The organism is Acidovorax sp. FHTAMBA (assembly GCF_038958875.1).
Taxonomy (GTDB): Bacteria; Pseudomonadota; Gammaproteobacteria; order Burkholderiales; family Burkholderiaceae_C; genus Acidovorax.
Genome location: NZ_CP152407.1, coordinates 3,395,490 through 3,507,787 on the forward strand (window position 1 = coordinate 3,395,490; position 112,298 = coordinate 3,507,787).

The following is a 112,298-nucleotide window of genomic DNA, read 5'->3' on the forward strand; positions in this document are numbered from 1 at the left end:
GCATGGCTGCATCAATCATCTGGCCGAACTGCCGATCCCGCTTGTCTCCTTTGCCAACGTTGCCGGGATTGATGCGGTACTTTGAAAGCGCCTGCGCGCAATCCGGAAAATCAGTCAGCAGCCGGTGTCCGTTGTAGTGGAAATCCCCCACCAAGGGCACACTCTCCCCCATGCGGTCCAACTGTTCGCGTATGTACGGAACAGCCGCTGCTGCCTCGGGGGTATTCACAGTAATCCGGACAAACTCCGATCCGGCCTGCGCCAGTTCCTTGACCTGTATGGCGGTACCGATTGCATCCACCGTATCGGTATTGGTCATTGACTGCACGCGTACGGGCGCATTCCCCCCTACGGTAACGACGCGCGAGCCCCAGACAACCTTGGCTTGGCGCGACCGCCGGGGCAAGGGGGAGGCAACTGCAACGGGCTGCATTTCGCAAGGAAGCTGATCCACTATTTCACCTCGAAGCGCGCTACGTTGTCACGCGACACTGTTGTCAGATCCAAAGGTTTTCCACGCACCAGGACCTCTGTCGCATCCGCACGACCCACGACAACACTCAAGGGCAGCTGTCCTGTGACCGACACGGACTCCCCAGCCGTCAGATTGCGCTGCAGCACGGAAGCGCCGGCAGAATCCCGCACCTGTATCCACGACTCACTGCGGGCACGCAATACCAAAACACCGCCCTGCGGAGACACCACCCCGCTAACACCCCCTGGCGTTGAGGCTGGTGGCTCACTCTGGCCGGCTATTACGGAAGATCCCGTGCTTGCGGGAACTGCGGAAGACTGAGCAGCACTTGACGCGGGCGCTGACACCAGGGGGGCCTCTTGCGATGTTCCAGGGATGACCGCCGATGGCGTAGCCGGTGCGTCGTTTGGCTCTATTACAGGCCCCCGACCATCGGAGGAGCTCGCTGCAGAGCCAGTAACGCTGTGCGGCTGCCTGGGAAAAAATACCAATACCAACGCGCCTACCAATAACGCCAGGACGATCACTGTGACAGACTTGGAAGTCGAACTCGACGAAAAGGACGCTGTGGTGGAAGTCCTGCCTCCCCCCCCCTTCACCGGCGCGTTCAATCCCGCGCTGTCAGTAGCAAGCCGTGGGCTCTGACTTTGCGGCAAAAGCGCCAAAATGGGGGCGGGGTCCAGCTTCAAGGTTCTGCACATGCTCGAGGCCAGCGCCCGCACAAAAACCGTATCTGGCAAGGCACCATAGTTATCAGCTTCCAGGGCTTCAAGCTTGCTCACCGGCACTTTCAACGCCACGGCCAACGCAGCTATGTGCATGCCTGAAGCTTGTCGCGCCTCTCGCAACAAGCCACCCGCCGTTACGCCAGTCGCCTCTACTACCTCACTCATTGAACGCCCCACGCTCATAGAGACCCAGTTCCAGCGACTCCGGGAAACGCTTGCGCAGCTGGTCCGCTAACTGCCTCATGGCCACTGTTTCGCCCAAAGCACGCTCCACTTTGATTCCCAGCCATAAAGATTCAGAATTGGCGAACTGACTGTTATTAAGGCGGCGAATATAGAACTGGGCTTTCGTCAACTCGTTTCTCCGCAACAGAAGAGCGGCCAGATGGTAGCCGACCACTGGGTTGGACGCATCCAGCTCATAGGATTTCAGCAGCGAGTCTTCCGCTTCCGCAAACCTTCCCGCACCTGACTGGCAGAGCCCCCTGGCCATCAGCGTTTTGCTGCGTGCGGTGTACGCCGGGCTGGCGAGCGCGCGACCAAACTGCTGGTCGGCTTCTGCGTATTTCTGCTGCTGACACAACAACCATCCATAGTTGTGCAGCAAATTGGGGTCTCCGCCTCTCAGAGCCAATGCCCGGCGAAAACTGTCATCCGCCTGCGCAAGATCATTCATCCTCATGTAGATGAGGCCACGAAGGTTAAAAGCATCCGCATACGTGGGATCCGCAGCCAGGGCCTGCTTAACTTCGTCGAGCGCAACAGCCGTCTGTCCATTCTCAAAATAGTTGGACGCCAGCTCCAGGCGGATGCGAGCGCGTCGGCGCGTTTCTGGCTCGTCAGACGGAGTGATCAAACCTGCGTTGGCATCGGCAGTCAGCGCACCGTTTTGTGTGGCGCACCCCTGAAGGACCGCCATCGAGGCAGCCACACCACACCCCATGAGTGCCCAGCGAACCCAGTACCGCCAGCGTCCAGCCAATCCCACCATGTAGAGCCTCCTTGAATAATGTCGACCGCTTGCAGAATCAAGTCACCGGTTTGAGCAAAATTGTCCGCTGCTTCGCCATGCGCTCAGCCGCTCTCGTGCGATCCTTGACATCACCCGCGAGTTGACCGCAAGCAGCATCGATGTCATCCCCCCGCGTCTTGCGCACGGTGGTGACAATACCCGCTTCGCTCAAAACCTTAGCGAAAGCCAGTACCTGATTTTGCGGCGAACGCAACAGCCCAGAGGCCGGAAACGGATTGAAAGGAATCAGGTTGAATTTGCAGCGCACTCCCGCGCCGCGCGCCGGCTTGACGAGTTCTATCAGCTGACGAGCATGCTCAACCCGGTCATTCACACCATCCAGCATGCAATATTCAAACGTAATGAAGTCACGCGGGGCATGAGCCAGATACCGGTTGCATGCGGCCATCAACTCCTCGATGGGATACTTGCGGTTCAGAGGTACCAGGTTGTCGCGCAATGGATCGTTCGGCGCATGAAGTGACACAGCGAGCGCCACAGGACAATCGAGGGCCAAGCGGTCCATCATAGGAACCACACCCGACGTTGAAACTGTAACCCGCCTGCGTGACAAACCATACCCATGGTCGTCCAGCATGACGCGCAAGGCCGGCACGAGGGCCGAGTAGTTCTGCAGCGGCTCCCCCATCCCCATCATCACCACGTTCGAAATGACGCGGTCACCGGATTGAAGGCGCTGGCGAAGGGAATGCTCAGCAAACCAAAGCTGCGCAACGATTTCGCCCGTCGTAAGGTTTCTGCTAAAGCCCTGATGACCTGTTGAGCAGAAGCGGCACCCCACGGCACACCCAGCCTGCGAGGAAACACACAGTGTTCCCCGGTCATCTTCGGGGATAAAAACCGCCTCGACTGCATTGCCATCACCCACGTCGAACAGCCATTTGACGGTGCCGTCCGTGGACACATGTTCGGAGATGACGGGTAAGGCTTCAACACGCGCGCAGCCCTTGAGCTTGTCGCGCAAGGCCTTTGCCAGATCACTCATGGCGTCAAAGTCACTGGCGCCGCGTTGATGGATCCAGCGAAACAACTGCGTAGCGCGAAACCGCTTTTCACCCAACTGCTGGCAGAAAGCCGCCAGACCGTCGAGATCAAATTCCAAAAGATTGGTGGTCACTGCGCCCTCCCCGGGGTGGGCCGAACCCAGTCGTCCCCATGGCGCAGGTATCCCACGTGTGCGGGAACAGGCATGGGGACACCCATATCAGCGCGAGTAAATGTTCAGGCCAGGGAAGAAGAAAGCGACTTCGGCCTGGGCGGTTTCCGCGGCGTCGGAACCATGCACTGCATTGGCGTCGATGCTGTCCGCGAAGTCGGCGCGGATGGTGCCGGCTTCTGCCTTCTTGGGGTCAGTGGCGCCCATGAGTTCGCGGTTTTTCAGAATCGCGTTTTCACCTTCCAGGGCCTGGATCATCACGGGGCCGGAGATCATGAAGTCCACCAGATCCTTGAAGAAAGGACGCTCTTTGTGCACAGCGTAAAACTGCTCGGCTTCCAGGCGCGACAGATGGGCCATACGTGCAGCCACGACCTTGAGACCAGCCGCTTCGAAGCGCGCATAGATCTGACCGATGACGTTCTTTGCCACTGCGTCGGGCTTGATGATGGAGAGAGTGCGTTCGATTGCCATATTGATTTCCTGAATTGATGTTGCTGTGAATCGTTTGTCCACCGGACAAAGCCCTCGATTCTAACCGTGAGACTGCATACGGATCCGCTGCATCAGCGCCCACCCCCGCCACGTCGAGGCCCCCCCCCACCGGGACGTCGTTTGTCCTGACGATGCCGCGAGAGACTGTCCATGCCGATATAGCCCACAGAAGTCTTCATGGGATCGGGCTGCGCTGCGCCACGGGGGCGGTCTCCACTGCCTGTGTTGTTGCCACGGTCGAAACCTTGCCCCCCATCACGGCGGGACTTCTGCCCGCGGGTGCCACCTGGCCCACCCTGCGACATGTCGCGACGCGGACCCTCGCCCGCACGCGGGCCATTGCGTCCCCGGTTGCGCTTGTTTCCGCTCCGCCCGCCATCGGCCCCCAGCCCTTCCTCCGAACGACCATCGGCAGCTTCTGGCCGCCCGGCACCCGCAGCCCGCACCAAGGCACGGATGTCGCTCTCATCGAGTTCGAGCCATGCGCCGCGCTTGAGCCCCCGCGGTAGCACCATGGCGCCGTACCGAATGCGGATCAGGCGGCTGACCGCATGACCCACGGATTCGAGCATGCGGCGCACCTCGCGATTGCGCCCTTCGGAAATGGTGACCCGGTACCAGCAATTGGAACCTTCGCCTCCACCGTCTTCAATGGAACCAAACGACGCCATGCCATCGTCCAGGCGCACGCCATCGAGCAGCTTTTGCTTTTCCTCATTGCTCAGGGCGCCAAGCACACGCACCGCGTATTCGCGCTCAAGACCGAAACGCGGGTGCATCAGCTTGTTGGCAAGCTCTCCCGAGCTGGTGAACAGCAGCAGGCCTTCGGTATTCAGATCCAGGCGCCCAACCGACTGCCACTTGCCCTGCATGAGCCGGGGCAGCTTGCGAAAGACGGTGGGCCGGTTCTGGGGATCGTCATGGGTCACCACCTCCCCCACTGGCTTGTGGTACGCAATCACACGTGCTGGCGGCGGGTCGATGCGGTAGCGGATGGGTTTGCCGTTGACCTTGACCTGATCGCCGAACTGGATGCGCTGGCCGATGTGGGCTGGCTCGTTGTTGACGGAGATGCGCCCTTCCAGAATGAGTTGCTCCATCTCGAGGCGCGAGCCCAGACCCGCCTGCGCCAGCACCTTGTGGAGCTTGGGTGTTTCGACCTGGGGCAACAACACACGCTTGGCAGGCGCAGCTTCTGCCGAAGCGTCATCCGCGTCAAAACGCCCTGATACCACATCTTCAAACTCATAGCCCTGTACTGCAGGTGCACCCGCCTTGCGCTTCTCGCGGGCAGCGCCATCCTGACGCGACGGCCTGGCCCCAGCGTCTCCACGGCTCCCGGGCGCGCCAGAGTGGCCTGCGCGGGAAGCTTCAGAGCTTGCAGCAGGCTCACGTTCAACCGAAGTACTTTCAACCACGTCCGGCTGACTCAGCTCTGGTGCCATTTCCCCAGCGCTAGCAGCCGCTCCCGCAGCCCCCTGTCCATTTACGTTATCCACATCAGGCGTCACCACGGCCACAGTTGGCTCGCCTTTTTTCTTGCGCGGAGCGCGCTTGGCAGCGGCCTTTTTGGGCAAAGAGGCGTCCGCTGAAAGGTCAGGGGCCGGCAGATCGGTCGGAACGTCGGGGGTCGAATCATTCATCAAATATTTCCCTGGATACCACCCTGGGTATCGGCATCGTCATCTCGGAGATCCGTCTCCGCAGTTTGAAAAAAATCATCCACATAAGGCACCGGCCCATCTGCAACAACAGCTTCCACAGACTGTGGCTGCTGAATATCTGCTTGCACAGCCGCCTTTTGGGCCTCTGCCTGTGGTTCAGTCTCAGGTTCTATGACACCCTGCGCAGCAGCGGCCATCGCTTCCAGCATATTTGCATTGCCTGACGGGTCGTCAAGCACCGGCAACTGGTCCAGAGACTGCAACCCCATGTCGTCCAGGAACTGTCGCGTGGTCGCAAACAATGCGGGGCGACCCACGGTTTCCCGGTGGCCAATGACCTCCACCCAGCCCCGGTCTTCCAACTGTTTGACGATCAGGCTATTGACGGTCACCCCCCGGATATCCTCGATATCACCGCGGGTCACTGGCTGGCGGTACGCAATGATTGCGAGTGTCTCCATCGTGGCTCTCGAATAGCGTGGAGGCTTTTCGGGGTGCAACCTGTCAAGGTATTCGCGCATCTCGGGACGGCTCTGAAACCGCCACCCCGTGGCCACCTGCACCAGCTCTACACCCCGCTGCGTCCACTCCAGCTGCAAATCCAGCAGAAGCAACTTGAGCGTGTCCGACCCCAGGGCGTCGTTAAAAAGTACCCGCAGTTCGCGCAGGGGGACGGGCTGCTGCGCGCAGATCAACGCAGTTTCGAGGACCCTTTTGGCATCCACCGTGTTCATGTTTCAGCGTTTCCTGGAAAAGTGCCACGCGTTGCAACGGGTGGCACATCAACAGCAGGGGGCAATCAATGGCGCGCTGTGCAAAGGCGCTGGCGCGACGCAAGAGCCCGGCGGGATTCCGTCTTCGGGCTGAGGCCAGTCTGGCCGTCAGGGCGCATTGTAGCCCAGCCCCCACAAGGCAAGGGCCTGCCGCATGTCTTCTGGCACGGGGGCATGAAATTCCATCGCCTGGCCCGTGACGGGATGGTCGAAGGCCAGGCGGTAGGCATGGAGCGCCTGCCGCTGCATCGCCCCGATCGGAGCGCCCCCATAGAGGCTGTCACCCACCAGAGGGTGTTTCAGGGAGGCCATGTGCACCCGGATCTGATGAGTGCGCCCCGTGTGCAGGGTGCATTGCACCCAGCACCCATTGTCCGTACCCGCCAGGTAGCGAATGTCGGTGCGCGCCTGCTTGCCTGCATGGAGGGCCAAATCCACCACCGCCATCCGCAGGCGGTTGCGCGGATCGCGCCCGATGGGAGCATCCACCGTTCGGGTCTGAGAGCCTGACCATGCGCCGTGGGCCATGGCCAGGTACTGGCGCTGCACCTTGCGCTCTGCGATCAATGCCACCAGCGCGTCCATGGTGGCACGATCGCGGGCCACGACCATCAGACCACTCGTGTCCTTGTCCAGCCGGTGCACGATGCCTGCACGCGGCACGGTCAGTGCCTTGTCATCGCGAGCAAGCAACCCGTTGAGCAAGGTACCGCTCCAGTTCCCCGGTGCCGGATGGACCACCAGACCCGCGGGCTTGTTCACCACCAGCAAATGCCCGTCTTCATGCACCACCTCAATGGGCATGGGCTCGGGCCGGAACGCCTGGCTCTGCAGCGTGGGGCGCATTTCCAGCACCACCTCATCGCCGGCTTTCACTCGCGTCGCCGCCTTGGTGGCCAACGTGCCGTTCAGCCGGACCAACCCCTGCGACAGCAATTGCTGCAGGTAGCTGCGAGAAAACTCCGGCACCAGGCCGGCAAGGGCCCGGTCAAGCCGCGCAGCATGGCGGTCGGCACCCACACGGGCAGAGCGGATCTCGCTGCCAGAATCGTCCGGCAGCCCCTCGGACTCGTCGTTCAGCAGGTCGGCAGAAGGTACCGCACTCTCTGGCGGTTGAGCCTCAGGGGATATCAACGGGCAGGCAAATAGCGAGAGGGGTCGACAGGCTTGCCGTGCCGCCGGATCTCGAAGTGCAGCTTGACGCGGTCGGCATCCGTACTGCCCATTTCGGCAATTTTCTGCCCCTTGCGCACAGCTTGGTCCTCTTTGACCAGCAAGGTCTGGTTGTGGGCGTATGCCGTCAAAAACGTATTGTTGTGCTTGAGGATCACGAGGTTGCCATACCCTCGCAGGCCGGCTCCGGCGTACACGACACGCCCATCCGCAGCCGCAAGAACAGGGTCTCCTGCCTTGCCCGCAATGTCGTACCCCTTGTTGCGCGCCTCATCAAATCCTGCAATCAGCGCACCGGGGGCAGGCCAGATGAAGGCCATGTCATCTTCGGCCGCCGCAGGCGGCGTTGCCGGGGTGGTGGGGGCGACGGCCACCACCGCGCCAGAGGCCGCCGACGCCGCAGGCTTTGTGGCACTTGCGGGCGTGACAGGGGTGCTTGCAGGAGCCGCTGGAGTCACTGTGGACGATGTCACAGGGCGCGTCACGACCCCGGTGTCCGAGGCCACGGCCTGCGAGGCCGGTGCGGGCGGCGCAACCCGCAGCACCTGCCCGACCTCGATGAGGTTGGCGTTGTCCAGATTGTTCCAGCGCGCAATGTCTTTCCAGCTCTGACCGGTTTCCAAGCCGATGCGAATCAGGGTATCTCCCGGCTTGACCGTGTAGTACCCCGCTTTGCCTGCATTTTCAGCGCCCGGAAGGGGCTTGACAGGGGCACCGACCACCACGCCCGGCTGTGCAGCGGGGTTGGCTGGAGAGGACGAGGATGTGCCCCGATCTTCCACTGGAGCCTTGTTCAGCCGGGTACCACAGCCGGTGAGCACCAGCCCCGCCAGTGCCACGGCAAACCCAACCACAAGACCACGCGATACGAACATAAGCAATTTCCTTTACGCAATCCCCGATTTTAGGGGTACAAAATGGACCGGTTCGAGCACGTTTTGTTTCAATCCGTGCGGTGTTCTGTCGATGACCAGCAACATCTGCTGCCCGCCCGCAAGGGCCATCGGTGCTACCAGACGCCCGCCCACGGCCAGCTGGTCGCACCAGGCCGGGGGCACGGCGTCTCCACCCGCCGCGGCGATGATCGCAGCATAGGGTGCGCCCTGGGCGTATCCCAACATGCCATCCCCCAAAAGCAGATGGACATTGGCCAGCCGAAACGGGCGCAGGTTCTGTCTCGCCTTGTCGTGCAGCCCGCGCAGGCGCTCCACGGTATAGACCTCGCGCGCCAGAAAGCTGAGCACCGCCGCCTGGTAACCGCAGCCGGTACCGATCTCCAGCACCCGGCCCAAACCCCCGGCACGCGCAATCTCTGCTCCCAACAGCAGCTCGCACATGCGGGCAACAACATTGGGTTTGGAAATGGTCTGGCCCAGGCCAATGGGCAAACTGGTGTCTTCATAAGCCTGGTTGACCAGGGCACTGTCTACAAAACGGTGTCGCTCCACCCTGCCCATGGCTTGCAGCACGGCTGGCGACGTGATGCCTCCGGCGGCGAGTTTTTGCACCATGCGGGCGCGCACCGCAGCTGAATCCAGCCCCACCCCCACCGGGGTTGGCGCAGCAGGGCTGCGCACTGCGGGTGCTGGCGGTGCAGTGCGGGCGGGCACAGCACCTGATCCCGGCAAGCGGGCCGGAAACCCGGGGCGGCGCTGCATCAGACTGTGGGGGCGCCAGCCGCCCCAGCCACAAGCCGGGACGCCGTTTGCGCCCAATAGCCCAGGTTGTCATGGTCGGTGAGGTCCACCTTCAGGGGCGTGATGGACACATGGCCCTGCGCCGTGGCATGGAAATCCGTGCCTTCCGCATCGTCTTTGGCCGCCCCGGCGCCACCAATCCAGTACATCGCCTCACCCCGGGGGCTTTCCTGCACGATCACACGCTCGGCCGCGTGGCGACGCCCCAGGCGGCACAGCTTGATCGGCTGCAACGCCGCAAGCGGCATGTTGGGAATGTTCACGTTCAGCAGCCAGGGTGTATCGGTCACCAGGTTTTGGGCGCGCATCTGCGCCACGATCTCCCGTGCCTTGGCCGCTGCAGCCTCGATCTCGCCCCAGCCTTTGTCCACCTGCGAGAAGGCAATGGCCGGAATGCCAAACAGAAAGCCCTCCATGGCCGCGCCCACCGTGCCCGAATAGATGGTGTCGTCGCCCATGTTCGCGCCATTGTTGATGCCCGACACCACCAGATCGGGCCGGTAGCCCAGCAGCCCCGTCAGGGCGATGTGCACACAGTCGGCCGGCGTTCCGTTCACATAACGGAAGCCGTTGTGCGCCTTGTGCACATACAGTGGCGAGTGCAGGGTCAGCGCATTGGACTTGGCGCTGTTGTTGTGCTCGGGTGCGACCACTTCCACCTCCACCCCGTCAAGGGATTTCAGGGCATCGTGCAGCGCCACGATGCCAGGGGCCTGGTAGCCGTCGTCGTTGGATATCAGAATTTTCATGGGTTGCGGTAGAGCTTGCAACGGATTGTAGGTGGGGCCTCCACGTGCCGTGTGCAGCCCATATCCGTCGCTCTTGGGACACGGCGCTGCCTGCAGCCCCGCCTATCATGCAACCCACACTGACAGGAGACTTTTCCCATGCACGCTTGGCTTTGCACCAACCCCACCGGCGTTGACGCCCTGGCCTGGACCGAACTGCCCACGCCCACGCCCAAGGCGGGCGAGGTGCTGATCGAGATCAAGGCGGCCAGCCTGAACTTCCCCGATCTGCTGATCGTGCAGAACAAGTACCAGATGAAACCGCCTCTGCCTTTCGTCCCCGGCTCGGAGTACGCAGGCGTGGTGGCAGCCGTGGGCGAAGGCGTCACCCACCTCAAGGTCGGCCAGAACGTGGCCTGCCTGTCGGGCACCGGTGGTTTTGGCACCCACACCATCGCCCCGGCAGCCCTGTGCATGCCGCTGCCGGATGGCTTTTCGTACGTGGACGCGGCTGCATTCATCATGATCTACGCCACCTCGCACCATGCCCTCGTAGACCGCGCACAGCTCAAGGCGGGCGAGACCGTGCTGGTGCTGGGCGCCGCCGGGGGCGTGGGTACGGCCGCCATCCAGATCGCCAAGGCCATGGGCGCGCGCGTGATCGCCGCTGCGTCCAGCGAGGAAAAATGCGCGCTGTGCACATCCATCGGGGCCGATGCCACCATCAACTACAGCAAGGACAACCTGCGCGAGGCCATCAAGACCCTGACCGACGGCAAGGGCCCCGACGTGATCTATGACCCTGTGGGCGGCGACTTTGCCGAGCCCGCCTTCCGCTCCATTGCATGGCGCGGGCGCTACCTGGTGGTGGGGTTCGCTTCCGGCCCCATCCCGGCCCTGCCCTTCAACCTGGCGCTGCTCAAGGGTGCGTCCATCGTGGGCGTGTTCTGGGGCGACTTTGCCAAGCGCGAGCCCAAGGCCAATGCTGCCATGATGGGCGAGCTGGCGCAGTGGTATGCGCAGGGCAAGATCAAGCCCGTGATCGACTGCACCATGCCCATGGCCGAGCTGCCCGCCGCCTACGCGCACATGGGTTCGCGGGGGGTGATGGGCAAGCTCGTCATGGTGAACTGACCCCCGTCCTGCCAGTCTGTGGATTTGGCAGGACCTCCCCTCGGCAAACCGGCCGCTGTGTCACACTCGCAACTCCTGCCTCCCCCTGACACTGGTGTCCGCACATGGCCGACCGACCACCTTCCGACATCGCGCGCGAGACGCTCAAACAGCTGGCGGCCCGCCGTCTGCCCCCCACGCCCGACAACTATCTGGCGCTGTACGATGAAATCGCCGGAAGCCGCAGCGTGCAGCCGTTTCCGGAAGGCCCGCTCAGCCAGATCCTGCGCGTGCTGCCGGGCCAGACCCCCGCGCAGAAGCGCCTTCTCGGCCAGTTTGAACGTGCCGTCAGCCAGAAAGACTGGACTTCGCTCCAAAGCGTGCTGGTGGGCTATGCCAACCTGGGGCTGAGCCCTGCTGCCGCCGCGGCGGCCCCCGTAGAAACCCCGCCCGACCCCCGCACCAGCCCTGGCGTGCTGCCGGACGAGTTTGCGCAGATGCTGGCCCGCCTGATCGACAACACCCTGCCCGCGCTGGGCGAAGACGACGCCCGCGTGATCGAGATGGCGCAAAAGCTCATCGCGTTTCTGAAGGAGCCTGCGCCGCCCATCTCTACCGTCCAGCTCATGCTGGGCAACTTCACCTACCGGCTGTCATTTGCCACCGAGGAGCAGGCATCCATACGCGCCGGCCTGCTGGAGCTGCTGCACATGGTGTTCGAGAACATCGCCGTGCTCAGCACCGAAGACCGCTGGCTGCAAGGCCAGGCCGAGGCGCTGATGGCCGCCTCCACCCCGCCCCTCACGCTGCGCCGCCTGGACGACGTGCAGCGGCGCCTGAAAGACGTGATCTTCAAGCAGACCGAGGCCAAGGCGCGCACCGTGGAAGCGCAGGAGCAGATGAAGGACATGCTGGCCACCTTCATCGACCGACTGGCCGCCATCACGGCGTCCAGCTCCAGCTACCAGGGCACGATGGCGCGGTGTGCCGACCTGATCGGCAAGGCCAACACGCTGGAAGAAATCGCGCCCGTGCTGCAAGAGGTCATGTCGGCCACCCGCGCGATGGCGCTGGACAGCCGTGTAGCCCACGACGAACTGCAGGACCTGCGCGAGCGCACAGAAGCCAAACGCGCCGAAGTCGCCCGGCTGCAGGAAGAACTCGACCGCGCCAGCGCCCAGGCGCGGCATGACCCGCTGACCGGTTCGCTCAACCGCAAGGGCCTCGATGAAGCCATGGAGCGCGAAATCGCGCGTGCACGCCGCCTGGGCTCGCCCCTGTGCCTGGCCCTGCTCGACGTGGACAACTTCAAGACCATCAACGACCGACTGGGCCACTCGGGCGGAGACGCCGCCCTGGTGCACCTGGCGCAGGTCACGCGCGAAGTGATGCGGCCGCAGGATTTGCTGGCACGGTACGGCGGCGAAGAATTCGTGCTGGTGCTGCCCGACACCCTGGCCGCCAGCGGCGTGACCGCCATGACACGCCTTCAGCGCGAACTCACCACACGGTTCTTCCTGCAAGGCACTGAAAAAGTGCTCATCACCTTCAGCGCCGGCGTGGCCCAGTTGCACGACAACGAAAGCAGCGCCGACGCCATCATCCGCGCCGACAAGGCCATGTACCTTGCCAAGCGCTCGGGCAAGAACCGTGTGATGGCAGCCTGAAGCCGGGGCGCACCGAGGCGCAGGGTGCACGCTTCGGGCCAATTGCTACTAAATTTATAGCTGCTCGCGCTTACCAGTTAAGCGCTGGAGGCCAAAATCATTAAAATTTTCTGCCCTGTAGCCTGATGTAACGCCCTTCTGCGCTACCCCCAAGGCACCGTACGATGCCCACTACTTCTCGCACCCAAGGAAACGCCATGCCCCAAGCCTTCTCGCCCAGCCCGCTCACCTCGCCCCGCCTGGGCCGCAAACTGCTCGCCACTGCCGCCCTGGCCGCCGTGGCAGCGCTCGCGGGCTGCGCCAGCGCCCCCTCGCAGTTCGCCTACACCGTGCCCGCCCAACCCGAGGGTTCATCGGGCTACACCGAAAAACCCGGCTGGGCCACCGAGAAGTTCGCCGTGGCCGCCGCCAACCCGCTGGCCACCGACGCGGGCTACCAGGTCCTCAAGGCCGGTGGCTCAGCCATCGACGCTGCCATCGCCGTGCAGATGGTGCTGACGCTGGTAGAGCCCCAGTCCAGCGGCATCGGCGGCGGCGCCTTCCTGCTGCACAGCACCGGCAAGACCGTAGAGGCCTATGACGGCCGCGAGACCGCCCCCGCCGCTGCCGACGAAAAACTGTTCCTGGGCGCCGATGGGAAACCCGTGCCGTTCTACGACGGTGTGGTGGGCGGCCGATCGGTGGGCGTGCCCGGCACCGTGCGCATGCTGGAGATGGCGCACAAGCAGCACGGCAAGCTACCCTGGGCCAGCCTGTTCCAGCCCGCCATCACCCTGGCCGAAGGCGGCTTCAAGGTCAGCGCACGGCTGAATACTTTGGTGAAGGCCGACGCCCACCTCAAGAAAGACCCCGTCGCCGCCGCCTACTTCTACAAGCCCGATGGCGACGCACGCGACGTGGGCTTCAACCTGCGCAACCCCGAGCTGGCCGCCGTGCTGCGCCGTATCGCCGCCGAAGGCAGCAAGGCCCTGCACGAAGGCGAGATCGCCCAGGCCATCGTCGACAAGGTGCAAAAACACCCCACCAATCCCGGCAAGCTCAGCATGGCCGACCTGGCGGGCTACCAGCCCAAAAAGCGCGAAGCCCTGTGCCACGACTACCAGGTGCAGGCCAAAGACTTCCGCGTGTGCGGCTTCCCGCCGCCCAGCTCAGGCGCCATTGCCATCGGGCAGATCCTGGGCATCCTGAAAAACACCGACGCCGCCGCCAAGCCGCTGCAAGACGGCATCCCGTCGGCCGACTGGCTGCACCTGTACACCGAGGCCGCCCGCCTGGCCTTTGCCGACCGCGCCCTCTACGTGGCCGACCCCGACTTTGTGCAGCCCCCCGGCGGCAGCTGGAGCAGCCTGATCGCCCCCGCCTACCTGGCCGAACGCGCCAAGCTCATCGGCACGCAAAGCATGAAGGTTGCCCAGCCCGGCAACCCGGCCGCCGTGAAGACCGGCTACGCCCCCATGCCCGACCAGCCCGAATACGGCACCAGCCATATCAGCATCGTCGATGCCCACGGCAACGCCGTGGCCATGACCACCACCATCGAAGACGCCTTTGGTGCCCGCCAGATGGTCAAGGGCTTTTTGCTGAACAACGAACTCACCGACTTCAGCTTTGCCCCCAACGACGCGCAAGGCCAGCCCATTGCCAACCGCGTGCAGCCCGGCAAGCGCCCCCGCTCCTCGATGGCGCCCACGCTGGTGTTCGACAAGGCCACGGGCGAATTCCTGATGAGTGGCGGCAGCCCCGGCGGGGCAGCCATCATCCACTACACCGCCAAGACGTTGTACGGCGTCTTCAACTGGGGCCTGATGCCCCAGCAGGCCATCAACCTGCCCAACTTCGGCTCCATGAACGGCCCCACCCTGCTGGAAGAAAAACGATTCCCGCCCGCGACGGTGGAGGCCCTGCGCGCGCGCGGTGCCGAGGTGCGCGAGATGAACATGACGAGCGGCCTGCAGGCCATCACCCTGGGCAACGCGCATGGCAAGAAACTGTGGATGGGTGGGGCCGACCCGCGGCGTGAAGGGGTGGTGATGGGGGATTGATGGAGTGGGCCGGGCAATGGTTCGGCCTCCTTCATCCCCTTCAGACCGTTCACGCTGAGCCCACTTCGGGAAACCCAACCCAAATCAGACCTCCGACCGCTCCCACGCCTACGAACCAAGCGCCCGCCGAGACGGTATCGGTTCCTGCGGGCGCAAGCCAGTGAAATGCTACCGCTACCGCTATCCCCACGCCACGCCACATACCACGCCGACAAGGACTGCGGGCTCGGCCAGAAGCGCGAAGAGGTTTTCGATGGGCTGAGTCTTAACGCCCAAGTTCAGGGGCGCCCGCTTTGCGTTGCCGAAGCGCACACTGGAGGAGGCATCCCCTGCGACGCCCAGTGAGGCGCTGATTGATAACGCTGCGGTGATTGAGGGTCATGACGCTGATTGCTTGTCCACATGGCGGCTATAGGCGAAGAACACTTCATCGCGAACCCAGCCCATGGACTCATAAAGTTGTTGCGCCTGACGGTTGGTTCTTGCTGTTGTGAGATCCATTCGCGCCTTGCCGTCCGACATGGCGCGGTTCTCTGCGGCTTGCAGCAGCATTTTTCCAACTCCACTCCTGCGCGCGATGGGTAAGACGAAGAGGTCGTAGAGCGTGTATATGGGTTGCGCCTCAACCGAACAGAATGTTGGGTAAAGCTGGCAGAAGCCAACCGGCCCAGCCTCTTGGGAGGTGGCGAGCAGAATGACCGACTCGTTCCCATTGATTCGATCGGCGATGAACGCGGTAGCGCGAGGGAGGTCGGCGGGTTGTTCGTAGAACTGACGATAAAGGTCAAACAACTCCGCAACGGAGCTGGTGTCTCGAACTGCGGCTTCCCTGATGGTGATGTTCAACGACCTGTTAGACCGCGTTGCCACGTTATCTCGTCGCCTCATCGACTCTGGCTGCGAGAAGGCTTAGAAACTGGATGTACTGCATGGCTCGCTCGTCCGGCCCTGTGGGGAATCCGTGACCACCGGGATTCCTCAGCGCCATCACCGCTCCCTCGTAAAGGTGCATCATTCCTTCTTGCTCGTCCAAATCCGAAGCCGTAGCAAGCTCGTTGAACTTCAGGATTGGACTGTTCTTCGAGAACACAGTGCGCATTAACGCCACACCGTCTAGGTCAGTCCGCCCAGAACGCTGCTTCACATGCAGCACCAAAGCCTTCCCTGCAGCGAAGAGCGCTTCCCAGGCGTGCCCGCTAGCCACCAGATCCTTCGTCGCCGTGGCAATTACGGGATGAAGCTCTTCGGACGCAGACGGTAGAGAGCCCGCTTCAATACGCCTGCGAAGTTCGATGATCTTCTGCTGCAGGCGCTGAATAAGCTCAGAGAGTACGTGGACCATGTAGTCACGCCCGCGAAGTCTTGCGAGCGCCACTTCGCCGGCGGACATCCCTACGCGTAGCGGCCCTTGGAGCATCTGAACATTACCAAACTCTTCGAACTCAGGAGAGTCGGCACCGAACACCTCCCGGATGGTGTTCCGAAAGGCTGACTCCTGCACGCTCACGCTCACCGCATTTGCCTGGATGTCACTCTTTAGGCTGGGCGCTCCAAGCGCGTCCATCCGATACATGAGCTTCCGGATGCCCTCCGACAAGTCCTCCTCATTCTTCCACTGCGTCGGCACGTGTTCTCCTCCAACAATACTTGCGCGGTCTAACGTAATGTATCCCGCAGAACCTGCGGGATAAAACGAACCATGCGGGTTATTCCTCACCCACCCTCTCTGTAGACCCACGTTCGGGCGTGCAGCGGCGGCATCACCTGTTTGAGGAGCGGCTGCAGCGGGCCGTCAAGAAGGCCGTGGCACAAGCAGGCATATGCAAACCCGTTTCGGTGCACACACTGCGCCACAGCTTTGCCACGCACCTTCTGCAGTCGGGCACCGACATCCGCACCGTGCAAGAGTTGCTCGGCCACAGCGATGTGTCCACCACCATGATCTACACCCATGTCCTGAAGGTGGCGGCTGGTGGCACGGCCAGTCCGCTGGATTCGATGCAGCCCACGAATTGACACGCTGCGTTGGGCACAAACGGAAAAATATTGACCAAATCAGCCTCTAGCGCTTATCCATCAAGCGCTAGCAGCTATCAATAGGTGAGCATTCTCTCGATCACCCCCACCTTGCCAACAGCTTCGGCAAACTCGCCACCAGCATCGCCGCGCCTGACAGCGTGAGCAGCCCCAGCACCACCTGCTTGAACCGCGCCTCGCTGATGCCCAGGTACAGCCGGGTGCCGAGCAGTGACGGCACCAGCATGGCCGGAATCACCAGTGCCAGCAGGGGCAGCGTGGCGCGGGTGATGAGGCCGGTGGAGGCGTAGGTGGCGAAGGTCACCAGCAGCATGGCCAGGTTGAAGTTCTGGATGATGGCGCGCTGCACGTCCTTGTCGAGCCCGCGCAGGGTGCACCACAGCGTGGGCAGCACGCCGGTGAAGCCGCCCAGGCCGCCCATCACACCGCCCGAGAGGCCCACGGCCGCATCCGCCACGCGGCCGCCAGCGGTGATGTGGGGAAGCTGGCGGGCCAGCAGCATGGCCGGGCACCACAGCACCAGCAGCGTGCCCAGCACGAGCTTGAAGGCGTCCATGTCCAGCCGGGGCAGCAAGGCCACACCCAGGGGGATGCCCGCCAAGCCGCCCAGCACAAAAGGGAGCAGGCGGGCTGTGTCAAAGCCGCGCCGCACCGTTGCGGCCGCAACGATCTGCCCGGTGAGTGCGCCGCACACGGCCAGCACGGCGGCAAGGCGGGGCTCCAAAGTCCAGGCCCAGAAGGACATGGCCACCATGCTGAAGCCAAAGCCCGACAGGCCTTGCACAAAGCCCGCGGCCGCCGCGCCCAGCACCACCACCCACCATACGCCGTCCATGCGTCCGCCTGTTCTTTTCGTTGGACCAGTTCGGCTCAGAGGCTGAGAGGGAGTCGGGCGTGCCCGAAAGGGTGCGCCAAAGCGCCGCCAGCAAGGCGCAAAGCACAGCCGTAACTCGGGCTATGGCGCGCATTTGCAACGCCGCGGGCGGTGGTTTGGGGCGTCAAGGCGGGCATGACCGATTTCCTCTCAGCCTCTCAGTACAGCGAGGCCTGCTGGCGTGCTGGCAGTTCGCGGTCGTAGGTTTCGCCGTCAAAACTGCCGTGCGTGATGGACGCGAGCAGCGCGCCGGGCGTGGGCACGGGCCGGGGCGTGCCAGGCGGAACGGAGTCCCACAAGCCGGACCGCTGGATGGCGCGCGCGCACTGGAAGTACACCGATTCGGCTTTGATGACCAGCACGCATTGGGGCGGCTTACCGTTGACCACAAAGCGCGCCCGCAGATCGGGCGCCACACTGATGTGCGCGCGGCCGTTCACCCGCAGGGTTTCGCCCACGCCGGGTATGAGGAAGAGCAGCGCCACACGCGGGTCGGTGAGGATGTTGCGCAGGCTGTCGGCGCGGTGGTTACCGCGGCGTTCGGGCAGCAGCAGGGTTTGGTCGTCGTCCAGCACCTGCACAAAGCCAGCCGGGTCGCCGCGCGGTGATGCGTCCAGCCCGCCGGGGCCCTGGGTGGCCAGCACGGCAAAGGGGGATGCCTCGATCATGGCGCGGTAGCCGGGGTGCACGCGGGGCAGCTCCTTGGCGACTGCGGCTTCGCTGGGCGTGCCCAGCAGGGATTCGAGCTGCCTAAGGGTGTGGATGGTGTGTTCGCTGTCCGCAGACAGAGCGGTGGGGTTCAGGGGCGCGGGTGCAGTCATGCCCTGCATCGTGCCGTGCCATGGGCGGGCTGGCAAGCTGCGCAGCGGGTACTGTTAAAAATCAACACTACTGTCCGGTAAATCTCCCGGCAAATTAGCTCAGACATAGGCCGGGCGCGGGTTCCCAGAGGATTCTCGATTCCGGCGATTTGAAACGCGATCCACGCCCGTGGCGTACCGTGGCCTCATTTTTGGGGTCTACACCATGAACACTGGGCGCACGGTTTTCGCACAACTGCTGGGGGTCGTGCCGTTTAGCCACTTTGAACACCTTGTTGACAAATACCAAGCCAACCGATGGACGCGCGACTTCACCGCATGGAGTCACTTCATCTGCATGGCCTACGCGCAGCTCACCCGCAGAGAGGGTTTGCGTGACCTGATCGCGTGCTTGAATTCTCAGAGCAGCAAGCTCTATCACCTGGGCCTGCGCCAGCGGGTGTCACGCTCCACCTTGGCCGATGCCAACGAGCGGCGCGACTCGGCATTGTTTGAAGCACTGGGGCATCGTCTGACAGAGATGGCGCTGGCTTTGTACCAAGACCATGACATTGGGTTGGGCCTTAAGGAGCCGTTGTATGCCATGGACTCCACCACCATTGATTTGTGCCTGAGCCTGTTTCCTTGGGCTGACTTTCGATCTACTAAAGCAGGCATCAAAGCCCACACCGTAATCGACTTGCGTGGCGCGATTCCGGTCATGCTTACCATCACCACGGGCAAGGTCAGTGATGTGAGCCTGCTGGACAATTTGGCTCTGCCAAAGGGCTCCATCGTAGTGCTGGATCGGGGCTATGTGGACTTTGCCCGGCTGTACCTGCTGGTGCAGCAGGAATGCAGTTTTGTGGTGCGCGCCAAAGGCAACTTGAGTTTTCATTGCACTGAAGCGCACCCCACCGACGCCAAGGCAGGAGTCTGGTCAGACCAGACGATTGTGCTGACCGGGGAGCGCTCCAAGAAGGGCTACCCACAGCCTTTGCGTCGGGTACGCTTTTATGACGCCGTGAGCTGCCTGGAGTTGGTGTTTCTGAGCAATCGCCTGGACTTATCGGCCCTGACCATCGCCACGATCTACAAGCAGCGTTGGCAGGTTGAGTTGTTCTTCAAGTGGCTCAAGCAGAACTTGAACGTCAAACACTTCTTCGGCAACTCACTGAACGCGGTGCGCTCGCAAATCTGGATTGCGGTATGTACCTATCTCATGGCCTTGATCGCCCACAAGCCGTTTCATGCGCGGATTTCATTGCGCAACTTCCTGCATCTGGCGGAGGTCAACATGTTCGAGAAGGTCACCCTGGCACAGATGGTGACCAACGCACTCACCGGAGATGAGATTGAGCAAGGACAGCATCAGACGGAGCTATTCTGATGCATCAAGGAAATTTACCGGACAGTAGTGAAAAATCAAGCCAAAATGGCCGCTAGCGCTTATCCAGCAAGCGCTGGCAGCTATCATTTTTGCAAGTTCATCACAGGTCGATAGCCGCCGCCGAGCCCGCCTGCTTGCGCAGCTCGAACTTCTGGATCTTGCCGGTGCTGGTCTTGGGCAGCTCGCCAAACACCACGGCGCGTGGCACCTTGAAGCCCGCGAGGTGCTTCTTGCAGTGGGCCACGATGTCTTCGGGTGTGGTCTGCGCACCGGCCTTCAGCTCCACAAACGCGCAGGGTGTCTCGCCCCACTTGGCATCGGGCTTGGCCACCACGGCGGCGGCCAGCACGTCGGGGTGGCGGTAGAGCACGTCTTCCACCTCGATGGACGAGATGTTTTCGCCGCCCGAGATGATGATGTCCTTGCTGCGGTCCTTGATCTTGATGTAGCCGTCGGGGTACTGCACGGCCAGGTCGCCGCTGTGGAACCAGCCGCCCGCAAAGGCCTCGTCGGTGGCCTTGGGGTTCTTGAGGTAGCCCTTCATGGCGATGTTGCCCTTGAACATAATCTCGCCCATGGTTTCGCCGTCCTGCGGCACCGGCAGCATGGTCTCGGGGTCGAGCACGCGCACGTCGCGCTCCAGGTGGTAGCGCACGCCCTGGCGGGCGTTGAGGCGGGCGCGCTCGCCGATGTCCAGGCCGTCCCAGGCCTCGTGCTTGGCGCACACCGTGGCCGGGCCGTACACCTCGGTCAGGCCGTACACGTGGGTCAGGTCAAACCCCATCTTTTCCATGCCCTCGATCATCGAGGCCGGCGGCGCGGCGCCCGCCACCATGGCCTTGACGCCTGCGGGGATGCCCGCCTTCATCGCATCGGGCGCGTTGACCAGCAGGCCGTGCACGATGGGCGCGCCGCAGTAGTGCGTGACGCCGTGGTTGCGGATGGCGTCGAAGATAGCTTGTGCGTCCACGCGGCGCAGGCACACGTTGACGCCAGCACGCGCTGCGATGGTCCAGGGAAAGCACCAGCCGTTGCAATGGAACATGGGCAGCGTCCACAAGTACACCGCGTGTTTGGGCATGTCCCACTCCAGCACGTTGCTGATGGCGTTGGTGGCGGCGCCCCGGTGGTGGTAGACCACGCCCTTGGGGTTGCCGGTGGTGCCGCTGGTGTAGTTGAGCGCTATCGCATCCCACTCGTCGGCGGGCAGGCTCCAGGCAAAGGCGGCGTCGCCGCTGGCCACAAAGGCGTCGTAGTCGGTGCCGCCCAGGCTTTGCACGGCGGGGCCGTAGAGCGCGTCCTGCACCTCGATCACGCGCAGGGGCGTGGGGGCGGTGCGCAGGGCCAGCGCCTTGGCCAGGGTGCCGGTGAACTCCGGGTCCACGATCACGGCCTTGGCCTCGCCGTGATCCAGCATGAAGGCGATGGCCTCGGGGTCGAGCCGGGTGTTGAGGGTGTTGAGCACGGCGCCCGCCATGGGCACGCCAAAGTGCGCCTCCACCATGGGGGGTGTGTTGGGCAGCATCACGGCCACGGTGTCGTTCTTGCCGATGCCTGCCTTGGTCAGCGCGCTGGCCAGCTGGCGGCAGCGGGCGTAGGTCTGGGCCCAGGTCTGGCGCAGCTCGCCGTGCACGATGGCCAGACGGTCGGGGTAGACCTCGGCCGTGCGTTCGATGAACGACAGGGGCGACAGGGCGGCAAAGTTGGCTTCGTTGCGGGGCAGGTGCTGGTCAAAGATGGAGGTCATGGGTCAGTGCAAGAAGATCAGGCAATAAGGTGAACAAGCGACAGCCTAGCGCCACTGGCTGACATGGAGGCAACACCGGCCAACCTGTGTGAAACCGCAGCGCCAATGGGGGCAGCTCATGCCTTGTCCTGCCGGCGGCTTTGCTTGATGCGGTACATGGCCGCGTCTGCGCTGGTCATCAGTGTGCGCGCATCCTGCGCGTCGCGCGGGAACAGGCTCAGGCCGATGCTGGCGCGCACGGGCAGGGGCCGGCCCTCAATGTCCAGCGGCAGCATGAACGCGTGCTGCAGCTTGGTCACGATCTGCAGCGCTGCTTGTTCGGAGTCCACGTTTTCGCAGAGCACCGTGAACTCGTCCCCGGCCAGCCGGGCCACGGTGTCCACCTGCCGCACGGCACCCGTGATGGTGCGGGCCACGGCCTGCAGCACCAGGTCGCCCACGGCATGACCGCGCGTGTCGTTGATGGCCTTGAAGTCGTCCAGATCCACAAACAGCAGGGCACAGCTGCGGCCGCTGCGGCGCGACAGCTCCAGCACCTGGGCCAGGCGCTGCTCGAACATGCGGCGGTTGGGCAGGCCGGTGAGCGCGTCGTGGTGCGCCAGGTGGGCCATGGCGTCGCGGCTGGGTTCCTCGTCGTTTCGTGTGGAATTTGACAGCGAGAATCCATCGTAGTGGAGCCCGGTGGGGCTTGTGGGCAACTCGGCAATCCGAGTTGTCCACAAATCCACCGGGCGGTGCTTTTTGCTGAGGAGGATTGCAAGATGGGTGTTGGCATTGAGGCGCTGTTCACCAGCGCACTGGGTTTGCAGGAGCCGTGGAGCGTTGAGAAAGTGGAACTGGACACCGCACGTCGGCGCATCGACTTCGAGCTCACCTGCAAGGCCAATCGCCTGACGTGCCCCCATTGCCAGGCTGCAGGGCAAGGCGTGCATGACCGGCTCAAGCGCCAATGGCGGCACCTGGACTTCTTTCAGTACGAGGCCTGGCTGCACGCCCAGGTACCGCGCATTGCCTGCACGGCCTGCGGCAAGACGACGCAGATGGAGGTGCCCTGGGCACGCGAAGGCAGCGGCTTTACTGCCTTGTTTGAAGCTCTGGCCTTGTCTCTGTGCCAGACGCTGCCGGTGCGCCAGGCGGCTGCACTGCTGCGCTGTGCGGACAAGGCGCTGTGGCGGCGTATCGAGTACTACGTCAATCAGGCCCGCGCCCTGGACGACATGAGCACGGTGCGCACGGTGGGGATCGACGAGACCAGCCTGCGCAAGGGACAGAACTACATCACCGTGGTGCACGACCTCGATGCCAAGCGACTGTTGTTTGCTTGCGAGGGGCGTGATCACCAAAGCGTGGTGGACTTCGCTGCCGACCTCAAGGCACACGCAGGCGATCCAGCCCAGATCGAACATGTCTGCCAGGACATGAGTGCGGCCTACGCCAAGGGCGTAGCACTGGCCTTGCCCAATGCCCAGATCAGTTACGACCGCTTCCATGTGATTGCCATGGCCAACGAGGCGATGGATGGGGTGCGGCGCCAAGAGATGAGCACCCAGCCCCAGGCGATCAAGGAGGCCTTGGGCGACAACGACCGCAAGCTGCTCAAGAGTTTGGCCTGGGGTATGCGCCGCAATCCCGGGGACTGGAGCGCCAGGCAAACCAGCGCGATGCACTGGCTTCAGCGCTGCACGCTCAAGAGTGCGCGGGCGTGGCGCCTGAAGATGGCACTGCGCGCGGTCTACGCCAGTGCAGCGGCGGGCAACGACAGGGAGCATGCCAGCAAGGAATTGAAGGGCTGGCTGAGCTGGGCGCGGCGCAGCCGCCTGGAGCCGTTCCGCAAACTGGCCAAGACCTTGAGCGAACGATTCGACGCGGTCGTGCGCGGGATGCTGGACAGTCGCAGCAACGCCTATGTGGAGGCCATGAACGGCTTGCTGCAGCAGGCCAAGCGAGCTGCCAGGGGCTTCAGAACCGCCAGCCACTTCATTGCCATCGCGTATTTGCGCATGTCCAGGCTCGAGCATTTGCCGCTCAATCCGCTGCAACCAGCATTGCCGCAGGCTGATGGATGGGTGCATCGGTGTCTTTGAGGTTGTCAAGTTCCACACAAAACGGCATAGAGCCCGCGGCTGGCGTTCAGCTCGGTCATCTGGCGGTGGATCTGCTGCTCCATGTCCTGAAAGCTGCGCGCCAGCTCGCCCACCTCGTCGTCCCGGTGCACGGGCAGCGTGGCGTGCGCGCGCCCCAGCGTGACCGCCTGCGTGGCCTGCACGATGGCCTTGAGGGGCTGCGTGACTGCGCGCGACACCAGCGCTGCCAGCACCACGCCCACCGCACTGAGCACCAGCAGGATCTTGAGGATGCTGTTGCCCAGGCTCACCACCTCGCCCTGCACCGCAGCCAGCGGCTGCGAGAGGCCCACCACCATGAACCGCCCTTCACCTTCACGCCCATACGGCATGCGCACAAAGGAGTAGACGCGGGCTTCCTCGTCATCAGTGCCCGGCTGGCTGAGCACCACTTCCTGCTGGCGGCCATCGATCAGCGCAGCCACGGGCGCAAAGCTTTCCTGGATCAGGATGCGCTGCCCCCGATCAAAGCCAAAGGACTGGTCCGCATCGGGATGCACCAGAAAATCACCCCACCGGTTGCTGAGATAGAAACCGTAGGGCACCGGCAGTGCGGTGTTGAAATCGCGCAAAAACGGCTGCGCCGCCACCCGCAGCACCACCACGCCCCGCACCTGCCCGCCCCGCACCACCGGCGAGGCCATGCTGAACACGGGGATGGGCTCTGCGTCGGCTGCGCCTTCGTGGTTGATGCCGAACTCCGAGACATAGACCTCGCCCGGCGCGAGCGCCAGGGTTTCAAACACAAAGGGGAAATGCGCTTTCTCCTGCAGTTCGTCCTCGCTGGCGCGGATCCACGCGTCGCCCTTGCGGTCAATGCGCACCTGCTCCAGCCCAAAGTCCTGCACGCCAATGAAGCGGATCTGCAGATAGCTGGGATGGGTGACCAGGCTGGCCTTGAACACGTCTGCCAGCGCCGACTTGTCCTGCTCGCTGGCCGCCACGCTGGCCAGAAACGCGGTATCCCGCGCCACGGTGCCAAAGCCGGCCTGCATGTGGCGCGCCAGCACGTGTGTGGTGGCCAGCAGCGCCTGCTCGGCCCGCCCCTGCAGCCGCTCGCGGCTGGAGTCGAAGGTGTAGTAGCCCGCAAGAATGGCCGCAAACACGCTGAACGATGCCAGCAACAGCCCCAGCCGCAGCGCAATGCCCCATTTCACGCGGGTTTTCATGGCTCAGAACCGGTTCGGCCGGTCGCCCGACAGAATGCGCTGCCACAGCTGGGCACGCCGCGCTTCGTCTTCCACGGGCTCCAGCCACACGATGGCGCCGGCCGGGGCATCGGCCGACAGCGCTGGTGGCTCTTCGAGCGTGTTGGCCAGGCCCTGGCGGCGGGTCAGCGCACCACTGACGGCGGGCTCCAGCATGTAGTTGATCCACTCGGCGGCCAGCTCAACCTGGGTGGACTGGCGGGTGATGGCCCAGCAGTCCAGCCAGGCCAGTGCGCCCTCGCGCGGCACCACATAGCCCACATCCAGCCCGGCATCGCGCAGCTGCTTGAGCTGCTGCTGGCCGTAGTTGGCATGCATGACCGCAATGCGGTGCTTGCGAAACAGTTCCAGCGATTCTTCGGGCAGGCTGTAGAACGCACGCACATTGCGGCGCAAGGCCACCAGGTCTTTGGCCAGCGGGCCCAACTGCCCCACCGGGATCTGGAAGGGCGGCACGCCCCGGTACATGGCCGCGAGCGAAAAGCCGTGGCTGCTGCCGATGAACGCCAGCACACGCCCCTGCCAGCGCGGATCCCACAGCACGGCAATGGAGCCCGGAGGCCGGGCAAACTGCCCGCGGTCGTAGATGAGCCCCATCTCGGAATAGGTGTAGGGCATGGCGTAGACATCCGTGCCTTGGGCAATGCCCGCAATGGCGTGCAGTTGCCGAAAGCGCGGCAGCTGGTGCTGGGTGTTGGAGATGTTGTGCAGTGGCAACGGTGTGAGCAGGCGTCGCGCCACCAGCCGTGCGATTTCGGCCGTGTTGGCCGCCACCAGGTCAAAACCGGTGCCCTGCGGATTGGCCAGCTTGGCACGCAGCACGTCGTCAGAGGCCACGGTGGTGATCTCCACCCGCGCCCGGTGGCGCCTCTCGAAGTCGGCCACGATATCCGGGTCGGCATAGCCCGGCCAGGACAGCACACGCAGCACCGGCGCCGCGTGCACCGCTGCGGGCCACAGGGCTGCAGCGGCCAGCGGCAGCAGCACGGCCACGTCCCGGCGCCGCAGCGACCGCCGCACCGAAGTGACCGCCCCATCCACCGCGCACCGTGCCCTGTGTGCCATGCCCATCGCCCCGCTTCTGCAAGATCTGGTTACAAACAGTTTACGCGGACAATAGCGCCGTGACGATCCCTCAGTCTTTCATTCAGGAGCTGCTTGCCCGCGTCGATGTGGTCGACATCGTGGGCCGCTATGTACAGCTCAAGAAAGGCGGCGCCAATCTGATGGGCCTGTGCCCCTTTCACGGCGAAAAATCCCCCTCTTTCAGTGTGAGCCCGGCCAAGCAGTTCTATCACTGCTTTGGCTGTGGAAAAAACGGCAATGCCATCAGCTTCCTGATGGACCATGCGGGCATGGGGTTTGTCGAGGCCGTGCAGGACCTGGCCCAGAGCGTGGGGCTGCAGGTGCCGGACGATGACGTGTCCCCCCTGGAAAAAGAACGCGCCGCCGCTGCCCGCCAGAAGCAGGCCACGCTGACCGACGTGCTGGAAAAAGCCGCTGACGCCTACCGCCGGCACCTGCGTGAGTCGCAGCGGGCCATCGGCTACTTCAAGGGCCGGGGCGTGTCGGGCACTCTCGCCAAGCGCTATGGCCTGGGCTATGCGCCCGAGGGCTGGCGCAGCCTGGCCAGTGTGTTCGCGAGCTACGACGACCCGCTGCTGGAAGAAAGCGGCCTGGTCATCGTGAACGACGAGGATGGCGGCAAGCGCTATGACCGCTTTCGCGACCGGGTGATGTTCCCCATCCGTAACGTGAAGGGCGAATGCATCGGTTTTGGCGGACGTGTGCTGGGCGACGACAAACCCAAGTACCTCAACTCGCCCGAGACTCCCGTGTTCCACAAGGGCCGCGAGCTTTATGGGCTGTTCGAGGCCCGCACCGCCATCCGCGAGGCAGGTTACGCCCTGGTCACCGAAGGCTACATGGACGTGGTGGCACTGGCGCAGCTGGGCTTTCCCAACGCCGTGGCAACGCTGGGCACAGCCTGCACGCCCGAGCACGTGCAAAAGCTGCTGCGCTTCACCGAATCGGTGGTGTTCAGCTTTGATGGTGACGCTGCCGGGCGGCGCGCAGCGCGCAAGGCCCTGGACGGCGCCCTGCACCACGCCACGGACACGCGCAGCATCAAATTTCTCTTTCTACCCGCCGAGCACGATCCAGACAGTTTCATCCGCGCGCACGGCACCGAAGCCTTTGCGCGCCTGGTGGGCGATGCCATGCCGTTGAGCCGCTTCCTGGTCGAGGCGGCCAGCGAGCACTGCGACCTTGGCACGGCAGAAGGCCGCGCCCACATGGCCAGCAACGCCCGGCCTTTGTGGACGGCACTGCCTGACGGCGTGCTCAAGCGCCAGGTGCTCGGCGAGCTGGCGGAACTGACCCAGCTCAAAGCCCAGGACCTGGCCGACCTGTGGGGCCCGGGCCAGGGCCGCGACCAGCCAAGGCCCCCCGGGCCTGGCGGCCGCGGTGCGCAAACGGCGGGCTACCACGCACCATCGCCCTCCGAGGACGTGCCGCCCTGGGCGGGCGCCCCCGGCCCCGACGCATGGAGCACATACGCAGAGGCCCCCTCTTCCGGCTACGCCACGGGCTACAGCAAGCCGCCGTTCCGCAAAGGCACAGGGGACTGGAAAACGGGGACCTGGAAGAAAAAGGACAGAGACGCCCCCTGGCCACCCCAGCCGCGCCTGCCACGCGCGCCCACGGCCAGCCGCGCCGACCACGCCGCGCGCCTGCTGCTGTCGCACATGGCGTTTCTGGAAGAGCTGACGCACGACGATCACGCCACCCTGAGCGCCCAGCCCGCCCCCCACGGCCCGCTGTTTGTCTGGCTGGAGGCGCAGTTTCACGAGTACGGCCCGCTGGCCTGGGCGGTACTGCGCGAGAGCCTGCGCGACCACGAATGCGAGGCGCTGGCCGTGAAGGTGATGACGGGTTCGCACGCGCAGACCGAAGGCGCGCTGCAGGAACTGCGGCTGGAGCTGCGCGACCTGCTCAACCGCATGCAGATCGAGGACATCAAGGAGCAGCAAAAGCTGCTGGTGCTGCAGGTGGCGCAGGATCCAACGGCGCTGGAGCGCTACCGCGCCCTGGAGCAAAAGCGCAACGCCTTGCAGAACGCAGCGGCAAAAGCGGCTTGAAATCTGCGCCAAAGGTATAATGTAGGGTTAGTTATTGGCAAGAGCGACAGCAGCACCTCCGAGCCGGGCCACCGTGACAAACGCGCACAACCGTCCACCCATCGCAAGGACTGCACACCAAATGATCGCCCAGACATCTTGCCGCTGAGGGCCTCCCCTCAAGCGCAAAGCCCTTGTAGCTTTGCGTTGCCACCCGCGCCGGGACCTGAGGCGCTTGCGTTTTCTTTGTGTCCGTTTTTGATCCTGAGGTTGTTCCATGCCCGCTCAAAAGTCCGCGAAGCCATCCAAGTCTGCTCCAGTGCCCGCCGCCAAGGCTGTCTCCAAAACCGCTGCCAAAGCCCCGGCCAAGGCTGCCCCCAAAAAGGCCGCCGCCGCGCCCGCCCCGGTTGCCAAGAAAGTGAAAACTGTGCCCGTGAAAAGTTCTGCCGAGCTGACCAAAGCTGCCGATGAATTGCTGAAGAAAAAGCCTGCCCGCGCCAAGGCCGCCGCAGTATCCGAAGACGACGACACCCCGAAAAAGCGCCCCGGCCGCCCCGCCAAGGCGGCAGGCGCCGCCGAAGCCAAGGCCCCTGCCAAGCGCGGACGCAAGCCCAAGGCTGCAGCCGCCAGCGACGAAGGTGGCGACGACACCGACCTGTCGGACATCGAAGCCGACCTGGAAGGTGAAGTCGAAGAGACCACCGAAACCGCAGCCACGGTCGAGAAGGTCAAGCCCCTGCGCATGAAGATCAGCAAGGCGAAGGAACGCGCCTTGATGAAGGAGTTCGGCTTGGACGAAACCGTCCTGTCCGAAGAAGACATGGCCAAGCGCCGTGCGCGCCTGAAGGCCCTGATCAAGCTGGGCAAGACACGCGGCTACCTCACGCACGTTGAAATCAACGACCACCTGCCCGACAAGCTGGTCGATGCCGAAACCCTCGAAGCCGTCATCACCACGCTGAACGACCTGGGCGTGGCGGTGTACGAGCAGACGCCCGATGCCGAAGCGCTGATCATCACGGACAACGCCCCCGCTGGCGCTACCGAGGAAGAAGCCGAAGAAGCCGCCGAAGCCGCGCTCTCGACCGTGGACTCGGAATTCGGCCGCACCACCGACCCGGTCCGCATGTACATGCGCGAGATGGGCACCGTGGAGCTCTTGACCCGCGAAGGCGAAATCGAAATCGCCAAGCGCATCGAAGGCGGCCTGATGGCCATGATGGAGGCGATCAGCGCATCGCCCGCCACCATCGCCGAGATCCTCAACATGGGCGAAGAGATCCGCGAAGGCAAGGTCGTCATCTCGACCATCGTGGACGGCTTCTCCAACCCCAATGAGGCCGACGACTATGTGGCCGAAGAAGACTTCGATGAATTCGACGAGGCCGACGATGACGACGGCAAGGGCGGCAGCAAGGCGCTGACCAAGAAGCTCGAAGAGCTCAAGAAGCAGGCGCTGGAGCGCTTTGACAAGCTGCGCGAGCTGTTTGAAAAAGTGCACAAGGTGTACGACAAGGAAGGCTACGGCACGCCCAACTACCAGAAGGCGCAGAAGGCCCTGTCGGAAGAGCTGATGACCATCCGCTTCACCGCCAAGACCATCGAGAAGCTGTGCGACATGGTGCGCGGCCAGGTGGACGACGTGCGCAAGAAGGAGCGCGAGCTGCGCCGCATCATCGTGGACAAGTGCGGCATGCCCCAGGAGACGTTCATCAAGGACTTCCCGCCCAATCTGCTGAACCTGCAGTGGGTAGAGAAGCAGGCCGCTGCCGGCAAGCCCTGGTCGTCCATCATTGCGCGCAACGTACCGCCCATCCAGGACCTGCAGCAAAAGCTGATGGACCTGCAGTCGCGCGTGGTGGTGCCGCTGGCGGAGCTCAAGGGCATCAACAAGCGCATGAACGAAGGTGAAGCCACCTCGCGCGATGCCAAGAAGGAAATGATCGAGGCCAACCTGCGCCTCGTGATCTCGATTGCCAAGAAGTACACCAACCGCGGCCTGCAGTTCCTCGATCTGATCCAGGAAGGCAACATCGGCCTGATGAAGGCGGTGGACAAGTTCGAATACCGCCGTGGCTACAAGTTCTCGACGTATGCGACCTGGTGGATCCGCCAGGCCATCACAAGGAGCATTGCCGACCAGGCGCGCACCATCCGCATCCCGGTGCACATGATCGAGACCATCAACAAGATGAACCGCATCAGCCGCCAGCACTTGCAGGAGTTTGGTTTTGAGCCCGATGCGTCCATCCTGGCGGCCAAGATGGAGATCCCCGAGGACAAGATCCGCAAGATCATGAAGATCGCCAAGGAGCCGATCTCGATGGAAACCCCCATCGGCGACGACGACGACAGCCACCTGGGCGACTTCATCGAGGACGGTGCCAACACCGCGCCTATCGAAGCCGCCATGCAGGCCGGCCTGCGCGATGTGGTCAAGGACATCCTCGATGGCCTGACCCCCCGCGAAGCCAAGGTGCTGCGCATGCGCTTCGGTATCGAAATGACCAGCGACCACACCCTGGAAGAAGTGGGCAAGCAGTTTGACGTGACGCGCGAGCGCATTCGCCAGATCGAAGCCAAGGCGCTGCGCAAGCTCAAGCACCCTTCGCGCTCGGACAAGCTGCGCAGCTTTATCGACTCGCTGTAAACCGCATTGCGGTCACATGGGCAGGCCCTTGGCAACGGGGCTGCATCGGTCGCCCCAGATACCACCATGGTGCTGGGGCGTTGTGCTTTTTGGCGTGCCTGCCGCAGCGGGCACGCCGTCGCTCAAAATTTGATTGAAATATGGCTCCAGCGCTTTATGGATAAGCGCTAACAGCTATAAAAACATGAGCATTCAATCCAGTTTCAGCCCGGACTGCCTGACCAGCTTGGCCATGCGATCCACCTCGCTGCGGAAGAACGCAGCCGTGGCATCGGGCGCGGGGCTTTGCAGCTGGTAGCCCTGCGCCAGCAGGGCCTCGCGCACTTCCGGTGCTGCCACGGCGCTGCGCACGGCGTTGTAGGCCCGGTCCACTTCTGCCCGAGGCAGACCGGCCGGCCCCACCACGGCCACCCAGCCGTCCAGGGCGTAGTTGGGCAGGCCTTGTTCGGCAATCGTTGGCAGGTCGGGCAGCAGCGGGGAGCGTGTGGTGGACGACAGGCCTATGGCCCGCAGCGCACCCGACTTCACATGGGGCGCCGCCACGGCCACGGCGATGAACGCCATCTGGATCTGCCCGCCCAGCACATCGGCCGTCAGCGGCCCCATGCCCCGGTAGGGAATGTGCTTGATATCCACCTGCGCCTCGTGCACGAACATCTCCGCCGCCAGGTGCAGGATGGTGCCGTTGCCCGACGAACCGTAGTTCAGCACACCCGGCTGGGCCTTGGCCAGGGCCACCAGTTCGCGCACGTTTTTGGCCGCCACCGAAGGGTGCGCCACCAGCACAAAGGGTGTGGCGCCAATCAGGGTGATCGGCGTGATGTCGTCCACCGCGTGATACGGAATGTTCTTGAACACGCTGGGGTTGACGGCATGGTTGTTGGACACCATGCCCAGCATGGAGCCGTCTTTGGGCGCCTTCACGATCATCGTCGTGCCCGTGATGCCGCCGGCGCCGGGGTAGTTTTCCACCACCACCGGCCGCGCCAGCGCCTTGCCCAGGCTGGGGCCCAGCACGCGCGCAACGCCATCCACCCCCGAGCCCGCACTGACAGGCAGCACCAGGCGCACCGGCCTGTCTGCCCCCTGGGCAAAGGTCCACGCGGGCACCACGGCACTGGTCATGGCGGCTGCGAGCAGCGTGCGCCTTGTGAGGCGCTGTGCGTTCTGTGAGGGGGATACGGTGCTGCGTGCCGTGTTGTCTGTCATGGTTTGTCTCCGGTGTTGTGATGGGAATGCGTGGGTTCAGGCCACGGCGCCCTGCGCCTGCAGGGCCTGCAGCTGCTCGGGGCTGTAGCCCAGCTGCGCCATGAGTTCGGCGGTGTGCTGGCCCAGCACCGGTGGCTGCAGGCGCACGCCCAGCCGCTGCCCATCCATGCGCAGGGGAAACAGGGTGGTGCGTGCCGTCTGTCCGGCGCGCTCGCCATCGGGCAGCGTGATGTCCGCCAGGCCGCCGGTGGCATTGAGGTGCGGGTCGTCAAACAGCTGCTCGGGCCGCAGGATGGGCGCAAAGGGCAGACCGTGCTTCTCGAAGATGGCAGCCAGTTCGGCCGCGCTGTGTGCGGCCAGGCGCCTGCGCAGCTCGGGCAGCAGCGTGCCACGCGCGCGCACGCGGTCGTTGTTGTTAGACAGGCCCGGATCGGCCTTGAGGTCGGCGAAGCCCAGGGCATCGCAAAAGGTGATCCACTGCGCGTCGCTCACGGCGGCCAGAAAGATCTGCTCGCCGTCCTTCACACTGAACACGTCATACAGCGACCACGCCGAGATGCGGTCGGGCATGGGGGCTGCCGGCTGGCCGGTGACGGCGTACTGCATCATGTGCTGGCCCACGAGGAACACGTTGTTCTCGAACAGGGCCGAGTCCACCTCCTGCCCGCGCCCGGTGATACCGCGCTGCATCAGCGCCGCCATGGCGCCAATGGCGCCAAACATGCCACCCATGATGTCGTTCACGCTGGTGCCCGCGCGCAGCGGGTCTCCGGGGCGCCCGGTCATGTAGGCCAGGCCGCCCATCATCTGCACCACCTCGTCCAGCGCCGTGCGGTGCTCGTAGGGGCCGGGCAAAAAGCCCGTGTGGTTCACGTAGATGAGGCGCGGGTTGATCGGGCTCAGCGCGGCATAGTCCAGGCCGTATTTCGTCATCACGCCGGGCTTGAAGTTCTGCGCCACCACATCGGCCGAGGCCGCGAGCTTGCGCGCCACCTCCAGGCCCTCGGGGCTGCGCAGGTCGAGCGCAATGCTTTTCTTGTTGCGGTTGAACATGGGGAAAAAGCCCGCGCCTGCGCCCAGCAGGTGGCGCGTGCGGTCACCGTCCACGGGCTCGACCTTGATGACCTCGGCCCCCAGGTCGGCCAGCACCATGCCGCAGGTGGGGCCCATGACCATGTGGGTGAACTCCACCACGCGCAGGCCTTCCAGGGGCAGGCGTGGGGATGGTGTAGAGGGCTGTGTGTCGTTCATGGTGCAGCGTTAAAAAATGGTGGTTAGGCCGCTTGCAGTGCAGCGGGTGCGGCATTGCGGGGCAGGCCCGCCTGCCAGAGCGTGCCGTGCAGGGTCTCCACCGCCAGCCAGCCCGCCACGCGCTGGCGCAGCGCCAGCAGCGCGCGCACGTCAATGCCCGTGGTCACGCCCATGCGTTCGAGCATGAACACCAGGTCTTCGGTAGTGACATTGCCGCTGGCACCGGGCGCGTGTGGGCAGCCGCCGATACCGGCCAGGCAGGCATCAAAGCGGGTGATACCCGTCTGCCACGCGGCATAGACGTTTGCCAGGCCCATGCCACGCGTGTCGTGGAAATGCGCACAGGCCAGGCGGTCGCCCACCCGGGCGCGCGCTTTCTCAAACAGCCGGGCGACCGAGGCGGGGTCGGCATACCCCACGGTGTCCGCCAGGCTCACGCGGTCGGCGCCTGCATCCAGCAGCGCCTGCATCAGGCGCAGCACTTCGCTCTCGGCCACTTCGCCCTGCAGGGTGCAGCCAAAGGCCGTGCCCACGCCGCCTTCGATCAGCGTGCGGCTGCCACTGGCGTCACGCAATGCGCGGATGCGCGCCACTTCGGCCACCACTTCATCGGGGGTCTTGCGCAGGTTGGCCAGGCTGTGGGCATGGCTGGCCGAGAGCGGCACGATCATGAGGTCGGCGCACTGCTCCAGCGCGCGCTCGGCACCCTTGAAATTGGGCACCAGCACCGAGGCGACCAGCCCCGGCAAGCTCTTGGCATGGGCCAGCACCTGCGCAGTGTCGGCCAGCTGCGGCAGCAGGCGGGCGGGCACGAAGGAGCCCACCTCGATCTCGCGCTGGCCGGCGGCGTAGGCAGCGTTGATCCACTCGATCTTGTGCGCGGTGGAGACCACGGTGGCAATGCTCTGCAGCCCGTCGCGCAGGCCCACCTCGCGGACAATGGCGCGCAGGGGCGTGGGATGGGCGGTGGTCGTTTGCACGGGCTGTCTCCTGGGTTGGGTGCTTGGTGTTTATCCATTCTAGAAATTCCAAAAAGAAACAGAAAATCAATTTCGGAAGCTCTAAGATTCCCACCTGGAATATCAAACCAGCAAGGGCCCCATGCGCGACCTCGACCTGCAAACATTGCGGCTGTTTGCCGCCGTGTGCGAGCAGCGCAGCATTGCGCGCGTGGCCGAGCAGGAATCCATCGTGGGATCGGCCATCAGCAAACGCCTGGCGCAGCTGGAAGACACGGTGGGCACGCCGCTGCTGCTGCGCAGGCGCCGCGGCGTGGTGCCCACGCCGGCCGGCGAAACCCTGCTGGAGCACGCGCGCACCATGCTGGCCAGCGTGGGGCAGATCGAGCGCGACATGGCGGCCTACGCCACCGGCACCCGGGGCCATGTGCGCATGCTGGTCACGGCATCGGTCATGGCCGAATCGCTGGCCGACGATGTGGCGGCCTTTCTTCAGGACCCCGCCCACCGCGACATCCAGGTCAGCATGGAAGAACGCGTGAGCCCCGACGTGGTGCAGGGCATCCGCGACGGCAGCGCCTCGATCGGCATCTGCTGGGACGCTGCGGACCTTTCAGGCCTGGAAACCCGCGCCTACCGCACCGACCATCTCGCCGTGGTGGCCCACACCTCGCACCCGGTGGCAACGCAGAGCAGCGTGCGCTTTGCCGATGTGCTGGGCTACGAGTTCGTCAGCATGCCTGCGCTGAGTGCCGTGCAGGTGCTGCTGACACGTGCAGCAGCCGTGGAAGGCAAAGCCCTCGTCCACCGGGTGCTGGTGTCCAACTTTGATGCCGCCCTGCGGGTGGTGCGGGCCAACCTGGCCATCAGCGTGGTGCCCCGCGAAGTGGCCCTGCCCTTTGCCCAGACCGCCCCGCTGCGGGTGGTTCCGCTGAGCGATCCCTGGGCGCGGCGGCGCTTTGCCATCTGCTTTCGCAGCGCGCAGACCCTCACGCCCGCCGCCCAGCTCCTGGTGAGCCACCTGGCAGGCCTGGCCCGCCCGGACTGACCGCAGCAACGTGGCCTGATCGCAACAGTTTAAGTTGTAACATGAGTTTTTCTGGGCCTAGCGCATGTGTGGTGTGCGTTCTGAGCTACTAAACTTGTAGCAAAATGGGTTCCGCGCTATAGTCTCAGCGCATCAGGGGGCCCGGGGAACACCCGCCCGAATGAAATTTGATCCAACACTTGCGCGAGGAGAAGCGTCCATGAGCTCCAAAGAAAATGTCGCCATCAACCAGTTGTTCGAGCGGCTCGAATGCCGGTACGCGCTGCGCGTGCTGTGGGCCCTGAAGGACGGTCACCCCCAGACGTTCCGCCTGCTGCAGGACAGCGTCGGGGGCATCACCCCCAACACGCTGAACACCCGCATCAAGGAACTTCGCGAGGCAGGGTTTGTGGATCACGGCAGCGATGGCTACACCGTCACGCCTTCGGGCGCCGACCTGCTCAAGCGCCTTTCCGACGTGCAGGCCTTCGCAACCCGCTGGGTTGCAGGCCGCGCCAAGAAGGCCTGAAGGGGACCGCATCCCGTCGTCATGTGAGGCCTTGGGTACGGCACCACACCACACTGCGGCGCTGTCGTAAAATTTAAGGCCAAATTAGCTTCTAACGCTTGATAGTCAAGCGCTAGAAGCTATATTTTTAATAGCATTCAAGGAAATCCCCATGGCACTGACCACCACCGCATCCGGCCTGCAATACGAAGACACCACCGTGGGCGAAGGCGCCGAGGCGACCAAGGGCCAGAACGTGTCGGTGCACTACACCGGCTGGCTCTACAACAACGGCGAACAAGGCGCCAAGTTCGACTCCAGCCGCGACCGCAACGACCCGTTCGAGTTCTCGCTGGGCGCCGGCATGGTCATCAAGGGCTGGGACGAAGGCGTGCAGGGCATGAAGGTGGGCGGCCAGCGCACCCTGATCATCCCCGCAGCCCTGGGCTACGGCGCACGCGGCGCAGGCGGCGTGATTCCGCCCAACGCCACGCTGAAGTTTGATGTGGAACTGCTCAAGGTGGGCCGCTGACACCTGAAATTTCCGGCGGGCGACGCCCGTCTCCACCCTGCAAAAGCGGCCTTGTGGCCGCTTTTTTGTTGCCTGGCTACATCTCTGTGCGTACACGCGGCTGAGGCGGTGCGGGTCGCGTCAGCCAGCTCACCACCACCGCCACGACGAGCCCTGTGGGCACACCGAACACGCCCGCCGAGATGGGCTGGATGCCGAACCACAGCCCGTCGGCCAGCATCCACGCGGGCAGCACGCTCATGGCAGGCACGTGTGACAGCATGTAGTACACCGCCACACCCAGCCCCGCCAGCATCCCTGCCACGGCACCCTGCCGCGTCGTGCCGCGCCAGAATATGCCCAGCACCATCACCGGCACAAAAGCCGACGCGGCCAGCGAAAACGACGCCGACACCATGGGCAGGATCTCGGACGGCTTGAGCGCCGCCACAAACGCCGCCGACAGGGCCACCGCCAGGAGCGCGAACTTGGTCAAAATCACACGCTGCTCGGGAGAGGCTTCACGCTGCGTGTCCTGGAAGTAGAGATCGCGCACCAGGGCGTTGCTGATGGTCAGCAACAATCCGTCTGCGGTAGAGAGCGCCGCCGCCAGCCCTCCGGCCGCCACCAGGCCGGATACGACATAGGGCAGTCCGCCCAGTTCTGGCGTGGCCAGCATGATGAGGTCGGCCCCCAGCCGGATCTCGCCAAACTGCACGATACCGTCGGCGTTCACGTCCTCCACCGACAGGAGCGAACTGTCCACCCGCGCCCACTGCGCCATCCAGTTGGGCAGAGCTTCAAAGCTGCTGCCCACCAGGTTCTGCATGACCTCGAACTTCACCAGCACAGCCAGCGCCGGGGCGCTGAGATACAGCAGGGCAATGAAGAACAGGGACCACGCCACGGACGCGCGCGCCCCCGACACCGTGGGCGAGGTGTAGTAGCGCGTGAGCAGGTGCGGCAGGCCCGCGGTGCCGACCATGAGGCAGAACATGAGCGCCAGGAAGTTGCGGCGCGTGAGCTCGTAGTCGCGCTGCTCTTCGGGCGTTCCGTTCGGGTCGCCCACGTACGCCTGGCTGTGCAACGGCAGGCCGCCCAGGGGGCGCGCACGTTCATAGTTCTCGCGCATCTCGCGCGTCCAGCGCTCACGGGCAGCAGCAGCGTCCCGGGGCAACGCGGCCAGTTCGCGGCTGGCGGTGACGATCAGGCCCACCTCGGCATTCTGGGCGCGCAGCGCGCGGATGCGCTCGCGGCCTCTCTCGCGCTCGCGCTCCAGGGCGCCCTCCACGTCGCGCAGCCGTTCTTCAAAATCCTGCGCGCGCCGCAGGTAGGTCTGTACCACCTGGTGTTCGGCCGGGGAGTCCAGGAGCTGTGCCTCCAGATCGGCGATCTTGCTGATCTGCGTGCCATAGACCAGCGGCGCCAAAGGGTTGCCCAGCTGCTTGTACGCCAGCCACGACACGGGTATGAGGAACGCCAGCAGCAGCACCACATACTGTGCCACCTGCGTCCAGGTGATGGCGCGCATGCCGCCCAGGAACGAGCACAGCAGTACCCCGCCCAGCCCGAGCATGATGCCGATCTCGAACTGCACCCCTGTCAGGCGCGAAGCGATCAGCCCCACCCCATAGATCTGCGCCACGACATAGGTGAACGAACACAACACGGCCGCCAGCGCCGCAATCAACCGCGGCCAGCGCCCGCCAAAGCGCACATGGAAGAAGTCCGGCACCGTGTACAAGCCCATGGCGCGCAGGTGCGGCGCAATCAGCATGGCCACCAGACAGAAGCCTCCCGTCCACCCCAGCAGATAGGCCAGGCCCCCTGCCTGCCCCGGTGTGCCCGAAAAGCCCTGCAGGTACAGCGCCCCGGACAGGCTGATGAACGACGCGGCGCTCATCCAGTCTGCCGCTGCCGCCATGCCGTTGTACATGGGCGGAATGCGCCGCCCGGCCACGTAGTACTCCTCCGGGTCCGTGGTGCGGCCGTAAACGCCGATGCCTGCGTAAACCATCACCGTGAGGAACAGGAAGATGGGGCCAATCCAGTGCCGCGAGAGCCCCTGCCGCTCTGCCCAGGTCATCAGCGCCAGAAAGGCCAGCACCCCGAAGATGTACAGGGCCAGAATGCGGTGCAGCCGCCACAGATAGGCGCGGTCGGCGCCAGACGCGGTTTGGTCAGCCATGGGGGCGGTCCGCAGCATCGGGCGACGCCTGCGCCGCATTGCGTTCGGCATCCTGGCGCTCGAAACGGTTCATGGCCCAGCCATAGGCCACCACGATACCGATGAACACCAGCACGGCCCCCTGGGCAGCAATCCAGTAACCCAGCGGCCAGGTTCCGAACACGCGCTGCTGCAGGTCTCTGGCGAAATAGGTGGCCACGAACGTCACCGCCACCCACAGCAACAGCAACCCGGCCTTGAGCTTCAGATGCCGCACATCGTGCAGATCGGGCGGGAACGGGCCCGCCATTTCAGCGTCGGGAGATCGGGAGGGCGGCGGGGGCGGCTGCATCACGGGCACGGCATCACGGACGCTGTGTCAGGTGGTGCAGATTGCGCATGGCCGCCCCGCGCGTCAGCTTGCGAGCTGCTGCCAGGTGGCAATCACGCTGTCAGGGTTCAGCGAAATCGACGAAATGCCCTCCTTGGCCAGCCACTGCGCGAAATCAGGGTGGTCGCTTGGGCCCTGGCCACAGATGCCGATGTACTTACCCTGCGCCAGGCAGGCCTTGATGGCCTGGTGGATCAGCGCCTCGACAGCAGGGTCGCGCTCGTCAAAGTCTTGCGCCAGCAGCTCCAGGCCCGAGTCGCGGTCCAGCCCCAGCGTGAGCTGGGTCAGGTCGTTGGAGCCGATGGAGAAACCGTCGAAGAACTCCAGGAAGCGGTCAGCAAGGATCGCATTGCTGGGTACCTCGCACATCATGATGACCTTGAGATCATCCTTGCCACGCTGCAGGCCATGGGTGGCCAGCAGCTTGGTCACGCGCTCGGCCTGGCCCAGTGTGCGCACAAACGGCACCATCACCTGCACGTTGGTCAGGCCCATGTCGTTGCGCACGCGCTTCAAGGCTTCACATTCCATCGCGAAGGCTTCGCCGAAATCTTCGCTGATGTAGCGGGCTGCGCCGCGGAAGCCCAGCATCGGGTTTTCTTCCTCGGGCTCGTAGCGGCTGCCGCCGATCAGCTTGCGGTATTCGTTGGACTTGAAGTCCGACAGGCGCACGATGACGGGCTTGGGCCAGAAGGCGGCGGCAATGGTGGCCACGCCTTCAGCGACCTTGTCCACGTAGAACGCGCGGGGGCTGGCATGGCCACGGGCCACGGACTCCACGGCCTTCTTCAGGTCGGCGTCGATCTGGGGGTAGTCCAGGATCGCCTTGGGGTGCACGCCAATGTTGTTGTTGATGATGAACTCCAGCCGCGCCAGGCCCACGCCTTCGTTGGGCAGCTGGGCAAAGTCAAACGCCAGCTGGGGGTTGCCCACGTTCATCATGATCTTGGTCTTGATGGGTGGCATCGCGCCGCGCTGCACTTCAGTGACTTCGGTTTCGAGCAGGCCGTCATAGATCTTGCCGGTGTCGCCCTCGGAGCAGCTCACGGTGACCAGCGTGCCATCGGTCAGGCGCTCGGTGGCATCGCCGCAGCCCACCACGGCCGGAATGCCCAGCTCGCGCGCAATGATGGCCGCGTGGCAGGTGCGGCCACCCCGGTTGGTGACGATGGCGCTGGCACGCTTCATCACGGGCTCCCAGTTCGGGTCGGTCATGTCGGTGACGAGCACATCCCCGGGCTGGACCTTGTCCATCTCGGAAATGTTGTGCACCAGGCGCACCGGGCCGGTGCCGATCTTCTGGCCAATGGCGCGGCCCTCGGCCAGCACGGTGCCGTGGCCCTTGAGCTTGTAGCGCAGCTCGGCCTGGCCCTTGGCCTGGCTTTTCACGGTCTCGGGGCGGGCCTGCAGGATGTAGAGCTGGCCGTCGGTGCCGTCCTTGCCCCACTCGATGTCCATGGGGCGGCCGTAGTGCTGCTCGATCACCAGCGCGTAGCGGGCCAGTTGCTCCACGTCAGCATCGGTCAGCGAATAGCGGTTGCGCTGCTCGGTGGGCACGTCAATGGTCTTGACCAGCTTGCCGCTGGCGGCCTTTTCCTCGGGCGTGGAGAACACCATCTGGATCAGCTTGCTGCCCAGGTTGCGGCGGATCAGCGCCTTCTTGCCCGCCTTGAGCATGGGCTTGTGCACGTAGAACTCGTCGGGGTTCACGGCGCCCTGCACCACCGTCTCACCCAGGCCGTAGCTGCTGGTGATGAAGACCACGTCTTCAAATCCGGATTCGGTGTCGATGGTGAACATCACGCCTGCGGCGCCCAGATCAGAGCGCACCATGCGCTGCACGCCGGCCGACAGGGCCACCACATCGTGCTCGAAACCCTTGTGCACGCGGTAGGAAATGGCGCGGTCGTTGTACAGCGACGCAAACACTTCCTTCATCTTGTGCATGACTTCGTCGATGCCCACCACGTTCAGGAAGGTCTCCTGCTGGCCGGCAAACGAGGCATCAGGCAAGTCCTCGGCCGTGGCCGACGAGCGCACGGCAAAAGAGGCAGCGGGGTTGCCAGCGCTCAGCTTGGCAAATTCGTCGGCAATGGCCTTTTGCAGGTCGGCCGGAAAAGGCTGTGCCTCGACCATGGCGCGGATTTCGGCACCCACCTGCGCCAAGGCGCGCACGTCTTCGGTGTCCAGGCTCTTGAGCTTGGCGCTGATCTTGTCGGCCAGGCCGTCGTAGGCCAGAAAGTCGCGGAACGCGTGGGCGGTGGTGGCAAAGCCGGTGGGCACGCGCACGCCCTGCGGCAGCTGGGAGATCATCTCGCCGAGGCTGGCGTTCTTGCCGCCAACGACCTCGACATCGGTCATTCTCAGGTTTTCAAACGGTACGACCAGGGCGGTCGGGCTGAAAAGTGCAGACATGGGAAAGCTCCAGAAGTTGAAACCGGGTCGTCTGCGCGCCCGCCTCGTGCTGTACGCAGGAGCGGTGGGCGAGCGGCCATGCACAGGCTGCGGCTTTGTCGTTGTGGTTGTGTGCCGACGCGGTGCATGGTGAGAATCAGATAATTGTGACAATTGTAGGCCCCCACTACTGGCGGCGGGCTGACGTTTTCAAAAAGGGGCTCCATGCACTCGCGCACCGTATTTTTTGTCTCTGACGGCACCGGCATCACCGCCGAAACCTTTGGAAACGCCATCCTGGCCCAGTTCGAGATGAAGCCGCGCCATGTGCGCCTGCCCTTTATCGACACCGCCGACAAGGCCCACCAGGCGGTGCGCCAGATCAACCACACAGGCGAGGTGGAGGGCAAAAAGCCCATCGTCTTCACCACCCTGGTCAACATGGAAGTGCTCAAGGTCATCCAGGAAGGCTGCAAAGGCATGCTGCTGGACATGTTTGGCACCTTTGTCCACCCGCTGGAGGAAGAGCTGGGCATCCGCTCGCACCACCGCGTGGGACGTTTCAGCGACGTGAGCCGCAGCAAGGAGTACACCGACCGCATCGAGGCCATCAACTTCAGCCTGGCCCACGACGACGGTCAGAGCAACCGCGACCTGGCGGGCGCTGATGTGATCCTGGTGGGCGTGAGCCGCAGCGGCAAGACCCCCACCAGCCTGTACCTGGCCATGCAATGCGGGCTGAAGGCTGCCAACTACCCGCTGATTCCCGAGGACTTTGAACGCCGCCAGCTCCCGCCGGCCCTGGTGCCGTTTCGCAGCAAGATCTTCGGCCTGACCATCAGCCCCGAGCGCCTGTCCGAGATCCGCAGCGAACGCCGCCCCAACTCGAAGTACGCAGACCTGCTCAACTGCCGCAACGAGGTGGCCGAGGCCGAGGCCATGATGCGCCGCTCGGGCATTCGGTGGCTCTCGACCACGACCAAGTCCATCGAGGAAATCGCCACCACCATCCTGCAGGAGATCCGGCCGGAGAGGCTGGTGTATTGAAGCCCCTGCCGGTACGCCCCATGGCGCCAGGCGTGTGGCGAGCAGCGAGGGGGCAAAGGCTGGTGGCCTGCTCTGCGTACAGAGCCCGGGCATAAAAAGAGCGACGGGTGCCAACGCACCACGTCGCTCATATTTTTATAGCTGCCAGCGCTTTACCATCAAGCGCCGAAGCCCTTTTTTACCTGAATTTCAGGCAGGTTCTGCCACCGGCTGCGCTGCCGGGGCTGCGGCCGATGCCACCACCGGCATGCGGATAAGGTGGTCGAACGCGCTCAGTGCCGCCTTCGACCCGTCACCCGCCGCGATCACGATTTGCTTGTAAGGCACGGTGGTGCAATCGCCCGCCGCAAACACGCCGGGGATGTTGGTGCGGCCGTGCGAATCGACAGTGATTTCGCCAAAGCGCGACAGCTCCACCGTGCCCTTGAGCCATTCGGTATTGGGCACCAGGCCGATCTGCACGAACACGCCTTCAAGCTGCACGGTGTGCTCCACATTGGTGGCGCGGTCCTTGTATTTGAGGCCGTTGACCTTGCCATCGGCGCCGGTGATCTCGGTGGTCTGCGCGTTGGTGTGGATGGTCACGTTGGACAGGCTCTTGAGCTTGTTGACCAGCACGGCGTCGGCCTTGAGCTGGTCGGCAAACTCGATGAGCGTGACATGGGCCACCACGCCAGCGAGGTCAATCGCAGCCTCCACGCCACTGTTGCCGCCGCCGATGACGGACACGCGCTTGCCCTTGAACAGCGGGCCGTCGCAGTGCGGGCAGTAGGCCACGCCCTTGTTCTTGTACTCGGCTTCGCCAGGCACGTTCACGTTGCGCCAGCGGGCGCCGGTGGACAGGATCACCGTCTTGGCCTTGAGCGAGCCGCCGTTGGCCAGCTGCACTTCAATCAGGCCACCGGGCTGCGCGGCGGGGATGAGCTTGTCGGCGCGCTGCAGGTTCATGATGTCCACGCCATAGGCGCGGGTGTGGGCTTCGAGCGCGGCGGCGAACTTGGGGCCGTCGGTTTCGAGCACCGAGATGTAGTTCTCGATGGCCAGCGTGTCATTCACCTGGCCGCCAAAGCGCTCGGCAGCCACGCCGGTGCGGATGCCCTTGCGGGCGGCGTACACGGCGGCCGCGGCACCTGCAGGGCCACCGCCGACGATGAGCACGTCATACGGGTCCTTGGCGCTGAGCTTGGCGGCTTCGCGGGCGGCAGAGCCAGTGTCGAGCTTGGCCACGATTTCTTCGATGGTCATGCGGCCCGAGCCGAACACCTGGCCGTTCAGGAACACCATGGGCACGGCCATGATTTCGCGGTCGTTCACTTCCTGCTGGAAGGCGCCGCCTTCGATCACGGTCGTCTTGATCTTGGGGTTGACGATGGCCATGAGCGACAGCGCCTGCACCACGTCCGGGCAGTTGTGGCAGGTCAGGCTCATGTAGACCTCGAAATTGAAGTCGCCATCCAGGGCCTTGATGGAATCGATCACGTCCTGCTCGACCTTGGGCGGGTGGCCGCCCGTCCACAGCAGGGCCAGCACCAGCGAGGTGAATTCATGGCCCAGCGGCAGGCCGGCAAAGCGCAGGCTGTTGCTGGCGCCCACGCGCTGCAGGCTGAAGGATGGCTTGCGGGCATCGTTGCCGTCGGTGCGCAGGGTGATCTTGTCGCTGCGCAGGGTTTGGATGGTCACGAGCAGCTCGCGCATGTCGCGCGCCGTCTCGCTGTCGTCCAGGGAAGCCACCAGCTCAAACGGCTGCTGCACGCGCTCCAGGTAGGCGGCGAGTTGGGTCTTGAGTTGTTCGTCGAGCATGGTGGTGTCCTTTGAATTTGGAGTTGTGATGTGGGGGAGGTTGAAGCCAATAGGGCTGCAGTTCAAGCCTGCATGTCAACGTCCGGGCGTAAAAAAGCCGGACGGCATGGCGCACAGGCGCCATGACGCTGTCCGGCTTTGGGGCCGAAGAACCAGATTGCTTAAATCTTGCCGACCAGGTCTAGCGAAGGCGTCAGCGTCTTGGCGCCTTCCTTCCACTTGGCGGGGCAGACCTGGCCAGGGTTGGCGGCGGTGAACTGGGCAGCCTTGAGCTTGCGCAGGGTTTCCGACACGTCACGGGCGATTTCGTTGGAGTGGATTTCCATCGTCTTGATCACGCCATCGGGATTGATCACGAACGTGCCGCGCAGCGCCAGGCCTTCTTCAGGGATGTGCACGCCGAACGCGTTGGTCAGCTGGTGCGTGGGGTCGCCCACCAGAGGGAATTTGGCCTTGCCCACGGCGTCCGACGTTTCGTGCCACACCTTGTGCGAGAAGTGGGTGTCGGTGGTCACGATGTAGACCTCTGCGCCGGCCTTCTGGAACTCAGCGTAGTTGTCGGCGGCGTCTTCGATTTCGGTGGGGCAGTTGAAGGTGAAGGCTGCGGGCATGAAGATCAGCACGGACCATTTGCCCTTCAGGTCGGCTTCGGTCAGATCGATGAACTCGCCTTTGCCATTGCGGTTGACAAAAGCAGTGGTCTTGAAGGGCTGAACTTGCGTATTGATCAGGGACATTGCTGTTTCCTTTATGGGTTGGTTGACTGAACAGGACTGAAGTCTAGGCCTTTCCTAGCAATCAATCCAATTAATTGATTTCATTGAATCAATTGTCTACGACTATACATCGCCTCTCCAGGGCAGCGTGGGTGCCGCGACTATTGCCCCACCCCGCTGGAAGGATTGCAGCGCGCAGGAAGCAGCACAACCCTGTGACAAACGGGCTTTGCGTCATATCAACAAAACAAATGCAAATGATTCGCGTTTGCTAATAAGATCGGGGCACCGCGCGGCGTGGCCCTGCTGGCCGTACACAACCCGATCTGGCACCAGAAATATTGGTCAAAACTGCCTTCAGCGCTTTACCAACATGCGCAAGCAGCTCATTTATTCATAGCAAATTCATCACCATGTTCCAAACACTTCTGATCTGCTTTCGCGAAGGGCTGGAAGCCCTGCTGGTGGTTGCCATTGCCACGTTGTACCTGCGCAAGACGGGGCGCACGCAGCTGCTTGTGCCGCTGCGCGCAGGTGTGGGGGTGGCCGCAGCACTCTCGGTGGTGCTGGGCTGGGTGCTGTCGCACGTTGGCGCGTTGTCGCCTGCGGCGGAAGGTGTGATGGCGCTGGTTGCGGCAGCCACCGTGGCGTGGTGTGCGGTGCACATGCGCAGCGCGGGCCAGGGCATGGGCCGGGTCATCGCCCAACGCATGGACCGCGCCAGCGTGCTGGAGGGCCCGCGCGCCTGGGTTGCGGTGTTCCTGTTTGCCCTTTTCATGGTGGGCCGCGAGGGCGTGGAAACCGCCACCATGCTTGCAGCCCTGGGCCGCAGTGCTGACCTGGCCTACATGGCCTGGGGCGGCATCGCGGGCCTGGCGCTGGCCATTGCCATTGCCTGGGCCTGGACGCGCTATGGCCGCGCGGTGAATCTGGCACGGTTTTTTCGCGTCACCGCATGGTTCATGGCGGTGTTCGCCGTGCAGTTGGTGGTCTATGCGCTGCATGAGTTCACCGAGACAGCATCCATTCCGTTCATCGACAACGCCTGGTGGCATGCCGCCACCGAAGATCTGGCCGAGGGGCGGATTGCGCAGCTGATATCGCTGGCCCTGGTGCTGGTGCCCACCCTGTGGCTGGGCCTGGCGCACTGGCGCGACCGCAGGGCAGCGGCGCAGGCTGCCCTGCCCATGTCGGCCGGGCGCGCAGTGGGCACAACGCGCCAAGCGGGGTAACTGCCCCGGTCCCTTCCTTGCAGCAGCCAGATGCGAACACAACTCAGCATCACACGCAGCCATTGCCCGCGCGCAGGGGCTTGCCTTGCAAGGCTTGGTGCAGCTCACGACAATCGGGGCCGCATCCACACAACACGACATAGCAAGGAGTCCCCATGAAAGGCGACGCACAGGTCATCGGCCATCTTCAGGCCCAGCTCAAGAACGAGCTCACCGCGATCAATCAGTACTTCCTGCACTACCGCATGCTCAAGCACTGGGGCTTCGACAAACTCGCCAAGAAGGAGTATTCGGAATCCATCGGCGAGATGAAGCATGCCGACTGGCTGATGGACCGCATCTTCACGCTGGACGGCCTGCCCAACCTGCAGGATCTGGCCAAGCTGCAAGTGGGCGAGGACGTTCCGGAGATCCTGGCCTGCGACCTGCGCGCGGAACAAGGCGCCCAGGCCACCATCAAGGACGGCATTGCCCACTGCGAAAGCGTGCGCGACTATGTCTCGCGCGACCTGCTGCAAAAGATCCTGGACGACACCGAAGAGCACATCGACTTCCTCGAAACCCAGATCGAGCTGATCGGCAAGGTGGGCCTGCAGAACTACCTGCAGTCGCAGATGGGTGACGTGGAGTAACGCCACGGTTTCATGAGAGCGCCTCACTGCAGGCTAGCGAAGAGAAAACGGGCCGAGGCCCGTTTTTTTATGTCTCACAGGGAATCACATTCGCGGCGCACATCCGTATTTCTGTGCAGGGGCAGGTACCTGCGGGGCACGGCACCAGGTGTGCAGTTGCCACCAGCGACCTCACATCCCGGCCGGGCAGCAACCTCGCGCAGCCCCTGCGTTGGCGTTCCTGGCACGGCCTTTGTCAACAGCTAAAGGCATCGGACAAGAGCGTCTGTTGCATGCGGCATACAAGCCAGGAGGCCAGAGCGTTTACCCCTCTGGCGGCGGGCAACCCGGGCCACTACCATTCGCCTCCGTTGCATATAGGCAACGATCACATCACCACAGGCACCTATCTTGCTTGTAGCGATGGCCAGGGGTGCGCACCCTCCGCGTCCCTGGCCCGTGATCACCCGTCGTCAAACAAAATTTGATCAAGAACCTTTTATGAACTCCATGATGAAACACAGCGCCATTGCCGCGCTGGCACTGCTGGGCACGACCGCCGCATTGGCCCAGAGCAGCGTCACGCTGTACGGCCGGATCAATGTGTCCGCCGAACACCAGAAAGAGGGCGACACGTCGGCCACGGCCATGGCCAACAACTCCTCCCGCATCGGCTTCAAGGGCGTGGAAGACCTGGGCGGCGGCATGACGGCAGGCTTCCAGTTCGAAAGCGGCATTGACCCCCGCACCGGCGCGTCGAACGGCTACGCCCGCCAGAGCGAAGTGAACCTCTCGGGTGGCTTCGGCATGGTGCGCCTGGGCAACTTCACGTCCGAGTCGTACTACGCCACGGCGGACTACATCAGCATGCACAACCACGACACCGGTTCGTCGGCCGATGCGCTGTATGCCTACCCCGCGCGCGACACCAGCAAGATCGCCTACCGCACCCCCAGCCTGGGTGGTGCAACGGTTGAGGCTGGCGTGTCCCTGCACGAGCAACCCAGCGGCACCGGTGGAAAGAACAGCCTGGACCTGGCCGCCAACTACGAGATTGGCGCCCTGGGCCTGGGCGCCGGCTATTCCCGGCTGGACGACCAGCGCCAGTTTGCCGTGCGTGCTTCGTACACCACCGGCCCTTTCGTGCTGGGCGCCTACGTGCAGCGCGACAAGAACGTGTTCATCGCCAACGGCGGCAACCGCACCAACCTGCGCCTGGCCGTTGCCTACATGATGGATGCGTCGGAGTTCCACCTGAATGTGGGCCGCGCGGGCAAGTATTCCAACGTGAGCGACAGCGCTGCCACGCAATTCACGCTGGGCTACAACTACAACCTGAGCAAGCGCACCAAGGTCTACGCCCTGTACACCCGCATCAACAACAGCCAGGGCGCAAGCTATGGCGTGGGCACGGCCGGCGACGACTTCAGCTCCGTTGCCCTGGGCGTGCGCCACAACTTCTGATGACCAACCCCAAGCTGCTGCCCTGACTGGTGGGAGGGCAGACACACAGCGAATGACCCCGCGCTCCTCTGGAGTTGCGGGGTTTTTTGTGCCCCCTGCAGGCCGGTGCATGCGTGTCGCGGGCCCGAAGCGCACCAAATCCGGCCCCGCACACAGGCTTTCCGGGCGGCAGATACTCTGCGCCACACCGGCAGGGGAATGCCGCGCTGGATCTCAACCGGGGAGCAAGGGAACATGCAAAAACTCATGTACGCAGCCAGCGCCACCCTGACGTTCTGGGCCCTGACCGCGTCTGCCCAGACCACAGCGCCCGTGGTGCTGGACGACCTGCGCGGCCTGCGCATCGACAAGACCGAAGTCACCATCGCCCAGTTTGCACGCTACGCGCGAGCCACCGGCACCACCACCCGTGCCGAGCGCGAAGGCGGCGGTTTTGAATACGCAGGCGGCTGGCAACGCCGCGCAGGCTGGACCTGGCAGCGCCCAGACGGTGCAGTGCCAGACAGCGACCAGCTGCCCGCCGTGCACCTCACCCACGCCGAGGCCCAGGTCTACTGCCGATGGGCGGGTGGCCGTCTGCCCACCGCCGCCGAGTGGCGCGCCGCCGGTTTCACCGAGCTGCGCAGCCAACCGCCCGCGCCCTGGGTGCGTGGCACCACCTACCCCTGGACAACAGGCCAGAGCCCGCAGGGCGCCAACACCAGCGACCCCGACCCCTGGCCCCGCGCCGCGCCTGTGAACGGCACTGCAGCCGGGGTGAACGGTCTGCACGACATGGGCGCCAATGTGTGGGAATGGGCGGCCGATGCACGCGGCGACGAGCGGCGCACGATGGGTGGGTCCTGGTGGTATCCCGCATCGCAAATGCGCGCGGAGGTGGAGGCCTGGAAGCCTGCGGACTTTTATGCGGTGTACATCGGCTTTCGCTGCGCGTACGACCCGAAGCCTTAGGGCCAAGAGAGGGGATCTTCTCTATGCCCGCAAACCGCACGACCTGCCGTCGCGCCCCTCTTGTGCGAGCTCGAAAAGCTCGTAATCAGGTTCTCATAAAGCAAAAAGGCCCCCGATGCCCATGGCACCGGGGACCTGTGACTGACGCGCTAACTGTCATGACCCAGTTGGTTCACCCTGGATGATGGAAGACACTGCAGGCGTGCGGGCCAGCACGGTTAGAGGTCGGTCAATTCTTTGATGGCACTCGACCGCGATCGCTAACTTGACCCGCTGCCGACCACTCGTACCCAGGATTGCCTGCGGGCGTTGCCCAGACCCAGCCGGGTCAGAGCGCGCCTGACAGCCCACATTAAAGAGAGCCGCCGGGCTTGCCCGGCAGGCCGTTGGTCGGCGGCACCTTGGCTGGTCCGCACGCTTGTGATTGTCATTCAAGCTGTAGGAGAGCCGCAATGGATTTGACCCCGATGCACAAGCGCGTCATTGCGCTGGACGTTCACCAGACCAAGATCACGGCCTGCGCCGTTATCGAACATGACGATGGCCAGGTCGAGGTCACCAAGCGAGACTTCGGCGCCTTCAAACGCGACCGCCGCGCCTTGGCGCAGTGGGCGCTGGAGATTGCCCCTGAGGTCGTGGTGATGGAGAGCACAGGGGTGTATTGGAAGAGCCCGTTTGCGGCGCTGGAGGCGGTGGGCCTGATCGCGTGGGTGGTCAACGCGCGGCATGTCAAGGCCGTGCCCGGTCGCAAGACCGACATGGCCGATGCGCAGTGGCTGGCCACGCTGGCGCGTGCGGGTTTGCTGCGCGCCTCGTTCATCCCGCCGGTGCAGATGCGCCAGCTTCGCCTGGTAGCGCGCCAGCGTCAGAAGCTGGTGGGCATGTGTAGCGCCGAGAAGAACCGGCTGCACAAGGTGCTGGTGGATGCGGGCATCCGCATCAACGTGCTGGTGGCCGACATCCACGGACAGAGCGCGCGTGCCATGGTCAAAGCCCTGATCGCGGGCCAACCCATGCACGAGGTGCTGGACCACAAGGGGCGGCTGCGAGCGAGTCGACAAGAACTGTGCGAGGCCCTGAGCACCGAGCAGTTCAGCGCAGTGCACCGCTTTGTGGCCCAGGAGATCGTGCAGCACATTGAGCAGATCGAGCAGCGCATCGCCCGCATGGACCAGTACCTGCTGCAGGGCCTGCGGCCCTGGCAGCCGCAGCTCAGGCTGCTGCAGACCCTGCCGGGCATCGAAGAGCAGGGTGCGGCCATGCTGCTGGTGGAGATTGGTGCGGACATGAGCGTGTTCGGCAGTGCAGAGCGCCTGGCCAGTTGGGTGGGCATCTGCCCAGGCAACAACGAGAGCGCCGGCAAGCGCAAAACCGGGCGCATCCGCAAGGGCAACGCCTGGGTCAGAAGGCTGCTGTGCGAGTTCGCCCAGGCTGCAGCACGAACGCGCTGCGCACTCAAGGCCAAGTTCGACGCGCTGACCATCCGAAAAGGCCACAAGAAGTCGGTGGTGGCCCTGGCCCACAAGATGCTGCGCACCATCTATGCCATGCTCAGCAACGGCAGTCACTACCAGGACAAGGAAGTCGATTATTAGGCGCTGAACGTTCAGCGCAACGCGCCGCGCTGGATCAAAATGCTGCGCAAGCACGGTTTCATCGCCACGCCCGCTGCCGCCTGAGACTCGATCAGCCCGCTGACCTTGCGGCCCTGGCCAGCCTCAGGTCAGCTGTCGGCACGTCTTGTGGCGGGTGTCTTCCACATTAAGAACCTGTTCAAAAAACGCGATGGTCACACTCACACGTTCATGATCGACACCAGGCGCGTGTTCAGGTGCGCCTCGATGGCCTCGGGGCCACCCTCGGAGCCATAGCCCGAATCCTTCAGGCCGCCAAATGGCAGCTCGGCCGCAGGGGCGGCGGCCTGGTTGATCCAGAGCATGCCCACTTCCAGGCGCTGCGCCAGCAAATGCGCGTTTTTCAGCGACGAGGTGAAGGCATAACCGGCCAGGCCAAACGGCAGGCGGTTGGCTTCGGCAATGGCGTCCTCGATCTTGGTAAAGCCACGCACCGCGGCCACAGGGCCAAAGGGCTCTTCGTTCACGATGCGGGCCGACAGAGGCACGTCGTTCAGCACGGTCGGTTGGAAGAAGTTGCCTTCGGTGCCGATGCGCTCGCCACCCGCCAGCACCTTGGCGCCCTGCTGCACCGCATCGGCCAACAAGTCGGCCATGGCGGTAATGCGGCGCGGGTTGGCCAGCGGGCCCATCTGCGTGCCGGCCGTGAGGCCATCGCCCACCTTCAGGCCCTGGGCGTACTTGGCAAACGCGGCCACGAAGTCGGCGCGGATGCTCTCGTGCACCAGGTAGCGGGTGGGCGAGATGCAGACCTGGCCTGCGTTGCGGAACTTGGCCCCGCTGCCGATCTTGATGGCCAGTTCGAGGTCGGCGTCTTCCGCAATGATGACCGGTGCATGGCCGCCCAGCTCCATCGTCACACGCTTCATGTGCTTGCCAGCCAGCGCGGCCAGTTGCTTGCCCACGGGCGTGGAGCCGGTGAAGGTGACCTTGCGGATGATGGGGTGCGGGATCAGGTAGCTGGAGATTTCAGCGGGGTCGCCATAGACCAGGCCCACGGTGCCTGCGGGCACACCGGCATCGGCAAACGCGCGGATCAGTTCGGCGGGGCTGGCGGGGGTTTCCTCAGGCGCCTTCACCAGAATCGAGCAGCCTGCACCCAGCGCGGCGGCCAGCTTGCGCACCACCTGGTTGATGGGAAAGTTCCAGGGCGTGAACGCGGCCACGGGGCCCACCGGGTCCTTCAGCACCATCTGCGTGGCCTTGAGGTTGCGCGAGGGCACGATGCGGCCATACACGCGCAGCGACTCGTCGGCAAACCATTCGATGATGTCGGCAGACGCCATGGTCTCGACCTTGGCCTCGGCCAGGGGCTTGCCCTGCTCTTGCACCATGATGGCGGCAATGGCGTCGGCACGCTCGCGCATCAGGGCGGCGGCGCGGCGCATGGTCTTGGCGCGCTCGGCGGCAGGCATGTCACGCCAGGCTTCAAAGCCCTTTTGTGCGGCGTCCAGCGCACGGTCCAGATCGACCTTGGTGGCATGGGCCACGCGGCCGATTTCCTTACCCGTGGCGGGGTTGAACACGGCAAGGGTCTTGCCTTCAGCGGCGTCTTGCCACTGGCCTGCGATGAAGAGCTGGGTGTTGGGATAGGTCATGAGCGTTGGTTGATCAGCCAAGGTGGTGAAAAAATCAAAAAAACGACTATACGCCTGCGATGATGGCTGTGTATTTCAAGGAGATTGCATGCGAGAAGTAGTCCAAAGCCTCGAAGAGTCGCGCATCCGCGAAGTGGCCAACGAAGGCCTGGGGCGCAGCGATGTGCTGAAGTTCTGGTTTGGCGAGAGCGACGAGGTGACGCCCGACTTCATCCGCGACGCGGCCATTGCGTCGCTGCAAAAGGGCGAAACCTTTTACGCCCACAACCTGGGCCTGCCCGAACTGCGCCACGCGATTGCGGGCTACATGCACGGCCTGCACCCGCAGCAGCATACCGATGCGTGGTTTGACCGTATCGCAGTGACATCCGGCGGCGTGAACGGCCTGATGGTGGCCGTGCAGGCGCTGGTGGATGCGGGCGACGAAGTGGTGCTGGTGACGCCCGTGTGGCCCAACCTGGTGGCGCAGCCGCGCATTCTGGGTGCGCAGGTGCGCACTGTGCCGCTGGTGGCCGACGTGCACGGCGCGTGGCAGCTGGACATGGATACGCTGCTGGCCGCCATCACGCCCGGCACGCGCCTGCTGGTCGTCAACGCGCCCAACAACCCCACGGGCTGGACGCTGACGCGCGAGGAACAAGCCACCATCCTCGCGCACTGCCGCCGCACCGGCACATGGATTTTGGCGGACGAGGTGTACGAGCGGCTGTACTACGCGGGCGACACGGCCAATGGCGCGGCCCCCAGCTTTCTGGACGTGGCTGAGCCCGAGGACCGGCTGATCGTGACACACAGCTTTTCCAAGAGCTTCCTGATGACCGGCTGGCGCCTTGGGTGGCTGGTGCTGCCGCCATCGCTGACGCATGCCGTCGGCAAGCTGATCGAGTTCAACACCTCGTGCGCGCCGGTGTTTGTGCAGCGCGGGGCCACGGTGGCGCTGCAGCGCACGGATGAGGTAACGCCTGCGCTGGTGGCGCACCTGAAAACCTGCCGCGACACGCTGGTGCCGCTGCTGGCCGATGTGCCGGGGGTGTCTGTGGCCACGCCGCGTGGGGGCATGTATGCGTTCTTCCACATCGACGGGCATGACGAGTGCCTGACGCTGGCCAAGCGGCTGGTGCGGGAGGCCGGGCTGGGGCTGGCGCCAGGCAGTGCGTTTGGAGGTGAGGCGTCAGGCTGGCTGCGGTGGTGTTTTGCGAGCCAGGATGTGGGGAGGCTGGAGGAAGGAGTCGGGAGGTTGCGGGGGTGGTTGAAAGGTTGATGCAGAGCGATTTTTGAACCGCAGATTCAACTACAAAGTGCACCGAATTTCAGTGTAACGGACGAATCTCCAAGCCCATGAACACCTCGTGGGGAGTGCGGTAGTTGAGGCACTTGCGGGGTCGGTGGTTGAGCCGGTAGAGCGCATCGTCAACTTCGTGCTGCGAGACCCGGCGCAGGTTGGTGCACTTGGGGAAGTACTGGCGCAACAGGCCATTGGTGTTCTCGTTGAGCCCACGCTCCCATGAGTGGTAGGGATGCGCGAAGTACACATCCGCCCCCAGACTGGCGGCGATGAATGCATGCTCAGCAAACTCCTTGCCATTGTCGAACGTGATCGTTTCGCACAAGTGTTTGTGAGGTCGCAGCAGTGCGATCACAGCCTCGGTCACCCCTGCGCTGTGGCGCGAGTCCAGTTGCTGCGCCAGTGTGTAGCGGGACTTGCGCTCCACCAAGGTCACCAGTACCCCTTGGTGGCCCTTGCCGACCACGGTGTCACCCTCCCAGTCACCCATGCGGCTGCGTGCGTCAACGATGGCGGGGCGCTGCTCTATGCAGAGCCGATCTTTGAGTGTGCCGCGCCGCTCTTGTCCGCTGCCGTAGCGCTTGCGTCGCACCTTCTGGCAGCGCAGGTGTTTGATCAGCTCACCGCCTTTGCGTTTGTCGTCATAGATGTGCTGGTAGATGCATTCGTGGCTGATGGTCAGCACGCCCTCCAGCCGCAGCCGTCCGCTGACCTGCTCGGGAGAAAGCTCCAGGCGCAGATAGCTGTGCACCTGGCTCCACTGCCGCACATTGAACTGGCGTGCATTGCGCTGTGCCCTTTGGCGGGCACGGGCCCGCTCATGAGCGCGGGCGGGTTTGTAGCCTTGGGCTCCAGCGTTGCGATTGAGCTCGCGGGTGATGGTCGATCGGCTTCGATTGAGCTGTGCGGCTATCACTGCCGGGCTTATGTTTTGACGACGCAGTGCGTGGATTTGGTATCGTTCTTCTCGGGTCAAGTGGGTATAGGTCATGGTGCAACGTTTGGGACTGGCTGGTCACAAAAATGCATCCTATGCACTCTTGGCCCAACTCGGTTTACTTGCGTTGCACTTCGTACTTGAATCCGCCAACTATTTTTGCCGCTAGCACTTGCTGGGCAAGCGCTAGCAGCTATTATTTTTATAGCTTATCTCGCCCCCGCCCGTTCGGCTGCAGCGGCCGTCAGGACGACACCGGGCTGTGCGTGGCTGCAAAAAAATGCCGGAACTGCTCCTGCGCACCCGCCGCAGACTGGCATTCGTGCGGGCCGGTCTGCAGCAAGGCATCGGGCCACTGTGGGTTCTTGGCGAACACATGGCGGGTGACCGGCAGGCCCGCAGCCTCCAGCCGGGCCGCGTAGGCCAGCGCCTCGTCGTGCATGGGGTCGGTGTCGCCCACCAGGATCAGCGTGGGGGGCAGCCCCGCCAGGCGCTGCGCACCGGCGGGCACGGCATAGGGGTGCTCGGCATCGCGCGGGCAACGCAGAAAGTTGCGCCAACCCTCTGTCCACTTGCACCCGGTGGCGTCGCCCGTGGCCTCGCGCACCGAGGCGGTGCCCACGCAGGGGTCCAGCATGGGCGACAGCAGAATCTGCCCGGCCAGCGGGGGGTGCGACTGGTCGCGCGCCATCAGTGCCACGGCCGCTGCCAGGTTGCCGCCGGCCTCCTCGCCCGCCAGGTAAACCGCGGCGCCCTGCCCGCCGAGCCTGGTGCGGTGCTTGTGCACCCACTTGAGCACACCGTAGCCCGTGTCCACCGGCTGCGGAAAGGGCGTGAGCGGATACGCCACCGACACCACCACGGCCCCCGCACCCTCCAGCATCGAGGCCACCGTGCAGCCGATGTCCAGGTTGCCCGACGTGAAGGCACCACCATGAAAGTGCACCACCACCGGGGACGCCTGGCCGGTCTTCTTGCGGCCGTACATGCGCACCGCCACGTCCTGCCCCTGGGCCACCTCAATGGTGGAATCGGTGCAGACAGAAGAAGCCGCCCCGGACGCCCTGGCAGACGCTGCCGCGGGCTGCGATGGCGAAGATGACGACGATGGCCGGTCGGGCTGCATGGCAGATACCCATCAAGTAGGTGGAGCGTCGGTTGACGATGGATGAAATGTAGTGGCTCCTGGCCAGCATATAAACCGGCAAAACACCGCCGCAGTGTTTCCAAACAGCCAACAATCATCGCGCGCCTGGCGTGTGAGAATTCTTCCGAGTTCCAGATTCAAGGAGAAGCCATGGACCAGATACAGGCCATGCGCATATTCGTGCGGGTGGTGGAGGCCGGCACGTTCACCCGGGCGGCCGATTCGCTGAGCCTGCCCAAAGCCACGGTGACGAAACATGTGCAGGCGCTGGAGGAGCGCCTGCGCGTGAAGCTGCTCAACCGCACCACACGCCGCGTGACGGTGACGCCCGATGGCGCGGCCTATTACGACCGCACGGTTCGGCTGCTGACCGACCTGGACGACATCGAGGCCAGCATGACCAACGCCCGGGCCAACCCGCGCGGGCGGCTGCGCGTGGATGTGGGTACCTCGGTGGCACAGCTGCTCATCATTCCGCACCTGGCGGAGTTTCATGCCCGCTATCCGGACATCCAGGTGGACCTGGGCGTCAGTGACCGCATGGTGGATCTGATCGGGGACAACGTGGACTGCGTGATCCGTGGGGGCGAGTTGACCGACCAATCGCTCGTGGCACGCCGCATTGGCAATCTGGATTTCATCACGGTCGCCTCGCCCGACTACCTCCAGCGCAAGGGCACCCCCAGCCATCCGGTCGAGATCGAGGAGAAACACACAAGCGTGATCTACTTTTCTGCGCAAAGCGGCAGACACTATCCGCTGGAGTTCCGCCAGGGCGACGAATCGATCGACATCACCGGCCCCTACCAGTTGAGCGTGAACGAGAGCAATGCCTATGTGACATCCCTCGTCGCAGGCCTTGGCATTGGCCAGATCACCGCCTTTCAGGCCCAGCGGCACTTTGACCAGGGCACCCTGGTGCAACTGCTGCCCGAATGGACCCAGCCGCCCTTGCCCGTGTACGTGGTGTACCCCCCCAACCGGCATCTGAGCGCCAAGGTGCGGGCGTTTGTGGACTGGGCGGCAGAACTCTTCCAGCGTGAAACCGATCTGCGCCAGTCTGCCTGACCCTGCGCTGCCCGGCGGCTTTATGCTTGCGCCCATGAACGCCACCGAGCCCACCCCCACACCCGGTTCATCCGCCACTGAAGCCCAGCCCTCTGCTCCGGGCACCACACCAACCCGGCAGCCCCGCAACCCGCTGCACGGGGTGACGCTGGAGGCCATGGTGGTGGCGCTGGCCGACTACTTTGGCTGGGAAGAGCTGGGGCGGCAGATCCCCATCCGCTGCTTCCAGATCGACCCCAGCGTGGGATCCAGCCTGAAATTTCTGCGCAAGACCCCCTGGGCGCGGGAGAAGGTCGAAAGCCTCTACCTCTTCATGCTGCGCGACCAGCGGCGCAACGCGCAGGACTGAGACCTTCAGCGTCCACCTGCGCGCGCAAGAAGCCCATGCCTCGGGTGTCAGTCGCCCGCGGCCACCAGAAAGTCGCGGCTGATACCGCCCCCCAGGTCGTTCACACGGTCGAGGAACTGCGTGAGAAACGCATGCAGGCCGGTCGCCAGTATTTCGTCAATGCGGCCGTATTGCAGATCGGCCAGCAGGCGCCCGGCCCTGCGCTGCGTTTCGGCAGACTGCTCGTTGGCCAGCACCGCGAGGTTGTCCACCACTTCGCGCAGGCAGGCGTGCAGCGAGCGCGGCATGTCACGGCGCAGAATCAGCAGGTCTGCCACGCGGCCGGGGGTGATCACGTCGCGATACACCTTGCGGTACACCTCGAACGCCGAGACGCTGCGCAGGATGGCGCTCCAGTGATAAAAGTCATTTTCCTGGTGGCGCTCGCTGGCACGTCCGAAAAAGTCGTTCTCGACGGCGTGGAATTTCACATCCAGCAAGCGCGCCGTGTTGTCTGCCCGCTCCAGAAACGTGCCCATGCGCAGAAAGTGGAACGCCTCGTCCTGCAGCATGGTGCCCAACACCACACCCCGCGACAGGTGTGAGCGGTATTTCACCCATTCAAAGAACTGCCCCGCATCGCGCTCGAAAGCACCTGCCTGAAGGTGCCGGTTGAGCTCCAGCCAGGTCTGGTTCTGCGTCTCCCACACTTCAGTCGTGAGCGCGCCCCGCACGGCCCGCGCGTTTTCGCGCGCGGCACGCAGGCACGACAGGATGGAGGAAGGGTTGTCTCCATCACGAACCATGAACTCCAGCACGTTCTGCGGTGTGACCTTGCCGTGCCGGGCGGTGTAGGCAGGAATCAGTTCACTGATGGACAGCAACCCCTCCCAGCTCTCCTGTGCCACAACGGCAGACTGCGGCAACAGCGAGGTTTCGTAGCTCACGTTGAGCATGCGGGCGGTGTTCTCTGCCCTTTCGGTGTATCGAGACATCCAGAACAGATGGTCGGCGGTACGGCTCAGCATACGGCCTCCCTGATCGATGCGGGCAGAGAACCCCGCACGTGCTGCGCACGCATGCGATGTTGTATCGAAACACCGCCTTCGGCGGCGTTTTCTGCCCTTTCGGTGTATCGAGACATCCAGAACAGATGGTCGGCGGTACGGCTCAGCATACGACCTCCCTGATCGATGCGGGCAGAGAACCCCGCACGTGCTGCGCACGCATGCGATGTTGTATCGAAACACCGCCTTCGGCGGCGTTTTCTGCCCTTTCGGTGTATCGAGACATCCAGAACAGATGGTCGGCGGTACGGCTCAGCATCTCAAAACCTCCCTTGCGTTTGCGTCATGCCACCCATGGTCTGCGACTGCGACTGAACCGATGGCCCCGCCGCGTGCTCGCCCAGCACCCAGGTGTCCTTGGTGCCCCCGCCCTGTGACGAGTTGACCACCAGCGATCCCTCCTGCAGCGCCACGCGCGTGAGGCCACCGGCCACCATCTGCACTTCACGACCACTGAGCACGAAAGGCCGCAGGTCGATGTGGCGCGGGGCGATGCCGCTTTCCACAAAGGTGGGGCAGCTGGACAGGCTGAGCGTGGGCTGGGCGATGTAACCCGCCGGGTTGGCCAGCAGCGCGCGGCGGAAGTCCTCGATCTCGGCCTGCGTGGCGGCCGGGCCGATCAGCATGCCGTAGCCACCCGCGCCGTGCACTTCCTTCACGACCAGATCTTTCAGATGGGCCAGCACATGCTGCAGGTCATCCTGCTTGCGGCACATCCAGGTAGGCACGTTCTTGAGGATGGGCTCCTGCCCCAGGTAGAACCGGATCATCTCGGGCACGTAGGGGTACACCGACTTGTCGTCGGCCACGCCGGTGCCCACGGCGTTGCAGATGCCCACGTTGCCGGCGCGGTAGGCCTCCATGAGGCCATGGCACCCCAGCGTGGAGTTGCGGCGAAACACCTGCGGGTCGAGGAAGTCGTCGTCCACGCGGCGGTAGATCACGTCCACCCGCTGCAGGCCCCGCGTGGTGCGCATGTAAACGAACTTGTCCTTGACCACCAGGTCCTGTCCCTCCACCAGCTCCACGCCCATCTGCTGGGCCAGGAAGGCGTGTTCGAAGTAGGCGCTGTTGTGCATGCCGGGCGTGAGCACCACCACCGTGGGCTCGTCGGCCGCTGCGGGCGCGCTGGCGCGCAGGGTCTCGAGCAGCATGTCGGGGTAGTGCGCTACCGGCGCGACCTTGTGCAGGCTGAACAGCTCCGGGAAGAGCCGCATCATCATCTTGCGGTTTTCGAGCATGTAGCTCACGCCGCTGGGCACCCGCAGGTTGTCCTCCAGCACGTAGTACTCGCCTTCGCCCTGCGCATTGGGTGCGCGCACGATGTCGATGCCGGCAATGTGCGCATAGATGTTCTGAGGCACCTGCAGCCCGGCCATCTCGGGCCGGTATTGGGCGTTGTGCAGGATCAGGTCGGCGGGAACGATACCCGCCCGGATGATGTCCTGGCCGTGGTAGACGTCGTGGATGAACCGGTTGAGCGCCGTCACGCGTTGCACCAGCCCCTGCTGCATGCTGCTCCACTCGTGGGCGGGAATGATGCGCGGGATCAGGTCAAACGGTATCAGGCGCTCGTTGCCTGCGCCGCCCTCGTCCTTTGCGCCGTAAACGGCGAAGGTGATGCCCACCCGGCGGAAGATCATCTCGGCCTCGGCCCTGCGGGCCTGCATCGCGTCCTGGGGCTGTTTGCCCAGCCACTGCGCATAGCGCTTGTAGTGGTCGCGCACATCGCTGCCATCAAAGGGCAGCATGGCGTACATCTCATCGAATTTCTGCATGAACCGGCCTCCTGCCCTCAGGATAGCAAGTTGTACGCCCGGCGAACGGAAACGCCGGTGGCTGCGCGGCCGCGCCGGCCGGGTCAATCCACCGTGGGCACCACCCGGTGCTGCCAGTAGCGCCGGCCCGTGTCGCGCTCACACGCTACCACCGCGGGGGATGAAGACGCCCACGTGGCGGCGCCGCAGCGTGCGGATTCCACTACCTCAATGCCGCGCACGCGATAGCGTTGCATCACGTCTTCGGCGGGGTGACCAAAGCGGTTGCGGTAGCCCGCCTGCACCAAAGCCGTGCGTGGCTGGACGGCATCCAGAAATCCCGGCGAAGACGATGTTTTGCTGCCGTGGTGCGGCACGAGCAGAAGATCTGCCTTCAGGTTCGCTCCGCGCTCCAGCAGGGCATGCTCTTGCAGGGTTTCGATGTCGCCCGCGAGCATCGCGGCAGGGGCGTTGCCTCCTGCCGCCACGATGCGCAGCACGCAGCTCAGTGCGTTGGGGCGCAGGGCACGGATACCTTCGTCACCAGGCCGGGGGTGCAGCACTTCAAAAACGACGCCGTCCCACTCCCAGCGCTGGCCCGCAAGACACGGGCGGACAGGCCGCACGGCATGCAGGGCATTCTCTGCGTCGAGCGAGCCCACCAACTGGGCCTGTGGCTGCTGTGCAAGCACCGCTGCGGCCCCTCCCGTGTGATCCGCATCGCGGTGGCTGAGCATGAGGATGTCCACCCGCTCGCCCAGCGAGCGCAGCAGCGGCACCAGCACGCGGTGGCCCGCATCGCTCTCGCGGCTGAAACGCGGCCCCGCGTCGTAGAGCAGGGTGTGGCTGGCCGTGCGCACCAACACGGCGTTGCCTTGGCCGATGTCGGCGGCCAGCACTTCAAACTGCCCGGGCACGGGCCGCACCGGATACCACCCCAGGGCGGGCCACAGCAGCATCAGTGCAGCCACCCGAAGCCCCCAGGGCAGGCGCATTGCCAGCAAGCCGCCCCCGGCTACCGCCAGCAACCCGGCCCAGAACGGCGCCGCCGGCAGGAACACCACGGCCCACGGCCACTGCGCAAGCCATTGCAGCATGGCGGCCAGAGGCTGCAAGCTGAGTGCGGCCAGGCTCCACAACGGCGGCCACAACACCCCGCCCAACGCCAGCGGCGTGACGACCAGCGTCACCCACGGAATCGCCACCAGGTTCGCCCCAAACCCTACAAGAGACACCTGCCCAAACAACAACAGCGACAGCGGCGTGAGTGCGAGCGTGACGACCCACTGCTCCCGCAGTAAGGCATAAAAATGCCTTCCAGCGCTTGACTGATAAGCGCCATAAGCTACTGAATTTGTAGCAAACAACATCCCCACCGCCACAAAGCTCAGCCAGAACCCCGCCTGGCCCAGCGCCCACGGGTCTGCCACCACCACGGCAGCACACGCCAAAAGCCACACCTGCGGCCAGGGCCACCGGTTTCCGCTGAGCTGCAGCAGTGCCACGGTGGCCAGCATGATCACCGTGCGCTGTGCAGGCACACCCCAACCACTGAACAGCGCGTAGGCAGTGGCCAGCACCACACCAGCGGCCAGCGCTGCGGACGGCGCGGGCACTGCCAGGCACAACCGCGTGGAGCGCCGCCACAACGCGCGCACCACCAGCGCTGCCAACCAGGCAAACAGGGTGATATGCAAGCCCGAAATGCTCATCAGGTGCGCGACGCCCGTGGCACGAAACACATCCCAGTCGGCACGGTCGATGGCCCGCTGATCGCCGGTCACCAGCGCTGCCACCACGCCCGCCAGGCGCGTGCGCGCAGGGTCCGCATCCTCCGCACCGTGCACCAGGCGCTCGCGGATCGCATCGCGCACGGCCTGGCGGGCCCTTTCCACAGGGTGCCGCCAGGTTGCCGCCATCCACGCGGGCGGTTTATCCCGCGGCCCCGCTCGCACGTAGCCCGTGGCCTGCACGCCCTGCTCCCACATCCAGAGTTCAGCGTCAAAACCGTGCGGGTTTCGCAGCCCGTGCGGGGCCTTGAGGCGCACTGTCATCGCCCAGCGCTCCCCCGCAATCAGTGCCGGCGCTGGGCGTTGCAGGTCCACCACCCCCGCAGCATCGCGAAAGGCACCCCCATACCACGCCACCTCGATGCGTGGGGGCAGCTGCACCGGTGTGCCATAGAGGTGCGCAGACTCGACGTTGATGCGGATGCGGGAGCCGGCCTCATTGCTCTGCGGCATGGTCGCGACCACGCCGGTCACCCGGATGTCCCGCCCCTCCAGCGCAGGTGCGAGCCCCTGCTCGGCAAACGCCACCGCGCGCAGGCCGCACACCGCGAACATGGCGAGGGCGGCCGCACCCAGGGTGAGCGCCGTGGTCGCCGCGGGTCGCCATCGCAGGCGGGTGCTGGCCCACCGCACACCCCAGCCCAGCAGACAGGCCCCCACCAGACACATGCCATACACCGCACCTGCCCACAGCCAGGGCTGCTGCAGCTGGAGGGCCGCCCCCAGCACCAGGCCCATCAGGCACGCCGGCACCCGCCAGGCCGCGGCGGCGGTGTGCCCCGCAGCGCGCCCGCCGACCACGCCCCGGCCCATGCACCCCGAATCAGGGACGGCGGCATTAGGCGTGCTTATGGTGGGCATGGGGTGATGCTAATGCGGCGCCAGCAGCCGCCGGGCTGGATTCTGCGAACCGGGCTGTGTAACACTTCCGGCCACCCGCGCAGTGTTGGCCCGTCGGGCCCGGCCCAGCCCCGCCAACGGCTGCACTCCCGCATCTCTCACGTCACACCAAGGAAGACCATGAGCGTTTACGACAAACTGAAAGAACTCAACATCACACTGCCCCCCGTGTCGGTGCCTGCGGCGGCCTATGTGCCCTACGTGCAGACGGGCAACCTGGTGTTCCTCTCCGGCCACATCGCCCGCAAGGATGGCAAGCCCTGGGCGGCGCAGTTTGGCCGCGACATCGGCACCGAGGAAGGCAAGCAGGCGGCGCGCGCGGTGGCCATCGACCTGATGGGCACACTGCAGGCGGCCTGCGGCGGTGATCTGAACCGCGTCAAGCGCATCGTCAAGGTCATGAGCCTGGTGAACTCCACGGGCGACTTCACCGAGCAGCACCTGGTGACCAACGGCGCCAGCGAACTCCTCGGCCAGGTTTTTGGCGAGAAAGGCGTGCACGCCCGCAGCGCCTTCGGTGTGGCACAGATTCCGATGGGCGCCTGCGTTGAAATCGAGCTGATCGCAGAACTGGCCTGACCGCCATCCTGCCCACCAGGCAAAAACCCATGGCAGAAATGCCATGGGTTTTTTTTACGGCTGGCGGCGGGCCTGCAGGGTCAGAAAGACTCCCAGTCGTCCTCCGACGCAGCGGTGGCTGCAGCCTTGCGGCTGGCTTGGGCGGGCAGTGCAGCGGGTTTGCCGGATGGAGCAGTACTCGCCCCAGCCACACGGGGCATCGTTGTGGGAGATGCGGGAGCTGCGGGGCTGCTCTTTGCCGCACCCTGCGCGCTACGGGCGGTGTCCGCAGTGGGCATGTTGGGGCGCAGGGCCGCCGTGGCGCGCGCCGCACCCATGGCGGCCTGCGCGGGGCCATAGCTCGCAGCGTTCACCTTGAACATCGAAACTTCGCGTGCCAGGTGGTCGGCCTGCTCGCGCAGGCTCTGGGCCGCAGCCGCGCTTTCTTCCACCAATGCGGCGTTCTGCTGGGTCATCTGGTCGAGGTTGCTGATGGCTTTGTTGACCTGGGAGACCCCCGCGCTCTGCTCGGACGATGCCGCCGTGATCTCGCCGATCATGTCCGTCACGCGCTGCACCGACTGCACGATATCCGTCATGGTGGTGCCCGCGTCAGTGACCAGGCGCGAGCCGGTCTCCACCTTTTCCACCGACGCGCTGATGAGTTGCTTGATCTCCTTGGCGGCGTCTGCACTGCGCTGGGCCAGGCTGCGCACCTCGCTGGCCACCACGGCAAATCCCCGGCCCTGCTCACCGGCGCGCGCGGCTTCCACCGCCGCGTTCAAGGCCAGGATATTCGTCTGGAACGCAATGCCGTCGATCACACCGATGATGTCCGCAATCTTCTTGCTACTGTGGTTGATGTCCTCCATGGTGGCCACCACCTGGGTCACCACCTCGCCGCCCCGGCGCGCCACCCCCGTGGCGCCCGCCGCCAGGCTGCTGGCCTGCTGGGCGCTGCCCGCGCTCTGCTGGATGGTGCTGGTGAACTCCTCCATCGCAGCCGCCGTCTCCTGCAGGTTGCTGGACGTCTGCTCGGTGCGGGCCGACAGGTCGTGGTTGCCCGTGGCAATCTCGGCGCTGGCGATGGCGATGCTGTCGGTGCTCTGGCGCACCTGGTGCACCATGCGGCCGAGGGCATTGGTCATGGCGTAAAGCGACCTCAGAAGGTCACCAAACTCATCGCCGCGCGTCACGGTCTCCTGCATGCTCAGATCACCTCCCGCAATGCGCTCGGCAAGCCCGCTGGCCTGCTCCAGGGGACGCTGGATGCTGCCAATCAGGTAATGGGCTCCCACAATGATCGCCAGCAGCAGCAGGCCCACCGCCACTGCAGCAATCTTGACGGTCAGCATGCGCTCGGCCGCCATGGCTTTCTGGGTGTCTTCGGCGTTCTTTTGCTGCTGCTGCACGAAATCGCGCAGGGTGGTGATGTAGGCCACCACCGAAGGGTTGTACTTCTGGTTGATCAGCGTCACCGCCTGGTCCTGCTGGCCGTCGCTCTTGAGCTTGCGCGCTTCGCCGCGCAGGTCGATCATGGTCTTGCGTGCCGCCGCGATCCTGGCCATCTGCGCCTTGTCGGCGTCGGAGAGTGCCATGGATTCCAGCGACTTCTGCACCTCGCTGATCTGGGCCGACGTGGCGGCAATCACGTCCTTGAATTCCGCCTCCACGGCCGGGTCACTGCTGACAATGAGCGCCTGGGTGCGCGCCGCATTCGTCTCCGTGAGCCCTGACCAGCGCAATGCGGCCTGCACGCGCGATTCCATTTCCTTGGCGACAGCGTCAGCCTGGACCTGGACCTTGGCAGAGCGGTACGCCGCAAAACCCACCACAGCCACCAGCATGACCACGATCAGAATCACCGCCGCCCACAGCTTGTGGGCAATCCGGAGTTGGTTAAGCATGAAGGCCTCCTGCGGTGTTGTGCTTGTATGCAAATGTTGCGCGTTTTTTCACAATTGCACAAATCGCCGTGCACCGCACGAGGGTGATCCCCAGCATGGCGGGCTCTGCAGCACCCACACTTGCACGCTACCTGCACGTCCGTGCATCACTGCAAAAAGGCAGTGCGCCGCAGCAGCCCGTTGCGCTGCGGCGATGGGTCTCGGCAGCGGACTTATTCCACCCGCGTCACCGCGTTGGGCTTGAAGCCCAGGTCCGCGGCCTTGCCCTTGCGGCCTCGCGCGGCGCGGGCATTGTTCAGGCTGCGGATCTCCAGCGTCTCATCGCGCTGCTTGCCGCCCCGGCCGATGCCATCCAGGCGAATGCTGCGCGTGTAGGCCGCAGCGCCGGCCAGCGTGTCCTTGTCTTCCAGGTCGATCAGCATCAGCCCCCGGCCGCCGTTGGCCATGGTTTTGAGCTCGGTGATCTCGAACGTGAGGATGCGCCCGCCCGTGGAGGCGCAGGCCACGTGCGTGGCAGGCAGCACCGGCTTGCTGCCCGTGCTGCCTGCGGCGTGTGACGGCACGCACACGGTTTCGCCCTCGCCCAGCGTGAGGAAGGCCTTGCCGCCCTTCTGGCGCGAGACCATGTTCTCGACCGCCGCCAGAAAGCCGTACCCGCCCGAGTTGGACAACAGCAGCGTGGCGTTGGCAGGACCCGCAAAGTAGTGCAGCAGTTGAGTGCCCGATTCCAGTTCGATCAGCGTGGTCACCGGCTGGCCGTCACCACGCGCGCCGGGCAACAGCGACACCGCCACCGAGTACACGCGGCCATTGCTGCCAAAGGCCAGCAAGGTATCTACCGTGCGGCATTCGAACGTGCCATAAAGCCCGTCCCCTGCCTTGAAGGCGAAGCTGGCGGCCTCGTGGCCATGGCCCGTGCGGGCGCGCACCCAGCCTTTTTGCGAGACGATCACCGTGACGGGCTCGTCCACCACCTTCACCTCGGCCACGGCCTTCTTCTCGGCCTGGATCAGCGTGCGGCGCGCGTCGGCAAAGATCTTGGCGTCGGCCTCGATCTCCTTGACCATGGTGCGGCGCAGCGAGCCGGGGTTGTTCAAAATGTCTTCGAGCTTGCCCTGGCTTTCGCGCAGTTCTTTCAGTTCCTGCTCGATCTTGATGGCTTCGAGCCGCGCGAGCTGGCGCAGGCGGATTTCTAGAATGTCTTCGGCCTGCCGGTCGCTGAGGTTAAAACGCGCAATCAGCGCCGCCTTGGGCTCGTCGGCCTGACGGATGATGGCGATCACCTCGTCGATGTTAAGCAGCACGGTCTGCCGCCCTTCCAGGATGTGGATGCGGTCCAGCACCTTGTCCAGCCGGTGCTGGCTGCGGCGGGTGATGGTGGTCTGGCGGAAGGCGATCCACTCCTCCAGCATCTGGCGCAGCGACTTCTGCACGGGCTTGCCGTCCAGACCCACCATGGTGAGGTTGATGGGCGCCGAGGTCTCCAGGCTGGTGTGCGCCAGCAGCGCGGTAATCAGCTCCTGCTGCGGGGTCTTGCCCGTCTTGGGCTCGAACACCAGGCGCACGGGGGCATCTTTGCTCGACTCGTCACGCACCACGTCAAGCACCGCCAGCATGCTGGCCTTCAGTTGCGTCTGGTCCTGGCTCAGTGCCTTTTTGCCCGCCTTCACCTTGGGGTTGGTGATTTCTTCAATCTCTTCGAGCACGCGCTGCGTGCTCACGCCGGGCGGCAGTTCGTTGACGACCAGCTGCCATTGGCCACGCGCAAGGTCCTCGATCTTCCAGCGTGCGCGCACCTTGAGGCTGCCGCGGCCCGTGCGGTAGGCGTCGGCAATGTCCCCAGGGGTGCTGATGATCTGTCCGCCGCCGGGGTAGTCCGGCCCGGGCACGATGGCCAGCAGATCCTCGGCGCTGAGCGAAGGCGTCTTGATGAGCGCAATGCAGGCGTCGGCAATCTCGCGCAGGTTGTGGCTGGGGATTTCGGTGGCCAGGCCCACCGCAATGCCACTGGCTCCGTTGAGCAGCGCAAACGGCAGGCGCGCAGGCAGCTGGCGCGGCTCGGTGGTGGAGCCGTCGTAGTTGGGCATGAAATCAACCGTGCCCTCGTCGATCTCATCCAGGAGCAGGCTGGTGATGCGCGACAGGCGCGCTTCGGTGTAGCGCATGGCGGCAGCGCCGTCGCCATCACGGCTGCCGAAGTTGCCCTGGCCGTCGATCAGTGGGTAGCGCTGGGCAAAGTCCTGCGCCATGCGCACCAGCGCGTCGTAGGCCGACTGGTCGCCGTGGGGATGGAAGCGGCCCAGCACATCGCCCACCACGCGGGCGCTCTTGACCGGCTTGGCGGCCGTATTGCGCGTGGGGCCGCTGTAGCCGAGGCCCATGCGGTCCATCGAATACAGAATGCGCCGCTGCACGGGCTTGAGGCCGTCGCACACATCGGGCAGCGCACGGCCCTTGACGACCGAAAGCGCGTATTCAAGGTAGGCGCGCTGGGCGTAGCCCGCCAGGCCCAGGGAGTCGCCCCCGTCGTCGCCTGCGGTGGTGAAATCGAGAGTGGGTTGGTCGCTCATTCGTTGGATACAGGTTCTGCTTGATTCACGTTCTGTGGGCCGTTTGGTGTCTGCGCCACGCGGGTGGGCGGCAGGTTGCCCCGGTTCTGCGCGCCGCCCGAAAGCTCCATGCGAACGCGGCCGGGCGCTGCGCGCTGGGCCAGCACGGGCGCTGGCGGCTTGAGCTGGGTGTACAGACCCATCACGGTGCGCACGTAGTTCTGCGTTTCTTTGTATGCGGGTATCTGGTTGCCCGCGCGCTGCACGGCGCCTTCACCCGCGTTGTAGGCGGCAAGCGCCAGGTCGATGCGACCGGGAAACAGGTCCAGCAGGTAGCGCAGGTAGCGCGTGCCGGTAGGCACGTTCACCGCCGGGTCAGCCAGCTTTTGCTCCACGGTGCGCTTGGCATCGGCCCGCACACCAAACCGGCTGGCCGTGCTCGGCATTACCTGCATCAGGCCGACGGCACCCTTGGGCGACACCGCAGCGGCGTCAAAGCCAGATTCGGTGGCAATTACGGCCTGCAGCAGCTCGTAGTCCACGCCGTGTTGGCCAGAGGCTGCGCGCAGGTGGTGCTTTACGCGCTTGTAGTCTGGTGCGATGTCAAAAAATGCCAGCAAGCGCGCACCATTGGCAGGCAACGCGTAGGGCATGGCGGGCGCTTGCTCTGGAGCATCGCGGGTGGAGTCAAAGTCGGTGCCGCGAAAGAACAGCTGGTAGCGGGAATCCAGCTGCTCGGCCGCAAAGTGCGTCACGCCGCGCTCGTCCACATGCGCCCACAGGTCTGCATGGGCCGAATGCTGCATTAAACATAGCAACAAACCCAATACAGACAAGCGCAGGGCACTGTTTTTATTCATATTTTGATCACAAACACCGGGCGGAGCGCGTCGATGCGGTCAGATATCTATCTCGACCGCGTCGCCATGCAGCTCCATCAGCTCACGGCGGGCGGCGGCTTCGCCCTTGCCCATGAGCTTGGTGATGAGGCCTTCGGTGGCGGCAAAGTCCATGTCGCCCAGTTGCACGGGCAGCAGGCGGCGGGTGTCGGGGTTGAGCGTGGTTTCCCACAGCTGCTCGGCGTTCATCTCGCCCAGGCCCTTGAAGCGGCTGATCTGGCACTTCTCCTTGGGCACGCCGTCCTTGGCGCATTTGTCGAGGATGGCCGTCAACTCGCCATCGTCCAGCGCATACATCTTGGCGGCGGGCTTCTTGCCGCGCGCGGGTACATCCACGCGGAACAGCGGCGGGCGCGCCACGTAGATGTGTCCGGTCTCGATGAGCTTGGGGAAGTGGCGGAAGAAGAGCGTGAGCAGCAGCACCTGGATGTGCGAGCCATCCACGTCGGCGTCACTCAAGATGCAGACCTTGCCGTAGCGCAGGCCGCTCAAATCCGGCGTGTCGTTGGGGCCGTGCGGGTCCACGCCAATCGCTACCGAAATGTCGTGGATTTCGTTGTTGGCAAACAGGCGGTCGCGCTCGACCTCCCAGGTGTTGAGCACCTTGCCCCGCAGCGGCAGGATGGCCTGGCTTTCCTTGTCGCGGCCCATCTTGGCGCTACCACCGGCCGAGTCGCCCTCGACCAGGAAGACCTCGTTGTGGGCGATGTCCCTGCTTTCGCAATCGGTGAGCTTGCCCGGCAGCACTGCCACGCCCGAGCCCTTGCGCTTTTCGACCTTCTGACCGGCCTTCTGGCGGGTTTGCGCGGCCTTGATGGCCAGCTCGGCGAGCTTTTTACCGTAGTCGACGTGCTGGTTCAGCCACAGCTCCAGCGCAGGGCGCACAAAGCCGCTCACCAGCCGTACCGCGTCGCGCGAGTTCAGGCGTTCCTTGATCTGGCCCTGGAACTGCGGGTCGAGGACCTTGGCTGAGAGCACATAGCTGGCGCGCGCAAACACGTCCTCAGGCAGCAGCTTCACACCCTTGGGCAGCAGGCTGTGCAGTTCGATGAAGCTCTTGACGGCATTGAACAGGCCATCGCGCAGGCCACTTTCATGGGTGCCGCCCGCGCTGGTGGGAATCAGGTTGACGTAGCTCTCGCGCACGGGCTGGCCGTCTTCCGTGAAGGCCACGCACCACGATGCGCCCTCGCCTTCGGCAAAACTTTCGTTGTTGCGGTCGGCAAAACCCTCGCCTTCAAACAGCGGGATCACCGGGTCGCCGTTGAGCGTCTGCATGAGGTAATCGCGCAGGCCGCCCTTGTACTGCCAGGTTTGCGTGTCGCGGGTTTTCTCGTTCACCAGTTGCACGGTCACGCCCGGCATGAGCACGGCTTTGCTGCGCAGCAGGTGGGTGAGTTCGCCCATGGGCAGCGCGCTCGACTCGAAATACTTGGCGTCGGGCCACACGCGCACCGAGGTGCCCTGCTTGCGCTCACCCGCCTCCAGCGGGCGAGCCACCAGGGGCTCGATCACGTCGCCAGCCGAGAACACCAGGCGCGCCGCCTTGCCTTCGCGGTAGCTCGTCGCTTCGAGCCGGGTGGCCAAAGCGTTGGTCACACTCACGCCCACACCGTGCAGGCCGCCCGAAAAGCTGTAGGCGCCGCCCTTGCCCTTGTCGAACTTGCCGCCCGCGTGCAGGCGGGTGAACACCAGTTCGATCACCGGGGCGTTTTCCTCGGGGTGCATGCCAAAGGGGATGCCCCGGCCGTCGTCTTCCACGCTGACCGAGCCATCGGCATGCAGCGTGACCCGGATTTTTTTTCCATAACCGGCGAGTGCTTCATCGGCCGCGTTGTCCAGCACTTCCTGGATGATGTGCAACGGGTTGTCGGTGCGCGTGTACATGCCCGGGCGTTGCTTGACGGGCTCCAGGCCCTTGAGCACGCGGATCGAGCCTTCGGAATATTCGCTGGCAGAGGCAGAAGACGGTTTGGCAGACATAGCGGCGGATTGTAGTGCGGCAACGCATCAATAGCTGGATATAAAACCAGTTAACCCCTGCCCCTGTTGCCGACTGTATTGGTCCCCGGTGTATCAGCACGTTTCACACAATCTGGCTACATTCCTGCGTATGCATATCAATCCTCCGAAACTGTCCATGTTCCAGGTGCTGGCCTGCGGTGCGGCCATCGTGACGCTGTCGATGGGCATCCGCCATGGGTTCGGCCTGTGGCTGCTGCCGATCACCCAGGAGATGGGCTGGACGCGCCAGTCGTTTGCGCTGGCCATCGCCATCCAGAACCTGTCCTGGGGCCTGATCGGCATTTTTGCGGGCATGGTGGCCGACCGGTTCGGCGCCTTCCGCGTACTGATCGGCGGGGCCGTGCTGTACGGCCTGGGCCTGGCAGGGATGGCCCTGTCACCCACGCCCACGCTGTTTGCGCTCACGGCGGGCGTACTCATCGGCGCTGCGCAGGCGGGCACCACCTATGCGGTGATCTACGGGGTGCTGGGGCGGCAGATTGCGCCGGAACGCCGGTCGTGGGCCATGGGTGTGGCGGCTGCGGCAGGGTCCTTTGGCCAGTTTCTCATGGTCCCGGTAGAAGGTTGGCTGATTGCAGGCCTGGGCTGGCAACAGGCGCTGCTGGCACTGTCGCTCATGGTGCTGCTCATTGTGCCGCTGGCCTTTGGCCTGCGCGAGCCGGGGTTCCAGGGCTCAGCGCCCGTCAAACGTGAGCAAACCATCCTGCAGGCGCTGGGCGAGGCCTTCCGCTACCCCAGTTTCAACCTGCTCATGGCGGGCTATTTTGTGTGCGGGTTTCAGGTGGTTTTCATCGGCGTGCACATGCCCAGCTACCTCAAGGACCATGGCCTGTCGCCCCAGGTGGCCAGCTATGCACTGGCTCTGATCGGGCTGTTCAACGTGCTGGGCACGTATGTGGCGGGCACGCTGGGCCAGCGCATGCCCAAGCGGTTCATCCTGGCTTTTATCTACTTTGCGCGGGCCGTCGCCATCAGCGTGTTCTTGCTGGTGCCGCTGTCGCCGCTGTCGGTGTATGTGTTCTCGGCGGTGATGGGCACGCTGTGGTTGTCCACCATTCCGCCCACCAACGCCACCGTGGCGCAGATTTTCGGCGTGCAGCATTTGTCCATGCTGGGCGGTTTTGTGTTTTTCAGCCACCAGATCGGGAGCTTCCTGGGCGTGTGGCTGGGAGGCTATCTGTATGACGCCACCGGCAGCTACGATATCGTCTGGTACATCGCCATCGGGCTCGGAGTGTTTGCGGGCCTGGTGAACCTGCCCGTCAAGGAAAGCCCCATCCAGCGCCATGCGCCGCAACCGGCCTGACATCGCTGCACACAGCATCCCAAGACCACCATGAACCCACCATCTTCCCCATGGTCCACGTCGGCAAAGCCCGCGCTGCGCTGGCTTGGCTGGGCCGTGGCGGTGCTGGCCTGCCTTGCGGTGTTTGGCATGTACACGGTGCCAGACTTCATGGTGATGGTTGCCGACCAGGTCTGGGCATGCTTCTAAGCCGCTGAATTTTTAGTCTTTTTGGCCTCCAGCGCTTATCCAAAAAGCGCCTAAAGCTATCATTAACATAGCAAAATGCACGGTACCGAAGCCCCTTCCGAATGGGTGCAACGTTGGGCTCACCTGATCCCCGGCAGCACCACGGCCCTGGATGTGGCCTGTGGCGCGGGCCGCCATGTGCGATATCTGCACGCCCGGGGCCTGCGCGTGGCGGGTGTGGACCGCTCTGAAGAAGCCCTTGCCGCCTGTGCGGGTCTGGGCGAAATGGTCTGCGCTGACATCGAGTCGGGCCCCTGGCCGTTTGCCGGGCGCGTGTTTGGCGCCGTGGTGGTGACCAACTACCTGTGGCGCCCCTTGCTACCGGTGATTGCAGGCAGCGTGGCGCCCGGTGGTGTGCTTATCTATGAAACCTTCGCGCACGGCAATGAAACCGTGGGGCGCCCCGCGCGGCCCGAGTTTCTGCTGCAACCCGGTGAACTGATCAGGGCTTGCGAGGGTTTGCGGGTGGTGGCCTACGAAGACGGCTTTTTGCCCGAACCCGCCCGATTTGTGCAACGCATCACGGCGGTGCGGGAACTCCCGCCCTCCGGCGCACCCTCACGACATCTTTTACCCGTGTCGGCTAGTTAGAATGCTCTTTTACCGTTTACCCCTGCGGACATGACCTCTTCCTCCGTCCCCCTTACCGGCAGCATCGTCGCCCTCGTCACTCCCATGCACGAGGACGGTAGCGTGGACTACCCGGCACTGCGCAAACTCATCGACTGGCACATCGCCGAAGGCACCGACTGCATCGGCGTGGTGGGCACCACGGGCGAGTCGCCCACGGTCAATGTCGAGGAACACTGCGAAATCATCCGCGTGGCTGTGGAGCAAGCCGCCAAGCGCGTGCCCATCATGGCCGGCTGCGGCGCCAACTCCACCGCCGAAGCGATCGAGCTGGCCAAGTTCGCCCGCGGTGTGGGGGCCGACAGCCAGCTGCAGGTGGTGCCCTACTACAACAAGCCCACGCAAGAGGGCCAGTACCAGCATTTCAAGGCCATTGCCGAAGCGACGGGTGACCTGCCCATCGTGCTGTACAACGTGCCCGGCCGCTCGGTGGCGGACATGCAGCACGACACCGTGCTGCGCCTGGCCCAGGTGCCTGGCGTCATCGGCATCAAGGAAGCCACGGGCAATATCGAGCGCGCGCAATGGCTCATTCGCGATCTGCCGAAGAACTTCGCGGTGTATTCGGGCGACGACCCTACGGCCGTAGCCCTCATGCTCTGCGGCGGCCACGGCAACATCAGCGTCACGGCCAACGTGGCGCCCCGCCTGATGCACGAACTGTGTGTGGCGGCCCTTGCAGGCGATGCGCGGCGCGCCATGGAAATCCAGTTCAAGTTGATGCCCGTGCACAAGCACCTGTTTGTCGAAGCCAACCCCATTCCCGTGAAGTGGGCCATGGCCCGCATGGGCTTGTGTGGCGGCTCCATGCGCCTGCCCATGACGCCGCTGACCAGCGGCAACGAGGCTGTGGTCGAATCCGCGCTGCGCACCAGCGGCCTGATCTAATCCGGGCTGCGCCCGCTCCCCGAGACACTCTCCAAGGATTTCCGCGTGAAAGCTGCTACCACCCGCCTGAGCCTGCTGGCCCTTGCCATGGCCCTGTCCGCCTGCTCCACCAGCCTTCTGGAAGGCGACAAGATCGACTACAAGAGCGCCGCCAAGGGCGCCACGCTCGAAGTGCCTCCAGACCTCACCCAGTTGTCACGGGATTCGCGCTATGCCATCCCCGGCGGCACCGTTTCGGCGGCTGCCATGCAGGCGGGGCTGGCCGCGCAGCCCTCGGGCACGGCCAATGCCGCTGCATTGCAGCTGGGCGATGTCCGCATCGAGCGCGATGGCAACCAGCGCTGGCTCGTGGTCAACCGCCCCGCCGACAAGCTCTGGGAGCCTGTGCGTGACTTCTGGCAGGAAAACGGCTTCAACCTCGAGCAGGCCGATGCCAATGTGGGCATCATGGAAACCGATTGGGCCGAAAACCGTGCCAAGCTGCCGCAGGACATCATCCGCGCCACCCTGGGCAAGCTGCTCGATTCCGTGTACTCCACCGGTGAACGCGACAAGTTCCGCACTCGCCTGGAGCGCAACGCCAATGGCGGCACCGAGATCTACATTTCCCACCGCGGCATGGTGGAGGTCTACACCACCAAGGTGCAGGACACCACCGTCTGGCAGCCCCGCCCCGCCGATGTCGAACTCGAGACCGAATTCCTGCGCCGCCTGATGGTCAAGCTGGGCGTGAGCCAGGAACAGTCCAAGGCCGTTGTGGCTGTGCCCGCATCGCGCGCTCAGGGGGCCCGCATGGCCACCGTCAACAACGTACCCGTGGTACAGCTCGACGAGGGCTTTGACCGCGCCTGGCGCCGATTGGGCCTGGCGCTCGACCGCACCGGTTTCACGGTGGAAGACCGCAACCGCAACGAAGGCACGTACTTCGTCCGCTATGTGGCGCCGAATGCCGACAAGAAGGATCCAGGGTTCTTCGGAAAATTGTTCAACACGACCAGTTCCACACCCCCGCTGAAGTACCGCATCGTGTTGCGCAGCGAGGGCGAGTCGAGCACGGTGTCCGTCCTCAATGAGGCTGGCGCACCCGAATCCTCGGCCAACGCGGAACGCATCGTGCGCGTGATCGCCGACGACCTGAAATAAGCGGCCTGCCCGCCCCCCAGCCAGTAGTCCCAGGGCGCACGCCCCGGGACCCAGACGGCTGCCAAGGCGCGCTTTCATTCGAACCTTCATGCTGCGCTTCAAGAACCTGGGCAGCGGCAGCACAGGCAACGCCACGGTGGTGGAGGGTCGCTGCGGCACGCTGACCCGGCGTCTGCTCATCGATTGCGGATTCGGAATCCGGCAGCTTCAGGCTCGTCTGGCACAGGCACAGTTGCAACCTGACGACCTCGATGGCATCTTCATCACGCACGAACACTCGGACCACATTGGCTGCGCGCAGGCACTGGCCGTGCGCTACCGTGTTCCAGTGTGGATGAGCCAGGGCACCTACTCCGCCTTGGGAGCCCCGGATTTTGATGGCCTTCTTCAGGTTGCGCATGACATGCACGCCATCGACATGGGGGCCTTCAACGCAGTTCCCTTCACGGTGCCACACGACGCCCGCGAACCGCTGCAATTGCGATTTACCGACGGTGCATCCCATCTGGGCTTACTGACCGACCTGGGCCACGCCAGCGATCACGTTCTGGAGCAACTGAAAGGCTGCAATGCGCTCATGATTGAAGCCAACCATGATCCCGCACTGCTCGACGCCTCCAGGTACCCACTGTTCCTCAAACGCCGGGTTGCCGGGCCCTACGAACACCTGGCCAACGAAGCGACCGGCAGCATCCTGCGGGCGGTCCGGCACCCGCGCCTTCAATGCGTGGTGGCAGCTCATCTGAGCGCACGCAACAACACCGCCACACTCGCGCAGCAGGCCTTGGGCCGCGCCCTCGATACCAGCCCCGACGACATCACCGTGGCCAGTCCGACAGCCGGTACACCGTGGCTGACCGTCACGGGCTGAGCAGTTGCAAAGCCCGAATGACCGTCACTCACAGGCTACCGAAAAAACCATCACGCCAAAAAGCAAAAAGCTCCGGCCTTGCGAGCGGAGCTTTTGGGCAAAAGCGGCAGGTCTGGCAACCTGCCACCACTGCACGCCGGGATTACTTGGCTTCGGAAGCGCCAGTTGCTGCGGCTGCGGCTGCGTCGGCAGCGGCCTTGGCAGCGTCAGCAGCAGGAGCTGCTGCGTCAGAGGCGGCTGCAGCTGCGTCCGATGCGGCAGGAGCGGCTTCAGAAGCTGCTGGCTCTGGAGCTGGAGCGGGTGCTTCGACAGGAGCGGGCGCTGGTGCAGGAGCGGGTTCTTCCTTCTTGCCACAGGCGGCGAGTGCAGCAGCAGCGATCAGGGCGGCCAGAACGAGAGAGTTCTTCATTTCGATTTTCCTAGTTGAACAGACAGAATCTTGAAAAGCCACGGCGCAAGGCTTATGGGAAGCCCCGGTACGCTTTGGCACAATGCGCTTGGGTTGCACCTTTTTGGCACAGCCGCCGATTATATTGGTATTTAGTCAATACTGACTAACACTGACGAATCCTTTACGACCGCTTGACTCTGCGCAATACGCCGATTGAGGCTCAAAGCCCCAGGGTTGAAGCAGGAAAGCCAGGCGCGCTCTTGCCACGAACCCACTCGTTGAGTGTCTCGCGCAGCAACACCCTCCGATCGGGTTCATTGCCCGTCACGCCCACACACCGCTCAGGGTCCAGCCGCTGCATCACCCATTGCGGAGACCACAGAGCGCTGGGAATGTCCAGCGGGTCGGCGCCAGGGCTGCGGCGGCAATTGAGGATGTGATCCCATGTGCCCCGCCACCGCACAAAACGGGCATGCCGTCGAATCACGTCGTCATAGCTGCAGGCCAGCATCGTGAACCGCCGACTCCCGTGTGCCCATTCCTGGAGGGCCTCCACCACAGCGCGTTCGCCCAGCGGCCAGTCATGAAAATTCGCATCGCTGATGACGATCTCCTTCCACCGATCGCGTGCGGCCGTGGCAATTGCGTCGCGAACCAGTTGCTGGAACGCCTCCCGCCCACTGAAACGGCCAGAGGGCAAGTCGGGGAGCGGCTGCGGGATAGTGGCAGAAATCTCGGTCATCAGGTGGCTCCTCGGTCTTCACTGGCTAGCCTGCCCAGGCGTGCGCCCAGCCTGCGTCACACCAGTTCGACAACAATTCCAGCGCATCGTCACTGGCCCGTGCAAGCTCCCGCGCCGTCAACTGGCGTTCATCTGCCAAACGGCGCATCAGTGTTGCATCCCGGCCAGCAGCGCGGTAGCTCTCGCCATTGATGAACACGTGGTGCGTGTCATACATCATGCGGCTGCGGCGATCCAGGCGCACGCCTTCCAGCATCACGCCCACATCTCCGGCTTCAAACCATACACTGGGCTTGGGCTCGGTCAGGTATTCACCCAGCGCGCGCTCCAACACCAGCGGCTGCGACAGCGCTCGGGCCAGGGCCTCGCGCGCGAAATCCTGTAACCCCGAAGGAATGGCTGCGGGCTGAAACACTGCTTCCTGTTTTGCGTCGCGGTACAGCAGCGCACCTTCCTGTTCAGAAGCGTCCTCTGCCAACCGCACCAAAAGCTCCTGCGCCAGCTCCTGCCGGGCCGGTGCCCTGAAGCCAATCGAGTACGTCATGCATTCGCCTTCGGCAACGCCGTCGTGGGCGTAGCGGGGCGGCAAATACAGCATGTCACCGGGCTCGAGGACGAACTCCTCTTCTGGTTCGAACTGCGCAAGCACCTTGAGCGGAATGCCGTCGCGCAGCGTGAGGTCCTTCTGGCGTCCAATGCGCCAGCGGCGTCGCCCGTGCGCCTGAAGCAGAAAAACGTCATAGCTGTCGAAATGTGGACCGACGCCGCCGCCGTTGGACGCGTAGCTGATCATGAGATCGTCCAGTCGCGCCTCGGGCACGAACCGGAACTGTTGCATCAACGCATGCACGGCATCGTCATGCAGATCCACGCCCTGCACCAGCAAGGTCCAGTCAGGCTGCTGCAGCGAAGGCAGCGCACGCCGCTGAAAAGGACCATGGCGCAGCTTCCAAGCCCCTTTGGCCAACTGCACCAGACGCGATTCCACGCCCTCCTGGGCGGCCAGCGCAAACAGCTCTGATCGGAGCACCGGAGGCGAAAACTGTGGAATCGCCTGGCGCACCAGCAGCGGCTTTTTCTGCCAATGGCGGCGCATGAACTGCGCGGGGGTCAGGCCGCCGAGCAGGGCGAGGGGTTGCTGGATATCCATGAGAACGAATTGCCCCTTTTCGGAGCCGTTGGTCAAACTGCGACAATTCTCCTATGGAAATTACCGAACACTGTGTAGTCGCGCTGACCTGGATACTCAAGGACACGCTGGGCGAAGAGCTGGACGTCCTCGATGAGCCTGTGGAGTTTCTCGTCGGCGGGGACGACCTTCTGCCACGCATCGAAGAAGCCCTGCAAGGACACGGCCCCGGGGCCACGCTCGCCCTGCATCTGGAGCCGGAAGACGCCTTCGGAGACTTTGATGACCAACTGCTTTTTCTGGAGCCTCGCAATCTCTTTCCCGCAGAGACCGAGGAAGGGATGACTTTTGACGGTGCCGCCCTGCCACAAGGGTGCAATCCCGATGCACCACGCACGGGGCTCTACACCGTCACCGAGATCTATCCCGAGCATGTTGTTCTGGACGGGAATCACCCTCTGGCGGGGATTGCGCTGCGACTTCAGCTGACTGTGCAGGGCGTCAGAGAGGCGACGGAAGAGGAAGTAGGCCGCAAAAGCGCGGGAACAGGCTTCTTCCGGGTGCAACCCCAAGCGCCCGGAAACCACCTGCTGCACTGAAGGCAATTGCTGAAGTCCCGGGATGCCAGGACTTCATTCATGCTTTGTCTTCGACCTTACAGACGCGAAATCTGCCCGTTGTACAGGCGGACGCGGTCGCCAATGCGCAAATCGCCGGGGCTGCTCACGTCATAAACGCGATAGCCCCCCTGATCGAGCTGCACCGACAAGCGGTAACCTTGGGCGTAATCCTGGCTGCTGTTGCGGCCCTCGATGGCATTGCCGGCTACAGCACCACCCACAATGCCCACGCCTGTGGCAGCGGCCCGGCCCGAGCCTTTGCCAATCTGGTTCCCCAACACCCCTCCGACCACCGCGCCGATCACGGCACCTGCACCGGAAGTCTGACCCTGTGACCGGCCTTGCAGTACCTCGATGTTGGAAACGCGGCCGTATTCTGTGCCGGCTGGGCTGTTGGGGTAAGCGGGTGCCGTCTGGTAACCGCCCGAGTAGCCGCCGGAATACGGCGCGGAAGGGGCGGAGCGGTTGTGGCCACATGCCGCCAGAGCGCTCACGAGAACCACAGCGCCAGCAACGGCGAAAGAACGTTTGAATTTCAGCATTTCCAGGCTCCTAAAGTCATGGGGTTACGCACGGCCGACGGAGTGTCTGGCCTTGTTTGCATAGCTTGATTGGAACAACGTTGCAGCCCCCTGGTCCGTAGACGCAGGAGCAACCCATTGGTCAGTAACAAACCCATCGAAAGGTAAGCATCGTCTTACAAAGCAACTGACCAAACCGGGCAAGACGTGGATTCAAGCTTTGCCGGTGGAGCCGTAGCCGCCCTCACCCCGCTTTGTGGCTGCAAATTCCGTGACCACATTGAACTGCGCCTGAACCACGGGAACGATCACCAACTGGGCCAGCCGCTCCATGGGCTCCAGGGTGAACGCAACGCTGCTGCGGTTCCAGGCGCTCACCATCAGCTGACCCTGGTAATCGCTGTCAATCAGGCCGACAAGATTGCCGAGCACGATACCGTGCTTGTGCCCCAGCCCGGAGCGCGGCAGGATCAGCGCCGCGTAGCCCGGGTCCTTGATGTACAACGAGATGCCCGTGGGGACAAGTTGCCATGCATTGGGCTGCAAGGTCAGCGGTGCATCCAGGCAGGCGCGCAGGTCCAGGCCAGCGCTGCCCGGGGTGGCATAGGTGGGCAACTGATCCGCCATGCGCGGATCCAGAATCTTCACATCAATCTTCACGGCAGTTTCTTCTTTCCTGTTGTGCGTTGCTGCGCGACCTGCCGCAGACGCTCCTGCAGCGGCCCCAGTGCTGGTGTGGACGCACCGCTTTCAGATGATAGGGCTCCAGGAGCTGCCTGCATCAACCAGCCAAGCGCCCACCACAGAACCCCCATCACCACCAATCCCGGCAACGAGCCCTGCCCCAGCAAAAAAAGCGCCGCGCCATGCAATGCCAGCAGCACCACCAGCAGCATACGTACAGCACGCAGCACGCCGAACAGTGGCATCAGAACCTGGGCCAGATCGGGCGGAACACCCGGTGCCACAGGGCGGGCGACCCTTGCACCAGGCTGCTTCGGACTAGCCGCAGGCGAGGCATAGGACGACGGTGGGGTCTTCGCTGGTGGCACAGAGGCGGTCAGCTGCTCCACATAGCGCGCAAAATCGCCGTCTGGCGGGGTGTCCCATTCAGGCTTGGTGGAGCCAGTTCTCATACGACCTCCCGTTAGTAGCCGTCACCGTGCCGCAGGCGGCAGGCGTGTCGCAATGTCCTGCACAAGCTGCTGCGCAAGCACCCGCTTGGACGCCCGGGGAAGCTCCCGGTGGCCCTGGGCATCCACCAGCAGCAGGGCGTTGTCATCCTGGCCAAAGGTGGCAGGGCCGATATTGCCCACCAGCAGCGGCACACCTTTGCGCGCACGCTTGGCGGTGGCATGGGCCAGCAGATCATGGCTCTCTGCCGCAAAACCTACACAGAAAAGATCGCCTTCCAGCGCGTAGGGTGACTTCGCGACCGTGGCAAGGATGTCCGGGTTTTCAACAAATTCAAGGCTCGGGGTGTCACCCGAGCCTTCCTTTTTTATCTTTTGAGTCGACTCGCGCGCGGGCCGCCAGTCCGCCACGGCCGCAGTGGCGATGAACACCGATGCCGATTGCACATGCCGCTCCACCGCGGCCAGCATGTCCCGCGCAGACTGCACATTCACGCGGCGCACACCGCGCGGGGTCGGTACATGCACGGGCCCGGCGACCAGCGTGACATCAGCCCCGGCTTCGCGGGCCGCGCGGGCAATGGCAAAGCCCATTTTTCCGCTCGACAGGTTGGTAATGCCACGCACGGGGTCGATTGCCTCAAACGTAGGGCCTGCCGTCACCAGCACCTTGCGCCCGGCCAGAACCTTGGGCGCAAAGAACGCAATCAGCTCCTCCAGCAGTTCCTCGGGCTCCAGCATGCGGCCGTCGCCCGTCTCGCCACAGGCCTGGTCACCGTTGCCTACGCCCAGCACCACCGCACCATCCTGCGCCACCTGGTTCAAGTTGCGCCGGGTGGCGGGGTGTGCCCACATTTCGCGGTTCATGGCGGGGGCCAACAGCAACGGCACTTGCTCTGCGGGGCGGGCCAGACACATCAGGCTGAGCAACTCGTCCGCCCGGCCCTGCACCAGACGCGCAATAAAGTCCGCGCTGCAGGGCGCAATCAGGATGGCATCTGCCTCGCGGCTCAGGTTGATGTGGGGCATGTTGTTGGGCTCGCGGGCGTCCCATTGCGATCCATACACCGTGCGGCCCGACAGCGCCTGCATGGTGACAGGCGTGATGAATTGTTCAGCCGACTCGGTCATCACCACTTGCACGGTGGCGCCCTCCTTGATGAGCTGGCGGCACAGATCGGCTGCCTTGTAGCAAGCCACGCCCCCACTCAGACCCAGAACAATGTGTTTGCCAGCAAGCTCATTCATGGGGCGAATTTAGCAGACGGGGGTACCCTTGCCGCCGGGGGTATTGCCGGGGTGCCATCTATAATCCCAATTTCCCACCACCAGGAGACCTCTCGCGAGAGGCCCCCTTCAGACATGACCAAATTTGTCTTCGTCACCGGCGGTGTGGTGTCTTCCCTCGGTAAGGGAATCGCCTCAGCCTCCCTTGCCGCGATCCTCGAATCGCGGGGCCTCAAAGTCACCCTCATCAAGCTTGACCCCTACATCAACGTAGACCCCGGCACCATGTCGCCGTTTCAGCACGGCGAGGTCTTTGTGACCGACGACGGCGCAGAAACCGATCTCGACCTGGGCCACTACGAGCGTTTCATTGAAACGCGCATGAGGAAGTCCAACAACTTCACCACCGGCAAGATTTACCAGTCGGTGCTGGAGAAAGAGCGCCGTGGCGACTACCTGGGCAAGACCGTTCAGGTCATTCCCCACGTCACCAACGAAATCCAGGAATACATCAAGCGCGGTGCGGGCATCGGCACCGATGACGCGGTGGACGTGGCCATCTGCGAGGTGGGCGGAACCGTGGGCGACATCGAATCGCTGCCGTTCCTCGAAGCCGTGCGCCAGTTGAGCCTCAAGCTGGGCCCCAACAACTCGGCCTTTGTGCACCTCACCTACCTGCCCTGGATTGCCACGGCAGGCGAGCTCAAGACCAAGCCTACCCAGCACACCGTGCAGGAGCTGCGCAAGATCGGCATCCAGCCCGACGCGCTGCTGTGCCGCGCGCAAAAGCCGGTGCCGGAAGAAGAGCGCGAAAAGATTTCGCTGTTCACCAACGTGCCCGAATGGGGCGTGATCAGCATGTGGGACGTGGACACCATCTACAAGGTGCCCCGCATGCTGCACGAGCAAGGCCTCGACGGCCTGATCTGCGACAAGCTGCGCCTGAATACACCGCCCACCAGCCTTAAGCGCTGGGACGAGCTCGTGCACGAAACCGAGCACCCGCAGGGCGAAGTCACCATTGCCATGGTCGGCAAATACGTCGATCTTTCGGACAGCTACAAATCGGTGAACGAAGCGCTGCGCCACGCGGGGATGAAGAACCATGTGCGCGTGAAGATCGAGCACCTGGACTCAGAAACCATCGACAGTGCCAATGCTGCCGACAAGCTCGCCAGGTACGACGCCATTCTGGTGCCCGGCGGCTTCGGCAGCCGCGGTGTGGAAGGCAAGATCTGCACCGCCCAGTTTGCCCGCGAACACAAGGTGCCCTACCTGGGCATCTGCCTGGGCATGCAGGTGGCCACCATTGAATATGCACGCCACGTGGCGGGCCTGGCCAAAGCCAACAGCACCGAGTTCGACCCCACCACGCCCCACCCCGTGATCGCGCTGATCACCGAGTGGAAGGATGCCGACGGCACCATCAAGACGCGCGACGAAAACTCGGACCTCGGCGGCACCATGCGACTGGGCGCACAAAGCTCGGACGTGGCCAAGGACACACTGGCCCACAGCATCTACGGCGACGTGGTGACCGAACGCCACCGCCACCGCTACGAAGCCAACGTGAACTACCTCGACGAGCTGCGCAAGGCGGGCCTGGTGATCTCGGCGCTGACGCAACGCGAAGAACTCACCGAGATCGTGGAATTGCCGCACAGCGTGCACCCCTGGTACATCGGCGTGCAGTTCCACCCCGAGTTCAAGTCCACGCCCTGGAACGGCCACCCGCTGTTCAACGCCTTCATCAAGGCCGCCGTGGAACACCAGCAAGCCACGAAGAAAGCCTGAGGGGAGTCACGATGCAGCTGTGCGGATTCAATGTTGGCCTGGACCAGCGCTTCTTTTTGATCGCAGGCACCTGCTCCATCGAAGGCCTGGAGATGTCGCTGGACGTCGCAGGCCAGCTCAAGGATGCCTGCGCGCCGCTGGGCATTCCGCTGATCTACAAGGGCTCGTTCGACAAGGCCAACCGGTCGTCGGGCACCAGCAAGCGCGGTGTCGGCATCGACGCCGGTTTGAAGATCCTCGATGAAGTGCGTCGCCAGCTGCAGCTGCCCATCCTGACCGATGTACACGACACCTCGCACGTGGCCGAGGTGGCCAGCGTGGTGGACGTTCTGCAAACGCCTGCGTTCCTGTGCCGCCAGACAGATTTCATCCGCGCTGTGGCGCAATCGGGCAAGCCGGTGAACATCAAGAAGGGCCAGTTTCTTGCACCCTGGGACATGAAGAACGTCATCGACAAGGCCCGCGCCGCCGCAGCCGAAGTCGGCCTGTCAGAAGACCGGTTCCTCGCCTGCGAGCGAGGCGTGAGCTTTGGCTACAACAACCTGGTGGCCGACATGACCAGCCTGGCCGAGATGCGCAACTCCGGCGCGCCCGTGGTGTTCGACGTGACCCACTCGGTGCAAAAGCCCGGTGGCCTGGGCGCCGTGAGCGGTGGTGCGCGCGACATGGTGCCGGTGCTTGCGCGCGCCGGCGTGGCCGTGGGCGTGGCGGGCCTGTTCATGGAAACCCACCCCCGCCCCGCCGAAGCCTGGTCGGACGGCCCCAACGCCGTGCCGCTCAAGCACATGAAGGCATTGCTTGAAACGCTGGTGGCGCTGGACGACGTCACCAAGAAAAGTGGATTCCTCGAAAACAACTTTGGAGCCTGAAGACATGAGCAGTGGTTACGTCATCGCATCCGTCACCGTCACCAACCCCACGCAGTACGAGGAGTACCGCAAATGGAGCACCCTGGCCATGCAGGCCCACGGCGCTGAAGTGTGCGTGCGCGGCGGCAAGGTCGAGGTGCTGGAAGGCGACTGGAACCCCGGCCGCACCGTGATTCTCAAGTTTCCGAGCTTTGAAGCCGCCCGCGCTTTCTACGACACGCCCGAGTACCAAAAGGCCAAGGCAGCCCGCGAAGGCGCCGCCATCATGCGCATGGTGTGCGTCGAAGGCGTCTGAGCGCACACACCCGATTCGCTCTTTAATTGATAGCTGCCAGCGCTTATCCATCAAGCGCTGGAGCCCGATTTGATTTGAAACTTCTGCAAAAGGAAAACCATGAGTGCTATCGTTGACATCGTCGGTCGCGAGATTCTGGACAGCCGCGGCAACCCCACTGTCGAGTGCGACGTGCTGCTCGAATCGGGCGTGATGGGCCGGGCCGCTGTGCCGTCGGGCGCATCCACCGGCAGCCGCGAAGCCATTGAAATGCGCGACGGCGACAAGAGCCGTTACCTGGGCAAGGGCGTGCTCAAGGCCGTGGAAACCATCAACACCGAAATCTCTGAAGCCGTGCTGGGCCTGGATGCGTCGGAACAGGGTTTTCTGGACAAGACCCTGATCGACCTCGATGGCACCGAGAACAAGAGCCGCCTGGGCGCCAACGCCATGCTGGCCGTGTCGATGGCCGTGGCCCGCGCAGCGGCTGAAGAATCCGGCCTGCCCCTGTACCGCTACCTGGGTGGCATGGGCAGCGTGCAGTTGCCCGTGCCCATGATGAACGTGATCAACGGCGGCGCACACGCCAACAACAGCCTGGACCTGCAGGAGTTCATGATCATCCCCGTGGGCGCGCCCACATTCCGCGAAGCCGTTCGCTGGGGCGCCGAGGTGTTCCACGCCCTCAAGAAGATCATCCACGACAAGGGCATGAGCACCGCCGTGGGCGATGAAGGCGGGTTCGCGCCTTCCGTGGAAAACCACGAAGCCGCCATCCAGCTCATCCTGCAGGCCATCGACGCTGCGGGCTACACCGCCGGCGAGCAGATCGCCCTGGGCCTGGACTGCGCCGCCAGCGAGTTCTACAAGGACGGCAAGTACGTGCTGGAAGGCGAAGGCGGCATCAAGCTCAGCGCCGAGCAGTGGACCGACATGCTGGCCACCTGGGTGGACAAGTACCCCATCATCAGCATCGAAGACGGCATGCACGAAGGCGACTGGGACGGCTGGAAGCACCTGACCGAACGCCTGGGCGACAAGGTGCAGCTGGTGGGCGACGACCTGTTCGTGACCAACACCAAGATCCTCAAGGAAGGCATCGACAAGAAGATCGCCAACTCCATCCTGATCAAGATCAACCAGATCGGTACGCTGACCGAAACGTTCGCCGCCATCGAGATGGCCAAGCGCGCCGGCTACACCGCCGTGATCTCGCACCGCTCGGGCGAAACCGAAGACAGCACGATTGCCGACATCGCCGTGGGCACCAACGCGGGACAGATCAAGACCGGCAGCTTGAGCCGTTCGGACCGCATCGCCAAGTACAACCAGCTGCTGCGCATCGAGGAAGACCTGGGCGAAATTGCCCAGTACCCCGGCCGCGCTGCGTTCTATAACCTGAAGTAATGCCCCCCACGGTCGCCCACTGCGTGTGGCTCCCTGCCCCCCCAAGGGGCCACGTTTCCCTTTTGGGGCTGACCGCCAAGCGGTTCAGAGCGCCTTGGGGCGGCCCGGCGGCGAAACATCGTTGCAACAGTAAAGGTTGACCCTTGGTCTCACGCATCGTCACCGTGGTTCTGCTGGCACTGCTGGTAGGGCTGCACGCCCAGCTCTGGCTGGGGCGTGGCAGCGTGCCGCGTGTCAACGAGATGCAGCGGCAGATTGATGTGCAGAAGGCCGCAAACGACCAGGCCCGCCAGGCCAACGAGCGCCTGGCGTCCGAGGTGCACGACCTCAAGGAAGGCCTGGACATGGTGGAAGAAAAAGCACGCAGCGAACTGGGCATGGTCAAGCCCAACGAGATCTACGTGCAGTTCACACCGCGCTGAGGCGCGGTTTTTTGTGCACCCCGTGTCTGCGCCGCCGCCGACCATTGCCCTGATCGGCGCACCCGGCACCGGGGCCGCAGCCCTCGCACACGATTTGCAACAGCGGTTGGCACGAGGCGCTGCGCGCCTTGTCTGCACGACGACCGCGGACGACTGCACGGCGGCTGCCCTCACGCTGCTGATGGGGCTGGACCTGCCCTGCCCGCCCGCGCAGCAACCCGACCGCGAAGCCGCGGACGCCCGGCTTCGGGCTGCGCTGGCCCAGGCCGGGCTGCGTTACCAAGTGGTCTATGGCCAAGGTGAACGGCGGATCGAGAACGCGCTGAACGCTATCAATAAGATAGCTATTGGCGCTTATCCAGCAAGCGCCAGAGGCAGTTTTGAATCAAAAAATGCCACCCGAAAGCCCCGGTTGCGCGACTGGAACTGCGAGAAATGCAGCGACCCTCAATGCGAGCACCGCCTGTTCACCTCGCTTGTCGCCCAGCGAGAAGCACAGCAACCCTGAGGGCCGTGCCAAATCTGGCGGATTACTGGATGCCCGTGGGCCCGGGCGGCTGGCTGACAGCGGGCGAGACAAAAATCTGCGCGGCGTCCACTGCATCAAACCGGTACTGCTGGCCGCAGAACTCGCAGCCCACCTCGATGTCCTCGCGCTCGGCGAGGATGCTCTCGGCTTCTTCCGCGCCCAGGTTGCGCAGCATGTTGCTCACCCGCTCGCGGCTGCAGGTGCAGGCAAAACGCGGTCCGCTGGCGCCTTGCTGGGGCTCAAAGCGCAGCAGCTTTTCCTCCCAGAACAGGCGGCGCAGGATGGTGTCCACGTCCAGCGTCAGCAACTCCTCGCGCGTCAGGCTGGCGGCCAGGTGGGCGATGCGGTTGTAGTCCTCGTTGTGGCCGATCTGGTCTTCGCTCTCGCGGTGCGAGAGCCCTGCGGCCAGGTTGCCTTCACCCTTGATGGGCATGCGCTGGATCAACAGTCCCGCCGCCACCTGCTCGTTGGCGCCCAGCACCAGGATGGTGTCGAGCTGCTCGGACTGCAGCATGTAGTGCTGCAGCACGTCGGACAGGCGGTCCAGCTTCTCGTGGTGGTTGCCGTGCAGCGGTACCACGCCCTGGTAGGGCTGCTGGCCAGGGTGGCGGTCCTTGGGATCCAGCGTGATCGCGCAGCGGCCGCCGCCGCCCACATTCACCATCTGGCTCAGGCGCGCGCCGTCGGGCACGTCGCCGTTGATGGTGGCCGTGGCGCGCAGGCTCAGGTCGGACTGCACCTCGGCCACGGCCAGCTTGACCGGGCCATCGCCAAACACCTGCAGCACCAGCGCACCGTTGAACTTGATGTTGGACTGCATCAACACACCCGCCGCCGCCATCTCGCCCAGCAGCTCGCTCACCGGTGCGGGATACGCGCCCGTGGCGGAATTGCCTGCACGCACGCGCAGGATTTCCGTCCAGGCATCGGTCAGGCGCACGATCATGCCGCGCACGGGAAGGCCATCAAAAAGAAACTTGTGAAGTTCAGACACGCAGGGGTTCCAGAAAATGTCGGCAATCAGCCGATTTTGCGCAGGCCGTTTCGAAAACGTCGCGCGTTGTCCATGTAGTGCAGGGCGCTCTGGCGCAGCCCTTCGATCTGCTCGGGCGTCAGTTCGCGCACCGCCTTGGCGGGGCTGCCAATGATCATGGAGCCATCGGGAAACTCCTTGCCCTCGGTGACCAGCGCACCGGCGCCCACCAGGCAATGCTTGCCGATCTTCGCCCCGTTGAGCACCACGGCGCCAATGCCGATCAGCGATTCGTCGCCAATCGTGCAGCCATGCAGCATGACCTGGTGGCCCACCGTCACGCGCTCGCCCACCACCAGGGGTTTTCCGAAGTCGGCGTGCAGCACAGTGGCGTCCTGGATGTTGGAGCCCGCGCCAATGGTGATGCTCTCGGTGTCGCCGCGCACCACGGTGCCAAACCAGACGCTGGCGTCTTCGCCCAGCACCACGTTGCCCATCACCTGCGCGCTGTCTGCCACCCAGGCCGATGCGGCCACCTGCGGCGCCACGCCATCGAGTTCATAAATTGCCATGCACCACTCCAGAAAAAGAAAAGGCCAGCGCGCGCAAGGCCACAGAAGCTGCCAGGCGTTACAGCGCCCCTAGAATTGTAAGGATGGAGCTTCGCCAACGTGCACTGCAGGTCTTGTGCCTTTCAGACCCTGAACAAAAAGCGGCCGCAGCGCTTGCCCTGCATGCGCAAGCAGCTACGCTTTCAATAGCAAACGACACGCACCCAATCCCCGGCGACGCCCACGACCTGCCAGGCCGCCCTGCGCGCCCCGAGCTTCGGCGTCATACCGACATGGCCCGGCGCTCGCCCGCCACGCCCGAGGGGCGCGCCGTGCTGATTCACGCCATCGCGCACATCGAGTTCAATGCCATCAACCTGGCGCTGGATGCCGTCTGGCGCTTTGGCGGCATGCCGCAGCGTTACTACCTCGACTGGATGCTGGTGGCGGCCGAGGAGGCCGGCCATTTCAGGCTGCTGCGCGACCACCTGCGCAGCCAGGGCCATGACTACGGCGACTTCCCGGCCCACCAGGGCCTGTGGACCATGTGCGAGAAGACTGGGCACGACATCCTTGCCCGCATGGCGCTGGTGCCCCGGACCCTGGAGGCCCGGGGGCTGGACGCCACGCCCCAGATCCAGGCCAAGCTGCGCCAGGTGGGCACGCCCGACGCACTCGCGGCCGTGGCCATTCTGGACACCATCCTGCGCGACGAGGTGGGTCATGTGGCGATTGGCAACCACTGGTATCGCTGGCTCTGTGAACGGGCGGGGCTGGACCCCGAGACCCACTACGCCACGCTGGTGGCGCAATACGAGGCCCCGCGCCTCAAACCCCCGTTCAACGAAACGGCCCGCAAAAAGGCCGGCTTCACCGACAACGAACTGCGCTGGCTCCAGCAGCTGTGAAATTCTGGTTACATGGCGCATTGCCGCCGCTCCTACAATCCGCCGCGCCAGCCCGGCACTGACACCGGCCCCTGTTTCTTCGATACTCCCTCCATGAGCACAAACACCGCCCCCGGCACTTCTTCTGCACCTGCCACCGACAACCAGACCTCGGTCGCCATGATCGCGCGGCAGGCCATCGTCAACGCGCAACAGGTGGTGGTGGGCTACGAACTGTTCAACCGCTCGCGCAGCGGCGCGGCGCACACGGCCGCCACCGATGTGATCCTGGTCTTCACGGCGCTGTCGCATGCGGGCACCGAAGAGCTGGTGGGCAAGAAGCTCATCTTCGTCAACTGCACCCACGAGAGCCTCTCGGGCGGGCACCTGGAACTGGTAGACCCTGACAAGGTGGTGCTGGAGATCCCGCCGCTGGGCCATGCGGCCAGTGAAGAGGTGGCCACGCGACTGCCCATCCTCACGGAGCTGCGCGATCGCGGCTTTCACCTGGCGTTCAACCACACTGTGCTGGAGTCGGCCTATGCGCCCTGGCTGCCGCTGGCCGACTACATCAAGCTGGACCTGTCGGTGCTGGCCCCCGACCAGCTCGCCGTGCTCATCAGCTATGCGGGGCGCCATTCGCAGGCTGAACTGATCGCCGAAAAGGTGGAAACCGCCCAGCAGTACGACATGGTCTCCAGCCAGGGCGTGCAGATGTTCCAGGGCTACTGGTTCGCGCGCCCAGCCCTCGTTGAGGCCAAGCTGCTCACGCCCTCGCAGGCCAGCATCATCGAACTCATCAACCAGGTGCGCAAACAGGCCAGCACCGACGACATCGAAGAAACGCTCAAGAAAGACGCTGGCCTGGCATTCAACCTGATGCGCCTGATCAATTCTGCCGGCTTCGGGCTCTCGCGCGAGGTGTCATCCTTCCGCCAGGCCGTCATGCTGATGGGGCTGAAAAAGCTTTTCCGCTGGGCCGCCCTGCTGCTGACCGCTTCGCGCACCAGTGGCACGCCGTCGTCCGTGGGGCAGACGGCCGTGGTGCGGGGCCGCCTGATGGAACTGCTGGCGCTGGAAACGCTGCCCCCCGAAGAGGCCGACCAGGCCTTTGTCGTCGGCATTTTCTCGCTGCTGGACGTCATGCTCTCGATGCCCATGGAATCGGCGCTGGGCCTGCTCAACGTGCCCGAGCCGGTGGCTGCAGCGCTGCTGCGCCGAGAGGGCTTTCTGGGCGACCTGCTGACACTGGCCGAGGCCTGCGAGTCCAGCGACGATGTGGTGTTCAACCGCACGGCAGGGCTGCTGCACCTGTCCAGCCAGCAGATCAACCTGGCCCACCTGCAGGCGCTGGCCTGGGCAGACCAGCTCGGCGACTGACACCCGTCTGCCTGCGATGCAGGGCGATGCGCAGGGATTCCTGTGCGGGCGGAGCGTGCCGGTCTAGAATCAAGTGCGAGCCCCGCCCTTCATCACAGCAGACCCATGTCGAGCACACCTGAACAAGACGCCCCCGAAGCTGCAGCGCCAGCGGTTGAACCCGTAGACGAGAACATCGCAATCATTGCGCGCCAGGCCATCGTGGATGAATCCCGCGCTGTCTATGGCTATGAGCTGTTTGACCGCTCCACGGCCTCTGATGCGCACACCGCTGCCAGTGATGCCGCCCTGCTGTTCAATGCACTGTCGTACGCCGGCACGGAAGCGCTGGTGGGCAAGAAAACGGTGTTCATCAACTGCACGCACGACAGCCTCTCGGGCGGCCACCTGGAGCTGATCCACCCCGAGAAGGTGGTACTGGAAGTCCCCCCCCTGCCCGAAGGCGCCACCACCGAGCAGATCGAAGGCCGTATCCCCACCCTGGAAGCACTGCGCGCACGCGGTTTTCGCCTGGCGTTCGACCAGCAGGCCCTCAAGCGCGCCTACACCAGCTGGCTGCCGCTCGCGTCCTTCATCAAGCTGGACATGCAGGCCTTCAAGCCCGAACTGGCAGGGCCGCTGGTGAAGTTCTCCACCACCCACAGCAAGGCCACGCTGGTGGCCGAAAAGGTGGAAACCGCCGAGCAGTACGAGCTGATGCGCGGGCTGGGGGTCAAGCTGTTCCAGGGCTACTGGTTCGCCAAGCCGTCGCTGGTGAAGGCCACCACCATCCGCCCCTCGCAGGCCACCATCATCCAGCTCATCAACCTGGTGCGCAAACAGGCGACCACGGCTGAAATTGAAGAACTGCTCAAGAAAGACCCCACCCTGTCTTTCAACCTGCTGCGCTTCATCAACTCGTCGGGTTTTGGCCTGTCGTGCGAGATCACCTCGTTCCGCCATGCGGTGATGATCCTGGGCCTCAAAAAGCTGTTCCGCTGGGCAGCCTTGCTCATGACCACATCCCGCGCGGGCGGTGCCCCACCGGCCGTGGGCCAGACCGCCGTGGTGCGTGGCCGCCTGATGGAGCTGCTCGCCGCCGAGCTGCTGCCGCCCGAAGAATGCGACAACGCTTTTGTGGTGGGCGTCTTCTCGCTGCTCGACACCATGCTGGGTGTTCCCATTGAAAAAGCGCTGGAATCGGTGGCGCTGCCCGAGCCCGTGATGGATGCACTGCTGCGTGGTACCGGGGTGTTTGCGCCTTTTCTGGAGCTCACCATTGCGTGCGAAAGCGGCGATGAGGTGGCCTTTGCCAGGGCGGCTGACGCGCTGCATCTGTCCAACCGCCAGGTCAACTGGGCCCATCTGCAGGCGCTGACCTGGGCGGAAAGCCTGAACGAAGAGTGACGCGCGCCGGGCGTTGGCCCGGCCAGGGTCAACCCCGCGGATGGTGCTGCGCATGCAGCGACTTGAGCCGCTCCCGCGCCACATGGGTATAGATGGTGGTGGTGGAAATATCGGCGTGCCCCAGCAGCAGCTGCACCACCCGCAGGTCAGCGCCATGGTTGAGCAGGTGTGTGGCAAAGGCATGCCGCAGCGTATGGGGCGACAGCGGCACGGTGATGCCCGCCACCTGCGCCCATTTCTTCACAATGACCCAGAACATCACGCGCGTCATGCCGCTACCGCGCTGCGTCACAAAGAGGTCATCGGTCTGCTGGCCGCCCAGGATCGTGCCCCGCGCTTCCTGAAGGTAGCGCTCCAGCCACTGGCGGGCTTCCTCGCCAAAAGGCACCAGCCGCTCCTTGCTACCCTTGCCCATCACTCGCAGCACGCCTTCGTTCAACCCCAGCTGGAAGGTCTTGAGCGTGACCAGCTCCGTCACGCGCAGCCCGCTGGCGTACATCAGCTCCAGCATCGTGCGGTCGCGCAGGCCCAGCGGGTTGCCCAGGTCGGGTGCGTTCAGCAGTGCCTCCACCTGCGCCTGGGACAGTGTCTTGGGCACGCGCAGCGGCTGGCGCGCGGCCTGCAGGCGCACTGTGGGGTCGGCCGCCATGCGCCGCTCGCGCACCGCCCAGTGAAAGTAGCGGCGCAGCACCGTCAGGCGCCGGTTGGCAGACGTGGCACGGGTCTGCGCGTGCCGGGCGGCAAAGTACCCCTGAAGATGGTGCTCGGCTGTGTCATCCAGCGCCAGCGGCGGCTGCTGGCCTGCCAGCCACTGTGCATACAGCGTGAGATCGCGCCGGTAAGCGGCCAGCGTGTTGCGCGACAGGCCGTCCTCCAGCCACAGGGCGTCCACAAAGGTGTCAATGGCGGTCAGGCTGGTGGGGAGCATGCAAAAACGATAGCACGTAAAAAAACCGCCCGTGGCAACGGGCGGCTTGGTGTGGCAACAAAGCCGCGCCGGCTTATTCCAGCGTCAGCTTCTGCTTGGCGACCACATCCTTGTACACCGCGAATTCGGCCTTGATCTGTTCGGCAAACTGCTCGGGGGTGTTGCCCACCACGATCGAGCCGGTGTCTTCAATGCGCTTTTTCACCGCCGGGTCTTGCAAAGCGGTGCGCACGGCGGCGTTGATCTTGTCCACGATGTCCTTGGGCAGGCCCTTGGGCCCCAGGATGCCGTAGTACGCCATGCGGTTCACGGGCTCCAGGCCCAGTTCCTTGAAGGTGGGCACATTGGGCAGTGCGGCCACGCGCTGGGGGGCTGCCACGGCAATGGCGACCAGGCGGTTGTCCTTGATAAAGGGCAGCGCCGATGGGATGTTGTCAAAGATGATCGGCACCTGGCCGGCCACAGTGTCGTTCAGTGCAGGGCCCGCACCGCGGTAGGGGATGTGCGTGACGAAGGTGTTGGACAGGCTCTTGTACAGCTCCATCTGCAGGTGGCCGATGCCGCCCGTGCCCGACGATGCATACGAATACTTGCCGGGGTTCTTCTGCACTTCGACCACAAACGACTTGTAGTCCTTGGCGGGGAAGCTGGGGTTCACGGCAATCAGGTTGGGCGTGGCCGCAATGTTGATGATGGGCGTGAAATCCGTCAGCGGGTTGTACGGGGTCTTGGGGTTGATGGCGGGGTTGGCGGCCGTGGTGGACACGGTGGCCACGCCCAGCGTGTAGCCGTCGGGTGCCGAGCGTGCCGTTTCCGCCGCACCCACAATGCCGCCGCCACCGGCCTTGTTCTCCACGATCACGCTCTGGCCGAGGGCCTTGCCCAGCGGGTCGGCGATCACGCGCGCAATGATGTCGGTGGTGCCACCGGGTGCAAACGGCACCTGCAGCTTGATCACCTTGTTGGGGTAGCCCTGGGCGGCTGCGGTACCTGCTGCGGCGGCCAGTACGGACAGCGCAAGCCATTGACGACGATGCATGGAGTTCTCCTTCGTGAGGTAACAGACAGCGCTGATGGTATGCGCAACACGCCCGCCATCAACCTGCGGATTCCACATAAGGGCTAACCCCAAGACCCTGCCTTGCATCAAGTATTCTCGGAGCGTGAATTACGCCCAGCTCCTGATCCCGGATTTCTCCCTCATCCTCTGCGGTTACCTGATCTGCCGGTACACCGCCCTCAACCGCTCGGTGTGGCAGCCCGTGGAGAGCCTGGTGTACTACCTGCTGTTCCCGGTACTGCTGTTCCAGTCCATCGTCAAGAGCCCCGTGGACATCGGCGCTGCGTCGGGCCTCATTGCGGCGGGGTTGGCCATGGGCGTTTCAGGCATTGCGGTGGCCTACAGCCTGCCGCACTGGCCCTGGCTGGGCAAACACATCGACGCGCGCGACCATGCGGCCAGCGCGCAGGTGGCGTTCCGCTTCAACTCGTTCATTGGCCTGGCCATTGCCGAGCGCCTGGCGGGCGCAGAAGGCCTGCTGATGATCGCCGTGCTGATCGGCGTGTGTGTGCCGCTGTTCAACGTGGCGGCCGTGTGGCCCATGGCGCGGCACGGGCAGCACAGCTTTGCACGGGAGCTGATGCGCAACCCGCTCATCATCGCCACGGGATCGGGTTTGATCGCCAATTTGCTGGGGTTTCAGATCCCTGAATGGGCCAGCCCCACAGTCAGCCGCATCAGCGCCGCATCGCTGGCCCTCGGCCTGATGGCAGCCGGCGCAGGCCTGCAGTTTGGCCTGCTCTCGCGCGGCAAGGCGCTGAGCGTGGCGGTGTTGTCCATCCGGCACCTGGTGCAGCCACTGCTGGCGTTTGCGATGGCACGGCTGTTCGGGCTGAACCCGGTGCAGACGACGGTGCTTCTGGCCTTCTCGGCCCTGCCCACCGCATCTACCTGCTATGTGCTGGCGGCGCGCATGGGCTACAACGGGCCGTATGTGGCCGGGCTGGTCACCCTATCCACCTTGCTGGGCATGGTCAGCCTGCCGTTTGCGCTGGGGTTTCTCCGATGACCGATTCCCGCAGAGCCCTGGGTTCGGACGCTGTGACGAGCCGCCGCACGTTGATGGCAAGCCTGGGGGCACTGGCGCTGGTGGAGCAGGTGGGCTGCGGGCGCAAAACCCCGCGCGCGCAATCGTTGTCGCCCGATGCCACCGTGCTGGCCCTGGGCGACTCGCTGACATCGGGCGTGGGTGCCTCGGCCGACACCGCCTACCCGGCCGTGCTGGCACGCCTGACAGGCTGGAAAGTAGTCAACGGCGGCATCTCGGGCGACACCTCTGCCCAGGCGCTGGCACGGTTGCCAGGGTTGCTGAAGAAGTACACCCCCGCGCTGGTGATCGTGAGCATTGGCGGCAACGACTTTTTGCGCCGCCAGAGCACTGCCACAACCCGCAGCAACATCCGCCAGATCTGCGCTGATGCACAGGCCAGCGGCGCACAGGTGCTGCTGGTGGCCGTGCCCGAGCTGACGATGTTGGCCGCAGTAGGCCGCCTGAGCGACCACGCCATGTACGAGGAAATCGCCAGCGAGCTGAAAGTGCCGCTGCACCGCAAAGGCTGGTCAGGTGTACTGGGGCAGGAGCGGCTGCGGGCGGACCAGATCCATGCCAATGCGGCGGGGTATGAAGAATTCACCCAGGGGCTGGTGTTGACCCTCAAAGACACAGGTTGGCTGGCGCGGTAGCCGCAAGAGCCAAAGCAACACGCCGCAGCAAAGCGGTACCAATGCTCTTATTTTGATAGCTGTTCGCGCTTATCCATCAAGCGCTGGTGGCCAATTTCATTCAAAATCCAGCGCCCAGGCGACATGCTCGCGCACCAGCTCGCTGGGGTCGTCGGCGCGGGACTGCAATGCCGCACGCACCGCCTCGTCGCCCGTCGCCCGCAGCGCATTGCCCAGCGACACAGCCACATTGCGCAGCCAGCGCTCGTGCCCGATGCGGCGGATGGGGCCACCCTCGGTCATGCGCAAAAAGGTCGGCTCGTCCCACGCAAACAGATGCACCAGTTGCTGACCCGCCAGGCCCTTGCGCTCGTCAAAATCCGGCAGGCGGCTGACCTGGGCGAACTTGTTCCAGGGGCAGATCAGCTGGCAGTCGTCGCAGCCATAGATGCGGTTGCCCATCAGCGGCCGCAGTTCCAGCGGAATGGGCCCGGCGTGCTCGATGGTCAGGTACGAGATGCAACGCCGCGCATCCAGCCGGTGCGGCGCAATGATGGCCTGCGTGGGGCAGATGTCGATGCAGGCACTGCAACTGCCGCAGTGCGCGGTGACGGGCTCGCTTTCGGGCAGGGCCATGTCCACATAGATTTCGCCCAGAAAGAACATCGACCCCGCCTCGCGGCTGAGCACCAGCGTGTGTTTGCCGCGCCACCCCTGGCCACTGCGTGCAGCCAGCTCGGCCTCCAGCACGGGGGCCGAGTCGGTGAACACGCGGTGGCCAAACGGGCCAATCGCCTCGGCAATGCGGTCGCTCAGTTTTTGCAGGCGCGCGCGCAGCACCTTGTGGTAGTCCCGGCCCCGGGCATAGACGGAGACGATGCCTTCCTGCGGGCGGACGAGGCGCGAGAGCTCCATCACCTGCCAGCCTTCGGGCGCGTCCACGGCGGTATCGCGCGGCAAGTAATCCATGCGCGCGGTGATCACGCTCACCGTGCCGGGCACCAGCTCGGCCGGGCGTGCGCGCTTCAACCCATGGGATGCCATGTAATGCATGTCACCATGGAACCCCTGCGCCAGCCAGGCCTCAAGCCCGGGCTCTGCCGCAGACAAGTCCACCCCCGCCACGCCGATTTGGGAAAATCCCAGTTCGCGGGCCCACTCCTGCATTTGAGGAACGAGTTGACTGTTGCACCACATACCGGCCAGATTGTAGAAAGCGGCGACGCCACCGCCGCCCCGGCCACGCGCCATTTCACCTGGCACAGCGAGGACGACACCACCGCCTTCGCGCAGCGCCTTGCCGCACAGCCCCTGCTGGCCAATGCCTTCGTGACCCTGCACGGCGACCTGGGCGCGGGCAAGACCACACTGGTGCGCCACCTGCTGCGCGCCCTGGGCGTGCAAGGCCGCATCAAGAGCCCCACCTATGCCGTGGTGGAGCCGCACGAGGCCCCGGGCCTCGCCATCTGGCACTTCGACTTCTACCGTTTTGACGACCCGCGCGAGTGGGAGGATGCGGGTTTCAGGGACATTTTTGCCAACCCCGGCCTCAAGGTGGCAGAATGGCCGGAAAAGGCCGCAGCGCTTACCCCGCTTGCGGACCTTGCTATCCACATTGAAGCAATGGATGACACCGAAAGGAAGATCACGCTGCACGCCCACACCGCCACCGGGCGCAGCCTGCTGCAAGCCCTCTGAGACGCCGTGAACGAACCCACCCTGCCCGCCCGCCCCGCTGCTGCCCCCCTGCCCTCGCGCCGCTCCGTGCTGCAAGCGGGCAGCCTGGTGCTGCTGCTGGGCACGCAGCAGATTGCACGCGGCGCCACCATCCTGGCCGTGCGCGTGTGGCCCGCCCCCGAATATTCGCGGGTGACCATCGAATCCGACGGTGCGCTGGTGGCCAAGCAGTTTTTCGTCACCACACCGCCCCGGCTGGCGGTGGACATTGAGGGCATTGACCTGAGCCCCGAGCTGCGCGAGCTGGTGGCCAAGGTCAAGCCCGACGACCCCAACATTGCCGGCATCCGTGTGGGCCAGAACGCGCCTGGCGTGGTGCGGCTGGTGGTCGACCTGAAACAGGCCGCCATGCCCCAGGTGTTCACCCTGCCGCCGGTGGCCGCCTACCAGCACCGGCTGGTGTTTGACCTGTACCCCGCCGAGCCGGTGGACCCGCTGGAGGCGCTGATTGCCGAGCGCCTGCGCGAAGCCCCTGCCAAACCCGCGCCAGCCCCCAACCCACCGCTGACAGCTGCCGCAGCCGCCGCCGCACGGCCCCCTGCGCCCCCCGCCGAGCACGACCCCCTGGGCGACCTGATTGCCCAGCGCAGCCAGCGCCCGGGCCCGCCCGAGCCCCCGCCCATGGTGGCCACCACGCCGCCACCGGAACCCGCGCGCCCTGGCAACCGCGCCACCACCACCCAGACCGACCGGATCATCATCGTGGCGCTGGACCCTGGTCATGGCGGCGAAGACCCCGGTGCCATCGGCCCCGCAGGCACGCGCGAAAAGGACGTGGTGCTGCGCGTGGCGCACATGCTGCGCGATCGCATCAACGCCACCACCGTGGGAGGCAACCCCATGCGCGCCTACCTGACGCGCGACGGCGACTACTTTGTACCCCTGGCCACCCGCGTGCAAAAGGCGCGGCGCGTGCAGGCCGACCTGTTCGTCAGCATCCATGCCGACGCGTTCACGGTGCCCACGGCGCGCGGCGCCAGCGTGTTTGCGCTGAGCCAGGGCGGCGCCTCCAGCACGGCTGCGCGCTGGCTGGCCAACAAGGAAAACCAGGCAGATCTGGTGGGTGGCATCAATGTGCAATCCAAAGACCGGCAGGTGCAGCGCGCGCTGCTGGACATGAGCACCACAGCGCAAATCAACGACAGCCTGAAGCTGGGGACGGTGTTGCTGGGCGAGATTGGCAATGTGGGTCGGCTGCACAAACCGCGTGTGGAGCAGGCGGGGTTTGCAGTGCTCAAGGCCCCGGATATCCCCAGCGTGCTGGTGGAAACCGCCTTCATCAGCAACCCGGAAGAAGAAAAGCGCCTGCGCAGCAGCGCCTACCAGGAGAAGCTCGCCGACGCGCTGATGCGCGGCATCGTGCGCTACTTCGCCAAGAACCCGCCGCTGGCGCGCAGCCGGTCGGTGTAGGCAAGCCCGCCTTGCGCAGGGCGCCAACTGCAGGCAAAGTAAGCCCCATCACCGGCGCCCCGTGCTCGTGGATCCCCTTGGGCGCCGGGGCCGAAGAAGGAGATAGCCATGGCCCTGCCCCACGCCCAATCCGGCCAGATCGTGAGCGTGCGCCCTCTGGGCGACCGCCTGCCTGAGGCTGTCACTGCCGCCATTCTCAAGGCGGGCCAGCTCGAGGTCATGCGCGTGGTACTGCCCGCAGGCAAATCCATGAAGGAGCACCAGACACCGGGGGAAGCCACCGTGCAATGCCTTGAAGGCGTGGTCGAGTTCACCACCGAGGACGGAAACCAGCAGTTGCACCCCGGCGACTTTGTGCATCTGGCCCCCCGCGCGCTGCACTCGCTCAAGGCGGTGGAGCACGCCTCGCTGCTGGTCACGATCTGCCTGCGCCCGGGTTAAGCCGCCGCAAAATAAACCCTGTGGCGCGGTCACCCATTCGGGACGGGATGCAAGGCGCAAATCGCAGCTGCGGCCAGGATGTGCAACGCCTCAGACCGCCCAAAGCCGGAGTGCGCGGCGCGCGAGGGGTTTTCAGCGCTTGCCTTGAAGGCATTCCCAAGCCCGCCCCGTCCTACACACGCACGCCAAGCCTGCCTACGCGCAGTCCTGCGGGCAGAGTCGATAGTAAAGGCACAGGTCAAGCCCCTCCGCAAACAGCAGACGGGCATCAGGGCCTGGATCCATTCATAAAGGACTCCTGCCATGAAAATCCGTCACATACTCCTCGCAACCACTTGCACTGCAGCCCTGGCCCTTGGCGGCTGCGCATCGAACCCTACTGGCGCACAGGTCGGAACGGGCGTAGGCGCTGTCGTAGGCGGGGTCGCCGGTAACGCCATCTTCGGCGGTCCGGTCGGCACCATTGGCGGTGCCGCTGCCGGTGCGCTGGTAGGCCACGAAATCGGCGAAGACCGCGACCAGCGCAAGCCGTATCGCCGATAAGCGTCTCCGGGTCTGGCATAGGGTCGCAACATAGCGACGCGCCAGCGCATGAAAAAAGCGGCTCCTGGAGCCGCTTTTCTTTTATTGGACAGGACGCTATCCGCGCCAGCGCGCCGCCAATCAGGCGGTCACGCCGTCTGCCACTTCCTTGAACTCGGCGATCTGGTCGAAGTTCATGTACTTGTAGATCTTGTCGCCGTTCTGGTTGATGACACCAATGTCAGCCAGGTACTCTTCCTTGGAGGGAATGCGGCCCAGCTTGGAGCAGATGGCCGAGAGTTCTGCCGAGCCCAGGTACACGTTGGTGTTCTTGCCCAGGCGGTTGGGGAAGTTGCGCGTGCTGGTGGACATCACGGTAGCGCCTTCCTTCACCTGTGCCTGGTTGCCCATGCACAGTGAGCAGCCGGGCATTTCCATGCGGGCACCGGCCGCGCCGAACACGCCGTAATGGCCTTCTTCGGTGAGCTGGTGCGCATCCATCTTGGTGGGTGGGGCCATCCACAGTTTTACCGGGATGTCCTTCTTGCCTTCGAGCAGCTTGGAAGCTGCGCGGAAGTGGCCGATGTTGGTCATGCACGAGCCGATGAACACTTCGTCAATCTTGGCGCCAGCCACGTCCGACAGCGTCTTGGCGTCGTCCGGATCGTTGGGGCAGCACACGATCGGCTCGGTGATCTCGGACAGGTCGATCTCGATCACGGCCGCGTACTCGGCGTCTTCGTCGGGCGCCAGCAGCTGCGGGTTGGCCAGCCAGGCTTCCATGGCCTTGATGCGGCGGCCGATGGTGCGTGCGTCGGCGTAGCCCTGGGCGATCATGTTCTTGAGCAGCACGATGTTCGAGTTGATGTACTCAATCACGGGTTCCTTGTTCAGGCGGACGGTGCAGCCCGCTGCAGAGCGCTCAGCCGACGCGTCGGACAGCTCGAACGCCTGTTCCACCTTCATGTCGGGCAAGCCTTCGATCTCAAGGATGCGGCCCGAGAAGATGTTCTTCTTGCCCTGCTTTTCCACTGTCAGCAGGCCTGCCTTGATGGCGTATAGCGGAATGGCATGCACCAGGTCGCGCAGCGTCACGCCCGGTTGCATCTGGCCCTTGAAGCGCACCAGCACCGATTCGGGCATATCGAGGGGCATCACGCCCGTGGCAGCGGCAAAAGCCACCAGGCCGGAACCTGCGGGGAAGCTGATGCCGATGGGGAAGCGGGTGTGCGAATCGCCGCCTGTGCCCACCGTATCGGGCAGCAGCATGCGGTTGAGCCAGCTGTGGATGATGCCGTCGCCGGGCTTGAGCGAGATGCCGCCGCGCGTGCTGATGAAGTCCGGCAGCTCGTGGTGCATCTTCACGTCCACGGGCTTGGGGTAAGCGGCCGTGTGGCAGAACGACTGCATCACCAGGTCGGAGCTGAAGCCCAGGCAAGCCAGGTCCTTCAGTTCGTCGCGGGTCATCGGGCCGGTGGTGTCTTGCGAACCCACCGACGTCATGCGGGGTTCGCAGTACGTGCCGGGCACCACGCCCTGGCCTTCGGGCAGACCGCAGGCACGGCCCACCATCTTTTGCGCCAGGGTGAAGCCCTTGCCGGTGGCAGCGGGCACCTGGGGCAGGCGGAACAGCGTGGATGGGGGCAGGCCCAGGGCTTCGCGGGCCTTGGTGGTCAGGCCGCGGCCGATGATCAGCGGAATGCGGCCGCCGGCACGCACTTCGTCAAACAGCACTTCGCTCTTGACTTCGAATTCGGCAATCACATTGCCGTCCTTGAGCGCCTTGCCGGCGTAGGGCAGCAGTTCGATCTCGTCGCCCATGTGCATCTGGCTCACGTCCAGCTCGATCGGCAGCGCGCCCGCGTCTTCCATGGTGTTGTAGAAGATGGGAGCAATCTTGCTGCCCAGGCAGACGCCGCCAAACCGCTTGTTGGGCACAAACGGAATGTCTTCGCCGGTGAACCACAGCACACTGTTGGTGGCCGACTTGCGGCTGGAACCCGTGCCGACCACGTCACCCACATAGGCCACCAGGTTGCCCTTGGCGCGCAGGTCTTCGATGAACTTCACCGGGCCGCGCTTGCCGTCTTCTTCAGGCGTGATGCCGTCGCGCTTGTTCTTGAGCATGGCCAGCGCATGCAGCGGGATGTCGGGGCGGCTCCAGGCGTCGGGGGCGGGCGACAAATCGTCGGTGTTGGTCTCGCCGGTAACCTTGAGCACGGTGAGCTTGATGCTCTGGGGCACTTCGGGGCGGCTGGTGAACCACTCGGCGTCGGCCCAGCTCTGCAGCACGGCCTTGGCGAAGGTATTGCCCTTGTCGGCCTTTTCCTTGACGTCATGGAACTGATCGAACATCAAGAGCGTCTTCTTGAGCGCTTCGGCGGCGACGGACGCCACCGCAGCATCGTCCAGCAGGTCGATCAGCGGCGTGAGGTTGTAGCCACCCAGCATGGTGCCCAGTAGCTGCGTTGCGCGCTCGCGGCCAATGAGGGTGCACACCTCAGTACCGTGCGCCACAGCCGCCAGGTAGCTGGCCTTCACCTTGGCGGCATCGTCCACACCGGCAGGCACGCGGTGGGTGATCAGGTCGACCAGCATGGCTTCTTCGCCAGCTGGAGGGTTCTTGAGGAGCTCGATCAGTTCGCTGGTCTGCTTGGCGCTCAAGGGCAGGGGCGGAATGCCCAGAGCAGCGCGCTCTGCAACATGGTCACGGTAGGCTTTCAACATCAGTTTTCTCCGGTTGCGTTCTAAAGTGGGGTGGCGTGCGAAATCAGCCTCGGCACACGGGCTTTCGTGCTGCACGCACAGGGTGTTGTTTTTTTCAGGGGCGAATAGCCCCGCGGCGCGTGGGCTACTTGAGAGGCTCCAGCACGCTCACAGGGGGGTTCTTCTTGATGGCTTCGGCCACGATGATCTGCTCAGGGCTCATGCACTCATCGGCCAGGCGCTGGCCAAGTTTCTGGTTCATGAGCATGGATTTGTTGGCAATCTGAAGCCACACCGCTCCGCCCTTTTTGTCCTCCAGGCGCACCGTCCCCGTGGTGGTAGCCACAGGCGCCATGAAGTACTTGAAGCCCTTGCCTTCGATGTGAAAGTGCCCCGGGCTCGCGGGCTCGGGCGACACGGTGACGAACGCACCCAGCTCACAGGGGATGCGGCCGACATGCACCCGCTCTGCAATGGCGAGTTCGTCAGGAGACAAGGCTGCTTCGGCCGCGATGATGCCGGTAGCCACCTGGTTGGCCGCGCTCTTGAGCTGCGTGCGGCTGCTGGTGCCCTCGGATTTGGCCACCGCGGACTTCTTGGCGGCGGGCGCCTTTTCCGCAGTCTTGGCGGGCTTGGCAGCCGGCTTGGCCGAAGCCTTGACCTCGGGCTTGGCGGGAGTTTGCGCCACGGCAAGCGCCGGAACGAGCAGCATCAATGCGGAAGCAATGAAGGATTTCATGGGTGGTCCTGCGAGAAGGATTCAGGAGTGTTCACGATGGAACGGAGGCCGGATCGCCAAACCAATGGCGCACGGAATCGGGAAGTGCACGCCCGGTGCTGTGGGCGCGCTCAAGCAACTGCCAGTAAAAACGGTAGCTCGCACGGTCGTGCAACACACCCTCAAAACTGATCGGAGCCCAATCAGAATCTGCGGCGGCAGCTATTATTTTTGAAGCAACCTCAATGTCATCCTGCGCAGGTGCAAATGCCTGCAGGATGGGCCGGATCTGGGCCGGATGGATGCTCCACATGCGGGTGTAACCCAGCTCGCGCGCAGCTTGGCTGGCGGCGCGGTGCAAGGCCGACGTATCGGAAAACTCGGTGACAACGCAATGCGACGGCACCTTGCCATGGGCATGGCAGGCAGCGGCGATTTCCAGCTTGGCACGCACCACCAGGGGGTGCGAAAACTGTCCGGTTGAGCTCATGCCCTGTGCCGGTATCGCGCCAGCATGGGCCGACACAAAATCCATGAGCCCAAAGCTCAGGCTCTGCACGCGGGGGTGCGCGGCGATCTCGAACGCTCTGTGCACTGCGGCCGGAGATTCGATGAGGGCATGGATCGGCACCAAAGCCGGAGAGGCCTGTTCCAGCGCGCGCTCCGCCTTGAGCACATCGTCCACAGATTCCACCTTGGGCAGCATGATGTGGCTGAGCCGGTGGCCCGCCTCGCCCGCGATCGTGGCGACGTCATTGGCAAACGCCGGATGGTCCACCGCGTGGACCCGGGCCGCTACGCGCGCACCTGGCGCAGCGCCGCCGGCCAGGCTGGCAACCAGCCGGGCATGGTCAGCTTCGAGGCCGACGGGGGCACCATCTTCACAGTCGAGGGTGACATCAAAGACGCAGGTACCGAACTCCTGCATCATTTCCGCCTGCAGCTGCAGGCTCTTGCGCATGCGCGCTTCGACGCCGCTGTAGTGGTCGCAGACCGGCAGGAAACCCGTCTGCGCCTGGGCGCCCAGCAACACATCGCGTGGATGGATTGGCGCAGCGCCCTGCCCCTGTGCGGGGACCCGGGCGGCCCGATCAGGGCCCGATGCCTGTGGCGTCGGCTGCATGGCGCTTACCTGGTTTACAGCAGGTGCTTCACGCCGTCTTGCTCGCCTTGCAGCTCAGCCAGCGTGGTGTTGATGCGCTCTTGCGAGAACGTGTCGATCTCCAGACCTTCCACCACTTTGTATTCGCCGTTTTCGCAGGTGACTGGGAAACCGAACATGGTGTCCTTGGGAATGCCGTACTGGCCATCCGAGGGCACGCCCATGGTGACCCACTTGCCGTTGGTACCCAGGGCCCAGTCGCGCATGTGGTCAATGGCGGCATTGGCCGCGGAGGCTGCCGACGACAGGCCGCGGGCTTCGATGATGGCCGCACCGCGCTTGCCGACGGTGGGCAGGAAGGTGTTGGCGTTCCATTCCTGGTCGTTGATCATCTTGGCGACGCTTTCACCGTTGATGGTGGCGAAGCGGTAGTCGGCATACATCGTGGGCGAGTGGTTGCCCCAGACGGTCAGCTTCTCGATGTCGGCCACGGCCTTGCCGGTCTTGGCAGCGATCTGGCTCGCGGCGCGGTTGTGGTCCAGGCGCAGCATGGCGGTGAAGTTCTTGCGGGGCAGATCTGGGGCCGACTTCATGGCGATGTAGGCGTTGGTGTTGGCAGGGTTGCCCACCACCAGCACCTTCACGTTGCGCGAAGCCACGGCGTTCAGGGCCTTGCCCTGTGCCGTGAAGATGGCGCCGTTGACGGCCAGCAGCTCGGCACGCTCCATGCCGGGGCCACGGGGGCGCGAACCGACCAGCAACGCGTAGTCGGCATCCTTGAAGGCGGTCATGGGGTCGCTGTGGGCTTCCATGCCCACCAACAGGGGGAATGCGCAGTCATCGAGCTCCATCATCACGCCCTTGAGCGCCTTCTGGGGGCCTTCCACGGGCACTTCGAGCAGCTGGAGGATGACGGGCTGGTCCTTGCCCAGCATTTCGCCGGAGGCAATACGGAACAGCAGGGCGTAACCAATTTGGCCAGCGGCGCCGGTGACGGCCACGCGAACAGGCTTCTTGCTCATGGTGAAAAACTCCAGGAAGTGAAAAACAGAAACGGTGATGAAAGCCAAGCACCTGCGTCTGTTACCAGCAGCCCGTGCCCCGCAAAACAGCCTTGGATTGTACTGCTGATCGGCGCGTCGGGTCAATTTGTCTTATGTCTTATATAAGATATGATTGATACCCGCTGATACCCCCACCACGCACCCACCAGGCGCCCACCGCATTCTCCTGTCATGTCATCCCTTCCGTACGCCGCTGACCCCGCCGGCACGCCATCCGGCGCCGCCGGCAATGCCACGCCCGCGTTCAGCCCGCTGTACCAGCAGATCAAGGGACTCATCCTGCAGAGCCTGCAGCAGGGCGAATGGAAGCCCGGCGAAGCCATTCCCAGCGAGATGGAGCTTGCCGCGCGGTTTCGCGTGAGCCAGGGCACGGTGCGCAAGGCCATTGACGAGCTGGCGGCCGAAAACCTTGTCATGCGCCGCCAGGGCAAGGGCACTTTTGTCGCCACCCATGCGGAACAACATGTTCAATACCGCTTTTTGAAGCTGCTTCCCGATACGGGCGATGCGCGGGTGGAAGGGCCGGCCCAGCGCACGGTGATCGACTGCCGCCGCGTCCGTGCGAGCGCGGATGTGGCCCGCGCACTGGCCTTGCGCAGCGGAGACGCCGTGATGCAGGCCAGGCGCATTCTTTCTTTTGCAGGTGTCCCGACCATCCTGGAAGATATCTGGCTCCCCGGGCAAGCTTTCAAAGGGCTGACGGCAGACCAGCTCGCCAACTACCAGGGGCCGACCTACGCCATGTTCGAACTGGATTTTGGCGTGCGCATGGTGCGCGCCCAAGAGAAAATCCGGGCCGTACTCCCCGACGCTGAGCAAGCGCAACTGCTGCAGATCACCGTGAACACCCCCCTTTTGAGCGTCGAACGTATTGCCTACACCTACAACGATGTTCCGATGGAGTTACGGCGCGGGCTTTATCTCACCGATACCCACCATTACCGCAACGAACTGAGCTGACACCGGGCTGGCACCTGACTGCAAACGTCAATAATTCGGGTCTGGTCAAAACCCTTATTGTTGCGTTGCAATAGAATTTTGCGTTCTTTGCATCTTCAAATTACAAAGCAGTTACATCCACGAAAGCACACAACATGACAGAACTCGCCAAAAAACGGCCTGAATTCCGCAACATCAATGCCTTCAAGGACCTGACCACCTACCGCATGACACCCGCAGCGTGGGTGTCCATCCTGCACCGGGGCAGCGGGCTGATCATGTTCCTGCTGCTGCCTTTCATCATCTGGATGTTCGACACCTCGGTGTCCTCCGAATACTCTTTCGCACGGTTCTCTGCGGCCTTCAGCACCGGTATCGGCTTTGTTCCGGGCTGGTTCGTGAAGCTGGTGGCACTGGCGCTGATCTGGTCGTACCTGCACCACTTCACGGCCGGGCTGCGCCACCTGTGGATGGATGTGAGCCACAGCGCCGTGAACAAGGAATTTGGCAAGACGTCGGCCCTGGTGGTGCTCGCCATCAGCATTGGCCTGACCCTGGTGCTGGGTGCCAAGCTCTTCAGCCTGTACTGATCAACCGCATTTCGGCAGACACGGCCGAGCCGTGACCGCCCACAAAAATCGAGAGGAATTTCCCATGTCCGTCAATTACGGTTCCAAGCGCGTCGTCGTCGGCGCCCACTATGGCCTGCGCGACTGGCTCAGCCAGCGCGTCACGGCAGTCCTGATGGCGCTGTTCACCCTGGCCCTGCTGGCCCAGGTCATCTTCACCAAAGGCCCCATCGGCTACGACAAATGGGCGGGCATTTTCTCGGCCCAATGGATGAAGGTGCTGACCTTCTCCGTGATCGTCGCGATTGCCTGGCATGCGTGGGTCGGCCTGCGCGAAGTCCTGATGGACTACATCAAGCCCGTGGGCCTGCGCCTGGCACTGCAAGTGTTCGCCATTGTCTGGCTGGTCAGCTGCGCTGGCTGGGGCATCCAGGTTCTGTGGCGTCTCTGATTCCCGCGATTGAAGGTACACAATGAGCTACACACAAGCCAACATCACCAAGCGCAAGTTTGACGTCATCATCATCGGAGCCGGTGGCTCCGGCATGCGGGCATCTCTGCAACTGGCCCGCGCGGGCCTGAACGTTGCGGTCCTCTCCAAGGTATTCCCCACCCGTTCGCACACCGTGGCGGCCCAGGGCGGCATCGGCGCGTCGCTGGGCAACATGTCCGAGGACAACTGGCACTACCACTTCTACGACACCATCAAGGGTTCCGACTGGCTCGGCGACCAGGATGCCATCGAGTTCATGTGCCGCGAAGCCCCCAAGGTCGTGTACGACCTGGAGCACATGGGCATGCCGTTTGACCGCAACACCGACGGCACGATCTACCAGCGCCCCTTCGGCGGCCATACCGCCAACTATGGCGAAAAGCCCGTGCAACGCGCTTGCGCTGCAGCCGACCGTACGGGCCACGCCATGCTGCACACGCTGTACCAGCAAAACGTCAAAGCCCGCACCAACTTCTTTGTGGAGTGGATGGCCCTGGACCTGATCCGCGACGCCGACGGCGACGTGGTGGGCGTGACGGCGCTGGAAATGGAAACCGGCGACCTGCACATCCTTGAAGCCAAGACCACGCTGCTGGCAACGGGTGGCGCTGGCCGCATCTTTGCCGCATCGACCAACGCCTTCATCAACACCGGTGACGGTCTGGGCATGGCCGCGCGCGCTGGCATTCCGCTGGAAGACATGGAGTTCTGGCAGTTCCACCCCACCGGCGTGGCCGGCGCGGGCGTGCTGCTGACCGAAGGCTGCCGCGGTGAAGGCGCCATCCTGCTCAACAGCAATGGCGAGCGCTTCATGGAGCGCTATGCGCCCACCCTGAAGGACCTGGCACCGCGCGACTTCGTGTCCCGCTCGATGGACCAGGAAATCAAGGAAGGCCGTGGCTGTGGTCCCAACAAGGACTACGTGCTGCTCAAGCTGGACCACCTGGGCGCAGAAACCATCCACAAGCGCCTGCCTTCGGTGTATGAAATCGGCGTCAACTTCGCCAACGTGGACATCACCAAGGAGCCGATCCCCGTGGTGCCCACCATCCACTACCAGATGGGTGGCATCCCCACCAACATCAATGGCCAGGTCGTGGTGCAGCAAGGCGGCAACGACAACCTCGTGGTCAACGGCCTTTATGCAGTGGGCGAATGCTCTTGCGTATCGGTGCACGGCGCCAACCGCCTGGGCACCAACTCGCTGCTGGACCTGCTGGTGTTCGGCCGCGCTGCTGGCAACCACATCGTCGAGTTCAACGACAAGAACAAGAACCACAAGCCCCTGCCCAAGGATGCGGCCGACCGCACCCTGGAACGCCTCAACCGCCTGCAAGGCGCCAGCAGCGGCGAATACGCCCAGGACGTGGCCAACGACATCCGCGCCAGCATGCAACTGCATGCCGGTGTGTTCCGCACGCAGGCGAGCATGGACGAAGGCGTCAAGAAGATTGCCGAGCTGCGCAACCGCGTGAACAGCGTGGGCCTAAAGGACCACTCCAAGGTGTTCAACACCGCCCGCATCGAAGCACTGGAAGTCGAGAACCTGATCGAAGCTGCGCAAGCCACCATGGTGTCTGCCGCCGCCCGCAAGGAATGCCGCGGCGCCCACACCGTGAGCGACTACGAGCGCCCCGCAGACGACCCGGTGGCACCACTGGGCCGCGACGATGCCAACTGGATGAAGCACACCCTGTGGCACAGCGAGAGCAACAGCCTGACCTACAAGCCCGTCAAACTCAAACCCCTGACCGTGGACTCAGTTCCGCCCAAGGTTCGCACGTTCTAAACGGATACAGGAGCACCCACCATGGCAAAACGCACCTTCCAAATCTACCGCTACGATCCTGACAAGGACGCCAAGCCCTACATGCAGACCGTCGAAGTGGAACTCGACGGCAGCGAACGCATGCTGCTGGACGCCCTGATGAAGCTCAAGGCGCAAGACCCCACCCTGTCGTTCCGTCGCTCCTGCCGCGAAGGTGTCTGTGGCTCGGATGCCATGAACATCAACGGCAAGAATGGCCTGGCCTGCCTGACCAACATGAACACGCTGCCCGGCACCGTGGTCCTGAAGCCCCTGCCCGGCCTGCCAGTCATCCGCGACCTGATCGTGGACATGACGCAGTTCTTCAAGCAGTACAACTCCATCAAGCCGTACCTCATCAACGACAACGTACCGCCCGAAACCGAGCGCCTGCAGTCGCCCGAGGAGCGCGAAGAGCTCAACGGCCTGTACGAGTGCATCCTGTGTGCCAGCTGCTCCACCAGCTGCCCCAGCTTCTGGTGGAACCCCGACAAGTTCGTGGGCCCCGCCGGTCTGCTGCAGGCCTACCGCTTCATCGCCGACAGCCGCGACGAAGCCACCACGGAGCGCCTCGATAACCTGGAAGACCCGTACCGCCTGTTCCGCTGCCACACCATCATGAACTGCGTGGACGTGTGCCCCAAGGGCCTGAACCCCACCCGGGCGATTGGCAAGATCAAGGAACTGATGGTGCGTCGCGCCATCTGACCGCGGACCACGACCGTCATGGGTGCCACCGTCACCACCGCCCCCTCGGCAGCCTCGCCGCTGCTGACGGAACGCGAACTCAGCAAGCTGCACTGGCGCTGCCGGCGTGGTTTGCTGGAAAACGATCTGTTCATCGAACAGTTCTTTGCACGTTTCGAGCCCGAACTGAACCAGCGCCACGCCCAGGGCCTTGCCGCCCTGATGGACCTTGCGGACAACGACCTCCTGGACTTGCTGCTGTGCCGCAAGGAACCCGACGAGGCGCTGGACGCGCCCGAGGTGCATGAAGTGCTGGGCATGCTGCGGCGAAGCGGCGGCACCCCCGTGCTGGCGGCCTGACAAGCGGGTTCCCCCGCTCTGAAAAGCCCCCAGCCCCACCCGACCGGATGATCATCGGCAAACCTAAGGAAAGTAACAATGAAGCTAGCTGACAACAAAGCCACCCTGTCCTTCAGCAACGGCAGCCCCAGCGTGGACCTGCCGGTCTACCAGGGCAGCATTGGCCCGGACGTCATCGACATCCGCAAGCTGTATGCGCAGACGGGCATGTTTACCTATGACCCAGGCTTCCTGTCCACAGCTGCCACCCAGTCGGCCATCACCTATATCGATGGCGACAAGGGCGAACTGCTGTACCGCGGTTATCCGATCGAGCAGCTGGCCACGCAATGCGACTACCTGGACACCTGCTTCCTGCTGCTCAAGGGCGAGCTGCCCAACGAGACCCAGCGCACCGACTTCCACAAGCTTGTGACCAACCACACGATGGTCAACGAGCAGATGCAGTTCTTCCTGCGCGGCTTTCGCCGCGATGCCCACCCCATGGCCGTGCTGACCGGCCTGGTGGGTGCCCTGTCGGCCTTCTACCACGACAGCACGGACATCAACAATCCGCAGCACCGTGAGATCGCCGCCATCCGCCTGATCGCCAAGATGCCCACGCTGGTCGCCATGGCCTACAAGTACGGCATGGGCCAGCCCTACATGTACCCGCAAAACCACCTGAGCTACTCGGGCAACTTCCTGCGCATGATGTTCGGCACACCGTGCGAAGAGTACAAGGTCAACCCCGTGCTCGAGCGCGCGCTCGACCGCATCTTCATCCTGCACGCAGACCACGAACAGAACGCCTCCACATCGACCGTGCGCCTGTGCGGCTCGTCGGGCACCAACCCGTTTGCCGCCATTGCTGCTGGCGTGGCCTGCCTGTGGGGCCCCGCCCACGGCGGCGCCAACGAAGCCGCGCTGAACATGCTGCACGACATCCAGGCGCAGGGCGGCGTGGAGAAGATCGGCGAGTTCATCAAGCAGGTCAAGGACAAGAACTCCGGCGTCAAGCTCATGGGCTTTGGCCACCGCGTGTACAAGAACTACGACCCCCGCGCCAAGCTCATGCAGGAAACCTGCAACGAAGTGCTGGCAGAGCTGGGCCTGGAAAACGACCCGCTGTTCAAGCTGGCCAAGGAGCTGGAGAAGATCGCCCTGGAAGACGAATACTTCGTCTCGCGCAAGCTCTACCCCAACGTCGACTTCTACTCCGGCATCGTGCAGCGCGCCATCGGCATCCCCGTGAACCTGTTCACCGGCATCTTCGCGCTGGCACGCACCGTGGGCTGGATCGCCCAGCTGAACGAAATGATCGGCGACCCCGAGTACAAGATCGGCCGCCCCCGTCAGCTGTTCACGGGCTCCGTGCGCCGCGACGTGCCGCCCCTGGCCAAGCGCTGATCGGTACGGCGCCCCGCGCGCCGTCCACACCATCAAAGCCCGCAGGCAGTGCCTGCGGGTTTTTTTTATGGGCCATCGGCTGCGAGCTCGTACAAGCAACCGAATACTCCCCCTGAGTAACTGGCATTTTGATACCCCCAGCGCAAACAGAATAAGCGCTGGTCTTTTATACTGCCACCCAGTACACCACAGTGAACGCCCAGCCGCCACTTGCCCATGCCCCACACTGCCGAAGACAAACAACGCGCCATCACCCGCCTTCGCCGCATCAAGGGCCAGGCCGAGGCGCTGGAGCGCGCGGTGCAAGCAGGCCGTGACTGCGCCCCCATCCTGCAGCAGCTGGCGGCCATGCGAGGCGCCGTGCACGGGCTGATGGCCGACCTGCTGGACAGCCATGTGCGCGAGACGCTGGCGGAAAAACCGGCACCCTCGCAGACAGCGATCGACGAGACACTGGCCCTGCTGCGCTCTTACCTCAAATAGACCGAAACCCCCACCCCATCTACCCGACTGACCGAAAGGACCACCCCATGAAATCCCGCGCCGCCGTAGCCTTCAAAGCCGGAGAACCCCTGCAGATCGTCGAAATCGACGTGGCCCCGCCCAAAAAGGGCGAAGTCCTCATCCGGATCACCGACACCGGTGTGTGCCACACCGACGCCTTCACCCTGAGCGGCGAGGACCCCGAAGGACTTTTCCCCGTCGTGCTCGGCCATGAAGGCGCAGGCATCGTGGTGGAAGTGGGCGAAGGCGTGACCAGCGTGAAGCCCGGCGACCATGTGATCCCGCTCTACACCGCCGAATGTGGCGAGTGCCTGTTTTGCAAGAGCGGCAAGACCAACCTGTGCGTGGCCGTGCGCGCCACGCAGGGCAAGGGCGTGATGCCCGACGGCACCACGCGCTTTTCCTACAACGGCCAGCCCATCTACCACTACATGGGCTGCAGCACGTTCAGCGAATACACGGTGGTGGCCGAGGTGTCGCTCGCCAAGGTCAACCCCGATGCCAACCCCGAGCAGGTCTG

The 112,298-nt window shown here is 64.2% G+C and carries 103 protein-coding genes and 3 pseudogenes (2 of these 106 cut by a window edge); 52 read left to right on the forward strand and 54 right to left on the reverse strand.

All coding sequences use genetic code 11. The features are described from left to right. The 12 genes and pseudogenes from ispG to surE form a co-directional block, all read right to left on the reverse strand. Positions 1–433: the 5' portion of a flavodoxin-dependent (E)-4-hydroxy-3-methylbut-2-enyl-diphosphate synthase gene (ispG, locus tag AAFF19_RS15910; protein WP_008905951.1), read on the reverse strand. It extends 830 nt beyond the left edge of the window; 433 of the gene's 1,263 nt are visible here — the first part of the coding sequence; it begins with the start codon at positions 431–433; the stop codon falls past the left edge of the window. A gap of 20 nt (positions 434–453) precedes the next feature. Further along, positions 454–1,002, reverse strand: a complete 549-nt coding sequence (locus AAFF19_RS15915; protein ID WP_246330933.1) for a RodZ domain-containing protein — start codon at positions 1,000–1,002, stop codon at positions 454–456. A 150-nt stretch (positions 1,003–1,152) separates the two neighbouring features. Then, positions 1,153–1,386 (reverse strand): annotated as a pseudogene (locus AAFF19_RS15920) (helix-turn-helix transcriptional regulator); the annotation flags it as partial. Then, complete coding sequence (pilW, locus tag AAFF19_RS15925; protein WP_008905952.1) at positions 1,361–2,194, reverse strand: type IV pilus biogenesis/stability protein PilW; 834 nt, start codon at positions 2,192–2,194, stop codon at positions 1,361–1,363. The pseudogene AAFF19_RS15920 and the gene pilW, both read right to left, overlap by 26 nt. Positions 2,195–2,231: 37 nt before the next feature. Next, positions 2,232–3,353 carry a 23S rRNA (adenine(2503)-C(2))-methyltransferase RlmN gene (gene rlmN / locus AAFF19_RS15930; RefSeq protein WP_182119757.1) on the reverse strand — a complete coding sequence of 374 codons (1,122 nt, stop codon included), beginning with the start codon at positions 3,351–3,353 and terminating at the stop codon, positions 2,232–2,234. A gap of 87 nt (positions 3,354–3,440) precedes the next feature. Continuing rightward, positions 3,441–3,866, reverse strand: a complete 426-nt coding sequence (ndk, locus tag AAFF19_RS15935) for a nucleoside-diphosphate kinase (RefSeq protein ID WP_008905954.1) — start codon at positions 3,864–3,866, stop codon at positions 3,441–3,443. Between the two features lie 92 nt (positions 3,867–3,958). Then, a complete protein-coding gene (locus AAFF19_RS15940) occupies positions 3,959–5,530 on the reverse strand; it encodes a pseudouridine synthase (RefSeq protein WP_342720536.1) in 1,572 nt (523 codons plus the stop codon). Continuing rightward, positions 5,530–6,285, reverse strand: a complete 756-nt coding sequence (gene scpB, locus AAFF19_RS15945; protein WP_182119759.1) for an SMC-Scp complex subunit ScpB — start codon at positions 6,283–6,285, stop codon at positions 5,530–5,532. The genes AAFF19_RS15940 and scpB overlap by 1 nt, the downstream gene beginning before the upstream one ends. 147 nt (positions 6,286–6,432) lie before the next feature. Next, a complete protein-coding gene (locus tag AAFF19_RS15950) occupies positions 6,433–7,407 on the reverse strand; it encodes an RluA family pseudouridine synthase (protein WP_246330935.1) in 975 nt (324 codons plus the stop codon). Positions 7,408–7,454: 47 nt separating this feature from the next. Further along, the gene (locus AAFF19_RS15955) at positions 7,455–8,372 is read right to left on the reverse strand and encodes a peptidoglycan DD-metalloendopeptidase family protein (protein ID WP_008905958.1); all 918 of its coding nucleotides are present in this window, start codon (positions 8,370–8,372) and stop codon (positions 7,455–7,457) included. A gap of 12 nt (positions 8,373–8,384) precedes the next feature. Continuing rightward, positions 8,385–9,155 (reverse strand): protein-L-isoaspartate(D-aspartate) O-methyltransferase, encoded by a 771-nt coding sequence (locus tag AAFF19_RS15960; protein ID WP_008905959.1) that lies wholly within the window; start codon positions 9,153–9,155, stop codon positions 8,385–8,387. Continuing rightward, a complete protein-coding gene (gene surE, locus AAFF19_RS15965) occupies positions 9,155–9,943 on the reverse strand; it encodes a 5'/3'-nucleotidase SurE (RefSeq protein ID WP_342720537.1) in 789 nt (262 codons plus the stop codon). Before surE ends, AAFF19_RS15960 begins: the two co-directional genes overlap by 1 nt. 138 nt (positions 9,944–10,081) lie before the next feature. On the opposite strand from surE, the gene AAFF19_RS15970 reads away from it, so the two are divergent. The 3 genes from AAFF19_RS15970 to AAFF19_RS15980 all read left to right on the forward strand — a co-directional run bounded on the left by AAFF19_RS15970 (position 10,082) and on the right by AAFF19_RS15980 (position 14,744). Beyond that, on the forward strand, positions 10,082–11,056 hold the full coding sequence (locus AAFF19_RS15970) for an NADPH:quinone oxidoreductase family protein (protein WP_342720538.1): 975 nt from the start codon (positions 10,082–10,084) through the stop codon (positions 11,054–11,056). A gap of 104 nt (positions 11,057–11,160) precedes the next feature. Next, entirely contained in the window at positions 11,161–12,702 is a 1,542-nt protein-coding gene (locus AAFF19_RS15975; RefSeq protein ID WP_008905962.1) for a GGDEF domain-containing protein, read from the forward strand. A 197-nt stretch (positions 12,703–12,899) separates the two neighbouring features. After that, positions 12,900–14,744, forward strand: coding sequence for a gamma-glutamyltransferase family protein (locus AAFF19_RS15980; RefSeq protein ID WP_342720539.1), 1,845 nt, complete (start codon positions 12,900–12,902; stop codon positions 14,742–14,744). Between the two features lie 378 nt (positions 14,745–15,122). On the opposite strand, the gene AAFF19_RS15985 is transcribed toward AAFF19_RS15980, so the two are convergent. Together AAFF19_RS15985 and AAFF19_RS15990 are read right to left on the reverse strand one after the other, a co-directional pair. Then, a complete protein-coding gene (locus tag AAFF19_RS15985; protein ID WP_342720540.1) occupies positions 15,123–15,590 on the reverse strand; it encodes a GNAT family N-acetyltransferase in 468 nt (155 codons plus the stop codon). A gap of 25 nt (positions 15,591–15,615) precedes the next feature. Further along, positions 15,616–16,371, reverse strand: a complete 756-nt coding sequence (locus AAFF19_RS15990) for a TIGR02391 family protein (protein WP_342720541.1) — start codon at positions 16,369–16,371, stop codon at positions 15,616–15,618. Positions 16,372–16,463: 92 nt separating this feature from the next. Here AAFF19_RS15990 and AAFF19_RS15995 point away from each other — a divergent pair. Beyond that, a pseudogene (locus AAFF19_RS15995) lies at positions 16,464–16,760 on the forward strand (tyrosine-type recombinase/integrase); the annotation flags it as partial. A 100-nt stretch (positions 16,761–16,860) separates the two neighbouring features. Here AAFF19_RS15995 and AAFF19_RS16000 read toward each other — a convergent pair. Together AAFF19_RS16000 and AAFF19_RS16005 are read right to left on the reverse strand one after the other, a co-directional pair. Then, positions 16,861–17,616, reverse strand: coding sequence for a sulfite exporter TauE/SafE family protein (locus tag AAFF19_RS16000; protein WP_342720542.1), 756 nt, complete (start codon positions 17,614–17,616; stop codon positions 16,861–16,863). Positions 17,617–17,813: 197 nt separating this feature from the next. Then, positions 17,814–18,485, reverse strand: coding sequence for a pyridoxamine 5'-phosphate oxidase family protein (locus AAFF19_RS16005; protein ID WP_342720543.1), 672 nt, complete (start codon positions 18,483–18,485; stop codon positions 17,814–17,816). A gap of 196 nt (positions 18,486–18,681) precedes the next feature. Here AAFF19_RS16005 and AAFF19_RS16010 point away from each other — a divergent pair, with 196 nt between their 5' ends. Then, positions 18,682–19,845, forward strand: coding sequence for an IS4 family transposase (locus AAFF19_RS16010; RefSeq protein WP_034694848.1), 1,164 nt, complete (start codon positions 18,682–18,684; stop codon positions 19,843–19,845). 100 nt (positions 19,846–19,945) lie between these two features. Here the strand turns inward: AAFF19_RS16010 and AAFF19_RS16015 are convergent, their stop codons facing one another. After that, the gene (locus AAFF19_RS16015) at positions 19,946–21,592 is read right to left on the reverse strand and encodes an acyl-CoA synthetase (RefSeq protein WP_342720544.1); all 1,647 of its coding nucleotides are present in this window, start codon (positions 21,590–21,592) and stop codon (positions 19,946–19,948) included. A gap of 116 nt (positions 21,593–21,708) precedes the next feature. After that, positions 21,709–22,290, reverse strand: a complete 582-nt coding sequence (locus tag AAFF19_RS16020; RefSeq protein ID WP_342720545.1) for a GGDEF domain-containing protein — start codon at positions 22,288–22,290, stop codon at positions 21,709–21,711. Between the two features lie 63 nt (positions 22,291–22,353). Here AAFF19_RS16020 and AAFF19_RS16025 point away from each other — a divergent pair, with 63 nt between their 5' ends. Next, a complete protein-coding gene (locus AAFF19_RS16025) occupies positions 22,354–23,676 on the forward strand; it encodes an ISL3 family transposase (protein ID WP_342720309.1) in 1,323 nt (440 codons plus the stop codon). 5 nt (positions 23,677–23,681) lie between these two features. On the opposite strand, the gene AAFF19_RS16030 is transcribed toward AAFF19_RS16025, so the two are convergent. Beyond that, a complete protein-coding gene (locus AAFF19_RS16030) occupies positions 23,682–24,884 on the reverse strand; it encodes a HAMP domain-containing protein (RefSeq protein ID WP_342720546.1) in 1,203 nt (400 codons plus the stop codon). Positions 24,885–24,887: 3 nt separating this feature from the next. Further along, the gene (locus AAFF19_RS16035; RefSeq protein ID WP_008905972.1) at positions 24,888–25,994 is read right to left on the reverse strand and encodes an extracellular solute-binding protein; all 1,107 of its coding nucleotides are present in this window, start codon (positions 25,992–25,994) and stop codon (positions 24,888–24,890) included. A 53-nt stretch (positions 25,995–26,047) separates the two neighbouring features. Here AAFF19_RS16035 and dnaG point away from each other — a divergent pair, with 53 nt between their 5' ends. Both dnaG and rpoD read left to right on the forward strand, forming a co-directional pair. Then, entirely contained in the window at positions 26,048–28,063 is a 2,016-nt protein-coding gene (dnaG, locus tag AAFF19_RS16040) for a DNA primase (protein ID WP_008905973.1), read from the forward strand. 256 nt (positions 28,064–28,319) lie between these two features. Beyond that, a complete protein-coding gene (rpoD, locus tag AAFF19_RS16045; RefSeq protein WP_342720547.1) occupies positions 28,320–30,692 on the forward strand; it encodes an RNA polymerase sigma factor RpoD in 2,373 nt (790 codons plus the stop codon). Between the two features lie 192 nt (positions 30,693–30,884). Here the strand turns inward: rpoD and AAFF19_RS16050 are convergent, their stop codons facing one another. From AAFF19_RS16050 to AAFF19_RS16060, 3 genes are read right to left on the reverse strand one after another with little or no spacing between them, the layout of a single operon-like run. Beyond that, the gene (locus tag AAFF19_RS16050) at positions 30,885–31,901 is read right to left on the reverse strand and encodes a tripartite tricarboxylate transporter substrate binding protein (protein WP_008905975.1); all 1,017 of its coding nucleotides are present in this window, start codon (positions 31,899–31,901) and stop codon (positions 30,885–30,887) included. A gap of 36 nt (positions 31,902–31,937) precedes the next feature. After that, the gene (locus tag AAFF19_RS16055) at positions 31,938–33,152 is read right to left on the reverse strand and encodes a CaiB/BaiF CoA-transferase family protein (RefSeq protein ID WP_182119773.1); all 1,215 of its coding nucleotides are present in this window, start codon (positions 33,150–33,152) and stop codon (positions 31,938–31,940) included. Between the two features lie 23 nt (positions 33,153–33,175). Next, positions 33,176–34,132 carry a hydroxymethylglutaryl-CoA lyase gene (locus tag AAFF19_RS16060; RefSeq protein ID WP_342720548.1) on the reverse strand — a complete coding sequence of 319 codons (957 nt, stop codon included), beginning with the start codon at positions 34,130–34,132 and terminating at the stop codon, positions 33,176–33,178. A 121-nt stretch (positions 34,133–34,253) separates the two neighbouring features. On the opposite strand from AAFF19_RS16060, the gene AAFF19_RS16065 reads away from it, so the two are divergent. From AAFF19_RS16065 to AAFF19_RS16075, 3 genes are all read left to right on the forward strand, one after another. Continuing rightward, on the forward strand, positions 34,254–35,159 hold the full coding sequence (locus AAFF19_RS16065; RefSeq protein ID WP_008905978.1) for a LysR family transcriptional regulator: 906 nt from the start codon (positions 34,254–34,256) through the stop codon (positions 35,157–35,159). Between the two features lie 199 nt (positions 35,160–35,358). Further along, the gene (locus tag AAFF19_RS16070) at positions 35,359–35,667 is read left to right on the forward strand and encodes a winged helix-turn-helix transcriptional regulator (protein ID WP_063462008.1); all 309 of its coding nucleotides are present in this window, start codon (positions 35,359–35,361) and stop codon (positions 35,665–35,667) included. Between the two features lie 151 nt (positions 35,668–35,818). Continuing rightward, a complete protein-coding gene (locus tag AAFF19_RS16075; protein ID WP_008905980.1) occupies positions 35,819–36,178 on the forward strand; it encodes an FKBP-type peptidyl-prolyl cis-trans isomerase in 360 nt (119 codons plus the stop codon). A 76-nt stretch (positions 36,179–36,254) separates the two neighbouring features. Here the strand turns inward: AAFF19_RS16075 and AAFF19_RS16080 are convergent, their stop codons facing one another. From AAFF19_RS16080 to ppsA, 3 genes are all read right to left on the reverse strand, one after another. After that, on the reverse strand, positions 36,255–38,345 hold the full coding sequence (locus AAFF19_RS16080) for a VC_2705 family sodium/solute symporter (RefSeq protein ID WP_342720549.1): 2,091 nt from the start codon (positions 38,343–38,345) through the stop codon (positions 36,255–36,257). Further along, positions 38,338–38,676: a DUF4212 domain-containing protein gene (locus AAFF19_RS16085; RefSeq protein ID WP_182119775.1), complete on the reverse strand. Its 339-nt coding sequence runs from the start codon at positions 38,674–38,676 to the stop codon at positions 38,338–38,340. The genes AAFF19_RS16080 and AAFF19_RS16085 overlap by 8 nt, the downstream gene beginning before the upstream one ends. A 63-nt stretch (positions 38,677–38,739) precedes the next feature. Beyond that, positions 38,740–41,130, reverse strand: coding sequence for a phosphoenolpyruvate synthase (gene ppsA / locus AAFF19_RS16090; RefSeq protein WP_342720550.1), 2,391 nt, complete (start codon positions 41,128–41,130; stop codon positions 38,740–38,742). Between the two features lie 204 nt (positions 41,131–41,334). On the opposite strand from ppsA, the gene AAFF19_RS16095 reads away from it, so the two are divergent. Next, positions 41,335–42,156 (forward strand): pyruvate, water dikinase regulatory protein, encoded by an 822-nt coding sequence (locus AAFF19_RS16095; protein WP_008905984.1) that lies wholly within the window; start codon positions 41,335–41,337, stop codon positions 42,154–42,156. A 189-nt stretch (positions 42,157–42,345) separates the two neighbouring features. Here the strand turns inward: AAFF19_RS16095 and ahpF are convergent, their stop codons facing one another. Together ahpF and ahpC are read right to left on the reverse strand one after the other, a co-directional pair. After that, positions 42,346–43,956 carry an alkyl hydroperoxide reductase subunit F gene (gene ahpF, locus AAFF19_RS16100; RefSeq protein ID WP_342720551.1) on the reverse strand — a complete coding sequence of 537 codons (1,611 nt, stop codon included), beginning with the start codon at positions 43,954–43,956 and terminating at the stop codon, positions 42,346–42,348. Between the two features lie 161 nt (positions 43,957–44,117). Continuing rightward, positions 44,118–44,693, reverse strand: a complete 576-nt coding sequence (ahpC, locus tag AAFF19_RS16105; RefSeq protein ID WP_008905986.1) for an alkyl hydroperoxide reductase subunit C — start codon at positions 44,691–44,693, stop codon at positions 44,118–44,120. A 392-nt stretch (positions 44,694–45,085) separates the two neighbouring features. Here ahpC and AAFF19_RS16110 point away from each other — a divergent pair, with 392 nt between their 5' ends. The 5 genes and pseudogenes from AAFF19_RS16110 to AAFF19_RS16130 all read left to right on the forward strand — a co-directional run bounded on the left by AAFF19_RS16110 (position 45,086) and on the right by AAFF19_RS16130 (position 50,609). After that, positions 45,086–45,904, forward strand: coding sequence for an FTR1 family protein (locus AAFF19_RS16110; protein ID WP_342720552.1), 819 nt, complete (start codon positions 45,086–45,088; stop codon positions 45,902–45,904). Between the two features lie 155 nt (positions 45,905–46,059). Beyond that, positions 46,060–46,536: a bacterioferritin gene (gene bfr, locus AAFF19_RS16115; protein WP_182119779.1), complete on the forward strand. Its 477-nt coding sequence runs from the start codon at positions 46,060–46,062 to the stop codon at positions 46,534–46,536. A gap of 489 nt (positions 46,537–47,025) precedes the next feature. Further along, on the forward strand, positions 47,026–47,979 hold the full coding sequence (locus AAFF19_RS16120) for a porin (RefSeq protein ID WP_342721866.1): 954 nt from the start codon (positions 47,026–47,028) through the stop codon (positions 47,977–47,979). Between the two features lie 234 nt (positions 47,980–48,213). Then, entirely contained in the window at positions 48,214–48,930 is a 717-nt protein-coding gene (locus tag AAFF19_RS16125; protein ID WP_342720553.1) for an SUMF1/EgtB/PvdO family nonheme iron enzyme, read from the forward strand. Positions 48,931–49,382: 452 nt separating this feature from the next. Beyond that, positions 49,383–50,609 (forward strand): annotated as a pseudogene (locus AAFF19_RS16130) (IS110 family transposase). A 116-nt stretch (positions 50,610–50,725) separates the two neighbouring features. Here the strand turns inward: AAFF19_RS16130 and AAFF19_RS16135 are convergent. Then, a complete protein-coding gene (locus AAFF19_RS16135) occupies positions 50,726–52,162 on the reverse strand; it encodes an NAD-dependent succinate-semialdehyde dehydrogenase (RefSeq protein WP_342720554.1) in 1,437 nt (478 codons plus the stop codon). Positions 52,163–52,250: 88 nt separating this feature from the next. Here AAFF19_RS16135 and AAFF19_RS16140 point away from each other — a divergent pair, with 88 nt between their 5' ends. Further along, a complete protein-coding gene (locus tag AAFF19_RS16140; RefSeq protein WP_342720555.1) occupies positions 52,251–53,423 on the forward strand; it encodes a pyridoxal phosphate-dependent aminotransferase in 1,173 nt (390 codons plus the stop codon). 49 nt (positions 53,424–53,472) lie between these two features. On the opposite strand, the gene AAFF19_RS16145 is transcribed toward AAFF19_RS16140, so the two are convergent. After that, positions 53,473–54,438, reverse strand: a complete 966-nt coding sequence (locus AAFF19_RS16145; RefSeq protein ID WP_342720556.1) for an IS30 family transposase — start codon at positions 54,436–54,438, stop codon at positions 53,473–53,475. Between the two features lie 190 nt (positions 54,439–54,628). Then, positions 54,629–55,510: an alpha/beta hydrolase gene (locus AAFF19_RS16150; RefSeq protein WP_342720557.1), complete on the reverse strand. Its 882-nt coding sequence runs from the start codon at positions 55,508–55,510 to the stop codon at positions 54,629–54,631. A 171-nt stretch (positions 55,511–55,681) separates the two neighbouring features. Between AAFF19_RS16150 and AAFF19_RS16155 the strand changes: the two genes are divergently transcribed. Continuing rightward, positions 55,682–56,599 carry a LysR family transcriptional regulator gene (locus AAFF19_RS16155; RefSeq protein WP_008905996.1) on the forward strand — a complete coding sequence of 306 codons (918 nt, stop codon included), beginning with the start codon at positions 55,682–55,684 and terminating at the stop codon, positions 56,597–56,599. A 34-nt stretch (positions 56,600–56,633) separates the two neighbouring features. Next, the gene (locus AAFF19_RS16160) at positions 56,634–56,948 is read left to right on the forward strand and encodes a VF530 family protein (protein WP_342720558.1); all 315 of its coding nucleotides are present in this window, start codon (positions 56,634–56,636) and stop codon (positions 56,946–56,948) included. A 47-nt stretch (positions 56,949–56,995) separates the two neighbouring features. On the opposite strand, the gene AAFF19_RS16165 is transcribed toward AAFF19_RS16160, so the two are convergent. From AAFF19_RS16165 to AAFF19_RS16175, 3 genes are all read right to left on the reverse strand, one after another. After that, positions 56,996–57,955 (reverse strand): alpha-E domain-containing protein, encoded by a 960-nt coding sequence (locus AAFF19_RS16165; protein ID WP_008905998.1) that lies wholly within the window; start codon positions 57,953–57,955, stop codon positions 56,996–56,998. A gap of 299 nt (positions 57,956–58,254) precedes the next feature. Then, positions 58,255–59,772 (reverse strand): circularly permuted type 2 ATP-grasp protein, encoded by a 1,518-nt coding sequence (locus AAFF19_RS16170; protein WP_182119789.1) that lies wholly within the window; start codon positions 59,770–59,772, stop codon positions 58,255–58,257. Positions 59,773–59,855: 83 nt separating this feature from the next. Further along, complete coding sequence (locus AAFF19_RS16175) at positions 59,856–62,354, reverse strand: DNA internalization-related competence protein ComEC/Rec2 (RefSeq protein WP_342721867.1); 2,499 nt, start codon at positions 62,352–62,354, stop codon at positions 59,856–59,858. A gap of 207 nt (positions 62,355–62,561) precedes the next feature. Between AAFF19_RS16175 and AAFF19_RS16180 the strand changes: the two genes are divergently transcribed. Continuing rightward, the gene (locus AAFF19_RS16180; RefSeq protein ID WP_008906002.1) at positions 62,562–63,020 is read left to right on the forward strand and encodes a RidA family protein; all 459 of its coding nucleotides are present in this window, start codon (positions 62,562–62,564) and stop codon (positions 63,018–63,020) included. 80 nt (positions 63,021–63,100) lie between these two features. Here AAFF19_RS16180 and AAFF19_RS16185 read toward each other — a convergent pair whose 3' ends face one another. From AAFF19_RS16185 to AAFF19_RS16200, 4 genes are all read right to left on the reverse strand, one after another. Continuing rightward, positions 63,101–64,906 carry a methyl-accepting chemotaxis protein gene (locus AAFF19_RS16185; protein WP_342720559.1) on the reverse strand — a complete coding sequence of 602 codons (1,806 nt, stop codon included), beginning with the start codon at positions 64,904–64,906 and terminating at the stop codon, positions 63,101–63,103. A gap of 212 nt (positions 64,907–65,118) precedes the next feature. Continuing rightward, positions 65,119–67,476, reverse strand: coding sequence for a DNA topoisomerase IV subunit A (gene parC / locus AAFF19_RS16190; protein ID WP_182119791.1), 2,358 nt, complete (start codon positions 67,474–67,476; stop codon positions 65,119–65,121). After that, the gene (locus tag AAFF19_RS16195; protein ID WP_008906005.1) at positions 67,473–68,261 is read right to left on the reverse strand and encodes a lytic transglycosylase domain-containing protein; all 789 of its coding nucleotides are present in this window, start codon (positions 68,259–68,261) and stop codon (positions 67,473–67,475) included. The genes parC and AAFF19_RS16195 overlap by 4 nt, the downstream gene beginning before the upstream one ends. Before the next feature lie 93 nt (positions 68,262–68,354). Further along, a complete protein-coding gene (locus AAFF19_RS16200) occupies positions 68,355–70,337 on the reverse strand; it encodes a DNA topoisomerase IV subunit B (RefSeq protein WP_342720560.1) in 1,983 nt (660 codons plus the stop codon). 130 nt (positions 70,338–70,467) lie between these two features. Here AAFF19_RS16200 and AAFF19_RS16205 point away from each other — a divergent pair, with 130 nt between their 5' ends. From AAFF19_RS16205 to AAFF19_RS16230, 6 genes are all read left to right on the forward strand, one after another. Continuing rightward, positions 70,468–71,685 (forward strand): MFS transporter, encoded by a 1,218-nt coding sequence (locus AAFF19_RS16205; RefSeq protein WP_008906007.1) that lies wholly within the window; start codon positions 70,468–70,470, stop codon positions 71,683–71,685. Between the two features lie 30 nt (positions 71,686–71,715). After that, entirely contained in the window at positions 71,716–71,874 is a 159-nt protein-coding gene (locus AAFF19_RS16210; RefSeq protein WP_008906008.1) for a hypothetical protein, read from the forward strand. Positions 71,875–71,949: 75 nt separating this feature from the next. Continuing rightward, positions 71,950–72,504, forward strand: a complete 555-nt coding sequence (locus tag AAFF19_RS16215; protein WP_008906009.1) for a class I SAM-dependent methyltransferase — start codon at positions 71,950–71,952, stop codon at positions 72,502–72,504. A 30-nt stretch (positions 72,505–72,534) separates the two neighbouring features. Then, entirely contained in the window at positions 72,535–73,431 is an 897-nt protein-coding gene (gene dapA, locus AAFF19_RS16220; RefSeq protein ID WP_008906010.1) for a 4-hydroxy-tetrahydrodipicolinate synthase, read from the forward strand. Positions 73,432–73,476: 45 nt separating this feature from the next. Next, positions 73,477–74,574, forward strand: coding sequence for an outer membrane protein assembly factor BamC (bamC, locus tag AAFF19_RS16225; protein ID WP_008906011.1), 1,098 nt, complete (start codon positions 73,477–73,479; stop codon positions 74,572–74,574). Positions 74,575–74,662: 88 nt separating this feature from the next. Beyond that, the gene (locus tag AAFF19_RS16230; protein WP_342720561.1) at positions 74,663–75,445 is read left to right on the forward strand and encodes an MBL fold metallo-hydrolase; all 783 of its coding nucleotides are present in this window, start codon (positions 74,663–74,665) and stop codon (positions 75,443–75,445) included. Positions 75,446–75,587: 142 nt separating this feature from the next. Here the strand turns inward: AAFF19_RS16230 and AAFF19_RS16235 are convergent, their stop codons facing one another. The 3 genes from AAFF19_RS16235 to AAFF19_RS16245 all read right to left on the reverse strand — a co-directional run bounded on the left by AAFF19_RS16235 (position 75,588) and on the right by AAFF19_RS16245 (position 77,728). Then, positions 75,588–75,854, reverse strand: coding sequence for a hypothetical protein (locus AAFF19_RS16235; RefSeq protein ID WP_085942599.1), 267 nt, complete (start codon positions 75,852–75,854; stop codon positions 75,588–75,590). A 202-nt stretch (positions 75,855–76,056) separates the two neighbouring features. After that, a complete protein-coding gene (locus tag AAFF19_RS16240; protein WP_342720562.1) occupies positions 76,057–76,578 on the reverse strand; it encodes a hypothetical protein in 522 nt (173 codons plus the stop codon). Between the two features lie 25 nt (positions 76,579–76,603). Further along, positions 76,604–77,728, reverse strand: a complete 1,125-nt coding sequence (locus AAFF19_RS16245) for a cupin domain-containing protein (protein WP_342720563.1) — start codon at positions 77,726–77,728, stop codon at positions 76,604–76,606. A gap of 53 nt (positions 77,729–77,781) precedes the next feature. Here AAFF19_RS16245 and AAFF19_RS16250 point away from each other — a divergent pair, with 53 nt between their 5' ends. Next, complete coding sequence (locus AAFF19_RS16250; protein ID WP_008906016.1) at positions 77,782–78,306, forward strand: hypothetical protein; 525 nt, start codon at positions 77,782–77,784, stop codon at positions 78,304–78,306. A 56-nt stretch (positions 78,307–78,362) separates the two neighbouring features. Here the strand turns inward: AAFF19_RS16250 and AAFF19_RS16255 are convergent, their stop codons facing one another. From AAFF19_RS16255 to coaBC, 4 genes are all read right to left on the reverse strand, one after another. Further along, positions 78,363–78,869, reverse strand: coding sequence for a glycine zipper 2TM domain-containing protein (locus AAFF19_RS16255; protein ID WP_182119801.1), 507 nt, complete (start codon positions 78,867–78,869; stop codon positions 78,363–78,365). A gap of 192 nt (positions 78,870–79,061) precedes the next feature. After that, positions 79,062–79,508 carry a dUTP diphosphatase gene (gene dut / locus AAFF19_RS16260; RefSeq protein ID WP_182119802.1) on the reverse strand — a complete coding sequence of 149 codons (447 nt, stop codon included), beginning with the start codon at positions 79,506–79,508 and terminating at the stop codon, positions 79,062–79,064. Continuing rightward, positions 79,505–79,777: a hypothetical protein gene (locus AAFF19_RS16265; protein WP_050813884.1), complete on the reverse strand. Its 273-nt coding sequence runs from the start codon at positions 79,775–79,777 to the stop codon at positions 79,505–79,507. Before AAFF19_RS16265 ends, dut begins: the two co-directional genes overlap by 4 nt. Positions 79,778–80,005: 228 nt before the next feature. Beyond that, positions 80,006–81,229, reverse strand: coding sequence for a bifunctional phosphopantothenoylcysteine decarboxylase/phosphopantothenate--cysteine ligase CoaBC (gene coaBC, locus AAFF19_RS16270; RefSeq protein ID WP_182119803.1), 1,224 nt, complete (start codon positions 81,227–81,229; stop codon positions 80,006–80,008). A gap of 114 nt (positions 81,230–81,343) precedes the next feature. On the opposite strand from coaBC, the gene AAFF19_RS16275 reads away from it, so the two are divergent. From AAFF19_RS16275 to AAFF19_RS16300, 6 genes are all read left to right on the forward strand, one after another. Next, positions 81,344–83,002 (forward strand): CTP synthase, encoded by a 1,659-nt coding sequence (locus AAFF19_RS16275; protein WP_008906021.1) that lies wholly within the window; start codon positions 81,344–81,346, stop codon positions 83,000–83,002. Between the two features lie 11 nt (positions 83,003–83,013). Then, positions 83,014–83,871: a 3-deoxy-8-phosphooctulonate synthase gene (gene kdsA / locus AAFF19_RS16280; protein WP_008906022.1), complete on the forward strand. Its 858-nt coding sequence runs from the start codon at positions 83,014–83,016 to the stop codon at positions 83,869–83,871. A 4-nt stretch (positions 83,872–83,875) separates the two neighbouring features. After that, positions 83,876–84,166: a DUF1330 domain-containing protein gene (locus tag AAFF19_RS16285; RefSeq protein WP_005795233.1), complete on the forward strand. Its 291-nt coding sequence runs from the start codon at positions 83,876–83,878 to the stop codon at positions 84,164–84,166. Positions 84,167–84,265: 99 nt separating this feature from the next. Beyond that, on the forward strand, positions 84,266–85,552 hold the full coding sequence (eno, locus tag AAFF19_RS16290; RefSeq protein ID WP_008906023.1) for a phosphopyruvate hydratase: 1,287 nt from the start codon (positions 84,266–84,268) through the stop codon (positions 85,550–85,552). A gap of 143 nt (positions 85,553–85,695) precedes the next feature. Further along, a complete protein-coding gene (ftsB, locus tag AAFF19_RS16295; protein ID WP_182119806.1) occupies positions 85,696–85,974 on the forward strand; it encodes a cell division protein FtsB in 279 nt (92 codons plus the stop codon). A gap of 22 nt (positions 85,975–85,996) precedes the next feature. Continuing rightward, positions 85,997–86,482, forward strand: coding sequence for a hypothetical protein (locus tag AAFF19_RS16300; protein ID WP_246330931.1), 486 nt, complete (start codon positions 85,997–85,999; stop codon positions 86,480–86,482). Positions 86,483–86,504: 22 nt separating this feature from the next. Here AAFF19_RS16300 and AAFF19_RS16305 read toward each other — a convergent pair whose 3' ends face one another. Together AAFF19_RS16305 and AAFF19_RS16310 are read right to left on the reverse strand one after the other, a co-directional pair. Continuing rightward, complete coding sequence (locus tag AAFF19_RS16305) at positions 86,505–87,497, reverse strand: Hsp33 family molecular chaperone HslO (protein WP_182119808.1); 993 nt, start codon at positions 87,495–87,497, stop codon at positions 86,505–86,507. A gap of 26 nt (positions 87,498–87,523) precedes the next feature. Beyond that, a complete protein-coding gene (locus AAFF19_RS16310) occupies positions 87,524–88,048 on the reverse strand; it encodes a gamma carbonic anhydrase family protein (RefSeq protein WP_008906027.1) in 525 nt (174 codons plus the stop codon). Between the two features lie 83 nt (positions 88,049–88,131). Between AAFF19_RS16310 and AAFF19_RS16315 the strand changes: the two genes are divergently transcribed. The 3 genes from AAFF19_RS16315 (at position 88,132) to AAFF19_RS16325 (ending at position 91,680) form a co-directional block, all read left to right on the forward strand. Continuing rightward, entirely contained in the window at positions 88,132–88,935 is an 804-nt protein-coding gene (locus AAFF19_RS16315; protein WP_008906028.1) for a ferritin-like domain-containing protein, read from the forward strand. Between the two features lie 93 nt (positions 88,936–89,028). Continuing rightward, positions 89,029–90,294, forward strand: coding sequence for an HDOD domain-containing protein (locus AAFF19_RS16320; protein WP_034695002.1), 1,266 nt, complete (start codon positions 89,029–89,031; stop codon positions 90,292–90,294). Positions 90,295–90,399: 105 nt separating this feature from the next. Beyond that, a complete protein-coding gene (locus AAFF19_RS16325) occupies positions 90,400–91,680 on the forward strand; it encodes an HDOD domain-containing protein (RefSeq protein ID WP_342720564.1) in 1,281 nt (426 codons plus the stop codon). Positions 91,681–91,708: 28 nt separating this feature from the next. Here the strand turns inward: AAFF19_RS16325 and xerD are convergent, their stop codons facing one another. Beyond that, positions 91,709–92,608, reverse strand: coding sequence for a site-specific tyrosine recombinase XerD (xerD, locus tag AAFF19_RS16330; RefSeq protein WP_008906031.1), 900 nt, complete (start codon positions 92,606–92,608; stop codon positions 91,709–91,711). A gap of 73 nt (positions 92,609–92,681) precedes the next feature. Continuing rightward, the gene (locus AAFF19_RS16335; RefSeq protein WP_342720565.1) at positions 92,682–93,647 is read right to left on the reverse strand and encodes a tripartite tricarboxylate transporter substrate binding protein BugE; all 966 of its coding nucleotides are present in this window, start codon (positions 93,645–93,647) and stop codon (positions 92,682–92,684) included. 124 nt (positions 93,648–93,771) lie between these two features. Here AAFF19_RS16335 and AAFF19_RS16340 point away from each other — a divergent pair, with 124 nt between their 5' ends. Together AAFF19_RS16340 and AAFF19_RS16345 are read left to right on the forward strand one after the other, a co-directional pair. After that, complete coding sequence (locus AAFF19_RS16340; RefSeq protein ID WP_008906033.1) at positions 93,772–94,677, forward strand: AEC family transporter; 906 nt, start codon at positions 93,772–93,774, stop codon at positions 94,675–94,677. Continuing rightward, a complete protein-coding gene (locus tag AAFF19_RS16345) occupies positions 94,674–95,351 on the forward strand; it encodes a GDSL-type esterase/lipase family protein (protein WP_342720567.1) in 678 nt (225 codons plus the stop codon). Before AAFF19_RS16340 ends, AAFF19_RS16345 begins: the two co-directional genes overlap by 4 nt. Positions 95,352–95,447: 96 nt before the next feature. Here AAFF19_RS16345 and queG read toward each other — a convergent pair whose 3' ends face one another. Then, on the reverse strand, positions 95,448–96,497 hold the full coding sequence (queG, locus tag AAFF19_RS16350; RefSeq protein ID WP_342720568.1) for a tRNA epoxyqueuosine(34) reductase QueG: 1,050 nt from the start codon (positions 96,495–96,497) through the stop codon (positions 95,448–95,450). A 12-nt stretch (positions 96,498–96,509) separates the two neighbouring features. Between queG and tsaE the strand changes: the two genes are divergently transcribed. The 4 genes from tsaE to AAFF19_RS16370 all read left to right on the forward strand — a co-directional run bounded on the left by tsaE (position 96,510) and on the right by AAFF19_RS16370 (position 99,461). Continuing rightward, a complete protein-coding gene (gene tsaE / locus AAFF19_RS16355) occupies positions 96,510–97,028 on the forward strand; it encodes a tRNA (adenosine(37)-N6)-threonylcarbamoyltransferase complex ATPase subunit type 1 TsaE (RefSeq protein ID WP_182119811.1) in 519 nt (172 codons plus the stop codon). A 6-nt stretch (positions 97,029–97,034) separates the two neighbouring features. After that, a complete protein-coding gene (locus AAFF19_RS16360) occupies positions 97,035–98,477 on the forward strand; it encodes an N-acetylmuramoyl-L-alanine amidase (protein ID WP_008906037.1) in 1,443 nt (480 codons plus the stop codon). 108 nt (positions 98,478–98,585) lie between these two features. Next, positions 98,586–98,918, forward strand: coding sequence for a cupin domain-containing protein (locus AAFF19_RS16365; protein WP_008906038.1), 333 nt, complete (start codon positions 98,586–98,588; stop codon positions 98,916–98,918). Positions 98,919–99,221: 303 nt separating this feature from the next. Continuing rightward, complete coding sequence (locus tag AAFF19_RS16370) at positions 99,222–99,461, forward strand: glycine zipper 2TM domain-containing protein (protein WP_085942600.1); 240 nt, start codon at positions 99,222–99,224, stop codon at positions 99,459–99,461. A gap of 120 nt (positions 99,462–99,581) precedes the next feature. On the opposite strand, the gene acnB is transcribed toward AAFF19_RS16370, so the two are convergent. The 4 genes from acnB to AAFF19_RS16390 all read right to left on the reverse strand — a co-directional run bounded on the left by acnB (position 99,582) and on the right by AAFF19_RS16390 (position 104,988). Then, a complete protein-coding gene (gene acnB, locus AAFF19_RS16375; protein WP_008906039.1) occupies positions 99,582–102,167 on the reverse strand; it encodes a bifunctional aconitate hydratase 2/2-methylisocitrate dehydratase in 2,586 nt (861 codons plus the stop codon). Positions 102,168–102,291: 124 nt separating this feature from the next. Then, complete coding sequence (locus AAFF19_RS16380; RefSeq protein WP_008906040.1) at positions 102,292–102,885, reverse strand: hypothetical protein; 594 nt, start codon at positions 102,883–102,885, stop codon at positions 102,292–102,294. Positions 102,886–102,916: 31 nt separating this feature from the next. Further along, the gene (locus AAFF19_RS16385) at positions 102,917–103,987 is read right to left on the reverse strand and encodes an aldolase/citrate lyase family protein (RefSeq protein ID WP_182119813.1); all 1,071 of its coding nucleotides are present in this window, start codon (positions 103,985–103,987) and stop codon (positions 102,917–102,919) included. 14 nt (positions 103,988–104,001) lie between these two features. Next, a complete protein-coding gene (locus tag AAFF19_RS16390) occupies positions 104,002–104,988 on the reverse strand; it encodes a malate dehydrogenase (protein WP_008906042.1) in 987 nt (328 codons plus the stop codon). Positions 104,989–105,201: 213 nt separating this feature from the next. Here AAFF19_RS16390 and AAFF19_RS16395 point away from each other — a divergent pair, with 213 nt between their 5' ends. The 9 genes from AAFF19_RS16395 to AAFF19_RS16435 form a co-directional block, all read left to right on the forward strand. Beyond that, positions 105,202–105,990, forward strand: coding sequence for a GntR family transcriptional regulator (locus AAFF19_RS16395; RefSeq protein WP_182119814.1), 789 nt, complete (start codon positions 105,202–105,204; stop codon positions 105,988–105,990). A 134-nt stretch (positions 105,991–106,124) separates the two neighbouring features. Beyond that, positions 106,125–106,559, forward strand: a complete 435-nt coding sequence (sdhC, locus tag AAFF19_RS16400; protein WP_182119815.1) for a succinate dehydrogenase, cytochrome b556 subunit — start codon at positions 106,125–106,127, stop codon at positions 106,557–106,559. Positions 106,560–106,623: 64 nt separating this feature from the next. Continuing rightward, the gene (gene sdhD, locus AAFF19_RS16405) at positions 106,624–106,989 is read left to right on the forward strand and encodes a succinate dehydrogenase, hydrophobic membrane anchor protein (protein ID WP_182119816.1); all 366 of its coding nucleotides are present in this window, start codon (positions 106,624–106,626) and stop codon (positions 106,987–106,989) included. Positions 106,990–107,011: 22 nt separating this feature from the next. Beyond that, the gene (sdhA, locus tag AAFF19_RS16410; RefSeq protein WP_008906046.1) at positions 107,012–108,820 is read left to right on the forward strand and encodes a succinate dehydrogenase flavoprotein subunit; all 1,809 of its coding nucleotides are present in this window, start codon (positions 107,012–107,014) and stop codon (positions 108,818–108,820) included. Between the two features lie 21 nt (positions 108,821–108,841). Further along, a complete protein-coding gene (locus AAFF19_RS16415; RefSeq protein WP_008906047.1) occupies positions 108,842–109,546 on the forward strand; it encodes a succinate dehydrogenase iron-sulfur subunit in 705 nt (234 codons plus the stop codon). 18 nt (positions 109,547–109,564) lie between these two features. Beyond that, entirely contained in the window at positions 109,565–109,885 is a 321-nt protein-coding gene (locus tag AAFF19_RS16420; RefSeq protein WP_008906048.1) for a succinate dehydrogenase assembly factor 2, read from the forward strand. Between the two features lie 78 nt (positions 109,886–109,963). Beyond that, complete coding sequence (locus AAFF19_RS16425; protein ID WP_008906049.1) at positions 109,964–111,274, forward strand: citrate synthase; 1,311 nt, start codon at positions 109,964–109,966, stop codon at positions 111,272–111,274. A gap of 216 nt (positions 111,275–111,490) precedes the next feature. Then, on the forward strand, positions 111,491–111,757 hold the full coding sequence (locus tag AAFF19_RS16430; RefSeq protein ID WP_008906050.1) for a metal/formaldehyde-sensitive transcriptional repressor: 267 nt from the start codon (positions 111,491–111,493) through the stop codon (positions 111,755–111,757). 47 nt (positions 111,758–111,804) lie between these two features. Then, positions 111,805–112,298: the start of an S-(hydroxymethyl)glutathione dehydrogenase/class III alcohol dehydrogenase gene (locus tag AAFF19_RS16435; protein ID WP_008906051.1), read on the forward strand. It continues 622 nt past the right edge of the window; 494 of the gene's 1,116 nt are visible here — the first part of the coding sequence; the start codon lies at positions 111,805–111,807; its stop codon lies beyond the right edge, outside the window.

What these genes read in the sequence shown, in the direction of transcription:
- pilW (WP_008905952.1), bottom strand. Translation starts at nt 2,194, where the DNA reads ATGGTGGGATTGGCTGGACGCTGGCGGTACTGGGTTCGCTGGGCACTC.
- ndk (WP_008905954.1), bottom strand. Translation starts at nt 3,866, where the DNA reads ATGGCAATCGAACGCACTCTCTCCATCATCAAGCCCGACGCAGTGGCA.
- AAFF19_RS15940 (WP_342720536.1), bottom strand. Translation starts at nt 5,530, where the DNA reads ATGAATGATTCGACCCCCGACGTTCCGACCGATCTGCCGGCCCCTGAC.
- scpB (WP_182119759.1), bottom strand. Translation starts at nt 6,285, where the DNA reads ATGAACACGGTGGATGCCAAAAGGGTCCTCGAAACTGCGTTGATCTGC.
- AAFF19_RS15955 (WP_008905958.1), bottom strand. Translation starts at nt 8,372, where the DNA reads ATGTTCGTATCGCGTGGTCTTGTGGTTGGGTTTGCCGTGGCACTGGCG.
- AAFF19_RS15960 (WP_008905959.1), bottom strand. Translation starts at nt 9,155, where the DNA reads ATGCAGCGCCGCCCCGGGTTTCCGGCCCGCTTGCCGGGATCAGGTGCT.
- surE (WP_342720537.1), bottom strand. Translation starts at nt 9,943, where the DNA reads ATGAAAATTCTGATATCCAACGACGACGGCTACCAGGCCCCTGGCATC.
- AAFF19_RS15970 (WP_342720538.1), top strand. Translation starts at nt 10,082, where the DNA reads ATGCACGCTTGGCTTTGCACCAACCCCACCGGCGTTGACGCCCTGGCC.
- AAFF19_RS15975 (WP_008905962.1), top strand. Translation starts at nt 11,161, where the DNA reads ATGGCCGACCGACCACCTTCCGACATCGCGCGCGAGACGCTCAAACAG.
- AAFF19_RS15980 (WP_342720539.1), top strand. Translation starts at nt 12,900, where the DNA reads ATGCCCCAAGCCTTCTCGCCCAGCCCGCTCACCTCGCCCCGCCTGGGC.
- AAFF19_RS16000 (WP_342720542.1), bottom strand. Translation starts at nt 17,616, where the DNA reads ATGGACGGCGTATGGTGGGTGGTGGTGCTGGGCGCGGCGGCCGCGGGC.
- AAFF19_RS16005 (WP_342720543.1), bottom strand. Translation starts at nt 18,485, where the DNA reads ATGCAGGGCATGACTGCACCCGCGCCCCTGAACCCCACCGCTCTGTCT.
- AAFF19_RS16010 (WP_034694848.1), top strand. Translation starts at nt 18,682, where the DNA reads ATGAACACTGGGCGCACGGTTTTCGCACAACTGCTGGGGGTCGTGCCG.
- AAFF19_RS16015 (WP_342720544.1), bottom strand. Translation starts at nt 21,592, where the DNA reads ATGACCTCCATCTTTGACCAGCACCTGCCCCGCAACGAAGCCAACTTT.
- AAFF19_RS16025 (WP_342720309.1), top strand. Translation starts at nt 22,354, where the DNA reads ATGGGTGTTGGCATTGAGGCGCTGTTCACCAGCGCACTGGGTTTGCAG.
- AAFF19_RS16030 (WP_342720546.1), bottom strand. Translation starts at nt 24,884, where the DNA reads ATGAAAACCCGCGTGAAATGGGGCATTGCGCTGCGGCTGGGGCTGTTG.
- AAFF19_RS16035 (WP_008905972.1), bottom strand. Translation starts at nt 25,994, where the DNA reads ATGGGCATGGCACACAGGGCACGGTGCGCGGTGGATGGGGCGGTCACT.
- rpoD (WP_342720547.1), top strand. Translation starts at nt 28,320, where the DNA reads ATGCCCGCTCAAAAGTCCGCGAAGCCATCCAAGTCTGCTCCAGTGCCC.
- AAFF19_RS16050 (WP_008905975.1), bottom strand. Translation starts at nt 31,901, where the DNA reads ATGACAGACAACACGGCACGCAGCACCGTATCCCCCTCACAGAACGCA.
- AAFF19_RS16055 (WP_182119773.1), bottom strand. Translation starts at nt 33,152, where the DNA reads ATGAACGACACACAGCCCTCTACACCATCCCCACGCCTGCCCCTGGAA.
- AAFF19_RS16065 (WP_008905978.1), top strand. Translation starts at nt 34,254, where the DNA reads ATGCGCGACCTCGACCTGCAAACATTGCGGCTGTTTGCCGCCGTGTGC.
- AAFF19_RS16070 (WP_063462008.1), top strand. Translation starts at nt 35,359, where the DNA reads ATGAGCTCCAAAGAAAATGTCGCCATCAACCAGTTGTTCGAGCGGCTC.
- AAFF19_RS16075 (WP_008905980.1), top strand. Translation starts at nt 35,819, where the DNA reads ATGGCACTGACCACCACCGCATCCGGCCTGCAATACGAAGACACCACC.
- AAFF19_RS16080 (WP_342720549.1), bottom strand. Translation starts at nt 38,345, where the DNA reads ATGGCTGACCAAACCGCGTCTGGCGCCGACCGCGCCTATCTGTGGCGG.
- AAFF19_RS16085 (WP_182119775.1), bottom strand. Translation starts at nt 38,676, where the DNA reads ATGCAGCCGCCCCCGCCGCCCTCCCGATCTCCCGACGCTGAAATGGCG.
- ppsA (WP_342720550.1), bottom strand. Translation starts at nt 41,130, where the DNA reads ATGTCTGCACTTTTCAGCCCGACCGCCCTGGTCGTACCGTTTGAAAAC.
- AAFF19_RS16095 (WP_008905984.1), top strand. Translation starts at nt 41,335, where the DNA reads ATGCACTCGCGCACCGTATTTTTTGTCTCTGACGGCACCGGCATCACC.
- ahpF (WP_342720551.1), bottom strand. Translation starts at nt 43,956, where the DNA reads ATGCTCGACGAACAACTCAAGACCCAACTCGCCGCCTACCTGGAGCGC.
- ahpC (WP_008905986.1), bottom strand. Translation starts at nt 44,693, where the DNA reads ATGTCCCTGATCAATACGCAAGTTCAGCCCTTCAAGACCACTGCTTTT.
- AAFF19_RS16110 (WP_342720552.1), top strand. Translation starts at nt 45,086, where the DNA reads ATGTTCCAAACACTTCTGATCTGCTTTCGCGAAGGGCTGGAAGCCCTG.
- bfr (WP_182119779.1), top strand. Translation starts at nt 46,060, where the DNA reads ATGAAAGGCGACGCACAGGTCATCGGCCATCTTCAGGCCCAGCTCAAG.
- AAFF19_RS16120 (WP_342721866.1), top strand. Translation starts at nt 47,026, where the DNA reads ATGATGAAACACAGCGCCATTGCCGCGCTGGCACTGCTGGGCACGACC.
- AAFF19_RS16125 (WP_342720553.1), top strand. Translation starts at nt 48,214, where the DNA reads ATGCAAAAACTCATGTACGCAGCCAGCGCCACCCTGACGTTCTGGGCC.
- AAFF19_RS16135 (WP_342720554.1), bottom strand. Translation starts at nt 52,162, where the DNA reads ATGACCTATCCCAACACCCAGCTCTTCATCGCAGGCCAGTGGCAAGAC.
- AAFF19_RS16140 (WP_342720555.1), top strand. Translation starts at nt 52,251, where the DNA reads ATGCGAGAAGTAGTCCAAAGCCTCGAAGAGTCGCGCATCCGCGAAGTG.
- AAFF19_RS16145 (WP_342720556.1), bottom strand. Translation starts at nt 54,438, where the DNA reads ATGACCTATACCCACTTGACCCGAGAAGAACGATACCAAATCCACGCA.
- AAFF19_RS16150 (WP_342720557.1), bottom strand. Translation starts at nt 55,510, where the DNA reads ATGCAGCCCGACCGGCCATCGTCGTCATCTTCGCCATCGCAGCCCGCG.
- AAFF19_RS16155 (WP_008905996.1), top strand. Translation starts at nt 55,682, where the DNA reads ATGGACCAGATACAGGCCATGCGCATATTCGTGCGGGTGGTGGAGGCC.
- AAFF19_RS16160 (WP_342720558.1), top strand. Translation starts at nt 56,634, where the DNA reads ATGAACGCCACCGAGCCCACCCCCACACCCGGTTCATCCGCCACTGAA.
- AAFF19_RS16165 (WP_008905998.1), bottom strand. Translation starts at nt 57,955, where the DNA reads ATGCTGAGCCGTACCGCCGACCATCTGTTCTGGATGTCTCGATACACC.
- AAFF19_RS16170 (WP_182119789.1), bottom strand. Translation starts at nt 59,772, where the DNA reads ATGCAGAAATTCGATGAGATGTACGCCATGCTGCCCTTTGATGGCAGC.
- AAFF19_RS16175 (WP_342721867.1), bottom strand. Translation starts at nt 62,354, where the DNA reads ATGGGCCGGGGCGTGGTCGGCGGGCGCGCTGCGGGGCACACCGCCGCC.
- AAFF19_RS16180 (WP_008906002.1), top strand. Translation starts at nt 62,562, where the DNA reads ATGAGCGTTTACGACAAACTGAAAGAACTCAACATCACACTGCCCCCC.
- AAFF19_RS16185 (WP_342720559.1), bottom strand. Translation starts at nt 64,906, where the DNA reads ATGCTTAACCAACTCCGGATTGCCCACAAGCTGTGGGCGGCGGTGATT.
- parC (WP_182119791.1), bottom strand. Translation starts at nt 67,476, where the DNA reads ATGAGCGACCAACCCACTCTCGATTTCACCACCGCAGGCGACGACGGG.
- AAFF19_RS16195 (WP_008906005.1), bottom strand. Translation starts at nt 68,261, where the DNA reads ATGCAGCATTCGGCCCATGCAGACCTGTGGGCGCATGTGGACGAGCGC.
- AAFF19_RS16200 (WP_342720560.1), bottom strand. Translation starts at nt 70,337, where the DNA reads ATGTCTGCCAAACCGTCTTCTGCCTCTGCCAGCGAATATTCCGAAGGC.
- AAFF19_RS16205 (WP_008906007.1), top strand. Translation starts at nt 70,468, where the DNA reads ATGCATATCAATCCTCCGAAACTGTCCATGTTCCAGGTGCTGGCCTGC.
- AAFF19_RS16210 (WP_008906008.1), top strand. Translation starts at nt 71,716, where the DNA reads ATGAACCCACCATCTTCCCCATGGTCCACGTCGGCAAAGCCCGCGCTG.
- AAFF19_RS16215 (WP_008906009.1), top strand. Translation starts at nt 71,950, where the DNA reads ATGCACGGTACCGAAGCCCCTTCCGAATGGGTGCAACGTTGGGCTCAC.
- dapA (WP_008906010.1), top strand. Translation starts at nt 72,535, where the DNA reads ATGACCTCTTCCTCCGTCCCCCTTACCGGCAGCATCGTCGCCCTCGTC.
- AAFF19_RS16230 (WP_342720561.1), top strand. Translation starts at nt 74,663, where the DNA reads ATGCTGCGCTTCAAGAACCTGGGCAGCGGCAGCACAGGCAACGCCACG.
- AAFF19_RS16235 (WP_085942599.1), bottom strand. Translation starts at nt 75,854, where the DNA reads ATGAAGAACTCTCTCGTTCTGGCCGCCCTGATCGCTGCTGCTGCACTC.
- AAFF19_RS16240 (WP_342720562.1), bottom strand. Translation starts at nt 76,578, where the DNA reads ATGACCGAGATTTCTGCCACTATCCCGCAGCCGCTCCCCGACTTGCCC.
- AAFF19_RS16245 (WP_342720563.1), bottom strand. Translation starts at nt 77,728, where the DNA reads ATGGATATCCAGCAACCCCTCGCCCTGCTCGGCGGCCTGACCCCCGCG.
- AAFF19_RS16250 (WP_008906016.1), top strand. Translation starts at nt 77,782, where the DNA reads ATGGAAATTACCGAACACTGTGTAGTCGCGCTGACCTGGATACTCAAG.
- AAFF19_RS16255 (WP_182119801.1), bottom strand. Translation starts at nt 78,869, where the DNA reads ATGCTGAAATTCAAACGTTCTTTCGCCGTTGCTGGCGCTGTGGTTCTC.
- AAFF19_RS16265 (WP_050813884.1), bottom strand. Translation starts at nt 79,777, where the DNA reads ATGCCACTGTTCGGCGTGCTGCGTGCTGTACGTATGCTGCTGGTGGTG.
- coaBC (WP_182119803.1), bottom strand. Translation starts at nt 81,229, where the DNA reads ATGAATGAGCTTGCTGGCAAACACATTGTTCTGGGTCTGAGTGGGGGC.
- AAFF19_RS16275 (WP_008906021.1), top strand. Translation starts at nt 81,344, where the DNA reads ATGACCAAATTTGTCTTCGTCACCGGCGGTGTGGTGTCTTCCCTCGGT.
- kdsA (WP_008906022.1), top strand. Translation starts at nt 83,014, where the DNA reads ATGCAGCTGTGCGGATTCAATGTTGGCCTGGACCAGCGCTTCTTTTTG.
- AAFF19_RS16285 (WP_005795233.1), top strand. Translation starts at nt 83,876, where the DNA reads ATGAGCAGTGGTTACGTCATCGCATCCGTCACCGTCACCAACCCCACG.
- eno (WP_008906023.1), top strand. Translation starts at nt 84,266, where the DNA reads ATGAGTGCTATCGTTGACATCGTCGGTCGCGAGATTCTGGACAGCCGC.
- AAFF19_RS16310 (WP_008906027.1), bottom strand. Translation starts at nt 88,048, where the DNA reads ATGGCAATTTATGAACTCGATGGCGTGGCGCCGCAGGTGGCCGCATCG.
- AAFF19_RS16315 (WP_008906028.1), top strand. Translation starts at nt 88,132, where the DNA reads ATGGAGCTTCGCCAACGTGCACTGCAGGTCTTGTGCCTTTCAGACCCT.
- AAFF19_RS16320 (WP_034695002.1), top strand. Translation starts at nt 89,029, where the DNA reads ATGAGCACAAACACCGCCCCCGGCACTTCTTCTGCACCTGCCACCGAC.
- AAFF19_RS16325 (WP_342720564.1), top strand. Translation starts at nt 90,400, where the DNA reads ATGTCGAGCACACCTGAACAAGACGCCCCCGAAGCTGCAGCGCCAGCG.
- xerD (WP_008906031.1), bottom strand. Translation starts at nt 92,608, where the DNA reads ATGCTCCCCACCAGCCTGACCGCCATTGACACCTTTGTGGACGCCCTG.
- AAFF19_RS16335 (WP_342720565.1), bottom strand. Translation starts at nt 93,647, where the DNA reads ATGCATCGTCGTCAATGGCTTGCGCTGTCCGTACTGGCCGCCGCAGCA.
- AAFF19_RS16345 (WP_342720567.1), top strand. Translation starts at nt 94,674, where the DNA reads ATGACCGATTCCCGCAGAGCCCTGGGTTCGGACGCTGTGACGAGCCGC.
- queG (WP_342720568.1), bottom strand. Translation starts at nt 96,497, where the DNA reads ATGCAGGAGTGGGCCCGCGAACTGGGATTTTCCCAAATCGGCGTGGCG.
- AAFF19_RS16365 (WP_008906038.1), top strand. Translation starts at nt 98,586, where the DNA reads ATGGCCCTGCCCCACGCCCAATCCGGCCAGATCGTGAGCGTGCGCCCT.
- AAFF19_RS16370 (WP_085942600.1), top strand. Translation starts at nt 99,222, where the DNA reads ATGAAAATCCGTCACATACTCCTCGCAACCACTTGCACTGCAGCCCTG.
- acnB (WP_008906039.1), bottom strand. Translation starts at nt 102,167, where the DNA reads ATGTTGAAAGCCTACCGTGACCATGTTGCAGAGCGCGCTGCTCTGGGC.
- AAFF19_RS16380 (WP_008906040.1), bottom strand. Translation starts at nt 102,885, where the DNA reads ATGAAATCCTTCATTGCTTCCGCATTGATGCTGCTCGTTCCGGCGCTT.
- AAFF19_RS16385 (WP_182119813.1), bottom strand. Translation starts at nt 103,987, where the DNA reads ATGCAGCCGACGCCACAGGCATCGGGCCCTGATCGGGCCGCCCGGGTC.
- AAFF19_RS16390 (WP_008906042.1), bottom strand. Translation starts at nt 104,988, where the DNA reads ATGAGCAAGAAGCCTGTTCGCGTGGCCGTCACCGGCGCCGCTGGCCAA.
- AAFF19_RS16395 (WP_182119814.1), top strand. Translation starts at nt 105,202, where the DNA reads ATGTCATCCCTTCCGTACGCCGCTGACCCCGCCGGCACGCCATCCGGC.
- sdhC (WP_182119815.1), top strand. Translation starts at nt 106,125, where the DNA reads ATGACAGAACTCGCCAAAAAACGGCCTGAATTCCGCAACATCAATGCC.
- sdhD (WP_182119816.1), top strand. Translation starts at nt 106,624, where the DNA reads ATGTCCGTCAATTACGGTTCCAAGCGCGTCGTCGTCGGCGCCCACTAT.
- sdhA (WP_008906046.1), top strand. Translation starts at nt 107,012, where the DNA reads ATGAGCTACACACAAGCCAACATCACCAAGCGCAAGTTTGACGTCATC.
- AAFF19_RS16415 (WP_008906047.1), top strand. Translation starts at nt 108,842, where the DNA reads ATGGCAAAACGCACCTTCCAAATCTACCGCTACGATCCTGACAAGGAC.
- AAFF19_RS16420 (WP_008906048.1), top strand. Translation starts at nt 109,565, where the DNA reads ATGGGTGCCACCGTCACCACCGCCCCCTCGGCAGCCTCGCCGCTGCTG.
- AAFF19_RS16425 (WP_008906049.1), top strand. Translation starts at nt 109,964, where the DNA reads ATGAAGCTAGCTGACAACAAAGCCACCCTGTCCTTCAGCAACGGCAGC.
- AAFF19_RS16430 (WP_008906050.1), top strand. Translation starts at nt 111,491, where the DNA reads ATGCCCCACACTGCCGAAGACAAACAACGCGCCATCACCCGCCTTCGC.